92 protein-coding genes and 3 pseudogenes are annotated in these 97,895 nt (G+C 64.3%); 50 read left to right on the top strand and 45 right to left on the bottom strand.

Going from position 1 to position 97,895, the window contains the following annotated elements; translation table 11 throughout:
- Positions 1–136: 136 nt before the first annotated feature.
- From CF161_RS19155 to CF161_RS19190, 8 genes are all read right to left on the bottom strand, one after another.
- The gene (locus CF161_RS19155; protein WP_020298253.1) at positions 137–1,276 is read right to left on the bottom strand and encodes a hypothetical protein; all 1,140 of its coding nucleotides are present in this window, start codon (positions 1,274–1,276) and stop codon (positions 137–139) included.
- On the bottom strand, positions 1,273–2,433 hold the full coding sequence (locus tag CF161_RS19160; RefSeq protein WP_020298254.1) for a hypothetical protein: 1,161 nt from the start codon (positions 2,431–2,433) through the stop codon (positions 1,273–1,275). The genes CF161_RS19155 and CF161_RS19160 overlap by 4 nt, the downstream gene beginning before the upstream one ends.
- Positions 2,421–3,779 (bottom strand): F390 synthetase-related protein, encoded by a 1,359-nt coding sequence (locus CF161_RS19165; RefSeq protein WP_020298255.1) that lies wholly within the window; start codon positions 3,777–3,779, stop codon positions 2,421–2,423. Before CF161_RS19165 ends, CF161_RS19160 begins: the two co-directional genes overlap by 13 nt.
- Positions 3,769–4,623, bottom strand: a complete 855-nt coding sequence (locus CF161_RS19170; protein ID WP_043229847.1) for an MBL fold metallo-hydrolase — start codon at positions 4,621–4,623, stop codon at positions 3,769–3,771. The genes CF161_RS19165 and CF161_RS19170 overlap by 11 nt, the downstream gene beginning before the upstream one ends.
- Positions 4,620–5,627, bottom strand: a complete 1,008-nt coding sequence (locus CF161_RS19175; RefSeq protein ID WP_020298257.1) for an NAD(P)-dependent oxidoreductase — start codon at positions 5,625–5,627, stop codon at positions 4,620–4,622. The genes CF161_RS19170 and CF161_RS19175 overlap by 4 nt, the downstream gene beginning before the upstream one ends.
- On the bottom strand, positions 5,627–6,646 hold the full coding sequence (locus CF161_RS19180) for a beta-ketoacyl-ACP synthase 3 (RefSeq protein WP_043229849.1): 1,020 nt from the start codon (positions 6,644–6,646) through the stop codon (positions 5,627–5,629). The genes CF161_RS19175 and CF161_RS19180 overlap by 1 nt, the downstream gene beginning before the upstream one ends.
- A 58-nt stretch (positions 6,647–6,704) precedes the next feature.
- Positions 6,705–7,376, bottom strand: coding sequence for a hypothetical protein (locus CF161_RS19185; protein ID WP_020298259.1), 672 nt, complete (start codon positions 7,374–7,376; stop codon positions 6,705–6,707).
- Between the two features lie 114 nt (positions 7,377–7,490).
- Positions 7,491–8,408: a LysR substrate-binding domain-containing protein gene (locus CF161_RS19190; RefSeq protein WP_020298260.1), complete on the bottom strand. Its 918-nt coding sequence runs from the start codon at positions 8,406–8,408 to the stop codon at positions 7,491–7,493.
- A 180-nt stretch (positions 8,409–8,588) separates the two neighbouring features.
- Between CF161_RS19190 and aspA the strand changes: the two genes are divergently transcribed.
- From aspA to CF161_RS19215, 5 genes are all read left to right on the top strand, one after another.
- The gene (gene aspA, locus CF161_RS19195; protein WP_020298261.1) at positions 8,589–10,013 is read left to right on the top strand and encodes an aspartate ammonia-lyase; all 1,425 of its coding nucleotides are present in this window, start codon (positions 8,589–8,591) and stop codon (positions 10,011–10,013) included.
- A 457-nt stretch (positions 10,014–10,470) separates the two neighbouring features.
- Positions 10,471–10,962: a 5-(carboxyamino)imidazole ribonucleotide mutase gene (gene purE, locus CF161_RS19200; protein WP_020298262.1), complete on the top strand. Its 492-nt coding sequence runs from the start codon at positions 10,471–10,473 to the stop codon at positions 10,960–10,962.
- 11 nt (positions 10,963–10,973) lie between these two features.
- Positions 10,974–12,056 (top strand): 5-(carboxyamino)imidazole ribonucleotide synthase, encoded by a 1,083-nt coding sequence (locus tag CF161_RS19205; protein ID WP_020298263.1) that lies wholly within the window; start codon positions 10,974–10,976, stop codon positions 12,054–12,056.
- Positions 12,057–12,163: 107 nt separating this feature from the next.
- Positions 12,164–12,409, top strand: coding sequence for a GlsB/YeaQ/YmgE family stress response membrane protein (locus tag CF161_RS19210; protein ID WP_003229635.1), 246 nt, complete (start codon positions 12,164–12,166; stop codon positions 12,407–12,409).
- Between the two features lie 86 nt (positions 12,410–12,495).
- On the top strand, positions 12,496–13,032 hold the full coding sequence (locus CF161_RS19215; protein ID WP_043229852.1) for a DUF3299 domain-containing protein: 537 nt from the start codon (positions 12,496–12,498) through the stop codon (positions 13,030–13,032).
- A gap of 64 nt (positions 13,033–13,096) precedes the next feature.
- Here CF161_RS19215 and CF161_RS19220 read toward each other — a convergent pair whose 3' ends face one another.
- Complete coding sequence (locus tag CF161_RS19220) at positions 13,097–13,996, bottom strand: D-hexose-6-phosphate mutarotase (protein ID WP_020298265.1); 900 nt, start codon at positions 13,994–13,996, stop codon at positions 13,097–13,099.
- A 69-nt stretch (positions 13,997–14,065) separates the two neighbouring features.
- The gene (locus CF161_RS19225) at positions 14,066–14,470 is read right to left on the bottom strand and encodes an acyl-CoA thioesterase (RefSeq protein ID WP_003229628.1); all 405 of its coding nucleotides are present in this window, start codon (positions 14,468–14,470) and stop codon (positions 14,066–14,068) included.
- A 673-nt stretch (positions 14,471–15,143) separates the two neighbouring features.
- On the opposite strand from CF161_RS19225, the gene CF161_RS19230 reads away from it, so the two are divergent.
- From CF161_RS19230 to CF161_RS19270, 10 genes and pseudogenes are all read left to right on the top strand, one after another.
- Positions 15,144–16,442 (top strand): MFS transporter, encoded by a 1,299-nt coding sequence (locus CF161_RS19230; RefSeq protein ID WP_020298266.1) that lies wholly within the window; start codon positions 15,144–15,146, stop codon positions 16,440–16,442.
- A 230-nt stretch (positions 16,443–16,672) separates the two neighbouring features.
- Positions 16,673–17,671 (top strand): phosphate ABC transporter substrate-binding protein PstS, encoded by a 999-nt coding sequence (locus CF161_RS19235; RefSeq protein ID WP_020298267.1) that lies wholly within the window; start codon positions 16,673–16,675, stop codon positions 17,669–17,671.
- Positions 17,672–17,841: 170 nt separating this feature from the next.
- Positions 17,842–20,127, top strand: coding sequence for an ABC transporter permease subunit (locus CF161_RS19240; RefSeq protein WP_020298268.1), 2,286 nt, complete (start codon positions 17,842–17,844; stop codon positions 20,125–20,127).
- 15 nt (positions 20,128–20,142) lie between these two features.
- On the top strand, positions 20,143–21,813 hold the full coding sequence (gene pstA, locus CF161_RS19245; RefSeq protein ID WP_020298269.1) for a phosphate ABC transporter permease PstA: 1,671 nt from the start codon (positions 20,143–20,145) through the stop codon (positions 21,811–21,813).
- A 102-nt stretch (positions 21,814–21,915) separates the two neighbouring features.
- A complete protein-coding gene (gene pstB / locus CF161_RS19250) occupies positions 21,916–22,749 on the top strand; it encodes a phosphate ABC transporter ATP-binding protein PstB (RefSeq protein ID WP_020298270.1) in 834 nt (277 codons plus the stop codon).
- A gap of 113 nt (positions 22,750–22,862) precedes the next feature.
- On the top strand, positions 22,863–23,624 hold the full coding sequence (gene phoU, locus CF161_RS19255) for a phosphate signaling complex protein PhoU (protein WP_020298271.1): 762 nt from the start codon (positions 22,863–22,865) through the stop codon (positions 23,622–23,624).
- 166 nt (positions 23,625–23,790) lie between these two features.
- Positions 23,791–24,750: a response regulator gene (locus tag CF161_RS19260; RefSeq protein WP_020298272.1), complete on the top strand. Its 960-nt coding sequence runs from the start codon at positions 23,791–23,793 to the stop codon at positions 24,748–24,750.
- A 545-nt stretch (positions 24,751–25,295) separates the two neighbouring features.
- A pseudogene (locus tag CF161_RS32345) lies at positions 25,296–25,616 on the top strand (type II toxin-antitoxin system RelE/ParE family toxin); the annotation flags it as partial.
- Between the two features lie 7 nt (positions 25,617–25,623).
- Entirely contained in the window at positions 25,624–25,938 is a 315-nt protein-coding gene (locus CF161_RS19265; protein ID WP_020298273.1) for a helix-turn-helix domain-containing protein, read from the top strand.
- Positions 25,939–25,999: 61 nt separating this feature from the next.
- Positions 26,000–26,896, top strand: coding sequence for a M23 family metallopeptidase (locus CF161_RS19270; RefSeq protein ID WP_020298274.1), 897 nt, complete (start codon positions 26,000–26,002; stop codon positions 26,894–26,896).
- 124 nt (positions 26,897–27,020) lie between these two features.
- Here CF161_RS19270 and CF161_RS19275 read toward each other — a convergent pair whose 3' ends face one another.
- The 3 genes from CF161_RS19275 to phoB form a co-directional block, all read right to left on the bottom strand.
- Positions 27,021–28,361 carry a hemolysin family protein gene (locus CF161_RS19275; protein WP_020298275.1) on the bottom strand — a complete coding sequence of 447 codons (1,341 nt, stop codon included), beginning with the start codon at positions 28,359–28,361 and terminating at the stop codon, positions 27,021–27,023.
- Positions 28,362–28,493: 132 nt separating this feature from the next.
- On the bottom strand, positions 28,494–29,771 hold the full coding sequence (phoR, locus tag CF161_RS19280; RefSeq protein WP_256206451.1) for a phosphate regulon sensor histidine kinase PhoR: 1,278 nt from the start codon (positions 29,769–29,771) through the stop codon (positions 28,494–28,496).
- Between the two features lie 117 nt (positions 29,772–29,888).
- On the bottom strand, positions 29,889–30,578 hold the full coding sequence (gene phoB / locus CF161_RS19285; RefSeq protein ID WP_020298277.1) for a phosphate regulon transcriptional regulator PhoB: 690 nt from the start codon (positions 30,576–30,578) through the stop codon (positions 29,889–29,891).
- Positions 30,579–30,728: 150 nt separating this feature from the next.
- On the opposite strand from phoB, the gene CF161_RS19290 reads away from it, so the two are divergent.
- Positions 30,729–31,109 carry a hypothetical protein gene (locus tag CF161_RS19290; protein WP_020298278.1) on the top strand — a complete coding sequence of 127 codons (381 nt, stop codon included), beginning with the start codon at positions 30,729–30,731 and terminating at the stop codon, positions 31,107–31,109.
- Positions 31,110–31,258: 149 nt separating this feature from the next.
- On the opposite strand, the gene ubiA is transcribed toward CF161_RS19290, so the two are convergent.
- Together ubiA and CF161_RS19300 are read right to left on the bottom strand one after the other, a co-directional pair.
- Positions 31,259–32,149, bottom strand: coding sequence for a 4-hydroxybenzoate octaprenyltransferase (gene ubiA / locus CF161_RS19295; protein ID WP_020298279.1), 891 nt, complete (start codon positions 32,147–32,149; stop codon positions 31,259–31,261).
- Entirely contained in the window at positions 32,149–32,712 is a 564-nt protein-coding gene (locus CF161_RS19300) for a chorismate lyase (protein WP_043229853.1), read from the bottom strand. Before CF161_RS19300 ends, ubiA begins: the two co-directional genes overlap by 1 nt.
- Before the next feature lie 203 nt (positions 32,713–32,915).
- Here CF161_RS19300 and CF161_RS19305 point away from each other — a divergent pair, with 203 nt between their 5' ends.
- The 5 genes from CF161_RS19305 to CF161_RS19325 all read left to right on the top strand — a co-directional run bounded on the left by CF161_RS19305 (position 32,916) and on the right by CF161_RS19325 (position 35,796).
- Positions 32,916–33,083: a rubredoxin gene (locus CF161_RS19305; RefSeq protein ID WP_020298281.1), complete on the top strand. Its 168-nt coding sequence runs from the start codon at positions 32,916–32,918 to the stop codon at positions 33,081–33,083.
- A 39-nt stretch (positions 33,084–33,122) separates the two neighbouring features.
- The gene (locus tag CF161_RS19310; protein ID WP_020298282.1) at positions 33,123–34,271 is read left to right on the top strand and encodes an NAD(P)/FAD-dependent oxidoreductase; all 1,149 of its coding nucleotides are present in this window, start codon (positions 33,123–33,125) and stop codon (positions 34,269–34,271) included.
- A 188-nt stretch (positions 34,272–34,459) separates the two neighbouring features.
- Entirely contained in the window at positions 34,460–34,735 is a 276-nt protein-coding gene (locus CF161_RS19315) for an HU family DNA-binding protein (protein ID WP_003213368.1), read from the top strand.
- Between the two features lie 279 nt (positions 34,736–35,014).
- Positions 35,015–35,440: a hypothetical protein gene (locus tag CF161_RS19320; RefSeq protein ID WP_020298283.1), complete on the top strand. Its 426-nt coding sequence runs from the start codon at positions 35,015–35,017 to the stop codon at positions 35,438–35,440.
- Complete coding sequence (locus CF161_RS19325) at positions 35,428–35,796, top strand: hypothetical protein (RefSeq protein ID WP_020298284.1); 369 nt, start codon at positions 35,428–35,430, stop codon at positions 35,794–35,796. The genes CF161_RS19320 and CF161_RS19325 overlap by 13 nt, the downstream gene beginning before the upstream one ends.
- 17 nt (positions 35,797–35,813) lie before the next feature.
- Here CF161_RS19325 and CF161_RS19330 read toward each other — a convergent pair whose 3' ends face one another.
- From CF161_RS19330 to CF161_RS19350, 5 genes and pseudogenes are all read right to left on the bottom strand, one after another.
- Positions 35,814–36,650, bottom strand: coding sequence for a hypothetical protein (locus tag CF161_RS19330; RefSeq protein ID WP_020298285.1), 837 nt, complete (start codon positions 36,648–36,650; stop codon positions 35,814–35,816).
- Between the two features lie 42 nt (positions 36,651–36,692).
- The gene (locus CF161_RS19335; RefSeq protein WP_020298286.1) at positions 36,693–37,490 is read right to left on the bottom strand and encodes a hypothetical protein; all 798 of its coding nucleotides are present in this window, start codon (positions 37,488–37,490) and stop codon (positions 36,693–36,695) included.
- Between the two features lie 7 nt (positions 37,491–37,497).
- Positions 37,498–41,959: pseudogene (locus CF161_RS19340) on the bottom strand (RHS repeat-associated core domain-containing protein).
- A 12-nt stretch (positions 41,960–41,971) separates the two neighbouring features.
- On the bottom strand, positions 41,972–42,406 hold the full coding sequence (locus tag CF161_RS19345; protein ID WP_020298289.1) for a DcrB-related protein: 435 nt from the start codon (positions 42,404–42,406) through the stop codon (positions 41,972–41,974).
- Positions 42,407–42,421: 15 nt separating this feature from the next.
- A complete protein-coding gene (locus CF161_RS19350) occupies positions 42,422–44,365 on the bottom strand; it encodes a type VI secretion system Vgr family protein (RefSeq protein WP_020298290.1) in 1,944 nt (647 codons plus the stop codon).
- Between the two features lie 290 nt (positions 44,366–44,655).
- On the opposite strand from CF161_RS19350, the gene CF161_RS19355 reads away from it, so the two are divergent.
- From CF161_RS19355 to ycaC, 4 genes are all read left to right on the top strand, one after another.
- A complete protein-coding gene (locus tag CF161_RS19355; protein ID WP_020298291.1) occupies positions 44,656–45,072 on the top strand; it encodes a DoxX family protein in 417 nt (138 codons plus the stop codon).
- Positions 45,065–45,706: an antibiotic biosynthesis monooxygenase gene (locus tag CF161_RS19360; RefSeq protein ID WP_020298292.1), complete on the top strand. Its 642-nt coding sequence runs from the start codon at positions 45,065–45,067 to the stop codon at positions 45,704–45,706. Before CF161_RS19355 ends, CF161_RS19360 begins: the two co-directional genes overlap by 8 nt.
- Before the next feature lie 112 nt (positions 45,707–45,818).
- Entirely contained in the window at positions 45,819–47,657 is a 1,839-nt protein-coding gene (locus CF161_RS19365; protein WP_020298293.1) for an amidohydrolase, read from the top strand.
- Positions 47,658–47,697: 40 nt separating this feature from the next.
- Positions 47,698–48,315 (top strand): isochorismate family cysteine hydrolase YcaC, encoded by a 618-nt coding sequence (gene ycaC / locus CF161_RS19370; RefSeq protein WP_020298294.1) that lies wholly within the window; start codon positions 47,698–47,700, stop codon positions 48,313–48,315.
- Positions 48,316–48,388: 73 nt separating this feature from the next.
- On the opposite strand, the gene CF161_RS19375 is transcribed toward ycaC, so the two are convergent.
- Both CF161_RS19375 and CF161_RS19380 read right to left on the bottom strand, forming a co-directional pair.
- Positions 48,389–49,819: a mechanosensitive ion channel family protein gene (locus tag CF161_RS19375; protein WP_020298295.1), complete on the bottom strand. Its 1,431-nt coding sequence runs from the start codon at positions 49,817–49,819 to the stop codon at positions 48,389–48,391.
- 77 nt (positions 49,820–49,896) lie between these two features.
- Positions 49,897–50,916 (bottom strand): alpha/beta hydrolase, encoded by a 1,020-nt coding sequence (locus tag CF161_RS19380; RefSeq protein ID WP_020298296.1) that lies wholly within the window; start codon positions 50,914–50,916, stop codon positions 49,897–49,899.
- Between the two features lie 159 nt (positions 50,917–51,075).
- On the opposite strand from CF161_RS19380, the gene CF161_RS19385 reads away from it, so the two are divergent.
- Positions 51,076–51,957, top strand: a complete 882-nt coding sequence (locus tag CF161_RS19385; protein ID WP_020298297.1) for a LysR family transcriptional regulator — start codon at positions 51,076–51,078, stop codon at positions 51,955–51,957.
- A 175-nt stretch (positions 51,958–52,132) separates the two neighbouring features.
- On the top strand, positions 52,133–52,780 hold the full coding sequence (locus tag CF161_RS19390) for a hypothetical protein (RefSeq protein ID WP_020298298.1): 648 nt from the start codon (positions 52,133–52,135) through the stop codon (positions 52,778–52,780).
- Positions 52,781–52,933: 153 nt separating this feature from the next.
- Here CF161_RS19390 and CF161_RS19395 read toward each other — a convergent pair whose 3' ends face one another.
- Positions 52,934–53,554 (bottom strand): LysE family translocator, encoded by a 621-nt coding sequence (locus CF161_RS19395; protein ID WP_020298299.1) that lies wholly within the window; start codon positions 53,552–53,554, stop codon positions 52,934–52,936.
- A 326-nt stretch (positions 53,555–53,880) separates the two neighbouring features.
- Between CF161_RS19395 and CF161_RS19400 the strand changes: the two genes are divergently transcribed.
- On the top strand, positions 53,881–54,357 hold the full coding sequence (locus tag CF161_RS19400; protein ID WP_043229874.1) for a GAF domain-containing protein: 477 nt from the start codon (positions 53,881–53,883) through the stop codon (positions 54,355–54,357).
- 168 nt (positions 54,358–54,525) lie between these two features.
- The gene (locus CF161_RS19405) at positions 54,526–55,146 is read left to right on the top strand and encodes a LysE family translocator (protein ID WP_020298301.1); all 621 of its coding nucleotides are present in this window, start codon (positions 54,526–54,528) and stop codon (positions 55,144–55,146) included.
- Between the two features lie 21 nt (positions 55,147–55,167).
- On the opposite strand, the gene CF161_RS19410 is transcribed toward CF161_RS19405, so the two are convergent.
- Complete coding sequence (locus tag CF161_RS19410) at positions 55,168–56,064, bottom strand: DMT family transporter (protein ID WP_020298302.1); 897 nt, start codon at positions 56,062–56,064, stop codon at positions 55,168–55,170.
- A 128-nt stretch (positions 56,065–56,192) separates the two neighbouring features.
- Between CF161_RS19410 and CF161_RS19415 the strand changes: the two genes are divergently transcribed.
- Together CF161_RS19415 and CF161_RS19420 are read left to right on the top strand one after the other, a co-directional pair.
- On the top strand, positions 56,193–57,524 hold the full coding sequence (locus CF161_RS19415; protein ID WP_020298303.1) for a PLP-dependent aminotransferase family protein: 1,332 nt from the start codon (positions 56,193–56,195) through the stop codon (positions 57,522–57,524).
- Between the two features lie 84 nt (positions 57,525–57,608).
- Positions 57,609–58,808 (top strand): PrpF domain-containing protein, encoded by a 1,200-nt coding sequence (locus tag CF161_RS19420; RefSeq protein ID WP_020298304.1) that lies wholly within the window; start codon positions 57,609–57,611, stop codon positions 58,806–58,808.
- A gap of 14 nt (positions 58,809–58,822) precedes the next feature.
- Here CF161_RS19420 and CF161_RS19425 read toward each other — a convergent pair whose 3' ends face one another.
- The 6 genes from CF161_RS19425 to CF161_RS19450 all read right to left on the bottom strand — a co-directional run bounded on the left by CF161_RS19425 (position 58,823) and on the right by CF161_RS19450 (position 63,564).
- Positions 58,823–59,272: a hypothetical protein gene (locus CF161_RS19425; RefSeq protein WP_020298305.1), complete on the bottom strand. Its 450-nt coding sequence runs from the start codon at positions 59,270–59,272 to the stop codon at positions 58,823–58,825.
- 30 nt (positions 59,273–59,302) lie between these two features.
- Positions 59,303–59,629, bottom strand: coding sequence for a low molecular weight protein tyrosine phosphatase family protein (locus CF161_RS19430; RefSeq protein WP_020298306.1), 327 nt, complete (start codon positions 59,627–59,629; stop codon positions 59,303–59,305).
- Between the two features lie 128 nt (positions 59,630–59,757).
- Positions 59,758–60,537, bottom strand: a complete 780-nt coding sequence (locus CF161_RS19435) for a DUF4272 domain-containing protein (RefSeq protein ID WP_020298307.1) — start codon at positions 60,535–60,537, stop codon at positions 59,758–59,760.
- 39 nt (positions 60,538–60,576) lie between these two features.
- Complete coding sequence (locus tag CF161_RS19440; protein WP_020298308.1) at positions 60,577–60,864, bottom strand: barstar family protein; 288 nt, start codon at positions 60,862–60,864, stop codon at positions 60,577–60,579.
- 46 nt (positions 60,865–60,910) lie between these two features.
- Positions 60,911–61,510, bottom strand: a complete 600-nt coding sequence (locus CF161_RS19445; RefSeq protein WP_177326791.1) for a helix-turn-helix domain-containing protein — start codon at positions 61,508–61,510, stop codon at positions 60,911–60,913.
- A 92-nt stretch (positions 61,511–61,602) separates the two neighbouring features.
- Positions 61,603–63,564, bottom strand: a complete 1,962-nt coding sequence (locus tag CF161_RS19450; protein ID WP_020298310.1) for an FAD-dependent oxidoreductase — start codon at positions 63,562–63,564, stop codon at positions 61,603–61,605.
- Between the two features lie 214 nt (positions 63,565–63,778).
- Between CF161_RS19450 and CF161_RS19455 the strand changes: the two genes are divergently transcribed.
- Together CF161_RS19455 and CF161_RS19460 are read left to right on the top strand one after the other, a co-directional pair.
- Entirely contained in the window at positions 63,779–64,828 is a 1,050-nt protein-coding gene (locus CF161_RS19455) for an ABC transporter substrate-binding protein (RefSeq protein ID WP_020298311.1), read from the top strand.
- Between the two features lie 75 nt (positions 64,829–64,903).
- Complete coding sequence (locus CF161_RS19460; protein ID WP_043229876.1) at positions 64,904–65,701, top strand: class II aldolase/adducin family protein; 798 nt, start codon at positions 64,904–64,906, stop codon at positions 65,699–65,701.
- Positions 65,702–65,813: 112 nt separating this feature from the next.
- Here CF161_RS19460 and CF161_RS19465 read toward each other — a convergent pair whose 3' ends face one another.
- The 7 genes from CF161_RS19465 to CF161_RS19495 form a co-directional block, all read right to left on the bottom strand.
- Entirely contained in the window at positions 65,814–66,608 is a 795-nt protein-coding gene (locus tag CF161_RS19465; RefSeq protein ID WP_020298313.1) for a hypothetical protein, read from the bottom strand.
- A gap of 166 nt (positions 66,609–66,774) precedes the next feature.
- Positions 66,775–67,128 (bottom strand): DUF2493 domain-containing protein, encoded by a 354-nt coding sequence (locus CF161_RS19470; RefSeq protein ID WP_020298314.1) that lies wholly within the window; start codon positions 67,126–67,128, stop codon positions 66,775–66,777.
- Complete coding sequence (locus CF161_RS19475) at positions 67,116–68,819, bottom strand: Na/Pi cotransporter family protein (protein ID WP_020298315.1); 1,704 nt, start codon at positions 68,817–68,819, stop codon at positions 67,116–67,118. Before CF161_RS19475 ends, CF161_RS19470 begins: the two co-directional genes overlap by 13 nt.
- Before the next feature lie 28 nt (positions 68,820–68,847).
- Positions 68,848–69,054 carry a hypothetical protein gene (locus tag CF161_RS19480; RefSeq protein ID WP_020298316.1) on the bottom strand — a complete coding sequence of 69 codons (207 nt, stop codon included), beginning with the start codon at positions 69,052–69,054 and terminating at the stop codon, positions 68,848–68,850.
- 83 nt (positions 69,055–69,137) lie between these two features.
- Positions 69,138–71,855, bottom strand: a complete 2,718-nt coding sequence (gene mgtA, locus CF161_RS19485; protein WP_020298317.1) for a magnesium-translocating P-type ATPase — start codon at positions 71,853–71,855, stop codon at positions 69,138–69,140.
- 285 nt (positions 71,856–72,140) lie between these two features.
- Positions 72,141–72,431, bottom strand: coding sequence for a hypothetical protein (locus tag CF161_RS19490; protein ID WP_043229864.1), 291 nt, complete (start codon positions 72,429–72,431; stop codon positions 72,141–72,143).
- Positions 72,432–72,844: 413 nt separating this feature from the next.
- Positions 72,845–73,201 carry a hypothetical protein gene (locus CF161_RS19495; RefSeq protein ID WP_020298319.1) on the bottom strand — a complete coding sequence of 119 codons (357 nt, stop codon included), beginning with the start codon at positions 73,199–73,201 and terminating at the stop codon, positions 72,845–72,847.
- 397 nt (positions 73,202–73,598) lie between these two features.
- Here CF161_RS19495 and CF161_RS19500 point away from each other — a divergent pair, with 397 nt between their 5' ends.
- From CF161_RS19500 to CF161_RS19530, 7 genes are all read left to right on the top strand, one after another.
- Positions 73,599–73,904 carry a hypothetical protein gene (locus CF161_RS19500; protein ID WP_020298320.1) on the top strand — a complete coding sequence of 102 codons (306 nt, stop codon included), beginning with the start codon at positions 73,599–73,601 and terminating at the stop codon, positions 73,902–73,904.
- Entirely contained in the window at positions 73,897–74,802 is a 906-nt protein-coding gene (gene ltnD / locus CF161_RS19505; protein ID WP_020298321.1) for an L-threonate dehydrogenase, read from the top strand. Before CF161_RS19500 ends, ltnD begins: the two co-directional genes overlap by 8 nt.
- 10 nt (positions 74,803–74,812) lie before the next feature.
- Complete coding sequence (gene otnK, locus CF161_RS19510) at positions 74,813–76,105, top strand: 3-oxo-tetronate kinase (RefSeq protein ID WP_020298322.1); 1,293 nt, start codon at positions 74,813–74,815, stop codon at positions 76,103–76,105.
- 20 nt (positions 76,106–76,125) lie between these two features.
- A complete protein-coding gene (locus CF161_RS19515; protein WP_043229878.1) occupies positions 76,126–76,764 on the top strand; it encodes an aldolase in 639 nt (212 codons plus the stop codon).
- Positions 76,765–76,940: 176 nt separating this feature from the next.
- Positions 76,941–78,401, top strand: a complete 1,461-nt coding sequence (locus tag CF161_RS19520) for a GntP family transporter (protein ID WP_020298324.1) — start codon at positions 76,941–76,943, stop codon at positions 78,399–78,401.
- A 21-nt stretch (positions 78,402–78,422) separates the two neighbouring features.
- Positions 78,423–79,205: a 2-oxo-tetronate isomerase gene (gene otnI, locus CF161_RS19525; RefSeq protein WP_020298325.1), complete on the top strand. Its 783-nt coding sequence runs from the start codon at positions 78,423–78,425 to the stop codon at positions 79,203–79,205.
- A gap of 69 nt (positions 79,206–79,274) precedes the next feature.
- Positions 79,275–80,351 (top strand): alpha/beta fold hydrolase, encoded by a 1,077-nt coding sequence (locus tag CF161_RS19530; RefSeq protein ID WP_020298326.1) that lies wholly within the window; start codon positions 79,275–79,277, stop codon positions 80,349–80,351.
- Between the two features lie 87 nt (positions 80,352–80,438).
- Here CF161_RS19530 and CF161_RS19535 read toward each other — a convergent pair whose 3' ends face one another.
- Positions 80,439–81,245, bottom strand: coding sequence for a DeoR/GlpR family DNA-binding transcription regulator (locus CF161_RS19535; RefSeq protein WP_020298327.1), 807 nt, complete (start codon positions 81,243–81,245; stop codon positions 80,439–80,441).
- A gap of 159 nt (positions 81,246–81,404) precedes the next feature.
- Between CF161_RS19535 and CF161_RS19540 the strand changes: the two genes are divergently transcribed.
- Entirely contained in the window at positions 81,405–81,740 is a 336-nt protein-coding gene (locus tag CF161_RS19540; RefSeq protein WP_020298328.1) for a hypothetical protein, read from the top strand.
- On the opposite strand, the gene CF161_RS19545 is transcribed toward CF161_RS19540, so the two are convergent.
- Both CF161_RS19545 and CF161_RS19550 read right to left on the bottom strand, forming a co-directional pair.
- A complete protein-coding gene (locus tag CF161_RS19545; RefSeq protein ID WP_020298329.1) occupies positions 81,741–82,064 on the bottom strand; it encodes a hypothetical protein in 324 nt (107 codons plus the stop codon).
- Between the two features lie 63 nt (positions 82,065–82,127).
- A complete protein-coding gene (locus CF161_RS19550; protein WP_020298330.1) occupies positions 82,128–82,559 on the bottom strand; it encodes a hypothetical protein in 432 nt (143 codons plus the stop codon).
- Positions 82,560–82,918: 359 nt separating this feature from the next.
- Here CF161_RS19550 and fabV point away from each other — a divergent pair, with 359 nt between their 5' ends.
- The 6 genes from fabV to CF161_RS19580 all read left to right on the top strand — a co-directional run bounded on the left by fabV (position 82,919) and on the right by CF161_RS19580 (position 90,074).
- On the top strand, positions 82,919–84,115 hold the full coding sequence (gene fabV, locus CF161_RS19555; protein ID WP_020298331.1) for an enoyl-ACP reductase FabV: 1,197 nt from the start codon (positions 82,919–82,921) through the stop codon (positions 84,113–84,115).
- A gap of 194 nt (positions 84,116–84,309) precedes the next feature.
- Positions 84,310–85,008 carry an AzlC family ABC transporter permease gene (locus tag CF161_RS19560; RefSeq protein WP_020298332.1) on the top strand — a complete coding sequence of 233 codons (699 nt, stop codon included), beginning with the start codon at positions 84,310–84,312 and terminating at the stop codon, positions 85,006–85,008.
- Positions 85,008–85,319 carry an AzlD domain-containing protein gene (locus CF161_RS19565; RefSeq protein WP_020298333.1) on the top strand — a complete coding sequence of 104 codons (312 nt, stop codon included), beginning with the start codon at positions 85,008–85,010 and terminating at the stop codon, positions 85,317–85,319. The genes CF161_RS19560 and CF161_RS19565 overlap by 1 nt, the downstream gene beginning before the upstream one ends.
- A 53-nt stretch (positions 85,320–85,372) precedes the next feature.
- A complete protein-coding gene (locus CF161_RS19570) occupies positions 85,373–86,362 on the top strand; it encodes an SMI1/KNR4 family protein (protein ID WP_020298334.1) in 990 nt (329 codons plus the stop codon).
- Positions 86,359–87,318 carry an NUDIX domain-containing protein gene (locus CF161_RS19575; RefSeq protein WP_020298335.1) on the top strand — a complete coding sequence of 320 codons (960 nt, stop codon included), beginning with the start codon at positions 86,359–86,361 and terminating at the stop codon, positions 87,316–87,318. The genes CF161_RS19570 and CF161_RS19575 overlap by 4 nt, the downstream gene beginning before the upstream one ends.
- 179 nt (positions 87,319–87,497) lie before the next feature.
- Positions 87,498–90,074, top strand: a complete 2,577-nt coding sequence (locus tag CF161_RS19580; protein ID WP_020298336.1) for an EAL domain-containing protein — start codon at positions 87,498–87,500, stop codon at positions 90,072–90,074.
- Between the two features lie 3 nt (positions 90,075–90,077).
- Here the strand turns inward: CF161_RS19580 and CF161_RS19585 are convergent, their stop codons facing one another.
- Positions 90,078–91,490, bottom strand: coding sequence for a DUF2252 domain-containing protein (locus tag CF161_RS19585; protein ID WP_020298337.1), 1,413 nt, complete (start codon positions 91,488–91,490; stop codon positions 90,078–90,080).
- A gap of 165 nt (positions 91,491–91,655) precedes the next feature.
- The gene (locus CF161_RS19590; RefSeq protein WP_043229880.1) at positions 91,656–92,213 is read right to left on the bottom strand and encodes a hypothetical protein; all 558 of its coding nucleotides are present in this window, start codon (positions 92,211–92,213) and stop codon (positions 91,656–91,658) included.
- Positions 92,214–92,381: 168 nt separating this feature from the next.
- Here CF161_RS19590 and CF161_RS19595 point away from each other — a divergent pair, with 168 nt between their 5' ends.
- The gene (locus CF161_RS19595; RefSeq protein ID WP_020298339.1) at positions 92,382–93,308 is read left to right on the top strand and encodes a pyridoxal-phosphate dependent enzyme; all 927 of its coding nucleotides are present in this window, start codon (positions 92,382–92,384) and stop codon (positions 93,306–93,308) included.
- On the opposite strand, the gene CF161_RS19600 is transcribed toward CF161_RS19595, so the two are convergent.
- Positions 93,302–94,117: an AraC family transcriptional regulator gene (locus CF161_RS19600; RefSeq protein WP_020298340.1), complete on the bottom strand. Its 816-nt coding sequence runs from the start codon at positions 94,115–94,117 to the stop codon at positions 93,302–93,304. The two genes, CF161_RS19595 and CF161_RS19600, sit on opposite strands and share 7 nt — an antisense overlap.
- Before the next feature lie 100 nt (positions 94,118–94,217).
- Positions 94,218–94,619, bottom strand: a complete 402-nt coding sequence (locus CF161_RS19605) for a hypothetical protein (protein ID WP_020298341.1) — start codon at positions 94,617–94,619, stop codon at positions 94,218–94,220.
- A gap of 124 nt (positions 94,620–94,743) precedes the next feature.
- Here CF161_RS19605 and CF161_RS19610 point away from each other — a divergent pair, with 124 nt between their 5' ends.
- Both CF161_RS19610 and CF161_RS19615 read left to right on the top strand, forming a co-directional pair.
- On the top strand, positions 94,744–95,532 hold the full coding sequence (locus CF161_RS19610) for a DeoR/GlpR family DNA-binding transcription regulator (RefSeq protein ID WP_020298342.1): 789 nt from the start codon (positions 94,744–94,746) through the stop codon (positions 95,530–95,532).
- Positions 95,533–95,693: 161 nt separating this feature from the next.
- Positions 95,694–97,721: a hypothetical protein gene (locus CF161_RS19615; RefSeq protein WP_156882702.1), complete on the top strand. Its 2,028-nt coding sequence runs from the start codon at positions 95,694–95,696 to the stop codon at positions 97,719–97,721.
- Here CF161_RS19615 and CF161_RS33460 read toward each other — a convergent pair.
- Positions 97,718–97,895 (bottom strand): annotated as a pseudogene (locus CF161_RS33460) (LysR family transcriptional regulator); the annotation flags it as partial. The gene CF161_RS19615 and the pseudogene CF161_RS33460 sit on opposite strands and share 4 nt — an antisense overlap.

The following is a 97,895-nucleotide window of genomic DNA, read 5'->3' on the forward strand; positions in this document are numbered from 1 at the left end:
CAGCGGTCCGGCAACACGGCGGGGGCGCCGGCGGCGTCGCGAAACAGCACCAGCGGCACGCCGTGCAGGGTGCAGGCCAGGGGTTGGCGTTGCAGCTGCCGGCTCAGGGCGACGGGCCACCAGCCCGGGTGACTGTTCACAGTTTGAGCTTCCTCATCAGGGGCACGCCGATCCGTTGCAGCAGCAGGCCCATCAACTGCCACACCAGGCGCCGCGACCAGGGCAGGTGGGCGACATGGATCAGGCTGTATTCGATCTGCGGTTCGCCGCCCCGCAGGCGCTTGAAGGCGGCGGCGCCGGAGCTGAAGTTGAGCACCTGCCGGCGGTCCACCGCTTCTTGCAGGCACAGCCGGGTCAGTTGCCGGTACAGGCCGGCGCGCTGGGGCAGGGCGGTGTCGTAGCCGACGATGGGGGTGCTGATCAGGGCGCTGTTGGCGAACCAGCCCAGGGCGCCGTCGATGCGCCCTTCGGCGTTGCGCAGGGCGCGCAGTTCCAGCCAGCCTTCGGCCTGCCCGCGTTGCAGCCATCGGGCGCTGTAGTGAGGGTTGAGGCGGCTGTATTTATCCAGGTAGAGCAGGTTGTACAGCTGCTCGATGCGCTGGAAGTCGGCTTCGTTCAATTGGCTGCCGGGCACCACCGTATAAGGGCTGCGGCGCAGCAGGGTGGCATCCAGGCGGGTGTTGTGGTGGCGCAGGAAGGCTGCATTCGCGCCTTCGCGGCCGTCGAACAGGTACACCTGACGGCTGGGAATGGCCAGGTAGCCCAGGGCTTGCAGGCGCTTGCGCAGTTCGAGGTTGCTGAAGTCGTTGAGCGAGCGGAAGCCGAAGCCGTGGTCGGGAAACGCCCGGCGCAGCAGGTCGGTGATCGCCGGCAGCTCGGCGCCGTCCCAGTCGGCCGGGTAGAGGTTGGTCGACAGCAGCCAGTTGTTGACCTGCACCAGGCGGTCGACCTTGGCCGCGCTCAGCAGCCGGTCCACGCCCTGGGTCAGCAGCTTCAAGGGCCAGGCCAGCCAGGGCCGCCGCAGGCGCTGGAGCTCCTCCCGGGCGTAGCCGCTGTAGGCGGTCTGGGGCGAGACCACGTAGCAGTTATCCACAGGGTCGTGGCCGTGGTTGATGCTCACCGGGAACTGATGGCGGCCGGTATCCAGCAGGGCCAGGGCGGTGCTGACGTTGCCGATCAGCGCGCCGCCGGCGCAGGTGCGCACGTACTGCCGGGCGTGGCTGTCGCCTGGGCTTGGTGGCTCCAGGGCCAATTGTTCCGGTAGCAGCAGCTTCATGGGCGCGGCGCCTCCAGGGGCTGGCCGTTCCACTCGATATCGGCGGTGGAGGCGGCCAGCAGCCCGCAGCGGCGGGTCAGGGCGCGGCCGATGATTTCGCCGAGGCTCAGCACCTGGGCCAGCAGTGGCCCGCGGTCGCCATCCTGGACGATCACGTCCCGCGCGTGCTGGTAGTCCTTCCAGAAGGGGCGGCTCAAGGCCCGTTGCGGGGCGGCCAACAGCAGCATGGCCAGGGCGATCATGCGCGGCTCCAGGGTGGCTTCGAGTGGCGGGTTTGCGCCGGTGTTCTCGCTCAACGCCGCCACCAGCTGCGAGCGCTGGTCGTCGAACAGGTGCACGCCGCTGGTGGCCCTGGGGTTGCACTCCAGGACATGGAAACGGCCCTGGGCATCCTCGATAAAGTCGAAGCCCACCTGGCCGGTGTAGCCGGTTTCGCGGCCGAATTGCTCTAGGAAGGCGCGAATCGGCAGCGGCGCGCAGGCCTGGAAATAGATCCCGGACCCACGCCCGACCCGGTACTGCGGCTGATAGCAGCTGTGGGCGCGCAACTGGCCGTCCACCAGCACGCTGAAGCTGCAATATTCCTGGCCGGCGACAAAATCCTGGGCGACCCAGGGCGCTTCGGCGCTGGGCCGGACCTTGGCCAGTTGCGCCGCGCTCGGGCGGATCAGGGTCTGGGAGGCGAAGCGCGAATACGCCGGCTTGAGCACCAGGTTCTCGCCCTCGGCGGCCAAGGCCTGCAATGCCGCCAGGTCATGCAGCACCTGGGTCGGCGGCGCTGCCACGGCCCAGCCCTGAGTCATGGCGGCGAAATCGCCCTTGTGGTGCAGACGGTGCAGCAGGTCGAAGTCGCTGGTGAACACCCGGCACAGCGGGCGCAGGCGCTCCAGGCCGTGAGCCAGGTAGAACACCTCTTCGCAGGTCGGCAGCAGCAGGTCCACCGATTGCTGGCGGATAAGCGTGGCCAGGGCGTCGATCCAGGCCTGGGGGTTGGCTTTGGGTTCCGGCAGGCGCACGAAGTGTTCGGCGGCGCGGCTGAAGCGGCTCAAGGGCTGGGCCAGGGAATCGGCCACCGTGACGGTCCAGCCGGCGTGCTGGAACGCCCGCGCCCACTCCAGGCACGCCGGGGCGCGGGCGCCGAGAATCAGTACATGCATGGCAAGCCCTCGGGTGGTTGCAGCATCTGGATCCGGCGCCGCTTGGCCTGGGGCGGCGGCGCCTGCCAGTGGCCGAAGCTCAGGCCTGGCGGGCTCAGGTGCTGCTCGGCGCACAGCTGGTGCAGGGCCTCGGCCAGGCGCTGGCAGACCTCAGGGTAAAGCTCCCGGGTGCGCAGGTTGATGTGCCAGGTCAGGCCCTGCTGGCGAATTTCATATTCCTCCAGGGCCGAGCCGAGCATCAGCAGGCCACGGCGCAGCACGTCGGGATACAGGGCTCGCAATTGCCGGCCATCGAGGCTCGGCAGCCAGAGGATTTCATCGGCTCGGCCCTCTACCGCCGCGATGGCGCGCTCGGCGCGGCCGCAGGGGCAGGGCGCCGCAGCGACTCGCAGAATATCGTTGAGGCGGTAGCGCACGATCATCTGCGTGCGCCGGGAAAAGTCGGTGATGATCGGCTGAAAACGCGTCTGCGCGGCATCCAGCCATTGCGGCTCGATATGCAGGTGGCTCTCGTTGAGGTGCAGGGTCCCGGCCTCGCAGGTGTAGCCGAGAAAGCCCTCGCTGGCCTGATAGATCTGCTGCGGCTGGCGCCCGAACGCGGCGAATACCGCCTCGGCGTCGGCGCTTTCCAGCACCTCGGCCACCGACAAAATGTGCCGTGGGCGAATCCGCAGCTGCCCGGCCAGGGCCGCCTGGGCCAAGCCGCGCAGCACGGTGGCCGGGGCCACCAGCACATCCGGATCCTGCTGGTTCAACTGTTCGAAGGACGGCGCCAGGCCCAGGGTCAGGTCGTGAAAGGCAAAGTCGATACGGCGACTGGCCAGGGTGGTGTACAGGCGGCTGTTGGCCCGCAGGAAGAAGGCAATCCGCAGCGGTGCCAGCCACGGGCACAGTAACCGTGGCAACAGCGCCCGGGGCAGGGTCCGCGCCAGCAGGATACCGGCCCAGCGCTGGCGCTCGACGCTGCTCACCAGAAACACCCCCTGGGCCCCCGACGTACCGCTGGACAGGCCGACGGTGATATCCCCCAGCGTCGGGCTGAAGTCCCGCGACTGCTCGGCCTGGACCGCCAGCGGCAGCACCTGCTCCAGGCTCAGGTCGCGGGTGTTGTAGGCCGCGAAGTCGCCCATCAGCGTGGCCTTGTCCATCAATGGCAGGCGGTCGAGGGTTGCCGCCGGCAGGGGGCTGAAGCCTCGGGCCTGAGGCATGACCCGGGCCATGAAATGCGCCAGGCGCCTGGCCTGCCAGGCTTCCAGCCGGTCGCGCCGGCGAAATTGCAGGCCGTAGCGGCTGAGGATGAAGGAACCCACGCTGCGCAGCGTACTCAGCAGGCGCTCACTGTTCATCGACGAACGCCTCCCAGGCCCGGGTGCAATGGGACGGCAGCACCGCCACCGCCGGTTCGCGCCGGAGCAACTGGCCCAGACCGCTGTAGGTGCGTCGGTATTGCCCTTGATCGGCGCTGGAAAACCACAGCGCCGGCGCCGCCGGCAGGCGATTGGCGCGGCAGGCCGGCACCGACCAGCAGGCGTCGGCCACCAGGAACACCGGCCGCCCCTGGGCATCGGGGATGAACAGACCCAGTTGGCCCTCGCTGTGCCCGGGCAGCGGCACGCCGATCAGGCTGGCATCGCCGAACAGGTCCAGGCCGCGTTCGAACGGCGCCATCCACGTCGGCAACTCGCAGCTGGGGCTGGCTTCGGCCAGGTTCAGGCGGGCGTTGAAGTCGTCCGGCAGCAACCCCGGCAAGTGCCCGCCGAGGGTGGCTCGCCAACGCTGGCCGCGCAGGCTGTCAATATGCCGGTAATCGGCTTCCAGGGCGATGAAACGGGCATTGCTGAAGTCCTTCAGGCCGGCGATATGGTCGGCGTGGAAGTGGGAAATGATCACGTAGCGGATATCCGCCGGGCCGATGCCCAGCTCATGCAACTGGGCCCCAAGCTGTTCCACCACTGGCAACTGCACCGGCACCGCGCTGCGGTACAGGCGTTCTGGCAGGGCGCGGGTGGCCTGGAAGAAGTGCTCGGCGTAGCCGGTGTCGTACAGCATCCAGCCGTGGTCCGGGTGCTGGATCAGCCCGCACAAGGCCGGAAACTGCACCGGCGCCAGGCGCCCGCCACGGTCGGCCATGCATTCCAGGTGCTGGCACCAGCCGGCCCGCAGGATCTTCAAGCTAACGCGGCGGCTCATGGTTGTTGCCTCTGCTGTGCCAGCCACCATTGGGCGTGCTGGGCGATGCCCTGTTCCTGGCTGATGACCGGGCGGTAGCCCAGCTCGCGCTGGATCGCGCTGATGTCCAGGGTCTGGCTGAAGGCCAGGACCCCGGCGCCGTAGCGGGTGATCAGCGGCTCGTCGCCGTTGCCCAGGCGCGCCTTGAGCTCCAGCAGGTGCGCCACGGCGTGCACCAGGGGCCAGGGCAGGCGGCGGGTGCGCAGGGGCAGGTCGAATTGGCGGGCCATTTTCTCCAGCAGTTCCTTGAAACTCAGCGGCGTGCCGTTGCTCAGGTTGTAGATGCACAGCGCACGGGGCAGCGGCCGGGTCAGGGCCAGCCACACCGCCTGCACCAGGTTGTCGACGCAGGTCAGGTCCAGTTGCGCCCGGCCGCCGCGCATCAGCGGAATTGCCCCGCGCTGCATCACCCGCAGCAGGCGCGGCATCAGGGTCGCGTCCCAGGGGCCGAACACCGCCCGTGGTCGCAGGATCACGCATTCGTCAAGCCCGGCCTGGCCCAGCAGCACTTCGGCCTGGGCCTTGCTGCGGGCGTAGTCATTCACCGGGGGCGGCAGCGGCTGGTCCTCGCGAATGCCCAGGCGGTCGCGAAAGTCGAAGTACAGGCTCGGCGTCGACAGGTGCACCAGGCGCCGCACCTGATTGACGCGGCAGGCGTTGATCACCTCGGCGGTGGAGTCGAGGTTGGCCTGGGCAAAGGCCTGGGGCGACCCCCAGGGCGAAGACAGCGCCGCGCAATGCACCATGGCGTCGCAACCCCGGCTGGCGTCGGCCAGCAGCGCCTCGGCCTGGGGGCTGCCATGGTCCAGGGCCAGCCAGCGCACGGGCGCCGGGCTCAAGGCCATGACTTCGGCGGCGGCCTGGGCATTGCGTCCGCTGAACAGCACCTCGCAGCCTTCGGCCGCCAGCCGCCACACCAGATGCCTGCCGATAAACCCGCTGCCGCCAGTGACCAGGACTTTCATCAGTACTCCAGGATCATGCCGCCGAGGGACAGGCCCGCGCCGGTGCCGATCAGCAGCAGCCGTTGCCCGCGCTGGATGCGTCCGTCGCGTACCGCAATGTCGAGGGCCGTGGGCAGGGAGGCCGCAACCTGATTGCCGTGCCGGGCAAAGATGTCGATCACCTGCCGCGAGTCGAACCCCAGGCGCCGGGCCGCGTGCTGCATCGCCTGCTGGCTGGCCTGGTGCGGAATCACCCAGTCGATCTGCCCTTGCTGCAGGCCGGCCTGGCTCAGCAGCTCTGCCAACAGGTTCGGCAGGTGTTTGGCGGCGAGGCGGAACACGCCTTTGCCCTGCATCGAAAAACTGGTCAGGGGCTCGAAGGGTTCATCGATGCGTCGCGGGTGATAACGCGAACCGCCGGCGCGGATCTGGCACAGCTCGGCGCCTTCGGAAAAGGTCTTGAGGCGCGAGGCGAGGATCTTCGGCCCGGCGTCGCTGGTGCCCAATACCACGGCGGCGGCCCCATCGCCAAAGATGCCGCTGACTTCGACCTGCTGCCAGTCCAGCCCGCAGGAGGCGATGTCGGCGCAGACCAGCAGGATGCGTCGGTACTGCCCGGCAATCAGCGGCCAGGACAGGGTGTCGAGGGCGGCAATGAACCCCAGGCAACTGGCGTTGATGTCCAGGGCCGGGATACCTGACTGGCCCAGGCCCAGCTCGCGGTGCAGCAGCGCGGCATTGCACGGCATGCCCTGGTCCTGGGTGCCGCTGGCACAGACCACCAGGTCCAGTTGCTCCAGTTCGACTCCCGCCGCCAGCAGTGCCCGGCGCGCCGCGCTGGCCCCCAGGCTGGCGGCGTTGTCTGCGCAACTGGCGACATGCCGCTGCAGCACGCCGCTGATGCGCGCCACGCTGCCGGTTGCCAGACCCATTTGGCTATCCAGTTCGGCACTGGTGACGATCCGCTCGGGCAGGGCGTGCCCGGTGCCGAGGATGGCCACGGCTCTGGAGGGCAGGGGCGAAGGCTGTGATGTGTGCATTCAGGTTCCGTGTGTGGGCGGTCGGACCGCGCGCCAATGGCGGCAAGGCAAGGGGGGATCAAGTCGGCTCAAGGGCCACCGGGCATTTTTCCAGCAGCAGCGCGATGCCCTGCTGGTATTCGTCGGGGTCCATCAGGTCGCTGTGCTTGGGGATGTTGTAGGCCTTGCCCTGGCGGTGCAGGTCGGCGCTCGCCAGGCAATAGAAATCGGGGCTTTGCGCAAGGTGCGCGACCTGCTCCCAGGCCAGCCCGCCCGTGGCGCCATTGGCGTGGGTCAGGGTGAAGCCCTGGTCGTCGAGCAGCAGGCGATAGGCGCCTTCGCTGGCCTTGAGTGGAATCCGCAGCTTGGCCTCCACCAGGCGTTGGTTGAGCCCGCGCAAAGGCGTGCCTGACGGGATCGGCTTGAGGTTGATGTTGTCTTGCAGGCGCTTGAGCCAGCGGCGGGAAAAAAGCCACCAGCCCAGCCCGTAGATCAGGCCGAACAGCAGCATGGCGATGATTTTTTCAGCGCTGAACACGCGCTGCGGGAAGTAAATCGCGGCCAGGCCGCCGGCCAGCGGCAGTGCAAACGCCAGGGCCGTGACCAGGCCCGGGACAAGGCGGGCGGCCAGCCGATTCTGCAGCTGAGTGACCTTGCCCATGTGCTGGTCGTGCTGCTGCATTTCGCGCGCCAGCTGTGGGGCGATTCTGGCGGCGGTGTGGGCGGGGGTGATGCTGAACTGCAATTCCATGGTGTTCAAACCGGCGTCCGTTACCTGATCAGGGCGGCAGTTTACGTGTTTGCGCGTTGGTTGGTGCTGGTGTCTTTCAGCGCCCCTGGGGTCACGGGGCGCCAGGCGTCGCACTCAGGCGCTGGTGGTGTTTTGCGCCGCGCCGCCTTCGAGCTTGCGCCACAGCAGGCGCACGTTGGCCTTGCGCACCAGGGCGCAGCGGTACAGGCGAATCTCCAGCGGCACATGCCATTGCGGACCGCCACAGATCACCAGCTCGCCGCGCGCCAGTTCGGCCCGCACGCTCAATTGGGGCACCCAGGCGATGCCCAGGCCTTCGAGGGCCATGCTTTTCAGGCTGTCGGCCATGGCGGTTTCGTACACCGTGGTAAAACGCAGCGCGCGCTGGCGCAGCAGCATGTTCACCGAGCGCCCGAGAAAGGCCCCGGCGCTGTAGGCCAGCAGCGGCACGCTGGCTTCGCCCTCAAGGTCGAACAGCGGCTGGCCGTCCGGCCCGGCGGCGCACACCGGGAGCATTTCGGTGTGGCCCAGGTGCAGCGAGGGGAAGATTTCCGAGTCCATCTGCATGGCGGCGTCCGGGTCATAGAAGGCCAGCATCAGGTCGCAACCGCCTTCACGCAGGGCATGCACCGCGTCGCCGACGTTGGTCGCCACCAGCCGCGTGGCGATGTTCAGGCCTTCGTTGCGCAGTTGCGCGATCCAGCGCGGGAAGAACCCCAGCGCCAGGGAGTGCGCGGCCGCGACCTGCATCACCTCGCCCTGGCCGCCTTCCAGGTGATGCAAATGCCGCAGCACTTCACCCAGTTGCTCGACCACGGTGCGCGCGGTCACCAGGAACAGCTGCCCGGCGGCCGTCAGCTCGATGGGCGTGCGGGAGCGGTTGACCAGGGTCAGGCCCAGCGCCGACTCCAGGCTGCGGATCCGTCGGCTGAAGGCGGGCTGGGTCACGAAGCGCCGTTCGGCGGCCTGCGAGAAGCTGCGGGTGGCGGCCAGGGCACTGAAGTCCTCGAGCCATTTGCTTTCCAGATTCATCACGTCCTCCCGGACACGCACCATTTTAGGTCACACGCTCGCCGCACACGCGGCGTCACATGGGCATTATGCCGTTTATGCATAGGGCAGTGTTTAACAGCATTGGCCCTAAATTGCCTGTAGGCCTAGCATTCGAAGCGTTCCGGCACAGACCGGGTCCATATTGAGATGATTTCTATCATGTCCTCCGCTGCATCATTCCGCACAGAAAAAGACCTGCTTGGCGTACTCGAAGTACCGGCTCAAGCGTATTACGGCATCCAGACCCTGCGAGCGGTGAATAACTTCCGTCTCTCTGGCGTTCCGATTTCGCACTACCCCAAGCTGGTTGTCGGCCTGGCGATGGTCAAGCAGGCCGCCGCTGACGCTAACCGCGAGCTGGGTCATCTGAGTGAAGCCAAGCACGCTGCCATCAGCGAAGCCTGTGCCCGTCTGATCCGCGGCGATTTCCACGAAGAGTTCGTGGTGGACATGATTCAAGGCGGCGCTGGCACTTCGACCAACATGAATGCCAACGAAGTCATCGCCAACATCGCGCTGGAGGCCATGGGCCACAGCAAGGGCGAGTACCAGTACCTGCACCCGAACAACGACGTGAACATGGCGCAGTCGACCAACGACGCCTACCCGACCGCGATCCGCCTGGGTCTGCTGCTGGGCCACGACGCCATGCTCGCCAGCCTCGACAGCCTGATCCAGGCGTTCGCAGCCAAGGGTCAAGAATTCAACCACGTCCTGAAGATGGGCCGCACCCAGCTGCAAGACGCCGTGCCGATGACCCTCGGCCAGGAATTCCGCGCCTTCGCCACCACCCTGGGTGAAGACCTGGCACGCCTGAAGACCCTGGCTCCGGAGCTGCTGACCGAAGTCAACCTGGGCGGCACCGCCATCGGTACCGGCATCAACGCCGACCCGCGTTACCAGCACCTGGCCGTACAGCGCCTGGCAACCATCAGCGGTCACCCGCTGGTGCCGGCCGCCGACCTGATCGAAGCCACCTCCGACATGGGCGCCTTCGTGCTGTTCTCCGGCATGCTCAAGCGCACCGCGGTCAAGCTGTCGAAGATCTGCAACGACCTGCGCCTGCTGTCCAGCGGCCCACGTACCGGGATCAACGAGATCAACCTGCCAGCGCGTCAGCCCGGCAGCTCGATCATGCCCGGCAAGGTCAACCCGGTTATCCCGGAAGCGGTCAACCAGGTGGCGTTCCAGATCATCGGCAACGACCTGGCCCTGACCATCGCGGCCGAAGGCGGCCAGCTGCAACTGAACGTGATGGAGCCGCTGATCGCATTCAAGATCTTCGACTCGATCCGCCTGCTGCAACGCGCCATGGACATGCTGCGCGAGCACTGCATCGTCGGCATCACCGCCAACGAAGAGCGCTGCCGCGAACTGGTCGAGCACTCGATCGGCCTGGTCACCGCGCTGAACCCGTACATCGGCTACGAAAACGCCACCCGCATCGCCCGTATCGCCCTTGAAAGCGGCCGCGGCGTGCTGGAACTGGTGCGCGAAGAAGGCCTGCTCGACGAAGCCATGCTCGCCGACATCCTGCGCCCGGAAAACATGATTGCCCCCCGTCTGGTTCCGCTGAAGGCGTAACCGACGCAACACCGCTCACCAGGTCGAGGGACTAGACACCTCTCACCTTTTGAGGGCTTGGAGATCACTCTCCAGGCCCTTTTTTTTGCCTGTCCCCAACGCGCCATGGCATCAATCTGTAGCTGCTGCCGCAGGCTCGGGCCTAAACACCTCCTCATTTACCTGACACCCAACGGCGCCCGATCCGGCCAGCGCAGCCGCGTTCCTTCGGCAGCGGCTACGGGGTTTTTGGGGGGTGGATGAACTGACTTTGGGGTCAATAAAATCGGGGTTTTACTGTGGAAATACTTTGTATGACAGGTGGTCGGCGAAAGTGCGTTTAGTGCGGCTTTTTCGGTATACTGCGCGGCCTTCGGCCGGTTCGCCTGGCCATAATTCGTACATTCAAGCCACGCATTTTGCGTGGCTTGTTGTTTTTTGACGCGCCTGCGGGCGCCCAGAGAGAAGAGGCACGACGATGAGTGCACTGGTTGGCGTGATCATGGGCTCCAAGTCCGATTGGTCCACCCTTAGCCACACCGCCGATATGCTGGAAAAGCTCGGCATCCCTTACGAGGTGAAAGTGGTCTCTGCCCACCGCACCCCGGACCTGCTGTTCCAGTACGCCGAAGAGGCTGAGGCGCGTGGCATCGAGGTGATCATCGCCGGTGCCGGCGGCGCGGCCCACTTGCCAGGCATGTGTGCGGCCAAGACCCACCTGCCGGTCCTGGGCGTGCCGGTGCAGTCGTCGATGCTCTCGGGCGTCGATTCCCTGCTGTCGATCGTGCAGATGCCGGCCGGCATTCCGGTTGCCACCCTGGCCATCGGCAAGGCTGGCGCGATCAACGCCGCGCTGCTGTCGGCGAGCATCCTGGGCGCCAAGCACCCGCAATTTCATACCGTGCTGAAAAAATTCCGCGCTGAACAGACAGACAGCGTCCTGGACAATCCAGACCCACGCGTCGCCTGAGGTTTTTGACGATGAAGATCGGTGTAATCGGTGGCGGCCAGTTGGGCCGCATGTTGGCCCTGGCGGGTACGCCGCTGGGGATGAACTTCGCTTTCCTGGACCCGGCGCCAGACGCCTGTGCCGCGGCATTGGGCGAACACCTGCGAGCCGATTACGGCGATCAGGACCACCTGCGCCAACTGGCCGATGAAGTGGACCTGGTGACCTTCGAGTTCGAAAGCGTGCCGGCCGAGACTGTGGCCTTCCTTTCGCAATTCGTCCCGGTCTACCCGAGCGCCGAAGCCCTGCGCATCGCCCGCGATCGCTGGTTCGAAAAGAGCATGTTCAAGGACCTGGGGATTCCCACCCCGGCGTTCGCCGACATCCAGTCGCAAGCCGACCTGGACGCCGCGGTAGCCGCCATCGGCCTGCCGGCTGTATTGAAAACCCGCACCCTGGGTTACGACGGCAAGGGCCAGAAAGTCCTGCGCAAACCTGAAGACGTGGTCGGCACCTTTGCCGAACTGGGCAGCGTCGCCTGCCTGCTGGAAGGCTTCGTGCCGTTCACTGGTGAAGTCTCGCTGATCGCCGTGCGTGCCCGCGATGGTGAAACCCGGTTCTACCCGCTGGTGCACAACACCCACGACAGTGGCATTCTCAAGCTGTCCGTGGCCAGTACCGACCACCCATTGCAGGCCCTGGCCGAGGACTACTCGAGCCGCGTGCTCAAGCAACTGGATTACGTCGGCGTGATGGCGTTCGAGTTCTTTGAAGTCGACGGTGGCCTCAAGGCCAACGAAATCGCCCCGCGCGTGCACAACTCCGGGCACTGGACCACCGAAGGTGCCGAGTGCAGCCAGTTCGAAAACCACCTGCGGGCCGTGGCCGGCTTGCCGCTGGGTTCGACCGCCAAGGTTGGCGAGAGCGCCATGCTCAACTTCATCGGTGAAGTGCCGCCGGTGGACAAGGTCATCGCCATCGACGACTGCCACCTGCATCACTACGGCAAGGCCTTCAAGGCCGGGCGCAAGGTGGGTCATGCCAACCTGCGTTGCAAGGACCTGGCGACCCTTCAGGCGCAGATCCTCAAGGTCCAGGCGCTGATCGCCGAGTAACAAATCCCGGGTGCCGGCGGGAACCTTCGTTCGCCGCCGTTCTCTGATGGCAGGATGCCAAAGTGCTGACTAGGCTTTGGCGTACCTACCCACACAGAGGAAATGCCATGGGAATTATCGGAACCATTTTTATCGGCTTGATCGTCGGCCTGCTGGCACGCTTCCTCAAGCCTGGCGATGACAGCATGGGCTGGATCATGACCATCCTGCTGGGCATCGGCGGCTCGCTGGCAGCCACCTACGGTGGTCAGGCACTGGGTATCTACCAGGCCGGTCAAGGTGCGGGCTTTATCGGTGCACTGGTCGGCGCGATCGTGTTGCTGGTGATCTACGGCCTGATCAAAAAGAACTGATTCTGCGACGAAACCCTCTCTGCTGCGCAGGCCGGGAGGGCTAGAATGCTCGGCGACGCAACGTCCCTCCCTGATCGAGCCCCTCCATGCGCCGTCTTTTATTGACTCTTGTTTTGCTGGGCAGCGGCCTGGCCCAGGCCGCTGAACTGCCGGAAACCGACTGGCTGGAACTGATGCCCAAGTCGGACCAGAAAGCCCTCGAGCAGATGCCGGAAATCGACCACAACTCCCCCGAAGCCAATGGCACCTTTACCGACAAGGGTGGCCTGAAGCAGAGCAAGGGTTTGCCGGCGGTCATGTATTCAACCAAGACCGTGGCTGCGATGAACGGCAAGGACATCCGCATCGGTGGTTACCCGGTGCCGCTGGAGGCCGATGCCAAGGGTCGCAGCACGCTGTTTTTCCTGGTGCCGTACCCGGGGGCGTGCATCCACGTACCGCCACCGCCGCCGAACCAACTGGTGCTGGTGCGCTTTCCCAAAGGCCTGAAGCTGGACGATATCTACACCCCGCTGTGGGTCACCGGCACGCTGAAGGTGGAGAAGGTCAACAACGACCTGGCCGACGCCGCCTATGCCCTGGATGCGGCGAAGGTGCGGGTGGTCAAGGAATCGGATTTGTAGGCTGCTGGACGTTCAGCTGATCTGTCAGCTCCCTCACTTGAAGAGGGAGCCGACTGCCGCTCGATCAGAGCGCAGCGCTGCTGATGCTCACACCCAGGGTGTGGCTGGCACCCGGTGCCAGGGTCACCACGTCATTCATCACGTTGGCGGTTTCGATGCACAGCATGCGTTGCCAGCCATCGGCGGCCATGTCGCTGAACTGGGCGGCGCGGTCGATCCAGGGGTTCCAGATCACCGCCGAGCGTGAGCCGCTGCTGGTCAGTTGGATGCGCCGCTGCCACGCCGGATCGACAATGCTCAACTGCGGCGGGGTGTTGAGGTAGATGCGATCGGTCTCGCCGGTAAAATGCAGGTCGCCGGCCTGGGGCACGGTCTTCCAGTCATCCAGGGTTTCGATGTAGTCCAGCCCGTCCAGCCCCTCGACATGCACCTGACGCACATCGCTGACCGCAAAGTAGCTGTGCAGCGCCTGGCTGATGCTGACGCTCTCGGTGCCGCGGTTATGGCTGGTCAAGCTGATGTGCAGTTGCTCGTCCAGGCGAATCGACAGCTTCAGGTCGACCGGGTGCGGCCAGCCCGGCAGCCCGCCTTGAGGCATTGGCAGCACCAACTCCACCACCAGGCTCTGGCCCTGGGTTTCGATCCCCAGCAGTTCCCAGTCGGTGGCCCGTACCAGGCCGTGGGCCGGGGCGGGGTCGTTGCTCTGGCGCATGTCTTGAACGCTTTGCGGGTTGCGCGCCAGGTTGCCGAACCACGGCCAGCACACCGGAACCCCGGCACGAATGCTTTTGCCGGCCTTGAACACCGCCTCGTCGTTGAGCCAGATCAGCGGCGGTTGCCCGGCCAGTTGATAGCTGAGGATGTGCGCGCCTTGCTGGGCCACCAGCAATTCGGCCTGACCGTGGCGGATGCGCCAGCAGTTCAGCTCATCCAGTTTGACGGTCTCGACGTGAGGGCTTGGCATGCGACGGTTCTCGTTCAGGAGTGGGGCTGCTTTGGACCGCGCAACGCCCCTCGGGTTTAACGCGGGCTATCAGCGGGCTCTGGGTGGAACCGAGCGGGTGCGGCCGCTGCCGTCGATGGCGACGAATACGAACACCGCCTCGGTGACCTTGCGCCATTCGCTGGACAGCGGGTCGTCGCTCCACACTTCGACCATCATCTGGATCGAGCTGCGGCCGATTTCCAGGGTCTGGGTATAGAAGGACAACTGCGCGCCGACCGCGACCGGCACCAGGAACGCCATGCGATCAATGGCCACCGTCGCCACCCGGCCACCGGCTACGCGGCTGGCCATGGCCGTGCCGGCGAGGTCCATCTGCGCCACCAGCCAGCCGCCGAAAATATCGCCAAAGCCGTTGGTTTCGCGGGGGAGTGCGGTGATTTGCAGGGCCAGGTCGCCTTGCGGGATCGGATCTTCTTGTTCGAGTTCTATCATCTCGGGGGTGCCTCTGACCCATGACTCTTCGTGTTTGCTGCAGGTGAATAGCCGTCTTGAGGAAAAACGATTCAGCCCGAACATACTACGTTCGTCACGTTCTTCGTAAGGCGTGCTAAAGGGATACTCTGCGAAATCGGCTGATTCTGCTGCCGCTTGAGGGGCCAACGACGTTTTCGCACAGCAACCCTTGCCAGGAGCGGGTTTTGGCTCCGAGGTCCGCGAGTATATCGGTCGATAGACTCCGCGACGACCGTCAGGTTCTCATTTTGCCGCCCAATGGCGGCATCTTCCTGAAAGTTTTTTGATCACGCCCTGACACGCGGGCTCAAGCGCCTGAATCTTGGTCAAACCAGTCATCCAGATTGAGGGTTTTGGCCATTGTGCCTGTTCGTCCGGCAACCTCAGTATTTCGTGGCTTTCCTGTGGTTCCCGATACCAGGGGCTGTTGACGCTTGGCCACCGTCGCGGCCTGTCAGCAAACGTCAACAGACCCTAATAACAACATGAGGAATTCTGGCCAGGCGCGACGTGGTGTCCGCAGGGCACCCTCAAGCGCCGGATGTGGCGTTCAGAATGTGCATTTTCGAACAATTTGCTATCGTGCCCCACCTGCCAGGCCCCAACCAGCGCTGTTGAGGCTTCAGAACCGCCTATAAGAGAAGCCCTTGCCATGACCACTGTGCCCTCGAGCATTGCGCAGCCAGCGCAACCCGCCCGCCCGTTGACCCGCAACGACTACAAGACCCTGTCGCTGTCCGCTTTGGGCGGCGCGCTGGAGTTCTACGATTTCATCATTTTCGTGTTCTTCGCCACGGTGGTGGGCAAGTTGTTCTTCCCGCCCGACATGCCTGAATGGCTGCGCCTGATGCAGACCTTCGGCATTTTTGCCGCCGGTTACCTGGCGCGGCCCCTGGGCGGGATCGTGATGGCGCACTTCGGCGACCTGCTGGGGCGCAAGAAGATGTTCACCCTGAGCATTTTCATGATGGCCGTGCCGACCCTGATCATGGGCCTGCTGCCCACCTACGCGCAGATCGGCATGTGGGCGCCGATCCTGTTGCTGGTGATGCGCGTGATCCAGGGCGCGGCCATCGGCGGTGAAGTGCCGGGCGCCTGGGTGTTCGTTTCCGAGCATGTGCCCCAGCGGCACATGGGTTATGCCTGCGGCACCCTGACCTCGGGCCTCACGGCCGGCATCCTGCTGGGCTCGCTGGTCGCCACCGCGATCAACAGTATCTACACCCCGGTCGAAGTGGCCGATTACGCCTGGCGGATCCCGTTCCTGCTGGGTGGGGTTTTCGGTCTGTTCTCGGTGTACCTGCGCCGCTGGTTGCACGAGACGCCGGTGTTCGCCGAGCTGCAGGAGCGCAAGGCGCTGGCGGCGGAAGTGCCGTTGCGCGCGGTATTGCGTGATCACCGGGGCGCGATCCTGGTCTCCATGCTGCTGACCTGGCTGCTCTCGGCCGGGATCATCGTGGTGATCCTGATGACCCCGACCTTCCTGCAGACCATCTATCACTTCTCGCCGACCACTGCGCTTCAGGCCAACAGCCTGGCCATCGTGTTCCTGAGCCTGGGCTGCATCGCCTCGGGGGCCCTGGCCGACCGTTTCGGTGCCGGGCGGGTATTCGTGGTGGGCAGCGGCCTGTTGTTGGTCAGCTCCTGGACCTTCTATCACAGCCTGATGGACCACCCGCAATGGCTGTTCCCGCTGTACGCGCTGACCGGTTTGTTCGTCGGCACCATCGGCGCGGTGCCCTATGTGATGGTCAAGGCGTTCCCGGCCGTGGTGCGTTTCAGCGGCTTGTCGTTTTCCTACAACCTGGCCTACGCGATCTTCGGTGGCCTGACGCCGATGGCGGTGACCTGGTTGCTCAAGGGCAGCCCGATGGGCCCGGCCTACTATGTTGCAATTCTTTGCAGCCTGGGGATGGTGGTGGGCCTGTACCTGTGGAAAAAAGGCCGCTGATGGCCTCTTCCCGGCGGGGCTCCCTGTGCCCCGCCTGGCGCCGGCCGTGTCGCTCACGGCCGGCATGCCGCTAGCCGTTTCACGTTTTCACCCCCGCGCAAATAAAGGCCAGCCTTCCTCCCCGGAATGCTGGCCTTTCATCTAATTGTCATATTCCAGTCATAGAGTGTTCACACGGCCTACAGATACTTGGCCCCGACTTAACACCCCCTATCTGCTAGGAGTAAGGCATGAAACTGAAGCGTTTGATGGCGGCAATGACTTTTGTCGCTGCTGGCGTTGCCACTGCCCACGCGGTTGCCGCTGTTGACCCTGCTATCCCGAGCTACACCAAGACCACTGGTGTGTCGGGCAACCTGTCCAGCGTCGGTTCCGATACTTTGGCGAACCTGATGACCCTGTGGGCCGAGAACTACAAAAAAGAATACCCGAACGTCAACATCCAGATTCAAGCCGCCGGCTCCGCCACTGCGCCTCCTGCGCTGACTGAAGGCACCTCCAACCTGGGCCCGATGAGCCGCAAGATGAAGGACACCGAACTGGCTGCCTTCGAGCAGAAGTACGGCTACAAGCCAACCGCCATCCCGGTTGCCGTGGATGCCCTGGCCGTGTTCGTGCACAAGGACAACCCGATCCAGCACCTGACCATGGAACAGGTTGACGCGATTTTCTCCTCGACTCGCCTGTGCGGTGCCAAGGAAGACGTCAAGACCTGGGGCGACCTGGGCGTGAAGGGCGACCTGGCCAACAAGCCAGTGCAACTGTTCGGCCGCAACTCGGTTTCCGGCACCTACGGCTACTTCAAGGAAGAAGCCCTGTGCAAAGGCGACTACAAGCCTAACGTCAACGAACAACCAGGCTCGGCTTCGGTCGTGCAGTCCATCAGCTCTTCGCTGAACGGCATCGGTTACTCGGGCATCGGCTACAAGACCGCCAGCGTGAAGACCGTGGCCCTGGCCAAGAAAGGCAGCACCGACTTCATCGAAGACACCGAAGAAAACGCCCTGAACGGCAAGTACCCGCTGTCGCGCTTCCTCTACGTTTACGTCAACAAGGCCCCGAACAAGCCTCTGGCCCCGCTGGAAGCCGAGTTCGTGAAACTGGTCCTGTCCAAACAGGGTCAGGAAGTGGTCGTGAAAGACGGTTACATCCCACTGCCAGCCAAAGTAGCCGCCAAGGCCCTGGCTGACCTGGGTCTGCAGGAAGGCGGCTCGGTCGCCCAGAAGTAACACCCAAGGCCCAGGCCTTGTGCAGGAGCCGAAGGAGGGCGTCTGGCCCTCCCGCAAAGCGGCTCCTGCACCCCCCAATTTTTTGTCTGCTGCCAGCCCTGCTCGGCGGCGGATTTGTTGCGTCACTGCATTGTCATCTTTCTGTCATACAGGATCGCTAGGGTGTGCGCATGAATGATCTGGCCAATTCCCCCATGACTACGACTTCTCCCCCCAAGCGCATTGACTTCAATACGCCTGAGTTGCAACGCAAGCGCCGCATCCGCGCGCTCAAAGACCGCCTGACCCGCTGGTACGTCCTTATTGGCGGCCTGGCCGTGCTGGGGGCGATTACCCTGATCTTCTTCTTCCTGGCCTACGTGGTGATGCCGCTGTTCCAGGGCGCCGACCTGACCGCCAAGGAGCCCCTGGCTCCGGCCTGGATGCAGGATGCCGGCAAGCCGCTGCTGTTCGCCCTGGAAGAGCAGAACCAGGTCGGCATGCGGGTTTCCGACAAGGGCCAGGCGCTGTTCTTCGACATCGACAGTGGCGCCGAGCTGCGCCGCGTCGACCTGCCGATCCCGGCCGGGGTCAGCGTGAGCTCCATCGGCAAGGACCAACCCGGCAGCCCGCTGGTGGTGGTCGGCCTGTCCAATGGCCAGGCCCTGGTGTTCCGCCACACCTATAAGGTCACCTACCCGGACGGCAAGAAAACCATCTCGCCGGCTGTCGAGTTCCCCTACGGTGAAACCCCGATCGTGCTCAACGAGCAGGGCGGGGCGCTGGATCACGTCAACCTCAACGCCACCGACTCGGCGCTGGTCGTTGCCGGCTCCAGCGGTGCGCAGCTGCATGTGCTGCAGCTGACCCGCGAAGAAAACATGATGACCGGGGAAGTCACCAGCGAGCAGAAGCGCATCGAGCTGCCGCAGATGACCGAGGCGGTCAAGGCGATGTACATCGACCCGCGTCAGCAGTGGCTGTATGTGATCAATGGTCGCGCCCAGGCCGATGTCTTCAGCCTGCGCGACAAGAGCCTCAACGGTCGCTACAAACTGCTGGAAGACGGCACCGCCGAAGTGACGGCCAGCACCCAGCTGGTGGGCGGCATCTCGCTGATTATCGGGACCTCCAAAGGCGGCCTGGCCCAGTGGTTCATGGCCCGCGACCCGGACGGCGAGCTGCGCTTGAAGCAGATCCGCACCTTTGAGATGGGCACTGCGCCGATCGTTGAAATCACCGCTGAAGAACGCCGCAAAGGCTTCGTGGCCCTGGATGCCTCGGGCAAGCTCGGCGTGTTCCACAGCACCGCGCACCGCACCCTGCTGGTGGACCAGGTGGTCGATGGCCAGGGCATTTTCGGCCTGTCGCCACGGGCCAACCGGGTTATCGTCGAAGCCGGTGGCAAGCTGCAACCGCTGCTGCTCGACAACCCGCACCCGGAAGTGTCCTGGAGCGCGCTGTGGAGCAAGGTCTGGTACGAAAACTACGACGAGCCTAAATACGTCTGGCAATCGACCGCGGCCAACACCGATTTCGAACCCAAGATGAGCCTCGCGCCCCTGACCTTCGGCACCCTGAAGGCCGCGTTCTACGCCATGCTCCTGGCCGCGCCGCTGGCGGTTGCCGCCGCCATCTACACCGCTTACTTCATGGCCCCGAGCCTGCGCCGCAAGGTCAAGCCGGTGATCGAACTGATGGAAGCGATGCCGACGGTGATTCTCGGCTTCTTCGCCGGCCTGTTCCTCGCGCCCTATGTCGAAGGCCATTTGCCGGGCATCTTCAGCCTGCTGATGCTGCTGCCGATTGGCATCCTGGTGGCCGGCTTTGTCTTCAACCGCCTGCCTGAATCGATCCGCCTGAAAGTCCCGGATGGCTGGGAAAGCGCGATCCTGATTCCGGTGATCCTGTTTGTGGGCTGGCTCTCGCTGTACATGAGCCCGTTCATGGAGAACTGGTTCTTCGGCGGCGACATGCGCATGTGGATCTCCCACGACCTGGGCATCACCTACGACCAGCGCAACGCCCTGGTGGTCGGCCTGGCCATGGGCTTCGCGGTGATCCCGAACATCTACTCCATCGCCGAAGACGCCGTGTTCAGCGTGCCGCGCGGCCTGACCCTGGGCTCCCTGGCCCTGGGCGCCACGCCGTGGCAGACCATGACCCGCGTGGTGATCCTGACCGCCAGCCCGGGCATCTTCTCGGCGCTGATGATCGGCATGGGCCGTGCGGTCGGTGAAACCATGATCGTGCTGATGGCCACCGGCAACACCCCGGTCATGGAAATGAACCTGTTCGAAGGCCTGCGCACCCTGGCCGCCAACGTCGCGGTGGAAATGCCCGAATCGGAAGTCGGCGGCAGCCACTACCGCGTGCTCTTCCTCTCGGCGCTGGTGCTGCTGCTGTTCACCTTCGTCATGAACACCCTCGCCGAGCTGATCCGTCAGCGTCTGCGCAAGAAATACTCGTCGCTTTAAGAAAGGTAGAAGTCTGTGAAACAGAACTCCCTAAAAGGCTGGTTCAAGAGCGGCGCCCCAGGCGTCTGGATCAGCGGTGGTGCGGTGTCCATCGCGGTCATCATGACCATCGGTTTGCTGGCGGTAATCGCGGTGCGCGGGCTGGGCCATTTCTGGCCAGCGGACCTGATCCACGCCAATTACGATGTGCCGGGCCAGGCTAACCACCTGGTCATCGGCGAGGTGGTGCAGAAAGAAGAAGTGCCCCGCGCGCGCCTGAAAAGCGCCGGCCTGCCGGTGCCCGACCAGGGCCCGGAATTCATGACCCGGGAGCTGATCAAGGTCGGCAACCGTGACTTGAACGGCAACGACTTCACGTGGATCGTCGGCGATTGGCTGACCAACCAGACCACGCCGCCAGAGCTGATGGCGATCGAGCGCCGCGAGTGGGGCAATTTCTACGGCTACCTGGTCAACGTCAAACAGGACGGTAAGGTGATCGCCGAGGGCGAAGCCGCCTGGCCCGAGCTGCAAGCGCGGATCGAGCGGGTGAACAAGCTGGCGGCCCAGCTCAAGAGCCTGGAAAAGTCCGACATCGGCGCGATCAACGCCGGCCTCGAACGCATCCGCCTGCACGGTCGCAAACTGGAGCTGGACGGCAAGATGGACGCCGCCGCCCAGGCCGACATGGACGCCGAGCGCGCCGAACTCAATGCCCGTTATCAGGACGTCGAGGCGCGCCTGGGTGACCTGCACGCACAGTTCAATCGCGACAGCCTGACCGCCCGCGATGCCAACGGCAAAGAGCTGGAAATCAGCCTGGGCAAGGTGGTGCACGCCTATCAGCCGAACGCCATGGGCACCCTGACCAAGATCGGCTTCTACTTCAGCAAGGTCTGGGAGTTCCTCAGCGACGACCCACGGGAAGCCAACACCGAAGGCGGGATCTTCCCGGCGATTTTCGGCACCGTGATGATGACCCTGATCATGGCCATGATCGTCACCCCGTTTGGTGTGCTGGCTGCGGTCTACCTGCGTGAATACGCCAAGCAGAACACCCTGACCCGGGTCATCCGCATTGCCGTGAACAACCTGGCCGGTGTCCCGGCCATCGTCTACGGTGTGTTCGGCCTCGGCTTCTTTGTCTATGTGCTGGGTGGTTCGGTTGACCGCCTGTTCTTCCCCGAAGCCCTGCCGGCGCCGACCTTCGGCACCCCGGGCCTGCTCTGGGCCTCCCTGACCCTGGCCCTGCTGGCGGTGCCGGTGGTGATCGTGGCCACTGAAGAAGGCCTGGCGCGGATCCCCCGCACCGTGCGCGAGGGCTCGTTGGCCCTGGGTGCGACCAAGGCGGAAACCTTGTGGAAGATCGTGCTGCCCATGGCCAGCCCGGCGATGATGACCGGCATGATCCTCGCCGTGGCCCGCGCCGCGGGTGAAGTGGCGCCGCTGATGCTGGTGGGTGTGGTCAAGCTGGCGCCGTCGCTGCCGCTGGATGGCAACTACCCGTACCTGCACCTGGACCAGAAGATCATGCACCTGGGCTTCCATATTTATGACGTCGGCTTCCAGAGCCCCAACGTCGAAGCCGCGCGGCCGCTGGTGTACGCCACGGCGCTGCTGCTGGTGCTGGTGATCGCCACGCTCAACCTGTCGGCGGTGTGGATCCGTAACCACCTGCGCGAGAAGTACAAGGCGCTGGACAGTTAACCAAAGCTTTAAGCCACAAGCGGCAAGCTCCATGCAGAGTGCCGCTTTGCCCTAAATTGCGGCTTGCAGCTAAAAGCTTGCAGCTACGAACGGAGTGCGACCATGCAACACGAAACCCATTCCCACGGCATCAATATGTCGGCCCTGGGTCGCGACAAGCAGAGCCTGAGCCTGGCCCAGGAAACCGTGGCCATCGAAGTCCCGGGCCTGAGCCTGTTCTATGGCGACAAACAAGCGTTGTTCGACGTCAGCATGAACATCCCCAAGCAGCGCGTGACGGCCTTTATCGGCCCGTCCGGCTGCGGCAAGTCGACCCTGCTGCGCACCTTCAACCGCATGAACGACCTGGTGGACGGTTGCCGTGTGGAAGGCGCGATCAACCTCTACGGCAACAACATCTACCGCAAGGGCGAAGACGTGGCCGAGCTGCGTCGCCGGGTCGGCATGGTGTTCCAGAAGCCCAACCCGTTCCCCAAGACCATCTACGAAAACGTGGTCTACGGCTTGCGCATCCAGGGCATCAACAAAAAGCGCGTCCTCGACGAAGCCGTGGAGTGGGCGCTCAAGGGCGCGGCGCTGTGGGATGAGGTCAAGGACCGCCTGCACGAGTCGGCCCTGGGCCTGTCCGGCGGCCAGCAACAGCGTCTGGTGATTGCCCGGACCATCGCCGTGGAACCGGAAGTGCTGCTGCTCGACGAACCGTGCTCGGCCCTCGATCCGATCTCGACCCTGAAAGTCGAAGAGCTGATCTACGAACTGAAATCCAAGTTCACCATTGTGATCGTGACCCACAACATGCAGCAGGCCGCGCGGGTTTCCGACTACACCGCCTTTATGTACATGGGCAAACTGGTGGAATTCGGCGACACCGACACCCTGTTCACCAACCCGGCGAAAAAGCAGACCGAAGACTACATCACAGGGCGCTACGGCTAGTGATGAGCTGCAAGCCGCAAGCTTTAAGCGGCAAGTAAAAGCAGTTCAAGGCAACGACACCTATCAACTTGCAGCTTGTAGCTTGTGGCTTACAGCTTTTGCGGAGCAAAACCATGATTTCGAAGGAAGGCCTCACCCACCACATCTCCGCGCAGTTCAACGCCGAGCTTGAGGAGGTGCGCAGCCACCTCCTGGCGATGGGCGGGCTGGTGGAGAAGCAAGTCAACGACGCGGTGACCGCGCTGATCGAGGCCGATTCCGGCCTGGCCCAGCAGGTGCGCGAGATCGATGACCAGATCAATCAGATGGAACGCAACATCGACGAAGAATGCCTGCGCATCCTGGCCCGTCGACAGCCGGCGGCGTCGGACCTGCGGCTGATCATCAGCATCTCCAAGTCGGTGATCGACCTCGAGCGGATCGGCGACGAAGCGACCAAGATCGCTCGACGTGCCATCCAGTTGTGCGAAGAAGGCGAGGCCCCGCGTGGCTATGTCGAGGTCCGTCACATTGGCGACCAGGTGCGCAACATGGTCCGCGATGCGCTGGACGCCTTTGCCCGTTTCGACGCCGACCTGGCGTTGTCGGTGGCCCAGTACGACAAGATCATCGACCGCGAATACAAGACCGCGCTGCGCGAGCTGGCGACCTACATGATGGAAGACCCGCGCTCTATCTCGCGGGTCTTGAGCATCATCTGGGTCCTGCGTTCCCTGGAACGTATCGGCGACCACGCGCGCAATATTTCCGAGCTGGTGATTTACCTGGTGCGCGGGACCGACGTGCGCCATTTGGGTCTCAAGCGCATGAAGCAGGAAGTTGAAGGCACCAGTGCCGAAACCGCTAATGTTCCGGACGAAGCTGACGATAAGTAAGATTGCCCGAGAAAAGCGCCCGGTCTTTTGGCCGGGCGTTTTTGTTTGGGATTTTTGAATCTGACAGCAGCACCCGCGAACGAAAAGTCCCGGCGTGACTGAAAGTTTTTGGCAAAGTGCCATCAGCCAAGCGTTATGCTTGCCGGGATTTCTAAAGGGGCGGTCGATGAGTAAGGTAAGTGTGTTGGTGGTGGACGACGCTTCGTTCATTCGTGACCTGGTGAAGAAGTGCCTGCGCAACTACTTCCCGGGCATCAAGATCGAAGACGCGGTCAACGGCAAGAAGGCCCAGGCCATCCTGGCCCGCGAAGCGTTCGACCTGGTCCTGTGCGACTGGGAGATGCCGGAAATGTCCGGCCTCGAACTGCTGACCTGGTGCCGTGGGCAAGAGGCCCTGAAAAGCATGCCGTTCGTCATGGTGACCAGCCGTGGCGACAAGGAAAACGTGGTCCAGGCGATCCAGGCCGGGGTTTCCGGCTACGTCAGCAAGCCCTTTACCAACGAACAGCTGCTGACCAAGGTCAAGCAGGCGTTGAACAAGGTCGGCAAGCTCGACACCTTGATGAACAGCGCGCCGACCAAGATGAACTCGGCGTTCGGCAACGATTCTCTGAGCGCCCTGACCGGCGGCAAGGCTGAAGTCCTGGGTGGCGGTGCGGCATCGGCTCCGGTCAATCCCTTCGCCAAGCCGGCCGTGGTGGCGCCTGCCGCAGCTGCAGCGGCGCCGTCCCGTGGCCTGCTCAACAGCCCGCCGGTCAAGGCACCCACTCCGGCGGCAGCGGCCTCCGGCGGCCGTGGCCAGGGTCAGTTGCGCCTGCCCAGCGGCACCCAGCAATGCGTGATCAAGGCCTTGAGCATCAAGGAAGCGCTGTTGGTGGTGAAGCGTACCGATACGCTGCCTCAGGTGCTGGACAGCGCGGTGCTGGACCTGGAGCAGGGCGACAACGCGGAAGTGGCGCGGCTCAACGGGTACCTGCATGCGGTGGTGGCCTACGAGCCGAAGCCGGACAGCGAATGGCTGCAACTGACCTTCCGCTTTGTGGATCAGGATGCGCAGAAGCTGGATTACATTTCGCGGCTGATTGCCCGCGGGACGGCGCAGAAGCACTTTGTGCCGGGTGCTTGAGGCTGCCGGCCTGAGCGAGCGTCTGGCTGGCCCACGGTAGTCACTGCCGTGGGCCCGGGCCGCGTGCGAACGCTGGCCCGGCCAGGCGTGGCCCGGCGCAGTCTGGAAGCAGCGGTTGCAGTCAGCCGCTGCTGCGTACTATAGATCTGATTTCCCCTCTCCTGAATTCCCCCACCTCGTCGTTGATCGAGCTCGACCGCCGCGCCTGAATGCGGCCGGAAACCTGCTGCAAACACTTTCCTGCACGCTGCTGTTCATGCGGATGAGCCTGGCCTGGGCGTCTGCCTCAAAGGTCGTGGGTATGACCTGAGGAGGGCTGCGCTGGGTTGCAGGCCTTGCAATGCAAGGCTTGGGGCTCGGCGACGGCGGTTTGATGCCGTGCGTCTGGTTTGTATTTTTTCAGGTTGATTTATATCTGTTTAGATATAGGTTGTGGGGTGTGTTTCCGCCTTTCTCGCTCTTGGCCATGCCTTGAAACAACCCCGGCGCGCGCTGTAGCGGGCGGTTTGTTTAATCTCTCGGCACTCAGTCACGGGAGAGGTCTGATGCCAAGGCACAAGGATGTGGTGTTTGTCGGGAGCGCGCTCAGGGATCTCAAGGCGTTTCCATTGGAGGCGCGGCGGGCCGCGGGTCATCAGCTGGATCTGTTGCAGCAGGGCGAACAGCCCTATGACTGCCGATCGATGAAGACCGTGGGGCCTGGGGTATTCGAGATCAGGGTCAACGAGGAATCAGGCGCGTTTCGGGTGTTTTATGTGGTGGTCCGGCTGTCGGCGGTTTATGTGCTGCATGCCATGCGCAAGACCACGCGCCGAACCGAAACGCGGGATATCGAGCTGGCTCGCGCCAGATTGCAGGAGATAGGTTCACACCATGAACGAACATCAACATATTCAACGCTTCGACAGTGTCTGGGATGCCCTGGAGGATTCGCCCCAGGAGGCGGCCAATATGCGCCTGCGCTCCAAGGTGATGATGGAACTGAGCAAGACCATCAAGACCTGGGGGCTTTCGCAAAAAGCGGCGGCCCAGCGGCTCAACATCACTCAGCCACGGCTCAACGACGTGCTCAGCGGCAAGATCAACAAATTCTCCCTCGACGCGCTGGTGAACCTGTCCGACGCCGCGCAACTGGAGGTCGATATCAGTGTCGGCGCCGCCCCCACCGGGCCGCTGATTCCGGTCTGATTCACACAAGCTCCATGTCCTGCTGTTAGTCTCGCGGCTGGATTTTTCAAGATAGTTGCCCATGCTCGTGCGCCTGCTGTTTTTTTGTGGCCTGTGGCTGGCTGCCTTCTCGGCAGCGGCCATGACCATCTACAAGTCCACCGACGCCAACGGAGTGGTTTCGTACAGCGACCGAGCCACGCCGGGTGCCCAGGTATTTGTGTTTCGGGATCGCATGGTCGAACACCTGGAGCGGCAGGTGCACCTGGACATTCAGCGGCAAAGGGGCGTCGACACTGTGTTTGTGCGCAACGAGCTGTATGCGCCGGTCGAGGTCGAGTTGAGCTTTGGCGGCTTGAGCAATGTCAGCGCGGCACCGAAAGCGCCGATCCGGCGGGTGCTGCCGGCGCGCAGCAGGACGCGCCTGGCGCTGCTCACGGCGAGCCGGCTCGATCAGCCGCTGGTGTATACCCCAAGGTTCCGTTATTCCCTGGGCGACCCTTCAGGCGCGGCTCAGACCTATCGCTATCCGCTGCCGTGGCGTGGGGGGCCGTTTCGCCTGACCCAGGGTGCGGATGGGCAGTACAGCCACTTCGGTCCGAAAAGCCGCTACGCCATGGACATCGCCATGCCCGAGGGCACGCCGATCATTGCCGCCCGTGGCGGGGTGGTGGTGAAGACCGAGAACAGCCAGACCGGGCGCGGCAACAACCCGGCCGGCAACTTTGTCCGGGTACTGCACGATGACGGCACCATGGGCGTGTACCTGCACTTGCAGCGTGGCTCACTGAACGTGCGTGAAGGGCAGCGGGTGGCGGTGGGCAGCCCCCTCGGGCTGTCGGGCAATACCGGCAACAGCACGGGCCCGCACCTGCACTTCGTGGTGCAGCGCAACACCGGCTTGGGGCTGGTGTCGATTCCCTACCAGTTCAACCAACCTGTCAGCAGCCTGCCCAACTTCGCCCTCGGCAAACCCTAGCACCCCCCGTGGCGAGGGAGCTTGCTCCCGCTCGGCCGCGCAGCGGCCGCAAACCCTAGGCCCGCAATCTATCGGCAGGGAAGGTTTTGCAGCCATTGGGCAGGCGCGGGGGCCAAGGGGCTAATCAGTCGAGCATCAAGACCTTGGCCAGGATGATTTTCGGGCCTTTCATCTTTTTGATGATGATGCGCAGGCCTTCGACTTCCATGACTTCCTCTTCTTCCGGAACCCGTTTCAGGGTTTCGTAGACCAGGCCGGCCAAGGTTTCAGCCTCGATGTGGTCAAGGTCGATGCCCAGCAGGCGTTCGACTTTGAACAACGGCGTATCGCCGCGCACCAGCAGCTTGCCCGGCTGGTAGGCGAGGATGCCGCGTTCGGCCTTGCGGTGTTCGTCCTGGATGTCGCCGACCAGCACTTCGAGCACGTCTTCCATGGTCAGGTAGCCGATGATCTTGCCGTCGGCTTCTTCCACCAGGGCGAAGTGCGAACCGCCTTTGCGGAACTGTTCCAGCAGGTGCGACAGGGGCATGTGCCGCGATACGCGCTCCAGCGGGCGGGTCAGCTCGGCGAGGTTGAACGACTCGGGAATGTGGTCCAGGGCCGCCAGTTCCAACAGCAGGTCCTTGATGTGCAGCAGGCCGACGAACTCGTTGCGGTCGCTGTCGTACACCGGGTAGCGGCTGAACTTGTGGCGGCGGAACAGGGCGAGGATTTCCTTGAGCGGCGCGTTGAACTCGACGCTGATCAGGTCTTCCCGGGAGTTGGCCCAGTCCACCACTTCCAGCTCGCCCATTTCCACGGCCGAGGCCAGTACGCGCATGCCTTGGTCGCTGGGGTCCTGGCCACGGCTGGAGTGCAGGATCAGCTTCAGTTCTTCGCGGCTGTAGTGGTGTTCGTGGTGCGGCCCGGGCTCGCCCTGGCCGGCGATGCGCAGGATGGTGTTGGCGCTGGCGTTGAGCAGGTAGATGGCCGGGTACATGGCCCAGTAGAACAGGTACAGCGGCACCGCCGTCCACAGCGACAGCAGTTCGGGTTTGCGAATAGCCCAGGATTTGGGCGCCAGCTCGCCGACCACGATGTGCAGGTAGGAAATCACGAAGAAGGCGGCAAAGAACGAGACGCCCTTGATGATCTCCGGCGACTCGACGCCGATGGCGCCCAGCAGGGGTTCCAGAATGTGCGCGAAGGCCGGTTCACCGACCCAGCCCAGGCCCAGGGAGGCCAGGGTGATACCCAGTTGGCAGGCCGACAGATAGGCGTCGAGCTGGCTGTGTACGGTGCGCAGGATCTGTCCGCGCCAGCCGTTTTTGTGGGCGATGGCCTCGACCCGGGTCGAGCGCAACTTGACCATGGCGAACTCGGCGGCAACGAAGAAGCCGTTGAGCAGAACCAGGATCAGAGCAAAAAGAATCATGCCGAAGTCGGCGAAGAGTGTCGCGAGGGTAAAACCAGGGGATGGGTCCATGATGGAGTTTTGCGGGTTCCGTGTAGGCGAAAAAAGAAGGAAATGCGGTGCCTGAAAGGCAGGCACAAGTGCGTCAATGTAGCGGCTGACAGGACGATTGCCTAGTGGCGAGTCGCTGTCAGCGCTGGCCGGTCAGGGCGTGGGGGCGGTTTTCTTGACCTGGGTGGGGGCGAAATGGCAGGTGAACGTGCTGCCGTGGCCCAGCACGCTGCTGATCTCCAGGCGCGCGCGGTGGCGCAGCAGCACGTGCTTGACGATGGCCAGGCCGAGGCCGGTGCCGCCGGTATTGGAGTTGCGGCTGGAGTCCACGCGGTAGAAGCGCTCGGTCAGGCGCGGCAAGTGTTTGTTGTCGATGCCGATACCCGAATCCTGCACGCTCAGGTGCGCGCCTTGCTCATCACCCCACCAGCGAATGCGAATGTTGCCTTCGGCCGGGGTGTACTTCACCGCGTTGAACACCAGGTTGGAGAACGCGCTGCGCAGTTCCGCCTCGCTGCCCTTGAGCTGGACCCTGGCATCCGCTTCCAGGCTGATGCGCTGGTTGCGCTCGCCGGACAGGGCCTGGGCGTCGCTCTTGATCGATTGCAGCAGGGTATCGATCGCCACCGGCTGGTTGTCCGAGGGGTAGTCGGTGGCTTCCAGCTTGGCCAGCAACAGCAGGTCGTTGAGCAGGGTCTGCATGCGTCCGCCTTGCTGCTGCATCTGCTGCAGGGCACGGCTCCAGCGCGGGTTCACTTCTTCGACGTTGTCGAGCAGGGTTTCCAGGTAGCCGCAGATCACCGTCAACGGCGTGCGCAGCTCGTGGGAGACGTTGGCGATGAAGTCTTTGCGCATCTGCTCCAGTTGATGAATGCGGGTGACGTCGCGCACCAGCATCAGGTGTTCGTTGTTGCCATAGCGGGTGATGTAGAGCTGGATACGCAGGCGGTCGTTGATCGGCGAGGGGATTTCCAGCGGCTCGGCGTAGTTGTCCTGCTCGAAGTACTCCTTGAAGCGCGGGTGGCGCACCAGGTTGGTCACCGGTTGGCCGCTGTCTTGCGGGGTCTTGAGGCCCAGCAGGGTTTCCGCGGCGCGGTTCCACCATTCCAGGTTACCGTCGCTGTCGAGCATGATCACCGCGTCCTTCAGGGCCGCGGTGGACTCCTGGACCCGGTCGATCACCGCTTGCAGGCGTCCGCGCACTCGCTGGTCGCGGCGTTGCAGGTGGTAGATGCTGTCGAACACTTCACCCCACAGGCCGTAGCCGTCGGGCGGTGCCTGGTCAGGCTGGTGCAGGCGCAGCCATTCGTGCAGGCGCAGCAGTTGCTTGAGGGTCCAGGCCAGGTAGATCGCCAGGCCAATGGCCATGCTCCAGCCGTAATAACCGCTGATCAGGCCGACCAGCAGGCAGCCGGTGATTAGAAGCAGCATGTGGCGAATCAGGGTGCCATGCCAGTTTTGGTTCACGTAGGGGACAGCTCCAAGTTGCAAGCTACAAGTTCAGAAGCGGTCAACTTGCCGCTTGCAGCTCATAGCTTGGCGCTGATGTCATGCCTTGGTTGAAAAGCGATAGCCTGTGCCGCGCACGGTTTGTACCAGGTTCTCGTAGGCTTCACCCAGCGCTTTGCGCAGGCGTCGAATGTGCACGTCGACGGTGCGTTCTTCAACATAGACATTGCCACCCCAGACCTGGTCCAGCAGTTGGCCCCGGGTGTAGGCGCGTTCCTGGTGGGTCATGAAGAATTGCAGCAGGCGGTATTCGGTCGGGCCCATTTCGGCCGGGGTGCCGTCGATGGTCACGCGGTGGCTGATGGGGTCGAGCCGCAGGCCGCCGACTTCAATCGGCGCCTCGCCATCGGTCGGGCCTGCGCGGCGCAGCACGGCCTTGAGGCGCGCCACCAGCTCACGGGGCGAAAACGGTTTGGTGATGTAGTCATCGGCGCCGACTTCCAGGCCCTGGATCTTGTTGTCCTCTTCGCCCTTGGCGGTGAGCATGATGATCGGGATATCCCCGGTCAGCTCGTCGCGCTTGAGGCGCCGCGCCAGTTCGATGCCCGATGTGCCGGGCAGCATCCAGTCGAGCAGGATCAGGTCGGGCTTGCGGTCGACGATAATGGCGTGGGCCTGCTGGGAGTTTTCAGCCTCCAGGCAGTCATAGCCGGCCATTTCCAACGCAACGGCGATCATCTCGCGGATAGGCGCTTCGTCGTCAACGATCAGAATGCTTCTGCCAACCATGCTTGAACCTCTTGTCATTTAACTGTCTTGCGCCGCATTAGATAACGGAATTATTGCAGTCGTGTGACAGTATTTCAGGCCGACGGCGGCCCGCGTATTCATGAACTAAGCTTTGAGTCCGAATCCTGACAACCACAAGAGAAGGTTTCCATGACTCAACTGACGCAATCCTGGAAGGCCCTGCTGGTCGCTGCTGCCCTGGCGCTGCCGACACTGGCTTTCGCCGCCGACCCCGCCATGAGCAAAGACGGGATGATGGTCGACCACAAGGGCATGACCCTCTACACCTTTGCCAAGGACGCGGGTGGCAAGTCCATGTGCAACGACAAATGCGCCGGCAACTGGCCGCCGTTGATGGCCGAAGGCAGCGACAAGGCCATGGGCAAGTGGACCACGGTCAAGCGCGATGACGGCACCATGCAGTGGGCCTACGATGGCAAGCCGCTGTACACCTTCGTCATGGACAAAAAGGCCGGCGACATGACCGGCGAAGGCAAAATGGACGGCGCCTGGAAGGTGGCCAAACCCTAATCCCCTCTGTGCCCATGCCGGCCAGCGCAGCGGCTACATCTGTAGCCGCTGCGGCACGCTGCGCTGGCCATCAGCAGCAGCGCATTCTTTTCAGGTGTACTCCCGGCGCCCATGCCGGCCAGCGGCTACAGGTGTAGTCCCGCCTTGTGTCAGCGCAAGCCGTAATCGGCAACGATCCCCAGGAAAATCGCCAGCCCCGCCCAATGGTTATGCAGAAAGGCCCGGAAGCATTTCAGCCGGTCCTTGTCGCGGGTGTACCAGAACTCCCAGACAAAGCACCCGGCCGCCACCAGCAGCCCGAGGTGGAACCAGCCCCCCAGATCGAACCGCGCACCCGCCAGCAGCAGGCAGCCCAGGGCCAGGCCCTGCAGGCGGAGGATGATCACCCGGTCCGCTTCGCCAAACAGGATGGCGGTGGATTTCACCCCGATCCGCAGGTCGTCGTCGCGGTCGGTCATGGCGTAATAAGTGTCGTAGCCCACAGTCCACAGCAGGTTGGCGATGTAAAGCAGCCAGGCGCTGGCCGGCAGCTCGCCAGTCTCGGCGGTGAAGGCCATGGGAATGCCCCAGGAAAACGCCGCGCCCAGTACCACCTGCGGGTAGTAGGTGTAGCGCTTCATGAACGGGTAGCTGGCCGCCAGCGCCAGGCCGCCCAGGGACAGCCAGATGGTGGTGGCGTTGGTGCACAGCACCAGCAGGAAGCTGATAAACATCAGCACCGCGAAGAACACCAGGGCTTCTTTGGAACTGATCTTGCCGCTGACCAGCGGCCGTTGTTCGGTGCGTTTGACGTGGCCGTCGACCTTGCGGTCGGCCCAGTCATTGATCACGCAGCCGCCAGCCCGGGTCAGGGTCACGCCGAGCACGAAAATCACGATATTGGCCAGGGATGGCGCGCCCTTGCCGGCTATCCACAGGGCCCAGAGGGTGGGCCAGAGCAGCAGGTAGATGCCGATCGGCTTGTCCATGCGGGTCAGTTGAATAAAGTCCCAGGCCCGCGGGTTGAGGCGATTCAGGGATTTGAGCAGGCTCTGGTACATCAGCAGTTCTCCGGGTGGGCGCGTACCGCGTCCCACAGGGTCGGCAAAAAGATTTCCGCTACCAGCACACTCAGCGTGCCGCGGTCGAAGCGCGAGCGGCGGCCCCAGAGCGCGTCGGCTTGGACCTCGGCGGGCAGCCATTGGCGCGGGTAATGGCAGACCTCGATGGCGCGGCGCTGGAACGCCTGGTCGCAAAACAGCAATTCACCCAGGGAGCGGCTGCCCAGTTCGTCGATATTCAGCCCGCCATTCTCCAGGGCCGTGCGTGCGGCAACGCTGCGGGCGAACACCCAGGCCTCGCCGTGGCCGCGCAGGTACACCTCGCGCACCCAGCCCTGGCTGTCTGCGGGCAGGTCCAGGGCTGCACATTCGTCGGCGCGCAGGGGCTGCCAGCCTTCCACCAACGGGGTCACGCTGAAGCCGTTGTCCGAGAGCCGGGTCAGGCGTCGGGTCAGCGACCCTTGATCGAACAACCAATCGACAATCTGCGCATCGGGGAGGGGCGACAACTGGCTGTGTGGCAGCCAGGCCGGGGTCGGAACGGGGGGATTAGAGTGCGGCACAGTGAGTCATTATTGGCAGCAAATGAGGCGCCGAGCTTAACATGTCGTCCGCGAACTTTGATTGATCGGGGTGGCTTGGCGCTGCGAACATGCTTGCATCTGCGCTGAGCGATCAGTACAAAACGCCCTGAGCCGGACGGCAATCAGAGTCGATCCATCGACCGTCGCGCCGGCAACGCCTGAGAACCTGAGGAAATGCGTACATGAAAAAGTGGCAATGTGTGGTCTGCGGCCTGATCTACAACGAAGCCGACGGCTGGCCGGACGACGGTATCTTGCCCGGTACCCGCTGGGAAGATGTGCCGCAGGACTGGCTGTGCCCGGACTGTGGCGTGGGCAAAATGGATTTCGAGATGATCGAAATCGGTTAATGGCGATTTTTTGATCAATTGCAGAACAAGGAGAAAGGGATGAGCGCACCTGTCGTGATCGTTGGCACCGGGCTTGCGGGTTACAACCTGGCCCGGGAGTTTCGCAAACTCGACAGCGAAACACCGCTGTTGCTGATTACGGCGGATGACGGTCGCTCCTACTCCAAGCCGATGCTGTCCACCGGCTTCGGCAAAAACAAGGACGCCGACGGCCTGAGCATGGCCGAGCCGGGCGCCATGGCCGAGCAGCTCAAGGCCGAGGTGCGCACCCATACCCGCATCAGCGGCATCGACCCGGGCCACAAGCGCCTGTGGATCGGTGAGGAAGCGGTGGCGTATCGCGACCTGATCCTGGCCTGCGGCGCGCAAACCGTGCGCGTGCCGGTGGAGGGCGACGCGTCCGAGCTGATCTTCCCGATCAACGACCTGGAAGACTACGCACGCTTCCGGGCTGCCGCCGCCGGCAAGCGCCGGGTGCTGTTGCTGGGGGCCGGGCTGATCGGCTGTGAATTCGCCAATGACTTGATCCTCGGCGGCTATGAAGTCGAGTTGGTGGCGCCGTGCGAGCAAGTGATGCCGACCCTGTTGCACCCGGCTGCCGCTGCAGCGGTGCAGGCCGGGCTTGAAAGCCTGGGCGCGCGCTTCCACCTGGGGCCGGTGCTCAACCGCCTGCAGCGCAGCGAGGACGGCCTGCACGCGCACCTTTCCGACGGCCAGGTGATCGCCTGCGACCTGGTGGTCTCGGCCATCGGCCTGCGTCCGCGCACCGATCTGGCTGCGGCTGCCGGGCTGGTGGTCGGCCGCGGCATTGCTGTCGATCGGCAGCTGAAAACCTCCCACGCCAATATCTACGCCCTGGGCGACTGCGCCGAGGTCGATGGCCTCAACCTGCTGTACGTGATGCCGCTGATGAGCTGCGCCCGCGCCCTGGCCCAGACCCTGGCCGGCAACCCGACGACCGTCGGCTACGGACCGATGCCAATTACCGTGAAAACCCCGGTCTGCCCGCTGGTGGTTTCGCCGCCACCCCGCGGCCGCGAAGGGGTGTGGAGCGCTGAAGGGCAGGGCGCCGACATCAAGGTGCTGTGCCGCGATGCCAGCGGCCAGCTGCTGGGCTACGCCCTGACCGGCAGCGCGGTGATGGAGAAACTGGCCCTGAACAAAGAGCTTCCGCCGTTGCTGGCATAAATAGCGGTCGTTCTGTCGGAATAACCCCGATTTTGCCCCTACAAAGGTCGTGGGGAGACTGGCGCCACTCTCAAGTGCGTGCCATCCTCACACCCGTCTGCCGCAGAGTAGAGCCTGCGGCGCCTTGGGCGCTGTTCCGGAAGAACAGCACGGACATAACAACAAAAAACCGTCAAAGAGGCTTCACTATGCGTAAACCAGAACTCGCCGCCGCCATCGCTGAAAAAGCGGATCTGACCAAAGAGCAGGCCAACCGCGTACTCAACGCCGTTCTCGAAGAAATCACCGGTGCCCTGCATCGCAAAGACAGCGTGACCCTGGTTGGTTTTGGCACCTTCCTGCAGCGCCACCGTGGCGCCCGTACCGGCAAGAACCCGCAAACCGGCGAGCCGGTAAAAATCAAGGCCAGCAACACCGTTGCCTTCAAGCCAGGCAAGTCCCTCAAAGACAGCGTCAACCCTTAAGCACTGCACGCCCCGAAGCGGGGACAGCAGTACAAAAAATGAGCACGCCGAACCGTTCGGGTGCTCATTTTTTTATGCCTGCGTATTTGCCGATGGCGTCACTGAAAGCGTCTTGCGCATGGCTTTGGGCATGGCTAGCATGCGCACTGCTTTACTTGCGAACAAAGGCCAAGGATGACCCGCTCGACACCCTTTCCGCTCCCGATCCCCCCACAAGTACCCTCAGCTGCCATGGGCCGTGCCTGGCGGATGGTGTGCGGGTGCGTCCTCGGGTTGAGCATGAACGCGGCCTTCGCCGTGGCCGAGCCAGGGTCGGCGCTGACGCAAGTGGGCTATCGCGAAGCCCTGAAGTGGTTCAACAGCCAGAAGTACGACAGCCCGGGCATCTGGCTCTGCGGTTATTCGCTGGCACGCCCCGACTACAGCGTTGCGCCCAAGGCCCCACGGCTGCTGGTTGAGATCGACGAACACTTCCTCTACCTCAAGACCGGCGGCCAACTCGTGGAGTTGACCAGTGGCGCCCAGAGCAACAACCGGGTCGAGTACCAGAACGCCTCGGCAGACATGCGCGTGACCCTGAACATCCTCAAGCGCAACAACTTCAGCGAATACCAGGAATCCCACGACCGCCAGGTCGAGGCCCGCATTGAAATCGCCGGGCAAGTCGAAACGCTCAAGCTCAAGGGGCAATCATGCGGAACCTGAATCTGGCCATCCTCGCCCTGCTGGGCAGCCTGGGGGCGATGCCGGCCCTGGCCGATGAGGCAACTGGCGTCGCCAGCTGCTACGGCTACCTCACCGAGATGGTCAGGAGCAGCAACTACCCCTACCGCGACTTCACCACCCCGGACAAACTCAAGCTGTTGATCGACACCGACAATGGCGACGAACTGTCGCTCCAGCTGTTTTACGACACCTCCGGCAGCGGCATCATCGGCTGGGTCAAATACCAGGTGGAACAGCAGAAGCTGTGGAACATCACCATCGACCCCGAAGAGCCCGAAGCCCTCACGTTCGACAAGCAATGGGCCATCCGCTACGCGGCGTGCATTCAGAGCTAGGCCCAGCAGGCGCCTGTTCAGCCGAGCGCGGCATTCAGCTCTTTGAGGCTGTGGCTGTAATGCTTCTTCTTCGGGTGGAAGTACACCTCTTTCAAGTGCTTGCAGGTCAGCAGCGGGCTCATGCCGCCGTCTTTCAGGTCCCAGAATTCGAGTGAGTTCAACCGGCCCATGCCCGGGGCGAATGCCAGCGAGTCGAGTTCGGAAATAAACACCTCCTGCAGGGTTTCATTGTCGGCAAGGAATGCGTAATCGCGTAGTTGACTGCATTTTTCAACGTGCAGCTTCTGCAGATGCTTCAGCGCATTGATGGCGCTGATATCGAGCATTTTCGGGCTGTGCTGGATCTGAATCGACGCCAGCTTATCCAGCGTTTCAATGCCGGTGAGCCGCTCGATATTGCCGCCGCTGATGCGCAGTTCCCGCAGCGATTTGAGTGCTGAAGCAAACCCGCAATCGGTGTTCTTGACCGACACCAGCAACAGCTCCTTGAGCAACGGCAGCTCCAACGCCGGCAACTCCTGGTCGGCGCCGGTTATGTAGAGCGTTTCCAGGGTGGGCAATCGAGAGAAATCGATGCGCTCTTTCAAGAAGGGTATCGATAGCCACTTCAGCTTTTTCAATTGATACAGCGGGCTCAAATCAACCTGCGTCAGGTCAATGTCATCCGACAGGTCCAGGGATTGCACGGTGCCGTGCTGATTCAGCGAGTCCAGGTCCAGTGGCCGGCTCTTGGCCGCCTTGGCCGAGCCGATGACCCGGATGTTGGCGTAGCCATGTTTGGCAGCGTACTCGAGGCCGGCCGCAAACTGTTGGGCCGGTACTTCGAGTGCGTCCAGGTCCTGGTTGTAGTTCAAGCTCTTCAGTTCTTGACTCCTCTACGCTCCTGACCGGGCAGGTCAAGGCAACTTTCTGGCCGCTTTTACAGGCCGAGGCGCCTTCCAGGAAATAAGAATTCCGGCGTTGCCGCAGGCCTGGTTAATTGGCTCCAGGTATTGTTCTTCGACTTCCCACGCCCAGATACCGTGTTCCAGCGCCTCAAGCGAGCCGTGTTCCTTCGTGCTCAGGATCCACTCTTTAAGGGGCATGTTTTCGATCAAGATATTGAGGTGCTCGTCGTTGATCAGGTTATAGGGGTAAACCATTCTCAGCCGGCTGCCTGTGTAACGCTCCTGGCCTTCGTACAGACCGGGAAGTTCCTCGCCCCAGGTCATGGGGTTCTCGTAGGGATACACGCTGACCATGTTATCCCCCGTGGCGTAATAGAAAGCCTGCGATGTTTTTTCACAGGCGTAGACGATTCCATAGGGATATTTGACTTGGGCAGTGAGCTGTTCAATGAACGGCAATGCCTCTTTATAAGCGAGTGAGTCGCCAGGAAACTGCGCATCCAAATGGCAGAAACTGGAAAAGTCATGGGTCGAATAACCAAAAGAGCTCAGCCACGGAGAATGGCCTCTCTTTTGCGAGTAGATCCTGAATGCCGTCGCTTCCCCGGATAACAGCTTGCCTTTCAATTCGGCAAAGGGGATTTCCACAATGTCGTGGTCGCCAGGGTGGTCACCGTCACTCAAGTACTTGTAATAACCCGCACCGGTAATCGGGATAGTGAGGGATTTGAAAAAAGATTCACCCAGTTCATAGGCATGAAGAGGGCTTAGTTCATCAGTGTTGTAGATCGCCAGGCCGATACTCATAAATCACCTAAATACCTGAAATTAGATTGTCGAGCATGGACTTCATGCTCGGTGCGTCGTAAGGATGATCGATTACCAATATTTTTCCGCGCTCATTGGCGGGCAGGTTTTTCATGGCTGCCGCGTTACGTGAGGTCAGGGTTGGCAACTTGCTGCCCATATCGGTTTTAGAGGCCAATTCGATTGAGTGCACCTTTCCGTTCTTATCGATCGCCATGACATCAGGACGTCGTGCGGATGTGCCTTTGCCCTTGGCGAGGCTGTAGGTGCGGTTCAAATAAATGGCTTTGAATTTTCCGCTCATGGCCAGTTTGTTCGCGATGGCCTCGGAGAACTGATTATGTCCGGGAGTCTTGTCTACCTGCCCGGTGCCATGAATTTTCGTACCGTTGACCGAGCGCTCTGGGCATTTTGCCAGGCCCAGAGGGTCGAGCCAGGTTAATGGATTGGGTGCATAGGCATAGAAGTTCAGACCGCCGGCCAACCCTATTGGGTCTGGCGTCGTGAAGCGTCCGATGTCCGGATCGTAGAAGCGCAGGGTGTTGTAGTGCAGACCCGTCTCGCGGTCCAGGTACTGCCCTTGAAAGCGCAGATTCTGTTCTTCGATGTAATACGCTTCGCGGCTTTCCGCAGAGGTGTTGCCCCAAATTCGATATTGGGCCTGCCACACCGGGTGGCCATCGGTCTCTGTGAGCTGTTCGGGCAGCCCATTCACATTGTTGTGGTAGTAGCGGACTTTCTGCAGGTCGCCGCTGCCATCTATGCGGGCCAAGGGCTCATAGCCGTCGTCGCTGTAGAGATAGAGGCTGGTCCGAGTGTGTCGCTGCTCTTGCAGCAGCCTCATGCCGTCCCAGTGGAAACGGACTTCGCCAAGAGGAAAACCGTGAGTATCGTGCTGTGTTTTCTCGATTCGCCTGCCGAGCGGATCGTAGGTCATGCGCACGACATCTTCGCCGTGCGGGCCCTGGTTCCGGACCTCGATCAGCCGATGTTCGGCATCGTAGGCAAAGCGCTGTCGCCCTCGATGGCTGCTGATTTTTTCGATCATGCGGCCGAAGGCATCGTAGCGGTAGCGCTTGTCCTGATAGGTCAGGAGTTTGTTGTGCACCACCAGCCCTGCGGATTGCGCGGGGCCATCAAGCAAGTTGGCGGCGGCATCGTAGGCAAAGGTTTCGTTTTGCCTATGGGAGCTGTCCTGGCTGGCGATAATCCTGCCGGTGGCATCGTAGTGCAGCAATTGTCGATGTTGGCCGCTGGCATCACGTTCCATGCGACCGATGAGTTTGTCGCTGGGGTCGAAGTCGAACTGCTTCTGTGCTGAAGCTGGCAGTGCCCCAGGTTGATGATTCGGGCGAGTGATGCGCGAGCGCAGCCGGCCGTTTCGGTCATATTCGCTGCGAGTGCTGATTTGCCCTTGGGTGCGCAGCACCTCGCGATGCAGACGATCGCGTTCGAAGTCACTGATGACCTGTCCGTCGAGGTTGATCTGGTGCAAATGGCCGCTGCCGTAGTAAAGCCGATTGATCCAACGACCGTCCGGTAGCTGCGTCTGAATCAGATTGCCCAGTTCGTCATAGTGGTGCTGCAGGCTACCGGCCTGGCTGTCCTCGGCCAGCAACTGGCCCAGGGCATCGTAGGCAAAGCCGAGAGTCTGCTGGTTTCCGCCGTTATCGGTGAATTGCACCTGAGTCAGTTGGTGCAGCGGGTCATAACTGTATTGGGTCCGTCCGTCGTCCGTCACCTTGGCCAGCAGCCGGCCGAGGGCATCGCGCTCCAGCTGGTGGACAATGGGTTTGACCGGGGGCTCTAGCCCCCCTTCATGGTTTCCGGCGGGCGCAGGGGTCAGCTCGACCTGGGTGACAGCGTTGAGCGGATTGTATGAATAGTGGCGGGCGCTGCCGTCCAGGTCTTGTTGTTCGGTGAGCCGGTCGCCGGCATCCCAGCTAAAGCGATACCGTTCGCCGTTTTCATTGGTGAGTGCCTGGAGGCGACCGTAGTTGTCGTACGCGAATTGCACCTGCCGGCCGTGGGCGTCGACGCGCTGACGCACATGGCCACGTTGGTCGTATTGGTACCCGGTCGTATGCCCGGCGGGGTCCAGATAGCGTGTCAGCAGGCCGATGGAATCACGCTGGAACTGCTCCACCCGGCCATCGGGCAGTTGGCTCTGAAGAATTCGGCCCCGAGCATCGTGTTGGTATTCCACCCGTTCACCGAGGGCATCGGTGATGACGTGCATATGACCTCGCCGATCGTAGGTGAACGACGTTGGGTAGCCTGAGCAATCGATATGTTTGATTACCTGCCCCTGGTCGTTCCATTGCAGGGTTTTGCGTTTGCCGATCGCATCAATGATTTCCACCACCTGCCCATGGGCGTCATGTCGGTAGCGCGTGACATGCCCCAATGGATCGGTCTGCTGGATGCAGTTACCGCGCGGATCGTAGCGGTAGCTCCAACTGTTGCCCGCCGCGTCGGTTTCCACCAGCGGTAGCGACCAGTGCTCAAGCCAGAGCGTCGAGTCCCGGTGGCCGAGGGGGTCGACCGTCTCACTCAGGTTTCCAGCTTCGTCATAGCTGTACTGATACTGCCCACCCAGTGGGTCGGTGGCGCCGAGCAACTGGCGCTCTTCGTTCCATTGAAAGTGCCAGGTCTGCCCCAGGTTGTCGGTGTACTCGATAATTTGATGTTGCGGGTTCCATCTGCGCAGGCTGACGCGTTGTAAACCGTCGGCGATGCGCGTGATGCCTGCCTGCAGGTCGTAGTCGAACAGGTACTGCTCACCATCGTCGGTCCAATGCTTGACCACCCGCCATTCGACGTCATCCACACAGGCCCACTGATAAAAGCAACGCAGTCCGGTAGGCAACTGGTGTTCCACCATCCGCTGCCCTTGGTCATAGGCAAAGCGTCGCAGCACCTGGCCCTGCGGGTCGAGTACTGCGCACAGGTTGCCCTGGGCGTCGTAGTGATAAGCCGCGAGTACTTCCCGTTGCTGATCGGGGTACAGGCGCTCGATGGTTTCAACTCGATTTGCCCATTGCTCGCTGTAGGCCAGTTCGACCTGTATCAGGTCGAAGGTGTCGCGTATGCGCACAAGGCGCCCGGTACCGTCATAGTCGAAATAAAGGCGGTTTTCATTGCGGTCGCCGAGCTGGCTCAGGTGCAGGTAGTCGGGGTTGAGCAGGCTGGGCTCGAGCAGGCGATAAAGGCCATCGTCACTTTCAATCAGCAGTTGTCCATTGCCATGGCGGCGCACGCACAGCCCTTCGCCCGGGCTGAAAACCGCGCCGCCCAGAGGAATCGAACCCAAGTCGATGCGGCGGGCCTGCTCATCGGTATAGATCAACCGTTCGCCACCCTCGGCGTGCCCTTCGATCTGCACGCTCACCTCATAAGGTACGCTCCAGCCCGTGCCGAACAGTCCATCACAACGCTGGTCCCGGCTGTTGTAGACACGCTGCCAATCGATGGAAATCAGCCCCGGCAGGGCAAAATCCAGGTCGTCATCGCCCCCCAGCACCTTGGCCCCAGTCGCCGCATGCACCGGGTTCGGCGAACCCACCACCGCATTGGCCAGCGCCCCCATGGCCTGGCTGACCACAAACGAATTGACCCCCGCCAGCAACATGCACGGCAGGTTGGACTTGAACGCGCCTTTGCCGCCCTTGAGCATCATCAGCGCGGTGACGGCCAGGCCTACGCCTGGGGTCTTGCCGCTGCGGATTTCGCGCACCACCACCGAGCCGCCGCCGATGGTGACGTTGGACGAGACCATGCCGGAGGCGACGACTTTGGCGTCGCAGGTACTGCGGTCGCCGCTGCGCACGGCGGGCTGGCCGTTGATGGTGACTTTTTCCGAGCCTTCGGCGAGAAACTGCGGCGGCATCGGTGGATGCTTCATGCAGGTCACCAGGTCCAGCGGCTTGGGTTCTGCGCCGGGGGCGGGGGTGGCGACGGTGGGGCGCCACATCTGCGAGAAGAAGCCTTTGGCCATGTCCAGGAAACCGGGCTCTTCGGCCGCAGCCTGCGCCGATTCTGGCGACTCCGGCGCGGGCGGTTCTGCGCTTTCCGGCGTGCCCGACGGGGCGACGTGGGAGGGCACGGTGCCCGCAGCGCGGGCGGCCGGAATGTTGTTGGTCAGGGTGTCCGCTGAGGATGGTGGCCTGCACGGAGGGGGGGAACAGCGCATTGCCCATCCAGTCGCACATTTTCGTCAGGCCTTTGTCGGCCCCGGTCTTGCTCATGGCCAGCCCGACGATCACCCCCACCACTGCGCCCAGCAGGCAGGCGCCGAGCCCGCCGGTGGCCACGGTGATGCCAGTCGCGGCCACCACGGCGGCGGTGGCCAGGGCGGTAATCGCGACGTTGGCCGCCACCTCCAGCACGCCGCTGAGGATGTCCGCCATCATCGAGCTGTGTTCGAGCCCGTCACCCAGGCGGGCGGCCCACAAAAGTGCGTCAGACATGCAGGGCGCTCGTCACTGAGGTCCGTCGAAATTCAGGGAGCCCTTGATGCTGGCCCAGTGTGCGGCATCGGTATCGTCCAGGGGCTGGGCCTTGACGTAACTGAGGGCGAGCATCTTGCGCGTGCCCGGCAGGACCAGGGCCAGCTGGTACTGGAACACCCGCTCATTGCCCTTGTTGAACTGGCTGCGCAGCTCAAGGGCATCGACCTCTTGCGCCGTACCGACACGCACCGCCACCCCGGGCTGGTAACGCAGTTCCTGGACCTGTTGTTCGAGTTTCTTCAGCTGGCTGTCGAAGCTGCCTTGCAGGGTTTCACCCTCGGCCAGCAGGCTGCGACTGACGATCAGCGAGGTGCCCAGCTCCGGGAACTTGAGGATATTGATCGACGCGTCCAGCAGCTCGCTGGGCGGCAGGGCGAATTGGAATTCGTTGAGGCGATAGGACATGGCGCTGGGCTCTGGTTAGGGGTTGCCCTTGGGCTTGGGAAACATGGCGTTGACGCTGGCATCGATGCTGCCCTTGATGCCCTGGCCTTCCGGGCTCGCGCCGGCGCTGCCGCCGTTGTTCAGGTGCAGCACGCCGCCGGTGTTGAATTCGGCATCGCCCGAGGCATAGAAGCTGATCTGTTTGCCGGTGAGGTTGATCTGGCCGCTGGCGTTCAATTCCAGCACGCTCTCGCCGCAGACCAGGCGCAGGTTCTCGCCGACCTCGATGATATAGCTCTGGCTGATGCTGTCGGTCTTTTTGCCGCCGACCACCAGGATGTCCAGTTCCCCCACCGCGCGCAGGCGGGTCGAGCCGATGGTGACGGTTTCGTCACGGCCCACGCTCTTGTTCCGGTCATGCCCCACCGAATGGCTTTCATCGACCTCGACCACGATGTCCTGGTTGCGCTCGGCGTGGATGTACAGCTGCTCCAGGCCCTTTTTGTCTTCCATGCGGATTTCGTTGAAGTTGGCCGGGGAGCCGCCTTTGCTGGAGCGGCTTTTCATGCCGCTCTGGGTGGCGTTGGCGGGCAGGTCGTAGGGCACGCTCTGCTCGGCGTTGTACACGCGGCCGGTGATGATCGGGCGGTCGGGGTCGCCTTCGAGGAAGCTGACGATGACTTCCTGGCCGATCCGCGGGATCTGCATCGAGCCCCAGTTCTTGCCGGCCCAGGCCTGGGAGACACGGATCCAGCAGGAGCTGTTTTCGTTGGACTGGTCGTGGCGGTCCCAGTAGAAGTGCACCTTGACCCGGCCGAACTGGTCGGTCCAGATTTCCTCGCCGCTGGGGCCGACCACGATGGCGGTCTGCGGGCCTTTGACGACGGGCTGGTGGGTGTCGGCCAGGGGCCGGAAGCTTTGCTGGGCGTCGATGCAGGTCAGGCCGCTTTCGAACTGCGCGCCGCCACCGCCGCCGCCTGACTCCAGGCTTTCCTGGACGATGGAGTAGCGCGCGCCGACGATCAGGTATTCACGGTTCTGGTCCTGGCGGCTGAAGCCGCTGAGGCTGAACAGGTGGCCGGCGCCGAGGCCGCGGGCGTTGCCGCTGAGTTCGACCCGTTCGTGCAGGCTTTGCAGGGCCTCGATGCGGGTGCGCGCGTAGTGTTCGCCGTCCTGGCTCTGGACGTAGGTCCCGGGGTAGTCGTACAGCGGGTAGTCGCCAGCGGTGTGCGGGCGCGGCATGGCCGAGCGCACGTCGATCCGCGCGCTGGGGCGCTGGAAGTCGTAGTCGTTGAGTTCCAGGGAGCCGGGCTGGACTTCCTGCGCCAGGTGCCAGTCGAAGATGTGGTCGCGCTCGCGCTGCTGCTCGTCGCGCGGGTAGTAGGGCACCGAGTCGTAGCCGGGCACGGTGCTGTGGGCGCCGTAGGCATCGGCCAGGACCAGCACGTGGCGGTCTTTTTCATGGCGGAAGAAGTAGTAGATGCCTTCCTGTTCCATCAGCCGGCTGACGAAGTCGAAGCTGTTTTCCCGGTACTGGACGCAGTATTCCCACTCGCGATAAGGCTGGCTGAGGGCGTCTTCGAAGTCGGAGAAACCCAGGTCGCGAAACACCTGCTTGATGATCTGCGGGATGCTCAGGTTCTGGAAAATCCGGCAGTCGGAGGTACGGCTGAGCAGCCACAGCCAGGGACGCAGGGTCACCTGGTAGCTGGCGAACTGGCCCAGGTCGACATTCTGGCTGCAGCGGGAAACGATGCCGTGGAAGTGCCGCTCGCCACCGTCGCTCAGTTGCAGGCTCAGGCTCATGGGCTTGCCCAGGAGCTGGTTGAGGTCGATGGCGGCGTCGTTCGAGGTCAGTTGCAGCTCGTAGTCGAACAGCCGCCCCAGCTCCTCGCCGCCGCCCATGTTTTTCAGCAGCAGAACATCCGGCCCCAAGGGGCTGCTGATCTGTGCCAGCCGTGTGGATTGCGTGAATAACATGGCTTATCTCGTTAGAGGCAATTGATCTGTAGCCGCTCCCGCTAGGCTCGGGCCGCGTTCGGACGCTGTCCCTCAAGGCCGCCTCATCTCACCTGACTGCTCACGATGCCTGTCCCGGCCAGCGCAGCCTCGCGGGCTCGGCAGCGGCTACGGAGGGCGAGGCCATCCCGCAGGACTCGGTTCTGGGAAAGAGAGCACGTACATGCAATTTTTCTGCGGCAATGGGTCGCACACTGGGTGCTCGATCAAACAACTCAGCCCGGGGAGGGGTATCCAATGGTGTTCGAGCAATGACGGGCTCAACCGGCGAGGCGCGGGCCCAGGACGTTGGCCTGTTGTTCCTGCGGGTCAGTGCCGCGCTGTTTCTGCTGTGGGTCCACGGCGTGCCCAAGTGGCTGCACTACAGCGCCGAACTGTCGCGCATCGAGGACCCGTTCCACCTCGGCGCGCACCTGACCCTGTCCCTGGCGATTTTCGCCGAGGTGCTGTGCCCGCTGTTGATCGTCGCCGGTGTCCTGGTGCGCCTGGCCTGCCTACCGGTGTTGCTGCTGTTGGCGGTGGCGCTGCTGCTGGTGCACCCGGACTGGAGCCTGGAGCAGGGCCAGTTCGCCTGGCTGCTGCTGATCCTGTTTACCAGCGTGCTGATCGCCGGCCCCGGGCGCCTGGCGCTCAATTCACGTTTCAGTGGAGTACTGCGCCATGTCTGAACGGATTGCCGAACCCGCCATGCCCCAGCCGCGGCCGGGCCTGGATGAAGTCGTGACCCTGGTGGTCAAGCACCGGATCAAGGCCGGCCACGAGGCGGACTACGAAGCCTGGCTGCGCGGCATTGTGCGGGTGGCCGGGCAATGGCCGGGGCATTTGGGGGTGGATGTGGTGCGCGGCCGGCTGGGCGGGCTGGCGCACTTCACGTGCGTGCTGCGCTTTTGCTCGACCGACGCCATGCAGCGCTGGCTCGACTCCCCGCAACGCCTGGCACTGATCAACCAGGCCGCGCCGATGCTGGCCGATGGCGACCAGACCGAGGTCGCCGCAGTCAATGAATTCTGGTTCGCCCCCCTGGCCGATGCGGCCACACCGCCGCCGCGCTGGAAACAGGCGGTGGTGACCCTGTGCGTGATCCTGCCGCTGACCCTGCTGATCCCGCTGCTCTGGGGCCCGGTGCTGCGCCTGCATCCCTGGCTTTCCAACTACCTGGTCAGCACCTTTGTGGTGACCCTGACTATCGTGTTGCTGGTGGTCTACCTGCTGATGCCGGCCGCCACCCGGCTGTTCGCGCCCTGGCTGCAGGCCTCCAGCGCCCATGAACACCTGGAGCCCGAGCATGGCCAGCAAGGATGACCCGAGCGATCCACGGCGCCGCCAGCTACTGGCGGCCGGCTCGTTGCTCAGCGCCGCGGCGGCTTTCTGGCCACGGCTGTCTTTTGCCTCATCACCTTTACAAGGAAACCCGATGAACGCCGATCTGATTCTGTTCAATGGCCAATTCCATACCGTGGACCGCGAAAATCCCCGGGCCAGTGCCGTCGCCATCAGCCAGGGGCGCTTTGTTGCCGTGGGCACCGATGCCCAGGCCATGGCCCTGCGCGGCAGTGGCACCCAGGTCATCGACCTCAAGGGGCGCACGGTGATCCCCGGGCTCAACGACTCGCACCTGCACCTGATTCGCGGCGGCCTCAACTACAACCTGGAGCTGCGCTGGGAAGGCGTGCCATCCCTGGCCGATGCCTTGCGCATGCTCAAGGACCAGGCCGACCGCACGCCGACCCCGCAGTGGGTGCGGGTGGTGGGCGGCTGGAACGAATTCCAGTTCGCCGAAAAGCGCATGCCGACCCTGGAGGAGTTGAACCAGGCCGCCCCCGACACCCCGGTGTTCGTCCTGCACCTGTATGACCGCGCCTTGCTCAACCGCGCCGCCCTGCGTGTCGCGGGCTACACCAAAGACACGCCCAACCCGCTCGGCGGCGAGATCGTGCGCGACAGCAACGGCAATCCCACCGGCATGCTGGTGGCGCGGCCCAACGCGATGATCCTGTATTCGACCCTGGCCAAGGGGCCCAAGCTGCCCCTGGAGTACCAGGTCAACTCGACCCGGCAATTCATGCGCGAGCTCAACCGCCTGGGCCTGACCAGCGCCATCGACGCCGGTGGCGGTTTCCAGAATTACCCCGACGACTACGCGGTGATCGAGCAGTTGGCCAAGGACCAGCAACTGACGGTGCGCATCGCCTACAACCTGTTCACCCAGAAGCCCAAGGAAGAACTCAGCGACTTCAAGAACTGGACCGGCAGCGTCACCCTGCACCAGGGCGACGATTACCTGCGGCACAACGGCGCCGGCGAGATGCTGGTGTTCTCGGCGGCGGATTTCGAAGACTTCCTCGAACCCCGTCCCGACCTGCCGCTGACCATGGAGCAGGAGCTGGAGCCGGTGGTGCGCCACCTGGTGGAGCAGCGCTGGCCGTTCCGCCTGCACGCCACCTATGACGAATCGATCTCGCGCATGCTCGACGTGTTCGAGAAGGTCAACCGCGACATCCCGTTCAACGGCCTGCCCTGGTTTTTCGACCATGCCGAGACCATCACCCCGAAAAACATCGAGCGCGTGCGGGCCCTGGGCGGCGGCATCGCGATCCAGGACCGCATGGCGTTCCAGGGCGAATACTTCGTCGAGCGCTACGGGGCCAAGGCCGCCGAGGCCACGCCGCCGATCAAGCGCATGCTGGCCGAAGGCGTGCCGGTGGGCGCGGGCACCGACGCCACCCGGGTCTCCAGCTACAACCCCTGGACCTCGCTGTACTGGATGGTCAGCGGGCGCACCGTCGGCGGCCTGGAGCTGCACGCCGAGGGCCTGCCACGCCTGACCGCCCTGGAACTGTTCACCCACGGCAGCGCCTGGTTCTCCTCGGAGCAGGGCAAGAAAGGCCAGATCAAGGTCGGCCAGCTGGCGGACATGGCGGCGCTGTCGGCGGACTTTTTCAGCGTCGACGAAGAGGCCATCAAGTGGATCGAGTCGGTGCTGACCGTGGTCGGCGGCAAGGTGGTGTACGGCGCCGGTGACTTCGAGGACCTGGCGCCGACCCGCGTGCCGGTGCTGCCGGACTGGTCGCCGGTGGTCAAGGTTCCGGGCCACTGGCGTCCGACCTCGCCGTTGCAGGCCCAGGTGCACCAGTGCAGCGGCCCGTGCGGCGTGCATGCCCACAGCCATGAGCGGGCGCGCCTGTCCAATGTGCCGGTCAGCGACTTCCAGGGTTTCTGGGGCGCGTTCGGCTGCTCGTGCTTTGCCTTTTGAACCCGATTTTCCCGAACCCAAGCCCCCCAAGGAGTGACCCATGACTTACAAACGCTTGAACAAAGATGACGCCGTGGTGCTGTTGGTCGATCACCAGACCGGCCTGATCTCGCTGGTGCAGGATTTCTCGCCCAACGAATTCAAGAACAACGTGCTGGCCCTGGCGGACCTGGCCAAGTTCTTCAAGCTGCCGACCATCCTCACCACCAGCTTCGAGCAGGGCCCCAACGGCCCGATCGTGCCCGAGCTCAAGGAGATGTTCCCGGACGCGCCGTACATTCCGCGCCCAGGCCAGATCAATGCCTGGGACAACGAAGACTTCGTCAAGGCGATCAAGGCCACCGGGCGCAAGCAACTGATCATCGCCGGGGTGGTGACGGACGTCTGCGTGGCGTTCCCGACCCTGTCGGCGCTGGCGGAAGGTTTTGATGTGTTCGTGGTGACCGATGCGTCCGGCACCTTCAACGAAACCGTGCAGCAGGCGTCCTGGGCGCGCATGACCGCGGCCGGCGCGCAGATGATGAACTGGTTCTCGGTGGCCTGCGAACTGCACCGCGACTGGCGCAACGACATCGAAGGCCTGGGCAACCTGCTGTCCCAGCGCATTCCCAACTACCGCAACCTGATGAACAGCTACACCGCGCTGACCACCAAGTAAGCGTCGGCCCCCAACCGCTTGCCCACCCCAGGCAAGCGGTTTTTTTGTGCCCGCTGTAGCCGCTGCCCCATCCTCAACCGCGTTTCTGCAACCAGCCGAGGAAGCCGCTTTTGCGGGTGTCGATGGGTTTGCCCAGCAGCACCGAGCGGCTGCTTTGCTGGCGTACGGCCTGGAGTTTGTTCAGGGCGCTGTTCACTTCTTTGCGCTGGGCCATGCAATCGCGGGTCAGGGTTTTGTCCAGGCGGTAGACGATGCAGGAGGTCAGCGCGGTGAAGCGGGCCTGGGACGGGGTGTCGGCGAGGATGCTCTGTTCGCCCATGACTTCGCTGGGGCCCATGCGTCCGGCTTCGACCTGGCGGTTGCCCTCGGTCACGGTGGCACTGACCACACCGGTGGCGATCACCAGCAGGGCCTCGGGCACTTCGTCCAGTTCCAGGATCACTTCGCCGGCGGCGTACTGCCGGGGCGTCATGGCCTGGGCCATCAGGTCCCGTTCATGACCATCCAGGGAACGAAAGACCTTCACCTCATCCAGCAAGACCCTGGCCCTGGAACTGGGCTCGGCGAAACCTTCGGGCTGGCGCGAAATGCCGGCGGCCTCCAGGTGCCGGTGCGCCAGGTCGAACAACTGATTGCGCACCTGACCCTTCTGCCCGAGTTCGGCGATAAACCCGCTGGCGACATACTCCGACAGGCTTTCGCCGGCCTCCTTCAGCAGCACCTTGGGCGGCGGATCGAGCAGCAGGCTGTTGCTGCCCTGCAAGGCTCGCTCCAGGGCGTCCAGCACCCGCCGTGGACGAATGTGATTGGGCACCTTGATGCTGATCGACACCCCGTGCCGGTTGCTCGGCCGGCTGAGGTTGACCAGCTTGGCCTTGGCCGCCACCGAATTGGGAATCACCGCCGTGGTGCCGACGCTGGTCAGCAGGTGGGTGGCGCGCCAGTCGATGTCCAGCACCTTGCCTTCGACGCCGTCGATCATGATCCAGTCATCCACCTGATACGGCTTGGTGGTGTTGAGCACGATGCCGCTGAACACATCGCTCAAGGTGCTTTGCAGGGCCAGGCCGACAATGATCGCCATGGCCCCGGACGTCGCCAGCAAGCCCTTGACCGGCAGCTCCAGGACATACCCGGCCGCCGCGACAATCGCCACCAGGAACACCAGGGCGCCAATCACGTCCTGCAACAGGCGGCCGCTATGGCCGATACGGCGGATCAGCACCAGGCCGATCAGCTCGGTCAGCACCCGCGCGGCGTACAGCCACCAGATGATTGCCAGCGCCGTGGCGCCCAGTTGCAGCACGTTGTTGTCGGGCCAGCCTTGTGCCTGCAACGGGCTGACGCCGGCATTGATGATCAGCGCGCTGTACCCCAGAAACAGCGCCAGGCGCAGGGCAACCCGTGGCAGGCGTTGCGCGAAGGGCGCGAGGTGCCACAACAGCGCGTCCACCAGCAGCAGGCAGGCACTCCAGAGCAACAGGTGATGAGCGAGAAAGGTCATGGCGGCACCGCACGAAAGGAGGGCAAAAAGGCGCCGGGCAGGCGACCGCGAAGTCGACGGCCCGGCTCGGGCGTGGCTCAGTTGAGGTGGGCCTTGAGTTCGGCGGCGGCCTGGCGGACCGCGGCCTGGACTTCGGGAATGCTGCTCAGCGGGTTGAGCAGGCCGAAGTCGTGGATCATGCCGTTGTAGCGCACCGCCGTGACCGCGACCCCGGCACTGTCCAGCTTGCGTGCATAGGCTTCGCCTTCATCGCGCAGCACGTCGAACTCGGCGGTCTGCACCAGGGCCGGCGGCAGGCCGCGCAGCTGTTCGATGCTGGCCTGCAGCGGCGAGGCGTGGATCTCGGCGCGTTGCTGCGGGTTGCTGGTGTAGCTGTCCCAGAACCCGTTCATCATGCCCCTGGTCAGGAAGTGGCCTTCGGCAAATTGCTGGTACGACGGGCTGTCGAAGCGGGCGTTGGTCACCGGCCACAGCAGCAGTTGGAAGCGCAGGGCCGGGGTCTTCTGCTCCTTGGCCATCAGCGCCACCACCGCCGCCATATTGCCGCCGACGCTGTTGCCGGCCACCGCCAGGCGGCGGCTGTCGACGCCGATTTCCCGGCCGTGCTCGGCGACCCAGCGGGTGGCGGCGTAGGCCTGGTTGATCGCCGTCGGGTATTGGGCTTCAGGCGATCGGCTGTAGTCGACGTAGACCGCCACCGCGCCGGAGCCCAGCACCAGGTCGTGGATCAGCCGTTCGTGGGTCGGGTAATCCCCCAGCACCCAGCCGCCACCGTGGAAGAACATAAACACTGGCAGCTCACCCCGCACCTTGGCCGGGCGCACGATTTTCAGCTGCACCGGCTGCCCGGCCACCTGAATGCTGCGTGAACTGACCTCGACCCCGGACAGCTCGACCTTGACCGAAGCCTGGGCCCCACTGAGCACTGCGCGGGCGTCCTTGGGGCTCAGTTGCTCCAGCGGCTTGCCACCCCCGGCGGCCAGGGTGTCGAGGAAGGCCTGGGTCTGGTGCTCCACCCCCGGGCTGCCGGCGGCGAAGGCGTTGTTTACGGACAGGGCGAGGAGGCTGGTGGCCAGGACTTTTTGCAGAGTGTTCATGGGGGGCAATCCTTTCGATCAATTGAGTTTTTAGTTGTTTATTCAATGGGTTGCGCTGTGGTGTGAAGGGTCTCAGCGACAACCTGTGCTCAGATTAATCTGATGCCTAAATGTGAAAAAGCCGCTATAAAGCGTTTGACTGTCAACCGAGGCGTGACAATGAACCCGTTTGAAGACATGCGTATTTTTTGCCAGGTGATGGACTCCGGCAGCTTCACCGCCGCGGCCGACAAGTTGGGGCTGTCCAAGCAGTTCGTCAGTCGCCGCCTGATGCAGCTCGAGGAGCGCCTGGGGGTGCGCCTGCTCAACCGCTCCACGCGGCGCCTCGACGTCACGCCCCTGGGCCAGAGCTACTACGAGTCGGCGCTGCGCCTGCTGGGCGAGGTCGAGGAGGTGGAGCAGGGCATTGCCGGGCAGAACAGCGAACCGCGCGGCACCCTGCGCCTGAGTGCGCCGCTGTCGTTCGCCCTGGCGCACCTGGGGTGCCTGTTGCCGTTGTTTTTGCAGCGCTACCCCCAGGTGTCGGTGGAGGTCGACCTCAGTGACCGTCCGGTGGACCTGCTCAGCGAAGGTTATGACCTGGTGCTGCGCATCGGCGTGCTTGAAGACTCGACCCTGATCGCGCGCCGCATCGCCACCATCAAGCGCGTCTACTGCGCCAGCCCGGGCTACCTGGCCAGCCGTGGCGTGCCGCAACACCCCGAGCAACTCAGCGGCCACGATTGCCTGCCCTATGGTCACGGGCGCCAGGTGCAGTGGCGCTTCCAGGTCAAGGGCAAGGCCATGAACATCAACGTCGGCGGGCGTATGCGGGTCAACAATGGCGAGTTGCTCAAGGACGCCGCCGTCGCCGACCTGGGCATCACCTACCTGCCGACCTTTATCGTCGGCCAGGCGCTGCAGGATGGGCGCCTGGTGCGGGTGCTGGAAGACTTCGAGCCCGAGCCCCTGACCTTGTCGGCGGTCTACCCCCAGCATCGCCAGGGTTCGCGCCCGGTGCAGGCCCTGATCGAGTTCCTGCGCGAACAGCTGATGGATTGAGCGCGCCCCAGCACCGGGGCAAAGTGCCACGTGCGCATGGCGGCGCCCGCGCAAGTGGTTTATATTCCGCGCCGCTCACCCCCGGGCGTTTTTTTCGCCTGGGGCGCGGAGTCTCCATTCCCAAGGATTCGGGTGCGCAACGGACCCGTTTCGTTCTGACAAAGAAAGGAAATCAATGTCTTCTCAACTTCTGCGTGCCGCGTTCGTCCTGAGTGCTGTCGCCATTTCTTCCCAGGCCAGCGCTGCCCCTGATTTCGCCGCGTGCTTCAGCCTCAAGCCCGGTGTTTCCTTCGGCGCCGAACGCACCACGGTCAGCATCGAAAAAGCCAAGTTCATGGGTCAGGACGCGATTGCGGTGACCCAGTCCGAAGGGGGCGTCAGCTCTGCTAGTTTCTACGACGCCAGCGGCCGCAAATTGCTGGGCAACGTGCGTTACGGGATCTCCGCCATGGGCGGCGACGCCAAGGCGCCGCTGATGACCGAGTCCTACAGCAAGGCACCGGAGTTCCCGGGCAAGGCGGCGCCGGGCGCCAAGTTCAAGCTCAGCGGCAGCGGCAAGCTGGAAAACCATGCCGACGAGACCAGCACCCCGCTGGAGTACGAAGGGTTCAGCGACTACACCTTTGTCGGCTTCGAAGACCTGGCGACCAAGATCGACTACAAGGACCGCACCTTCAGCAACACCTGCCACCTGAGCGCAGAGTTCGAAGGCGGGCGCATGGAAGCGTGGTACGCCCCGGGTTTTGGTCGGGTCAAGTTCGAGCGCTACTCGGGTGATTCGCTGCTGATGGCCGAAGAAATCGACTCGGTGATCCAGGAGTAAACCCCTGCGCCGCCCCACGCCTTGCGGCGTCGGGCGGCGTTGCACCTGGGCTTAGCGCAGCACCAGCGACTGGTGCGTCGCGGCGCGGCCCGGGCCCCATCCCCCACGGCGATCACTACCGAGCCGAACGCCGGCCGGGCGTGAGGCCATTGCTCAGCGTTTGCTGAAGGCCAGGCGCGCGGCGAACAACAGAAACAGCGTGCCGGTGGTGCGATCCATCCAGCGCATCACCCGCGCTCGTTGCAGGAAGGTACTCAGCGGGCGGGTGGCGCCGATCAACAGCAGCGACCAGGCCAACCCCAGCACCACATGGATGGCCACCAGGCCGAAGGTCCACGGCACCAGTGGGCTGCCCTGCGGGATGAATTGCGGCAGGAACGACACATAAAAAATGCCGATCTTGGGGTTGAGCACATTGCCCAGCAGGCCCTTGAAAAACCAGTTGGCGCCGCGCTGGCCCGCGGTTTTGGCCGCTCCCATCGCGCTGCGTGGCGCCAGCAGCATATTCAGCCCGAGCCAGCACAGATAAGCCGCGCCGCAGTACTTGAGGGCGGTGTAGGCCAGTTCGGAAACCATGATCAGCGCGCCCAGGCCAAACGCCACCGCCGCGCCCCACAGCAGGCAGCCGGCGTTGATCCCGAGGGCCGCCTGAATCGCCTGGCGCTTGCCTTCGACCGTGGCCGTGCGCAGCACCAGGGCGGTGTCGAGCCCGGGGGTGATCGTCAGGAGCGTGGCGGCCAGGGTGAAGGCCAGAAGGCTGTCGGCAAGGGTCATGGCAAGGTTCCGCGGCAGGATGTGCCGGGCAGATTAGCACCTGGCCCGCCTGAACCTTTTCTCTCGGCTGCTTTCTATCCCAAATCACCGCTCCCCGGGGCGCTCGGGATCCTGCATGCAGTGCGTGTCATTCGTCGCAGCAGGCTCAAGCCGAGAGTGCCGTTGCCGATCATTTCATAGCCCTGGCCTGCCACGCCCAGAGCGGTTCGGCGCAACCCGCAAGCGGCCGATGGCAGCCGCAGGCTGTTCAGCGGGTGCGCCACGGCGTCCATGCCGGTGGCGTGAGGGGGAGGGTGGTTTATCAATCATTGTCAGGAGTGTGGGTTATAAAAAATCTTACCGCTGAAGAACGGGCTGCGATTGCTGAAATCGAAGTCACCTCAAATATCCTGAGGCTGACCACCCGTTTGACCCGTATGCGATTCGCCGCTATTTCCAAGATGACCGACACCCATTGGGTCGCCTGCGCGGTGCATGACGAATTGCAGTTCGGCGTGAATGTGGGCGATGAGCTGTTGATCGAGGCCACCCTGTGTAATCAACTGCGCCTGGCTCGCAAGCCGATCGTGATCGAACACGCCAGCCTCGACCCGGTGTTCTCGGAACACCCGCTGCCCAAGCACCATGGTTTTGAAAGCTACATCTCGCTGCCGATCGTTTTTGCCGACGGCACGGTGTTCGGCACCTTATGCGCCCTCGATGCCTTGCCTCGAAAACTGGAAAACCCGGAGACCCTGGAGTTGCTGAGTATCTTCACCCGACTGATCGGCACCACCCTGGATCTGCAGCGTAAAACGGCTTGAGGCGCGGATGGGCAAAACCCACGGGGCGGGCAACGAAACCCTGAATCAGTGAGGGAGTGGGGGACGATGGAAGGGGGGCGTGCACCGGCGCTTGCATCGCGCCCGGATGCTCTTTAAGTTTTCCGGTCCTGACTAAAAACTGTCACCCCACCTGCATTTGGAGCTCCCATGAACCTGGCCACCCTGGCGCTGTTTCTCCCGGCCTGCTTCGCCCTGAATATGGCCCCCGGGCCGAATAACCTGCTGTCGGTCAGAAACGCCACGACCTACGGCTTTCGCACGTCGTGCCTGGCCGGCGTGGGTCGGCTGCTGGCGTTTTCGCTGATGATCGCCCTGGCGTCGGCCGGGCTGGCGGTGGTGCTGCAAGCCTCGGAGCTGCTGTTCTACGGGATCAAGATCCTCGGTGCGGGCTACCTGTTGTACCTGGCGTATCAGTTGTGGCGCGCCGATACCCGGGTCGAGGCCCAGAGCAACACCGCGCCCCTGGGGTTGCTGGCCCTGGCGCGGCAGGAGTTTCTGGTGGCGATTGGCAATCCCAAGGCGATCCTGATCTTCACTGCGTTTCTGCCGCAGTTCGTCGACCCGGCTGCGCCGATCTCCCCACAGTTTCTGGTGCTGGGCGGGTTGTTCCTGCTGCTGGAGTGGATCGCCATCAGCGGCTACGCCTTTATGGGGCTGTATATGCGGCGCTGGTTTGCCCAGCCCGCGGGCAAGCGAATCTTCAATCGCTGCTGCGCCGCCTTGTTGTCGGCGGCGGCCTCGGTGCTGTTGCTGGCGCGCCGCGCCTGATTCTCGAGGAGGTGCGCCGGGCTAGCGGGAAAACCGCTTGGCCCCGGCCACGCAGGCGATCACCGCCACGGTGACCCCGAGCATGCCCAGGCTGACCTGTTCGTGGAGCAGGGTGGCGGCCAGCGCCAGGCCGAAGAAGGGTTGCAGCAACTGCAACTGGCCGACGGCGGCAATGCCACCCTGGGCCAGGCCGCGATACCAGAACACGAACCCGATCAGCATGCTGAACAGCGACACATAGCCCAGGCTCAGCCAGGCCGGCAGGCTGATGCCGGCAAATCGGGCCGGGGCCAGCAGCCAGGCGCCGCCGGCCATGACCGGCAAGGCCAGCACCAGCGCCCAGCAGATCACCTGCCAGCCACCCAGGCTGCGCGACAGGCGGGCCCCTTCGGCGTAACCCAGGCCACAGATCAGCACCGCCAACAGCATCAGGATGTCGCCTTCAGGGGCGGCGCTCAGGCCCTGGGACAGGGCGAACCCCATCACCAGCGCGCTGCCCAGGACCGAGAACAGCCAGAACACCGGGCGCGGCCGTTCGCCGCCGCGCAACACGCCGAACACCGCCGTCGCCAGGGGCAGCATGCCGAGAAACACGATGGAGTGGGCGGAGGTCACATATTGCAGGGCCAGGGCGGTCAATAGCGGAAAGCCCACCACCACGCCGATGGCGACTATTAACAGCGGCAGTACCTGGCTGCGGGCAGGGCGCGGCTGCTTGAACGCGAGCAGCATGCACAGCGCCAGAAGGCCGGCGATGGTGGCCCGGGCGACGGTCAGAAACACCGGGTCGAACTCCAGCACCGCGACCCGGGTCGCGGGCAGCGAGCCGCTGAAAATAATCACGCCGATCAATCCGTTGAGCCAGCCGCTGGAGGTTTTTTCCAGGGGCGGGTGGGTCGGGTTCGATGTCTGTTCCATCAGGGTCACACTCGATTGCAGGGAGGGAAAGGCCAGGGCCAGGATTACAGTGGCGAGGCGGGTGGCATGAAGCGCATGCTATGACCCGCTCTCGATACAATCAAAAAATTGTCATGGATACATTGCTCATGCCTCGCGCCCGCTATAAAGCCCTGGTTGATAGCTTCGCCGCCGATATTCGTGGCGGGCGCCTGGCGCCCGGCACGCGCCTGCCGACCCACCGCCAACTGGCGGCCGAACACCGGCTGGCCCTGGTCACCGCCAGCCGGGTCTACGCCGAGCTGGAGGCCATGGGCCTGGTCAGCGGCGAAACCGGGCGCGGCACCTTTGTCCGGGAAACCGCGCTGCCACCGGGGCAGGGTATCGACCAGCCGGATGCAGTGGCGGGCATGCTCGACCTCAATTTCAACTACCCCTCGGTGCCCGGGCAGGCCGACCTGCTGCGCACGGCCCTGCGTCAGTTGGCGTTGTCCGGTGACCTGGAGTCCCTGCTGCGCTACCAGCCCCATGCCGGGCGTTTGCATGAGCGGGCCTGCGTGGCGCGCCACCTGTTGAGCCGAGGGCTGCAGGTGCAGGCCGAGCAGGTGCTGATCGTCAGCGGCGCCCAGCACGGCCTGGCGGTGGCGCTGATGGCGTTGCTGCAACCGGGGGATGTGATCGCCGCCGATGCACTGACTTACTCGGGGTTCAAGGTGCTGGCCGAATCCCTGCACCTTGAAGTGTTGCCGATCCCCGCCACGGCCCAGGGACCGGACCTCGATGCCCTCGACCAACTGTGCCGCCAGCGCTCGGTGCGGGCGGTCTACACCATGCCGACCCTGCACAACCCCCTGGGCTGGGTGATGGCGCTGGAACAGCGCCGGCACCTGGTGGCGATTGCGCGCGAGCATGGGCTGTCGATCATCGAGGATGGGGCCTATGCATTTCTGGCCGCCGAGGCGCCGCCGCCGATCGCCGCCCTGGCGCCGGAAAGAACGTTGTATGTGTCCGGGTTTTCCAAGAATGTCGCCACCGGCCTGCGGGTTGGTTTTATCGCCGCGCCCCTGCCGCAGGTGCCGGCGCTGGAACGCAGTATCAGGGCCACCACCTGGAACACCGCCGGGATGCTGACGGCGATTGCCTGTGCCTGGATCGACGATGGCACGGTCGCCCGCCTGGAAGCGCAAAAGCGCGCCGACGCCGAGGCCCGCCAGGCCCTGGCCGACCAGGTGCTGGCGGGGTTGCCGGTGGTGCGCCACCCGTCTTCGTACTTTTTGTGGCTGCCCCTGGCCGAAGAGGTCCGCGCGGATCAGGTCGCCATGGAATTGCTGCGTGAGCAGGTGTCGGTGTCCACCGCCGAACCGTTCGCCACCTCGGCCCATGTTCCCCACGCGCTGCGCCTGGCCTTGGGCTCGCTGGAGATGGGGGGGCTGCGCGAGGCCTTGCTCAAGGTGCGGCGGGTGGTGGGCGTCTATTCGTGAGCGGTGCCGATCCAGGGCTGGTCAAAGGCCGGGCAACGGCTTTAGGCTTTGCCCCCTGACTTCGCCCATCGCCCCGAGCCGACCATGAACACAGACCCGCAGCGCTGCACGCTTGACGCCGGCATTCTTCAGTTTCCGGTGTTTCACATGCGCGGCGGCACCTCGACCGGGTTGGTCCTGGCCCGGGAAGCCGTGCCCGAAGACGAAGCGCTGCTGGAGGAGTTGCTGCGCCACCTGATGGGCGTGCCGCTGGCCGGTGAATGGCCGGGCAACACCCAGATCACCGGGCTGGGCCGTGGCATTCCGACCAGCAACAAGGTGTTTATCGTCGAGCGCAGGCCCGGCGAGACGCGCATGACCAGCACCCTGGCGCAGCTGGCGGCCGGCAAGAGCCACATCGACTGGAGCGTCAACTGCGGCAATATGTCGGCCGCCTTGCCGCTCTATGCCCTGGCCCGGGGCTGGCTGGCGCCGGAGGAGCCGACGGCGCAGATCGAAATCTTCAATACCAACACCCGGACCACGCTCTATGCGCGCCTAGGGTTTGCCAATGGCCGCCTGCTCAGCGACACCCGCATCCCGGGGGTCAACGGGGTGTTTCCCGGGGTCGATCTGTTTCTGCACGACCCGGTGGGGGCCAAGACCGGGGCGTTGTTTCCCAGCGGCCAGCGCCGCGACAGGCTCAATGGCATTGCCGCGACCTGCATCGATGTCGCGGTGCCGATGATCATCGTCAACGCCGCCGATCTGGGCAAAAGCGGCTATGAAACGCCGGCGCAACTGGATGCCGATCCGGTGTTCAAGGCGGCCCTGAGCGATCTGCTGGTCGAAGGCGGCCAGCGCATGCAACTGCGCAATCGCAGCGGCGCCCTGATGAGCGCCGATGAACTGCGGCGCAGCGAGACCCTGCCAAAAATCTGCATCGTCAGCCCGGCGCAGGCCGGCGGCCACATCAATACCCGCTACTTCACCCCGCAAAGCGCCCATCCGTCCCTGGCGGTTTCCGGTGGCTGCTGCCTGGCGGCGGCGTGCCTGATCGAGGGCACGGTGGCCCATGACGTGCTCAGCGCGCCCCAGGCCCTGGGCGCCAGCGTGGGTGAATTCCCGCTGTCGATCGAAAACCCTGCCGGCGTGCTCGACACCCTGATCACCGCACGCCTGGACGGCGAGCAGGTGCTGATCGACGCCGCGGCCTATCGGCGCAGCGCCCAGGTGCTGTTGCGCGGCAAGATGGCGCTGTACAACGCCTCGGCGGCCTTGAGCGAGGCCTTGCTGGCGCGCTGACGCCGCTCAGCGGTTCACGCCACAACCGGGTAGCGCGCGATCAGTCCCTGCACCCTGGCTTGCAGCACCTCGGGCCTGTTGGTGGCCAGCGGCACTTGCAACGACACGCCCTCCAGGCGTTGCTCGTCGCTGGCCCAGGGCGGCGCGGCCTCGTGGGATAACACCAGCTCCAGGGCCGGGTGCGGCCCGGGGTTGAAGTGAAACGTCAGGCACGGCTCGGTGAAGTAGCAGGACTGGCTGACCGGCGCGCCGGGATCCAGGGCCCCCAGCCAACGCTCCAGTTTCAGCAGTTCCTGGGTGGTCAGGCAGGGGTCGACAAAGCTCCAGCTGCCGCGCGGGTCTTGGATCCGGCCGCGAACCTGCAGCCAGTTGGCATCCAGGCGATCCGTGTGCCCGGGGAACTGATAGTTCTCGATCTCCAGCAGCACATGGCAGGTCGGCAGGTCGAACAGTTCCAGGGCCATAGCGGGTCGATCCTTGAGTGACGGTGGGGGTCAGTCTGGCAAAAACTGCGGCACCTGCTTGCGCAGGATCTCGATCAATTCCGGGGCCATGAACTCGAAATCATCGGGGATGTTCAGGCAGATGATCTTTTTGTCCCGCAGGTGCGGCTTGAACTTGCTCGACAGTTTGCTGCGATGCCGGGGTTCCATGACCAGGATCAGGTCGGCCCACTCCAGAAGCTCCGGGCACACCGGCACCTGGGCATCGTGGTTGATCCCGGCCGAGGCAGTCTCGACCCCCGGCCAATCGGCGAACACCTGCTCGGCAGTGGGGCTGCGCAGGCGGTTCTGACTGCAGATAAACAACACATTGACCATCCGATGGCTCCTTGAAAAAAACAGGGGGGGCGTCAGGCCGATCCGTTGGCAGCCAGCGCTTCAGGTGTGGCGAGGGCGCTGGCTGTTGCTGGGCTGGGCTGGCCTGCGCAGCGCAGGCGGTTTTCCTGTCAGGTATCGGTATTGACGTCGTCCCATTCCTGGCCCATGTAGCCCATCAACCAGTTGAACGCGTAGTGGCGTTCATAGGTCACGCTGGCGTCGAGGCCGGCCGGGGGCGCGGTGTTTTTCATGCGGGCTTCGACCACGTTCCAGTCATAGCGGTAGGTGCGGTCGGTCTGGTCGAGGACTTCTTGCAGCGGGCGCGGCTTGGCGTCGGCGATGAATTCCTCGGGGGTGCGCTTGAGCATGATGGCCGCGGCGCGGTTGACGTCGCAGACGTTCTGCGGCTTGTCCAGGGTGTCGACATAGCCCAGGGCCCAGAGCAGGACCCAGGCCGATTCGTAGCGCCAGGAGAACTTGATGCGCTGCTCTTCGGAGGGCTGGGGGTTGGCGATAAACAGGCTTTCTTCCGGGGTAAAGCGCGAGGTCAGGTTGTAGCCCTCGACCAGTTTGTCCACCGTCGGCTGCTCCAGGCCGCTGCCCTTGGCCGCGACCACCAGCAAGGCCATGGCGCGGTAGGCGACGGCGTCGGTGCTGCGTGGGTGGGCATTGGCTTGGGTGGCGATTGCCGGCAGGCCCGCCGGCAGCGGCACGCCCTCGGCGCGCAGCAGGGCTTCGGAGCGCTCCTTGCGGGCGCTGCCCTCGGCCGAGACCTGCTGGTCCATGGCGTGGATCTGCTGCTTGCGCTCTTCGAAGGACTTGGTCTGGGCCTGGGCCAGCGAACCGTGGAGGGTGGCCGCGACCAGCAGCAGGCCAGCCAGGGTGTTGTTGAGGGAGATAAAGGCCATTCGGGGGATCTTCTTCCTTGTTGGGGTAAAGGGTGTGGCTTAGCGGTAAAGGGTGTGGCAGGCCTGTTCGGGGTAGAGCTGCCTGAGTCGCTCCAGGCACTCCTGAATCATCCGCGCCTCGCGGGGCAGGCGTTCGGCGAACCCCGGCCAGTGCTCAAAAACCAGTTGCTCGGGCATCTCCACCAGGGCGCTGATGGCGTCCCAGAAGGCGTCCCAGTTGCAGCCGTACCAATGCGGGAAACCCAGGGCATCGCGCAGCAGGCCATGCAACTGTGGTGCGTCCTGGATGGTGGCCAGGTCGATCTGGAGCGAGGGCAGGCGGCTCATGGGGCGCTGTGCCGAATCAAAGGGTGCATGAAGGATGACCTGAAAACTAAAAGGTTGGGGGGGTGATGACCCACAGCACCAGGGCATCGACCTCGCCCGGGTTGCCGTAGCGATGGGGCTCCTGGCTGGAAAAACTGAAGCTGTCGCCCTCGTTGAGCTGGAAGTGCCGTTCACCGACCCACAGCTCAAAGCTGCCGGCCAGCAGGTAGCCGGCTTCTTCGCCTTCGTGGCTGTAGCTGAGCTGGCTGTAGGTGCCCGGCGGAAACCGCGAATGCAGGAACTCCAGCTGCCTTGTCGGCTGCGGGGTCAGCAACTGGTCGACGATGCCGTTTTCGTAATGCACGCTCATGCGGTTTTGCCGGCGCACCACGTAGCCCTGGTCTTCAGGCGCGGTATTGGTTTCGCTGGCGAAAAACCACTGGATGGTCACGCCCAGGCTGCGGGCAATGTTGAACAGCGCCGGAATCGACGGATACGCCAGGTTGCGTTCCAACTGGCTGATGTAACCCGCGGTCAGCTCGCTGTTTTGCGCCAGCTCGGCCAGGGTCATGCCGCGGCGTTTGCGCAGGCCGCGGATCCGTGTGCCGAGAAACTGCGGGCCCGCCGCGTTGCCGTCGGGCGGGGGCGCGCTGGTGGCCGGCGGCATCTTGCTGCTGTTGCTCATGGCGTGCTCCGAACCGTGGAGGTGGGCGCGCCGGGGCGCCCGATCCTGGAAAAGGTGCGGAGTATAAAACAGCCTTACAGCTCCCAGGCGACTTTCAAGCCTTCGTAGATCGCTTCTTCGGCGGTGCGCGGCGCCAGGCAGTCGCCGATCCGGCGAAACTCCACCAGCCCCTGCAGCTCGTCGCCCAGGGTGTCGACCACTTGGTGGCCCTGGCACAGCACCAGGCTGTCGATGTTTTCCAGGAGCATGGGTTCGCCGCTGGCGGTGTGTTGCAGGTACACCGTGTTGTCGTCGCAGCCGTACAGGCGCGCGTAGGGAATGATCGGGATGGCCAGGCGATGCAGCTCGCCGGCCAGTTGGTCGCGCACGTAGAGCGGCAGGTTTTCCCCGCAGTGGGTGCCGTTGACCGCCAGTTGCACCTGATGCCCGGCGCGCACCAGGCGTTCGGCGATGCCGGGGCCGATCCAGTCGCAGCGCCAGTCCACCACCACCACCGAACGCCCCAGTTGCACCTCGTCGCGCAGCACCTGCCAGGCATCCACCACTTGCAGGTCGCCGCCGCGCTCGAAGGCCGGCCAATAGGGCTCGGCGCCGGTGGCGATGATCACCAGGTCCGGGCGCTCGCGTTCCACCAGCGCCCGGTCGACCCGGGTATTGCGCACCACCCGCACCCCGGCCAGTTGCATCTCGCGTTGCAGGTTGGTGCTGGCGCCACCGAACTCGCTGCGCCGTGGCAGCAATTGCGCCAGCAGCACCTGGCCACCCAGTTGCGCACTGGCCTCGTAGAGCGTGACCGCATGCCCCCGTTGCGCAGCCACCGCGGCGGCCTTCATCCCGGCCGGGCCGCCGCCGGCAACCATGATCCGCTTGGGCCGGGCGCTGCTGTGCAAGGTGCCGAATTGCAGCTCGCGCCCGGTTTCCGGGTGCTGGATGCAGGAGATCGGCAAGCCTTTGTGGAAGTGGCCGATGCAGGCCTGGTTGCAGGCGATGCAGGCGCGCACATCTTCGGCGCGCCCGCTGTCGGTCTTGTTGGGCATTTGCGGGTCGCAGATCAGCGCCCGGGTCATGCCGCACACGTCGGCCTGGCCACGGGCCAGGATCAGTTCGGCTTCCTGGGGCTGGTTGATGCGCCCGGTGACGAACAGCGGAATCTGCAAGCTGGCCTTGAAGGTCCCGGCCTCCCGGGCCAGGTACGCGGCCTCGATCGCCATCGGCGGCACGATATGCACCGCGCCGCCCAGGGACGCCGAGGTGCCGGCGACGATGTGCACGTAATCCAGCTCGTGCTGCAGGGCTTGCACCGCGGCCAGGGAATCGTCCTCGCTCAGGCCCTCGGGGTCGCGCTCATCGGCGCTGATGCGCAGGCCGATGATGAACTGCTCGTCGGTGCTGGCGCGGATCGCGGCGATCACCTCGCGGACAAATCGCAGGCGCTGCTCCAGGTCGCCGTTGTAGCCATCGCTGCGTTGGTTGACCCGGGGGTTGATGAATTGCGCCGGCAGGTAGCCATGGCTGGCGACCACCTCCACGCCATCCAGCCCGGCCTGGTGCAGGCGCCGGGCGGCGCTGGCGTAACCGCGGATGATTTCGTCGATCATCCCCTGGTCCAGGGCCCGGGGCATGACCCGGAACCGTTCATTGGGCACCGCCGAGGCCGAGTAGGCCACGGCCAGCAGGCCATCGCTGGACTCCATGATTTCGCGCCCCGGGTGGAAGATCTGCGACAGCACCAGGGTGCCGTGGGCGTGGCAGGTGTCGGCCAGGCGCCGGTAGCCGTCGATGCAGGCGTCATCGGTGGCCATCAGCACGTGGGAGGTGTAGCGCGCACTGTCATGGACCCCGGCCACCTGCAGCACGATCAGCCCGACGCCGCCCTCGGCCCGCGCCCGGTGGTAGGCGATCAACTGCTCGTTGACCAGGTTGTCGGTGGGCATGGAGGTGTCGTGGCCGCTGGACATGATGCGGTTCTTCAGGCGTTTGCCACGGATCTGCAACGGCTCGAACAGGTGCGTGAAAGCGGAGGACGGCGTCGACATGGGAAAGCTCCAGGCGGGCCGAAGGCGCGAAGGCGGGCATTCGGCATTTTTATTATTGGCCTATAGAAATTTACCCTCAGTAAAAAATCAACTTGTTTTTTTACTTGCGGTTGCAGTAGCTTCGTTTTGTGCCCGCTCCTGGGGCCCCCCTCACAACAATAAAAAAGGACCCTGGCGGCGATGACCCAAGGGGGACCTGCACGAGGAACCAATGATGAAATCGAACACGCGCAAACAGGGCCTTTATCCGTTGTTCCTGCTGCTGGCCGCCGGCCTGGGCAGCGCTCAGGCAGCACCGGACATGGTGGTGGTCGGGTACGGCGGAGCCGGACAAAAAGCCCAGGACGTGGCGATCTTCCAGCCCTTCAGCAAGGCCGACGGCAGCAAGCTGATCCAGAGCGAATACAACGGCGAGATGGCGCGGATCAAAGTCATGGTCGACACCGGCAGCGTCGACTGGGACGTGGTGCAGATCGAAGGCCCGGATCTGATGCGCGGCTGCGAGGAGGGCATGTACGAGCGCCTTGACTGGAAGGCCCTGGGGCATGCCGAGCAGTTGATTCCCGATGCCGCGCAAGACTGTGGTTCTGCGGCCCTGGTCTGGAGCGTGGCGATTGCCTATGACCGCCAGAAGCTGGCCCAGGCGCCGACCTCCTGGGCGGATTTCTGGGACGTGAAAAAAATCCCCGGCAAGCGTGGCCTGCGCAAACGCGCGGTGTACAACCTGGAGTTCGCGCTGATGGCGGACGGGGTCAAGGTCGAGGACGTGTACAAGGTCCTGGCCACCCCCGCCGGTGTCGACCGCGCGTTCGCCAAGCTGGGTGAACTCAAGCCGTACATCCAGTGGTGGGAAGCCGGCGCGCAACCGGCGCAATGGTTGAGCGCCGGCGACGTGGTGATGACCTCGACCTACAGCGGCCGGATCGCCTCGGCGGCCCAGGGTGGCAGCCCCCTGGCGCTGGTCTGGCCGGGCAGCCTGTATGGCATGGATTACTGGGCGATCATCAAGGGCTCGCGGCATGTCGACCAGGCCAAGCGTTTTATCGCCTTCGCCAACCAGCCTGAGGTGCAGGTCAATTACGTGCAGCAGATCCCCTATGGGCCGACCAATACCCAGGCTGCGGCGCAGCTCGATCCGAAGCTGGCGCAATGGGTGCCGACCTCGGCGCAGAACCTGACGGGAGCGTTGTCGATGAACGTCGAGTTCTGGGTCGATCATGGCGAGGAGCTCGAAGAGCGCTTCAACGCCTGGGCCAGCAAGTAGTGGCGGGGCGGGCTGGACGTCGGTTGGCGTCCAGCCCTATTGTTCGCGCAGCCGATCAGCCTGGAGCACCTGATGATGAACACCCTTGCACCGCCGCCTGGCGCCGCCGCTCTTGGGCGCAGCGCTACTGAACAGCAGTTGCGTGAAGAACTGGCCGCCTGTTACCGGTTGATTGCGCACTTTCGCATGACCGACCTGATCTTTACCCATATCTCGGTGCGCCTGCCGGGGCCGGAACACCATTTTCTGATCAACCCCTATGGCCTGATGTTCGACGAAATCACCGCGTCGAACCTGGTCAAGATCGGCCTCGACGGGCGTGCGGTGGAGGCCTCGCCCTACCCGGTGAACCCGGCGGGGTTCGTGATTCACAGTGCGATCCACGGCGCCCGCGAGGATGCCCAGTGCGTGCTGCACACCCACACCCGCTCCGGTTGCGCGGTGGCGGCGCTCAAGTGTGGCTTGCTGCCGGTGAACCAGATTTCCATGGAGTTTTACGGGCGCGTGGCCTATCACGATTACGAAGGCGTGGCCCTGGACATGGGCGAGCAGCAACGGCTGGTGGCCGACCTGGGGGACAAACCGGTGCTGATGCTGCGCAACCATGGTCTGTTGACCGTGGGCGAAAGCGTCAGCCAGGCGTTCCTGCGCATGTATTACCTGGAGAAAGCCTGCGAAATCCAGCTCGCGGCCCAGGCTGCGGGAGAGCTGGTGCTGCCACCGGCGGATGTGTGCGAATACACCGAACGCCAGTTCAACGACCCGGCAAGGCCCCTGGAAGAGGGCGAGCTCAACGACCCCGACGCCATGCAACTGGCCTGGTCCGCCCTGCTGCGCCTCCTCGACCGCACCGCCCCCGATTACCGCCAGTAACCGTGTAACCACCGCAGGCTGCGCTGGCCCTGTAAAACGCCGTATTTCTCCCGGGTGGATTACGGCGCCCATGAGGGCCAGCGCAGCCTCGTACCTCGGCAGCGGCTACGGGTTAGAAGCGCAGGGTGGCGCCGGTGCTTAGCCAGCGGTCGCGGGTCTGGTTGAGGTTTTGCCCGAGCACGAGGTCGAGGTCGATGCGTTGACCGACATGCAGCCTGGGCCCGGCTTGCCAGGCGTTATCGCCGCCGCGCTGGCCGTAGCGTTCGGCGATCAGGGTCAGGCTCTCGGCCAGGTCGTACTCCAGTCCTGTACCCCAGGTCCAACGGTGATTGCGCTGGCCATCATCGTAGGTATGGCTCCAGCCGGCGTTGAGGTTCAGGCGCAGGGCGTGGATCGGCGAGTAGGTCAGGGGCAGGTTGAAGTCGGCGCCGTCAAAGGCGTGGCTGCGGTTCAGGGCCACGTGCGCCGAGGTGGCCAGGGCCAGTTGCAGGCCGAGGTCTTCACGGTCCCACAGTTGCGCCTTGAGCTGCGGGCTCAGTTGCGTCTCGGAAGCGCCGTCTTCCCGGCCGTGTTGCACTTCGACTCCCAGTTGGGCCCACGGCAGGGCCTGGAAGGTGCAGGCCGGCGACAGCACGGTCTGCTGGCTGGAATGGTCATGCCGATTGCTCTGGTGCCAGAGGTCGACGTTGCATTCCCCCGGGGCGTTGATCCCGCCATCGTCAACCACATAGGCGCCGCCTGCCGCACGGGCGGTGGAGAACAGGGACAGCAGCACGATCAACACCAGGATCAGGCTGATGAACTGCAGGTTGCGCCGCAGCATCCGTACCCGGGAGGGCGGCAGGTTGTTGCTGATGGAAGTGAATGGGCCCGGGTTGGGGGCGCTATTACGTTTGGGCTTGAGCATGGAGGAACTCCGGCAGGGTCGGGGCGATGCGCCCTGCGTGCTGGCACGCAGGGGACGTTCGAAGGGGGACGCAGGTGGTGAACGAATCAAGGCCCGCAAAGAGGGCGCAGCGTCTGTTGGGTTCTTCGGTCATGAGGACGACTCGTTGTGGGTGGAAAGGGGTGGGTTATTGCCGGTCAGTGACCGACAGGGTCTGAATGCCCTGGGCCTTGGCCCGGGCCAGCAGCTCTTCGGTGTCCTCGCCGCCGGGCAGGGCAATCACCAGGTCGGGGCGGCTGTCCTTGAGCATGAAGGCATTGCGCAGGCGCTCGGCGTGCTTGCCGTGGAGCTGCCAGTTGGGCGGATAACGCACGATGTCGGCCCCGACTTCCCGGGCCCAGTCTTCGATTTCCGCCCCCAGGAACTGGCTGCCGCCGTGAATCAGGACTCGCACTTCGTGCATGCGCTGGAAGGCTTCCAGCACCCGCCGGCACAGGTGGATGTCGGTGCAGTGGCGCCCGGCGCAGATCAGGATGCGCATTGCTCTGGTTCCTTGCGGTCAATGGTGTCGGGAGCGTCGGCCAGGCCGTCACCGACCAGGCCGCCGTTGATGTCGCGTTCCCCAGCGCGTTCCAGGGCCGGGTAGGCCAGGGCGGCGATGTGGTGATGCACGCGGCGGTAGTCGCGCAGCAGGCGCTGGAAAATATCGCCGGACTCGGCCCAGGCGCTCTTGTCTTCGCGCAAGGTCCGAAAGTGCTCGCGGCTGGCCATGGCTTCGAGCCTTCTCACCACTTCCTTGCGGTTGACCAGTTGGTGTGCGGTGGGCAGGTCTTCGCGCAGGAACACGGTCACCGCCAGGCTCAGGCTTTCGAGGACTTCGCGGTGCAACGGGTACAGGGTGCCGAGTTCGAAGGCCGAGAAGTGCTCGCCCCGACGCAGGCGCCGCGCCGCCAATTGCGCGAGGCTGGTGGAGAGGATGTCGCCGGCGTGTTCCAGGTTGATCACGAACATCAGGATCTCCTGGGAACGGTCGGCATCCTGGTCGCTGATGCCTTCCTTGCCGATATCCGCCAGGTAGGCGCGGATCGCCGCGCTGAGCAGGTCCAGGGACTGGTCGATGCGCCGCACTTCATCGGCATTGGCCTGCTCCGAGGTGCGCAGCAGTTGCAGCACCCGGCTGAGCATGCTCGACAGCATGTCGGCCATGCGCAGGGCTTCGCGGGCGGCGTTGGCCAGGCCGATGTTGGCCACTTCCAGGCCGGATTCGTCCAGGTACAGCGGCATCCCGGGGTCCACCACCCGCTCGGGCTCCGGCAGCAGCCGGGTGAGCAGGGCGGCGAGGGGGGCGGTGAGGCCGATGAACAGCAGGGCCAGCACCAGGCTGAAGGCACTGTGCACACCCACCACCAGCAGCGCCGGCGGCAGTTGGCCGAGGAGCTGGGGCTGGGCCAGCAACGGCACCCAGGGCAACAGCATCAGCACCCCGCTCAGGCGCACCAGAAAATTGCCCAGGGGCAGGCGCCGGGCGACGCTGGAGCCGGCGTTGACCAGCGAAGGCAGCGCGCCGCCGATGTTCACCCCCAGCACCAGGGCCATGCTGGTGGATGGCGAAAGCAGGCCGGCGCCGGCCAGGGACGCAATCAGCAGCACCACCGCGACGCTGGAGTGGCAGACCCAGGCCAGCACCGTGGCCACCAGCAGCGCCAGCAGCAGTTCGCCGTCCAGGCTGCGCATCAGCAGTTGGAAAATCGCCGAGCCTTCGACGTCGCCCAGGGTGGCGCCGAGCATGCGCAGGGCCAGCAGCATCAGGCCCAGGCCAATCAGGGCGCAGCCCAGGCTTTCGAAGCGTGAGTCGTCCCGCAGGCGGAACACGATAAAGCCGACCAGCAACACCAGCGGGGTGACGATCGAGATATCGAAACTCAGCAGTTGCACCACCAGGGTCGAGCCGATATTGGCGCCCAGCATCACTGCCAGCGCCGGCGCCAGGCTCAAGGTCCCGGCGGCCGTAAAGGAGGTGGCCATCAGACTGACGGCGGTGCTGCTCTGCAGCACCCCGGTGATGCCGATGCCACAGGCCAGGGCCATCCAGCGGTTAGTCAGGTTTTGCCCCAGCCACTGGCGCAACTGCGTGCCGAAACCGCGTAGCAGGGCCGAGGAAATCATATGGGTGCCCCACAGCAACAGGGCGATGGAACCAGCGAGATTGATTAGCAGAGTAGTTCCCGACATGAGGACTCTCCTTGAACTGTTTCATTGTCTAGCGGGCCGCAACCCGGATTGAGGTGCGGTTGATGGCGCTGCTGAACGCCAGGAGAAATCGGACTTCAACCGCGCTCAACCAGCCCCTGGCATAGAGCCGGACGCTGAGGGCGGTGAGGAGCCTGGCGCTGTTCGACAGGCCGATCACCAGCACTGCACGCAGTGCCCGATCAAGCGGTTGCCACAGGTATTGGATCAGTCGCATCGTCGTTCTCCCCAGGTGTCGGGAGGAGCCATTACCGATTCAGGGTGGCCGCCAAACCGGCCGGCCACCCTGGTCTCAGGTGCTTAGAACCACTGCTTGAAGCGGCGGATGTAGATGGTCTTCATGGTCTGGGCCACGACGCAGTAGCAGAGCAGGGTGCCGACCAGCCACGGGAAGTATTCCCACGGCAGCGGTACCAGGCCGACCATCGCGCCCAGCGGCGAGAACGGTACGTAGATCCCCAGCGCCATCACCAGGCCGGTGGCCAGCATTACCGGCAACGCGGCGGTGCTCTGGATGAACGGGATCTTGCGGGTCCGCAGCATGTGCACCACCAGGGTCTGCGAAAGCAGGCCTTCGATGAACCAGCCGGACTGGAACAGAGCGGCCATTTCCACGCTGTTGGCGGCGAACACGAACCACATCAGGGCGAAGGTGGAGATGTCGAAGATCGACGAGGTCGGCCCGATCCACAGCATGAAACGGCCAATGTTGTTGGCGTCCCACTTGCGCGGCTTGCTCAGGTATTCCTTGTCCATCTTGTCCCACGGCAGGGCCAGCTGGGAGAAGTCGTACATCAGGTTCTGCAACAGCAGGTGGATCGCCAGCATCGGCAGGAACGGGATGAAGGCACTGGCCACCAGCACCGAGAACACGTTGCCGAAGTTGGAGCTGGCGGTCATGTTCAGGTACTTCATGATGTTGCCGAAGGTCTCGCGACCCTTGATCACCCCTTCCTCCAGCACCATCAGGCTCTTTTCCAGGAGGATGATGTCTGCCGATTCCTTGGCGATGTCGGTGCCGCTGTCCACCGAGATACCGACGTCGGCATCGCGCAGCGCCGGGGCATCGTTGATGCCGTCGCCGAGGAAGCCCACGGTGTGGCCGTTGGCCTGCAGGGCCTTGAGCACCCGGGATTTCTGCAACGGGGTGAGCTTGGCGAAGACCGTGCGCTCTTCCACCAGGCGGCTGAGGGACACGTCATCCATTTGCTCGATGTCGCGACCCAGCACCGGCACGCCGACTTCCAGGCCGACTTCGCGGCAGATCTTGGCCGTGACGATCGGGTTGTCGCCGGTCAGGACTTTGACCACCACGCCGTTTTCACGCAGGGCGGCAATGGCCGGGCCCGCGGTTTCCTTGGGCGGATCGAGGAAGGTCAGCAGGCCTTCGATAACCAGCTCGCGTTCGTCGCCAGCGTTGTACTGGGTACGAATCTCGCCGGGTGCCAGGTCGCGGGTGCCCACCAGCAGCACGCGGAAACCGTCGCGGTTGTATTCCTCGGCCTGCTCCAGCAGTGCGGCGCGGCGCTCGGCGGTGAGTTCGATGACCTTGCCATCCTGGCGGACCTGGGTGGCGGTTTCGAGCATTTCCTCGACCGCGCCCTTGCACACCATCAGGTGATGGCCGGTGTCGTCCGCGAGGATCACCGAGAGGCGGCGACGGACGAAGTCAAACGGCAGTTCGTCGACCTTGGTCCAGGCCTGGGGCGGGCTGAACTTGGGGTTTTCTTCGGCGAAGCGCACCACGGCGCGGTCCATCAGGTTTTTCATGCCGCTCTGGTGGTAGCTGTTGAGCCAGGCCAGTTGCAGCACCTGGTCGCAGCGCCCGCCAGTGATATCGACGTGGCGTTCGAGGATGATCCGGTCCTGGGTCAGGGTGCCGGTCTTGTCGGTGCAGAGCACGTCCATGGCGCCGAAGTTCTGGATCGCGTTGAGGCGCTTGACCACCACCTTGCGCTTGGCCATGGCGGCGGCGCCCTTGGCCAGGTTGGCGCTGACGATCATCGGCAGCATTTCCGGGGTCAGGCCGACGGCCACTGCCAGGGCGAACATGAACGCTTCGCTCCAGTCACCCTTGGTGAAGCCGTTGATCAGCAGCACGATTGGCACCATCACCAACATGAAGCGGATCAGCAGCCAGCTGACGCTGTTCACCCCACGGTCGAACGCAGTCTGGCTGCGGGTGCCGACAATGGAACGGGCCAGGGAACCGAAGTAGGTGCGCGAGCCGGTGGCCACCACCACGGCCGTGGCGGTGCCGCTGACCACGTTGGTGCCCATGAAGCAAATGTTCGGCAGGTCGAGCAGGTCCTGCTGGTCGGCGGCGACGCTGTTGGCGGACTTTTCCTGGACCGCGCCCAGGGTGTCGTACTTCTCCACCGGCAAGGCTTCGCCGGTCAGCACAGCCTGGCTGATAAACAGGTCACGGGATTCGATCAGGCGGATATCGGCCGGGATCATGTCGCCCGCCGACAGGCGCACGATGTCGCCCACCACCAGGTCGCGCATCGGCACTTCGCGCAGTTCGGCCTGCATGCCCATCTGCTCGCGCCGCAGGACTGCGGCGGTGGTCCGCACCATGGCCTTGAGGGCCTCGGCGGCCTTGGCCGAACGGTGTTCCTGCCAGAAACGCATCAGGCCGCTGGCCAGGACCATGACCAGGACAATGATCACCCCGGTGAGGTCGGTTTCTTCGCCGTCTTGCAGCGGCAGCCAGAAGTCAGTGATGAAGCTGATGCCGGTCAGGGTCATCAGCACATAGATGAAGGGGTTGTTGAAGGCCTGGAGCAGTTGCACCAGGGCGTGGGGCGGGTGGTCGTGGGCCACTTCGTTGAAGCCGTCCCGGTGCAGGCGGCCCTCGGCGTCGAGTTCGGTCAGGCCATTGGTGTTGGATTTGACGTTGCCCAGGGTTACGTCAAGGCTGTTCTGGGCTTCCCGGGCCGCCCGCATCGACAGCTTGTTTTCGTCGCTGGACGCGTTGCCGTTCTGGGCCTTGGGTTTTTTTACTGCTGTAGTCATTGCGTGTGCTCCCGCCGCAGTCTTGCGGCACGACACACAAACAACTCACCTGATTAAAGACGAGCGAAAGTATGTCGAGCCGCAAGTAAGCGATCGATTCAGGTAGTTGCGTTTTATTGGTTTTAACGTTCGCTGCATACTCCGTGACAATAGAGATACAGCGAACCTACTACTGGCCTCTTCCATAACAGGCTCCAATTGATTTCATTTAAAGCGGGCAACAGTAAGTTGCCGAATTCCTTATATAAGGAAAACGCTCGGGAAGAACACGGAAGTGTCTTCGGGTCAGTGGAAAGTGCGGGTTCCGAGGTACAGGCTGTAGATCATCCCGGCCTGCTGGAACAGCTGCGCGAGACTCCGACTCTGTGGGTCCTGGCTGTCATCGGCACACCAGCGTTGCTGGAGCTGACCGGTGGCTGGGCAGACGCGCCAATTGGACCGCAGGTGGGCCTGGGCAAGGGCGCAGGGGGTGGCGAAGGGCGAGCGTGCCGCGATGCTGCGCTCACGGCACAGCTTGACGCGCATCGTCGAAGCAAAGGCGCGTACGCCTGGCATTACTGTGGATTTGAAGTTCATAACATTACCTCACGACCGGACTGGCTCCGGTGGAGGCAAGTTACGATGGAGCATCAAGCTCTAGCGCAGCTCACCCGACCGAAGAGTCGAGTCCCGTCATTGCCTGGGTTAGTGCCTGGTTCTGCGCAGAGGCAGCGGCCAGACAGGGTCTAGATACTGTGTCCATTGGCTTCTTTAGTGAGTTGAAAAATGGCCGGTGTTGCCGGCCCGCGCAATTTACTGGCGAGGGGGGGGTGAAGTCAACATTAAAACCACCCGGATGAGTGTATTAATTGGCCTCAGACAGGAAATGTACAGGAAGTCGGCTAATTTATGGCAGTGTGATATTTATTGCCGTAGTTCATTGCGTCGTTATTGCAAGTCAGTGCTCAGGGCATATAGCCGTGAGCACTGTTGTCATTAATGAAGGGGTATTAGGGGGCGGACAGTTGCCGGGATATATCCCGATAAGTCTGACTGTCGGTGGCGGCCAATAATTGCCGACCGTCATTGAAGGTGCCGAGAAACGTCACTTCGGTCTGGGTGCCCGCCATCAGGTAACCGGCAATCGCGCCCACCGGCCCCAGGAGCATGGCCCCGGCGATGCCGAAGCTCAGTGCATCCTTGTTGGCGACGGAATCCTGGGTGGCGATTTCCAGGGTCTTGAAGGCCGAGGCCTTGAGCACCACGCCGGGGGAGGTATTGAAGGCGGTCTTCAACCTGAAGCTGCCGTTGCGGTACTCGCCATCACCTTGCAGGAAGTCACCTGCGAGAACTTGGATCGTTGCCATGTCGAATCATCCTTATCCAAACATTGCGGGACTCAGCATCAGGCACCAGCCCGGCAAGGGGGTCAACGCCAGTGCGATGAGGGGCGCTACCGTCAGTCGGTGGCCCTGTGTCCCGAGCATCGACCCGGGCCTGGGCGCTTGAACTGATCCAGGTCAGGGTTGCTGGCGCTGTTCGGCCGAATATCGAGGCTGGCCGACGCGCGGTAGAGCGCTCGCGTCCCTGGCGCCGGGCGGCGCGGTATCGGTGGTGGCGGCTGGGCGGCGAGGCGGGCTGAGAAGGGTGGCTGTGTGAGTGTTGATGTTAAAAAATGTTAGATTGAAAAATAACTTCACATAATCCGTTCATTGGTGGATTATCTGTTCCAACCTGACAACAAAACCAAGCAGGATGGCCCTCATGTACGACAAGGCCCCGTTGCACCCGCCGAGCGCCAAGGCTCCTCGGTCGGCCCATGCCCCCTCTTTGCATGCCTCGCTGCGCGTTGCCCGCGCCGAACCCGCCGAGCTGCTGGCCGCCGCCTTTGGCGTCAGCCCTGCGGTGATCCGGCACGCCGTATCGCTGCTCACTGCTCCCGTCGCCGAACAGGCGCTGCCCGGGAGCGCGCTGATCAGCGCCAACCTCTATTCCCTCGACGCGGCCCGCCGCCTGCGCGCTGCCGCGCAGGGAACGCCGTCGCCTATTTCTGGAGTTGTTCATGAATAACAAAAACGTCGGTGTTGTCGGTCTCGGTGCCATGGGCCTGGGTATCGCCCGCTCGCTGTTGCGCAGCGGCTTCAATGTGCATGCCTGCGATGTGCGCGCCGCGGTCACCGAGCAGTTCGCCAGTGAAGGCGGGGTGGCGTGTGCCAGCGCCGCGCAGATGGCCGCCGAATGTGACGTGATCATCACCGTGGTGGTGAACGCCGAGCAGACTGAAAGCGTGTTGTTCGGCGACGGTGCGGCGGTTGCGGCCCTGCGCCCCGGCAGCCTGGTGATCGGCTGTGCCACCGTGGCCCCGACCTACGCCGTGGACCTCGGGCAGCGCCTGGCCGAGCAAGGCCTGCTGTACCTCGATGCGCCGATCTCCGGTGGCGCGGCCAAGGCGGCAGCCGGCGAAATGACCATGATGACCTCGGGCCCGGCCGAGGCCTACGCCAAGGCCGAGGCGATCCTGGCCGGCATGGCGGGCAAGGTCTACCGCCTGGGCGATGCCCATGGCTTGGGGTCCAAGGTCAAGATCATCAACCAACTGCTGGCCGGGGTGCACATTGCCGCCTCCGCCGAAGCCATGGCCCTGGGCCTGCGTGAAGGGGTGGACGCCGACGCCCTGTACGAAGTGATCACCCACAGCGCCGGCAACTCGTGGATGTTTGAAAACCGCGTGCCGCACATCCTCAAGGCCGACTACACGCCGCTGTCCGCGGTGGATATTTTCGTCAAGGACCTGGGCCTGGTGCTGGATACCGCCCGTGCCAGCAAATTCCCGCTGCCGCTGTCGGCCACCGCGCACCAGATGTTCATGCAGGCCTCCAGCGCCGGTTTCGGGCGCGAGGATGACTCGGCCGTGATCAAGATTTTCCCGGGCATCGAGTTGCCGACCGCCAAGCCCGAGTCTGTGTGAGGACCGCCCCATGAGCCCGACCCTTTCCCGCCCGTTGCTGGGCTGCATCGCCGATGACTTCACCGGCGCCACTGACCTGGCCAACATGCTGGTGCGCGGCGGCATGCGCACCGTGCAAAGCATCGGCATCCCCAGTCGCGAAGTGGCGGCGGGGCTGGATGCCGACGCCATCGTCATCGCCCTCAAATCCCGCACCACGCCGGTCAATGACGCGGTGGCCGAGTCCCTCGCCGCCCTGAACTGGCTGCGCGAGCAAGGCTGCGAGCAGATTTTCTTCAAGTACTGCTCGACCTTCGATTCCACCGCCGCCGGCAATATCGGCCAGGTCAGCGAGGCCTTGCTCAAGGCCCTGGGCAGTGACTTCACCCTGGCCTGCCCGGCATTTCCGGAGAACGGCCGGACCCTTTTCCGTGGCCACCTGTTTGTCCAGGACCAGTTGCTCAGCGAGTCGGGCATGCAGCATCACCCGTTGACGCCGATGACCGACGCCAACCTGGTGCGCGTGCTGCAATCCCAGACCACGCAGAAAGTCGGCCTGTTGCGCTACGACAGCGTCGCCCAGGGCGTCGAGGCGGTTCGGGCAAAGATCGCCGAACTGCGGGCCCAGGGCGTGGGCATGGCCATCGCCGATGCGCTTTCCGACCAGGACCTCTATACCCTGGGCGCCTCCTGCGCCGACCTGCCGCTGCTGACCGGTGGCTCGGGGCTGGCCCTGGGCCTGCCGGAGAACTTCCGCCGTGCCGGCAAGCTGCGTGACTTCGATGTGTCGAGCCTGCCGACCGTGGCCGGTGGCGAAGTGGTCCTGGCCGGCAGTGCCTCGGTGGCGACCATTGGCCAGGTGGCGGCCTGGCTGGAAGCCGATCGCCCGGCCCTGCGCATCAACCCGATGGCCCTGGCCGCCGGCGAACCGGTGGTGGCGCAAGCCCTGGCCTTTGCCCGCGAGCAGCAGCACACGGTGTTGATCTACGCCACCAGCACCCCGGACGAGGTCAAGTCGGTGCAGCAGCAACTGGGTGTCGAGCGTGCCGGGGCCCTGGTGGAAAATGCCCTGGGCGAGATCGCCAAGGGGCTGCGCCAGGCTGGGGTACGGCGCTTTGTGATTGCCGGTGGCGAAACGTCCGGTGCGGTGGTCAAGGCCCTGGGCGTGCAACTGTTGCAGATCGGCGCGCAGATCGACCCAGGCGTGCCGGCCACTGTCAGCGGGGGCGACGAGCCCCTGGCCCTGGCGTTGAAGTCCGGCAACTTCGGCGGTCGGGATTTCTTCGCCAAGGCCCTCAAGCAACTGGCGGGAGATGCCCCATGAGCACGGCAGTCCAAAGCGCCCTGAGCAAGGAAAACGCCCTGCGCGAAGAGATCTGCGACGTCGGTCGCAGCCTCTATCAGCGCGGCTATACCGTGGGCAGCGCGGGCAATATCAGCGCGCGCCTGGACGATGGCTGGCTGATCACCCCGACCGATGTCTGCCTCGGGCGCCTGGACCCGGCGGCCATTGCCAAGGTCAACCTGGCGGGGGAGTGGGTGTCCGGCGACAAGCCGTCCAAGACCCTGGCCCTGCATCGCCAGGTCTACGATCGCAACCCGGGCGTGGGCGGGGTGGTGCACACCCATTCCACGCACCTGGTGGCACTGACCCTGGCCGGTGTCTGGCAGGCGGATGACATCCTGCCGCCGCTGACCCCGTACCAGGTGATGAAGGTCGGGCACATCCCGCTGATCGGTTACCAGCGCCCCGGCTCGCCGAACGTCGCCGAACAGGTGGCGCAACTGGCCAACCGGGTACGTGGGGTGATGCTCGAGCGCCTGGGCCCGGTGGTCTGGGAAAGCTCGGTGTCCAGGGCCAGCTACGCCCTGGAAGAACTCGAAGAAACCGCGCGCCTGTGGCTGATGACCCAGCCCCGGCCGGAGCCGCTGAGTCAGGCGGCCCTGGACGAGTTGCGCGAAACCTTCGGTGCCGCCTGGTAGGGCACCAGTACTCACTTGACCCAAGGTAAATGCAGGCAGGCCATGGGAGACGCATTGCGACTCCGGTGGAGACCGGTCTGCCTGAAAAACAATAACAACAGGACTTCACCCATGACGTATCCCGACTGCAGTCTCGTTAACACACTATCCCTGGTCCGCGACGGAGGGCTGGCATCATGAGCCCGCTGATCCTGATGCTGATCGCCGGCGTGGGCATCGCCACGCTGTTGTTCCTGGTGCTCAAGTACAAGTTCCAGCCCTTTGTCGCGCTGATGCTGGTGAGCATCCTGGTGGCGCTGGTGGCCGGGGTCAAACCGGCAGACCTGGTGGCCACCATTGAAGGCGGCATGGGCAAGACCCTGGGCCACATCGCGATCATCATTGCCCTGGGGGCGATGATCGGACGCATCATCGAGCTTTCCGGTGGTGCCGAGGCCCTGGCCAAGACCCTGATCGAACGCTTCGGCAACCGCCGTACACCGCTGGCGCTGACCATTGCCGGCTTCATCATCGGCGTGCCGGTGTTCTTCGAGGTCGGGGTCATCATCCTGATGCCGCTGGCCTATGGCCTGGCCCGCAAGGCGCGCAAGCCGCTGCTGATCTTCGCCCTGCCAATGTGTGCGGCGCTGCTCACCGTGCACGCGTTCCTGCCGCCGCATCCGGGCGCTGTGGCCGCCGCCAGCCAACTGGGCGCGGACCTGGGCCGGGTGCTGATGTTCGGCCTGCCGCTGACCGCTTTCCTGTGCTACGTCGGCTACCGTGTGGCCGGGCGCATGACCCGTCGCTTCTACCCGATGACCGACGATATCCGCGCCGAAGTCTATGGCCCTCACGTCACCAACGCCGACCTCGAAGCCTGGAACAACGGCTCCAGCCAAACCAGCGCCCAGGCCACCGCGGCCGTGTCCCACATGGGCCTGGAAGAGTCCACCAGCAGCATCGTGTCCAAGCTGCCGCCGGCGCCACCACCGGGTTTCGGCCTGATCGTCAGCCTGATTCTGCTGCCGATCGTCCTGATTCTCCTGGGCACCCTGGCCACTTCGCTGCTGCCCCCCGAGTCGACCCTGCGCGGGATCATGACCGTGCTCGGCGCGCCCCTGGTGGCGCTGCTGATCGACACCTTGCTCTGTGCCTGGCTGCTGGGTTCGCGTCGCGGCTGGAGCCGGTCCCAGGTCTCGGATGTGATCGGTTCGGCCCTGCCGGGCGTGGCCATGGTGATCCTGATCGCCGGTGCCGGCGGTGTGTTCGGCAAGGTCCTGGTGGACACCGGGATCGGTGCCGTGGTCTCCGACATGCTGCGCACCACGGGCCTGCCAGTGCTGGCCCTGGGCTTTTTGCTGACCATGCTGCTGCGTGCGGTGCAAGGTTCGACCACCGTGGCCCTGGTGACCACCGCCGGGATCATCGCGCCGCTGATCGCGACCCTCAACCTGACCCCCAATCACATGGCCCTGCTGTGCCTGGCCATGGGCGGTGGCGGGTTGGCGATGTCCCACATCAACGACGCCGGCTACTGGATCTTCACCAAGCTGGCCGGGCTTAATGTCGCCGACGGCCTGCGTACCTGGACCGTGATCACCACCTTGCTCGGCACTTTGGGTTTCTTGATTACCCTGTTGATCTGGCCTTTTGTCTGACCCTTTGTCCCAGGAGTTAACATGCCTCGTTTTGCTGCCAACCTCAGCATGCTCTACCCGCAACACGAGTTTCTCGACCGTTTCGCCGCCGCCGCGGCCGATGGTTTCGAAGCGGTGGAGTACCTGTTTCCGTACGACTACAGCGCCCAGGAACTCAAGCAGCGCCTGGGCGACAACGGCCTGGTCCAGGCCTTGTTCAACGCGCCACCGGGCGACTGGGCGGCGGGCGAGCGGGGCACCGTGAGCCTGCCCGGGCGCGAGAGTGAATTTCGCACCGGCTTCGACCGCGCCCTGGAATACGCCGCGGTGCTGGGCAACTCGCGGATCCACGTGATGGCCGGCCTGCTGCCGTCCGAAAACGACCGCGCGCGGCACCACGGCGTGTACCTGGAAAACCTGGCCTATGCCAGTGCCCAGGCGGCCAAGGTCGGGGTCACGGTGTTGCTCGAACCGATCAATACCCGCGACATGCCGGGCTTTTTCCTCAATCGCCAGGACCAGGCCCAGGCCATCTGCCGGGAAGTCGGGGCCAGCAACCTCAAGGTGCAGTTCGACTGCTACCACTGCCAGATCGTCGAAGGTGACCTGGCGGTCAAGCTGCGTCGCGATTTTGCCGGCATTGGCCATATCCAGATCGCCGGCGTGCCGGACCGTCACGAGCCGGACCTGGGGGAGCTGAACTACCCGTACCTGTTCGACCTCATCGACGAGCTGGGGTATGACGGCTGGATCGGCTGCGAATACCGCCCACGGGGCGACACCTCGGCCGGCCTGCAATGGCTGCGCGACTGGAAGGCCCGCTAAACCCTCGATGCACCCCCTGCGCGCCGCTCGCGCAGGGGCTCCCAGAACAAAAACAACAGGACTCATCCCATGCAGCGCTTCGCTTCCCGGCCCGCTATCGGGCTGCTGTTTTCCCTGCTTTTCACCGGCTCCACCCTCAGCGCCGCGCCCTTGCCGGAGGCCACCGAAGGGGACTGGGTGGCCCCCGAATTCACCTTCCATACCGGTGAAAAGCTGGCCAATCTGAAACTGCACTACATCACCCTCGGCAATCCGAAAAAACCGGCCATCCTCTACCTGCACGGCACCTACCGCCCTGGCAGCGATGTGCTGAGCAAGGACTTTGGCGGCGAACTGTTCGGCCCCGGCCAGCCGCTGGACGCCAGCAAGTACTACATCATTTCCACCGATGGCATCGGCGTCGGCCAGTCGAGCAAGCCTTCGGACGGGCTGCGGGCCAAATTCCCCGCGTACAACTACGCAGACATGGTCCAGGCTCAGTACCGGCTGGTGACCGAGGGCCTGGGGGTCAAGCACCTGCGGCTGGTCATCGGCAATTCCATGGGCGGCATGCAAACCTGGATGTGGGGCCAGACCTGGCCGCAGATGATGGATGCCCTGGTGCCCATGGCGTCGCAGCCGACCGAGATGTCGTCGCGCAACTGGATGATGCGCCGGCTGCTGGTGGAGTCGATCAAGCAGGACCCGGCCTGGAACAACGGCAACTACAGCGTCCAGCCACCGTCCCTGCGCCTGGCCAATGCGCTGTTCAGCGTTGGCACCAGTGGCGGCACGCTGGCGTATCAGGCGGCTGCACCGACCCGGGCCCTGGCCGACAAACTGGTGGATGAGCGCCTCAACGCGGCGCAAACCGCCGACGCCAATGACTTTATCTACCAGTGGCAATCGTCCGCCGACTACAACGCTGCCCCGGGCCTCGGCAAGATCCAGGCCCCGGTGCTGGCCATCAACTCGGCCGATGACGAGCGCAACCCGCCGGAAACCGGCACCCTGGAAGCCTCGCTGCGCCAGCTCAAGAACGCGCGGCTGGTGCTGATCCCGGCCAGCGCCGAGACCCGCGGCCACGGCACCACCGGCATGGCCAGGTTCTACGCCAGGGAACTGGGCCTGTTTATGCAACAAACCGAAAAACCCCAGCCCCGGTAGCCGTTGCCGAGGCACGAGGCTGCGCTGGCCGGATCTGTCGCCGTGGTGGGTCAGGGGGGGATGTCGCGTCAGCAGCTACAGGGTTGTTTACTCGGGGAGCAGCAGCTCGACGCCTTGTTTGCGAATCCCATCTGCCGCTGCCGGGGCCAGGGCGGCGTCGCTGATGATGACGTCGAACTGCTCCAGGCCGGCGATGCGGTACATGCTGAAGGTGCCGTATTTCGAACTGCTGGCCACCAGCACCACCTGGGACGCCGACTGCATCGCCACCTGCTTGACCTCGACCTTCAGCGCCGAAGGGGTGGTGATGCCACGGCGCAGGTCCCAGGAACTGGTGGACATAAAAGCAATGTCGGTCACCATCTGGCGCAAGGTGGTCACGGCCAGGCCGCCGACGCAGGAATGGTTGGAGTGGTCGAGCTGGCCGCCGGTGTGGATCACCGTCACTTGCGGCGCCTCCATCAACGCCTGTACCACCCCGAAATCATTGGTGACCACGGTCATGCCCGAGAGCGCCTTGATGTAGGGCACGATTTCCAGGGTGCTGGTGCCTGCGTCCAGGTACACCGTCATGTCCGCGCGTAACAGGCGGGCGGCCAATTTGGCCATGGCCTGCTTCTGCGGCAGCTCGACCACCGCCTTGGACTGATGGCTTGGCTCGCTGTGCAACTGGCTGGCGATGCGCACCCCACCGGTGACCGAATAGGCCCGGCCTTCCTGCTCCAGCAGGGCGATATCGCGGCGCACGGTCATGTGCGAGCAATCGAACATTTCCATCAACTGATGCACGCTCAGCACCTGGTGCTTGCGCAACTGACGCAGGATCTGCTCGCGACGTTGCTCCGGAATCATCGGCGCGCCATTGTCGGTGGCGATGTCCTTGGGATTGGGCATTCGGGCTCCAGGGTGGCTTGACGGCACAGGCAGGAAAACGGGAACACATAGTAGCGAATCCCGCACTGGCGGACGAGGGATTGTGCCGTGCCGCTGAGGTTTTTTCAGGGGCCGGGTTATGATCCCCACCCCCCGAAATTGTTCCGAGGACCCGCCCCCATGTGCACCCCGCAAAACTACTGCAACGGCCGCCTGCGCGTCAGCCTGGAGCCTCGGGAAATGCGCATGAGCCACTGGCTGTATGCGCCCAAGGTCGAGGCCCTGGGCCAGGGCCGGGTGCTGCTGGATCTGAGCAGCGGGCAATGGGACTTGCTGGCGGCGGATGAGTCGGCCTTGGGCCTCGATCTGCGCCTGCGCAAGTACCCTGGGGATCGTCGGGAAGTGACCCTGAACATTCACCTGGCCGACCTGAGCCTGTGGCTCGATGGCCAGGCGGTTGCCGAGGCAGAGCTGGAGGCGGCGCTGGACGCCGCCCTCGACCGGCCCCAGGGCTAGTCAGCCGGTGGCCGCCTCGATCAGTTGCGCATAGGCCTGGGCTTCCAGTTCGCCGCTGCCGCTGATGGCTTCGCCGGCTTCGTTGTACAGCGCAAAGTCATGCTGTTCGTCGCCGATGCTGGCGGCGCCGTCCAGGCCCAGCAACAGGCTGTACAGCTGGTCGGTCAAGGCGCCATCGATCACCGCCAGGACCTGGGCCTTCTGTTGCGCGGTCAGCGCCAGGGCCTGCAACTGCTGGCCGACCTGGGTCTGGTCGCCGAGCAGGCTGTGCAGGTAGTGGTCTTTTTGCTTTTTGCAGTTGGCGACCAGGGTCTTGGCATCCATCGGCGAGGGGTTCCTTGTGCTTGCAAATACGTGGCTGAAGAAGGGGCGCGCAGGTAATCAAGCTCAGGCGTCTTCCCGAGGCAGGGTGCCCAGCAGTTCGCGGGCGCCAAAAATAGCCGGGCCGCTGACGAATATACGAAACCGCGGGTCGTCAGGGCCGCCGTAGGGAATCCAGTCCTGGGTCGGGTTGAGTCCCGCCGCGTGCAACCCGGCATACAGCTCGTCGGCTTTGGTCTGGCTGCGGAAAAAACCGACACAGTGGTTGTGGGGCAACGCCAGTATCAGTTGCAGAAAGTAGCGACAGGCCTGGTCTTCATCCTTGGACACATACTCCGGCGGCTCCGCCTGGCCGCGTTCGGTGTAGAACACGCGCCACTGCGGGCCGTGCTTGACCAGGCAGTAGGCGTCGGAGGCGCCCCGGTCGGAGCCAATGCTGTACGAGCGCGGGTTGCAGCCGGCGTCATGCAGCAGTTTTGCCAGTACTTGGATATCCATGACGCGGGTGTTTTTCCTTGGGTCCATTCGGGGCTGGCGCGGGCGGAGCGTGCCAGGCGGGGCATTGTGGCCAATCTGCGGGCGGCTCGATAGCCCGGCGTGCTGCGGGATTTTCCGCGCGGCGCACCCTGGGCGCAGGGTAACTGCTAGAGTTTTGCCGCTTGCGGCTACGCAATCCGGGTCCGGGGCACTAGAATCCCCGGGTTGTACCCACCGTGATCAGTTGGATAACGAGTCTAAATTGGCTGCATTGCCAATCTCGCCGTGACGCGAAGGCGTTCCGAGCGTCTATGAACTTGAACTCGTGACACTGCTACAGCCCGTATTGGCTCTTGGCATATTGAATTTGGAGATTGTGTATGGTCATCAAACCCCGCGTTCGCGGCTTTATCTGTGTGACGACCCACCCGGTCGGCTGCGAGGCCAACGTCAAGCAACAGATCGACTACGTCACTGAACAGGGCGCCATCGACGCTGGGCCAAAGAACGTACTGGTGCTCGGCGCATCCACCGGCTACGGCCTGGCGGCGCGGATTACCGCGGCCTTCGGTTGCGGCGCCAACACCCTGGGGGTGTTCTTCGAGCGCGGCAGCGTTGACGGCAAGCTCGGAACTGCCGGCTGGTACAACACCGCCGCCTTCCACAAATTTGCCGAAGAAAAAGGCCTGTACGCCAAGAGCATCAACGGTGATGCGTTCTCCGATGCGGTCAAGGCCGAGACCATCGAGACCATCAAGCGCGACCTGGGCAAGATCGACCTGGTGGTCTACAGCCTGGCTGCACCGCGCCGTACCCACCCGAAAACCGGCGAAGTCCTGAGCTCGACCCTCAAGCCGCTGGGCAAATCGGTGACCCTGCGCGGTGTGGACACCGACAAGGAAATCGTCAAGGAAACCACGCTGCAGCCTGCGACCCAGGAAGAAATCGACGGCACCATCGCGGTCATGGGTGGCGAAGACTGGCAGATGTGGATCGACGCACTGCACGACGCCGGCGTGCTGGCCGAAGGCGCGAAAACCACCGCCTTCACCTACCTGGGCGAGAAGCTGACCCACGACATCTACTGGAACGGTTCCATTGGCGAAGCCAAGAAGGACCTGGACCACAAGGTCATCGGCATGCGCAAGCAGCTGGCAGACCTGCACGGCGATGCCCGTGTATCGGTGCTCAAGGCCGTGGTGACCCAGGCCAGCTCGGCGATCCCGATCATGCCGCTGTACCTGTCGCTGCTGTTCAAGGTCATGAAAGAGCAGGGCAGTCACGAAGGTTGCATCGAGCAGGTGTACGGTCTGTATAAAAACAGCCTCTACGCCGAGACTCCGGTGATCGACCAGGAAGGCCGCCTGCGTGCCGACTACAAGGAACTGGAGCCGCAAGTCCAGGACCGGGTCAAGGCGCTGTGGGACCAGGTCACCAGCGAAAACCTCTACGAAATGACCGACTTCGTCGGCTACAAGCAAGAGTTCCTGCGCCTGTTCGGGTTCGAGATCCCGGGTGTCGACTACGAAGCCGACGTCGATCCGGACGTGAAGATCGCCAATCTGGTGCAAATGTAAGCCGCACCGTCTTGCGCGTGACCGCCAACGCCCCTCCCTCGTGAGGGGCGTTGTCATTTGTGGCCGCTGCCACAGGCTGCGCTGGTTCGACACTCACGGCGTCCGCCATGACATGGGCAAATGCGCAAGATTGTTCAAGCCAACAGCCTCCGGGGCTGGCACAGTCGCTGTCCATTTAGGGAATGCAGGGTTTTATGTCCAGCCAGCTTTTGCCGCGCGCCGCCTTTGTGCGCGGTGCCATTGCCATCATTCCACTGTCCCTGGCGACCGCGCCCTGGGGACTGCTCGCCGGGTCCATGGCCATCGAGGCCAACCTCACGCCGCTGCAAGGGCAGGGGCTGTCGGGCATCGTGTTTGCCGGTGCCGCGCAATTGGTGGCGATCGGCATGCTCAAGGGCGGTGCCGGGGTTTTCTCGATCCTGCTGACCACCTTGCTCCTGACCTCCCAGCACTTGCTCTACGGCATGAGCCTGCGCTCGGTGATTTCCCCCTTGCCGGGGCGCTGGCGCATGGGGCTGGGCTTTTTGCTCACTGACGAGTTGTTCGCCCTGATCAGCGCCCATGACCGGGAGCAGTTCAACCGCTGGTACGCCCTGGGCGTGGGCCTGACGTTTTACGTGGCCTGGAACCTGTTCACCCTGGCTGGCATCGTCCTCGGCAAGAGCATTCCCGGGTTGGAGCACCTGGGCCTGGACTTTTCCATCGCCGCGACCTTTATCGCCCTGATCACGCCCCTGGTGCGCAACGTGCCGACCGTGGTCTGTGTCGCCGTCTCGCTGTTCTGCTCGGTGCTTTTCAGCTACTTGCAGTGGGGGTCGGCGCTGGTTCTGTCGGGGCTGGCGGGCATGACCGCGGGCTTTATCTGCAACAAGCTGTATCGGGAGCGCACATGATGGTCTGGGCAGTGATTTTCGGCATGGGGTTCCTGGTCTTCCTCAACCGCTACGTGTTTCTAGAGCCGCGCCTGCCGCTGCGGCTGGGCAGCAATGCCCGGCAGTTTCTCGGTTTTGCCGTACCGGGCATGCTAACCGCGATCTGCGGGCCGATCGTGTTCATGCCCGACCACCAGTTGAACCTGCAATGGCACAACCCGTACCTGCTCAGTTCGCTGGTGGCCATCGCGCTGGTGGTCTTCACCCGCAACACCTTGCTCAGCATGTTGTTGAGCATGGCGTTCTTTTTTCTGCTGCGCTGGTGGATGTGAGGAACGGTTGAGGTAGCCTTGGCGCCTGCCTTTTACCGCAAGGGATGCACCGGATGAGCGAGCTGCTGCACGATATCGACCTGACGAGTTTCTGGGAGCCGAACACCCGCGGCGACAGCCATGACCAGCCCCCGGACGATCAACTGATCGCCGAGCTGGAACAGGCCCTGGGCTACCGCCTGCCGGCGTCCTATATCGCCTTCATGAAGCGCCACAATGGCGGCCGGCCCCAACTGAGCTGCTTCCCCACCGAGGAGTGGACGTCCTGGGCCGAGGACCATTGCGCCATCGACAGCTTCCTCAGCATCGGCCGCCGCCAGCGCTCGTCGTTGGGAGGTGAGCACGGCAGCCGGTTCATGATCGAGGAGTGGGGCTACCCGGACCTCGGCGTCTACATCTGCAGCTGCCCCTCGGCCGGGCACGACATGATCGCCCTCGACTACCGCGAGTGCGGCCCGCAGGGTGAGCCGCAGGTGGTGCACGTCGATCAGGAAGGCGATTACCAGGTGACCTTCCTCGCCCGCAACTTCGAAGCGTTCATCCGTGGCCTGGTGTCGCCCGAGGTCTATGACACCTCGGAGCAGGACTATCTGGATGACCGGCTGAAGGTCTGCGAGGCGCCGTTTTCCGAAGTGCTGGGGGAGCTGATCAGGCATTTCGACGGACTGCCCGACACCGGCGCGGCGATCCGCCGGGTGGCGTTGCAGATCGTCGAGCAGAAACGTTATTTCGCCTTGCACGCCGACCCCTTGTCGCAGCTGCTGTACGACCTGCAGTTCTGGCTCTACCAGAGCCGGCACCCGGTGCAGACCCAGGAACAATACCTGGCCAGCTACAGCGAAATGATCGCCTTCGGCAAAGGCTTCGGCACCGGCGGTTACGCCCCCGGGTTTATCAGCGACTGGTGGGCCGCCCGGGTTGAAGGCGGGCAATTGAAGCAGGGCGAGGCAGGCTTTGCCCTGACCCAGGCTCATATCAACCGCATGCTCGAGCAACTGGCAGAGGTGCCGAGCCCTACCGACCTGAACAAGGACCTTGCATGAGTCAGCCCCGGGTACAGATCACCGACGAACAGTTGCTCTCGGACAACTGGTACATCCTCAAGAAGTACAGCTTCAATCTGCAGCGCCGCGACGGTAGCTGGCAGGCGCAGACCCGCGAGGTGTATGACCGCGGCAATGGCGCGACCATCCTCCTGTACAACCTGGCGCAGCGCACCGTGCTCCTGACCCGCCAGTTCCGCATGCCGGCGTTCGTCAATGAGCACAGCGGGTTTCTGATCGAGGCGGCGGCCGGCTTGCTGGACAACGCCAGCCCCGAGCAGCGGATCCGCCAGGAGGCCGAGGAAGAGACCGGCTACCGGGTGCAGGCGGTGGAAAAAATCTTCCAGGCCTTCATGAGCCCGGGCTCGGTCACCGAGCGTATCCACTTTTTCATCGGCCAGTACCAGGCCCGGGACCGCATCGGCGACGGCGGAGGCCTGGAGGAGGAGGGCGAAGACATCGAAGTCCTGGAGCTGGGCTTCGAGCAGGCCCTGGCCATGGTCAAGTCCGGCGAGATCGTCGATGGCAAAACCATCATGCTCTTGCAGTACCTGGAGCTGCACCTGATGGCGCCGCGCAGCCTGATGATCCTGGTCGCCGGCCCGTACCGCGCCGGCACCGACGATGACCCGGCACGCCTGGCGGCCAACGTCGAGGCCATGGAGCAATGCGCCGCCGACCTGCTCAAGGCCGGGCATTTTCCGGTGCTGGGGGAGTGGGTGGCCTTGCCCATGACCCGTTTGGCGGGTTCCCGCGCGGTGGGCGACGAGCTGTACAACGCCCACTTTCATGCGTACGCCGAAGGCCTGTTGCAACGCTGCGACGCGGTGCTGCGCATCGGCGGCCCCTCGGCGGGCGCCGACCGCATGGTGGCCCATGGCGAGCAGTTGGGCTTGCCGATTTACCGTGGGCTGGAGCAGGTCCCGCCATTCGTGGCGGCCACCGCCGAGGCCTGAGCCAGACCTTCGCCGAGGCCCGGAGGCAATACCGGGCGTCGGCCAGGGGGCGCCGTGGCCGGGTTTCTGCGGTTTGCAGGCTGGCTCGCGGAAAAAACTGTCTATCGTCAAAGGGCAGGTGAGAGCACCACCGGGGTCGCCCAGGTTGGCGGCGGTGTCGCGCTCGCACCCGGAGGATTATGGACAATCTCAGCGTCGATCCCGAGCAACGGCCCGCGACCCGGACCTCCAACCTGTCCCTGACCCGCGCCACCCTGCTGGGCTGTTCGTTACTGTTGCTGGCGATCTTTCTGCTTACCAGCGGCCTGCTGATCTATATCGCCCTGGGCCAGAACCGCGAGGCCGAGGCGCACAACCGTTTCGATATCGAAAAGGCGCTGCAGGTTTTCGATAAATCCGCGCGCTCCACGGTCAAGGACTATGCCTTCTGGGGTGACGCCTACCGACACCTGCACCAGAGCGTCGACACCGACTGGGCCTTTGGCCGGCAGAACCTGGGCTCGACGCTGTTCAGCGACCTGGGTTTTGACGGCGTGTTCGTGCTCGATCCGAGCAATCGCCCGGTGTACTCGCTGATCGAGGGCCGGTTGCAGACCGCTGCGCCCCCGGACTGGCTCCACGACATCCCGCCGCAATTGCTGGAGCGCGCGCGCCAGAGCGCCGCCAGCGATGAAGCGGCCAGTCTTTTTGTCGACCTGCAAGGCACCCCGGCCCTGGTGGCTGCCGCGGCCCTGACCCCGGGCACCGATCCCTCGGTCGAGGCCGACAGCGGGCCGGCCTCGGTGCTGGTGTTTGTCGCGCGCCTGGCGCCTCAGCGTCTGGCGGCCCTGGGCCAGGATTTCGGCGTCGAGCAGTTGCACGTCGGCGGTACGCAAGCCGACCTGCCCGCAGTGGGCCTGCCCGACGCCGCCGGGGTGCTGCAATGGGTGCCGGCGCGGCCCGGGCAGCAGTTGCTGGTGCTGGTCTTGCCGCTGTTGGGCATTGCCGGGCTGGTGTTTGCCCTGATGACCGCCTTTATCCTGCGCCGGGCCACGGCGGCGGCCCGGGCCATGGATGCCCACTACAACTCGTTGCAGGCCAGCCGCTGGGCGTTGGCGGCCAGCGAGGAGCGCTTTCGCGATGTGGCCGAGGCGGCGTCCGACTGGATCTGGGAACTCGACGGGCAACTGCGTTTCACCTACCTCTCCGAACGCTTTGAAACCATCACCGGCCTGTCTCGCACCACCTGCCTGGGGCGTCCGGTGGACGAGGTACTGGCCTCCGACCAGGGGCCCTTGTCGCAATGGTTCAAGGACCATGCACGGCGGGCCAATGCCATCGTCCAGTGCAACTACTTCGCGGGGGATGGCCAGCCACGGATCTGCCGCTTGTCGGTGCGCGAGATGGAGGGCCGGGGCTATCGCGGCACCGCCAGCGACATCACCGAAGAAGTCGAGGCCCGCAGGCGCATCGAATACCTGTCCCAGCACGATGCCTTGACCGGCCTGGCCAACCGCTCGCGGATGCAGGAGTTCATCGAGGGCAAGCTCAAGGCCACGCCGACCCTGGAGGAGCCGCTGCTGATGCTGAGCATCGACCTCGATCGCTTCAAACCGGTCAACGACCTGCTCGGGCATGCCGCCGGGGACCTGGTGCTGAACCAGGTCTCCCAGCGCCTGCAACAGTGCCTGCGCAGCGATGACCTGGTGGCGCGCATCGGCGGCGACGAGTTTGTGCTGGTGGTGGCCGGCATGCACTCCCAGGACGAGGTCGAGAGCCTGTGCCGGCGCCTGATCGAACGGATCGAGGAGCCGTTCCAGATCGCCGAGCATGAAGTCTTTATCAGCGCCAGCATCGGCATCGCCATGGCCCCGGCCGACGCCATCCTGGCCGAGGAACTGCTGCGCTACGCCGATATCGCGCTGTATGAAGCCAAGGACGCCGGGCGCGCCACCTGGCGCTTTTACGCCGGCGACATGAACGCGCGGATCATCGAGCGCCGCCAGCTCGAGAGCGACCTGCGCCACGCGATCAAGCATGGCGAACTGCGCCTGGACTTCCAGCCGCGCTACCGCATCGAGGGCCAGCGCCTGGCCGGGGCCGAGGCGCTGGTGCGCTGGCAGCATCCGCAGCGCGGACTGTTGGGGCCGGATCGGTTTATCCATATCGCCGAGGAAACCGGCTTGATCCTGCCCCTGAGCAACTGGGTGCTGCAGCACGCCTGCGAGGCGGCGGCGAGTTGGCCGGAAGAGGTGATGATCTCGGTCAACCTGTCGCCCACCGAATTCCAGCGCGGGCACCTGGTGGCGCGGGTCAAGGCGGTGCTGGCCGAGACCGGGCTGAACCCGGCGCGTCTGGAACTGGAGCTGACCGAAAGCGTGATGCTCGACGATGCCCAGGGTGCGCTGGTCATCATGCAGGGCCTCAAGGCCCTGGGGGTGCGGCTGCTGATGGACGATTTCGGCACCGGCTACTCGTCCCTGAGTTACCTGCGCTCGTTCCCGTTCGATGGCCTGAAGATCGACCGCAGTTTTGTCGGTGGCCTGACCGCCAGCGGCGGCGACCATTCGATCATCCAGGCGATTGTCGGCCTGGGGCGCGCGCTGTCGCTGACGGTCACCGCCGAGGGCGTGGAAACCATCGACCAGTTGCAGGCGCTGGGCGCTATCCGGTGCGACGAGGCCCAGGGTTTCTACCTCAACCAGCCGATGGATGCCCAGGCCATCAAGGCACTGCTGGGCGCCCGGGACCCGGCCGCAGACACCACGCCCAACTGAGGTTCAAGGCAGATGGTCGGCGGCAAAATCCGCCTCTGAACGCGCCTGCAAGCGGCCCTTGCGGCAGGCTTGCTGGAAGCGTTCGAAGTCCCGCTCGTTTTGCGTGGCATAGGCCTTGGCGTACTGCCACAGGGCTTCGGCCAGGGTTTCGCTCTTGCCGATATAACCGCTGATCAATGCTGCCTGCCCCGAGGCCTTGGCGTGGGCCCGAGCCAGGGCCCGGCCGCAGATCCGCGCGTAGGCGGCGAAGGTTTCGGCGTCGAAGGTTTCCAGTTCCGCCGAGACCTTCATGTCGCGCAGTTGGCGCACGTAGAAATGCCGGCCATTGGGCCCGGTGGTCCAGCCCAGGAACAGGTCGCTGGCGGACTGCATCAGGCGCTGGCCCTCGACCACGCGCTGGCCATTATGGCTGGGGCGCGATTTGCCGCGCACGTAGCCGGCCAGCACCGAGCGCCGGGCCTCCTTGAACTGCAGGAACAGCGGCCGCTCCTGGTCGTCGGTCAGCAGCGACACCAGGCAGCGGGTGCCGACACTGCCCACGCCCACCACCTTGAACGCCAGGTCCCGGGCCTTGAAGCGCGCCAGCAGGTCGCGCCGGTCGGCCTGCAAGGTGCCGCGATAGTCGCGCATCAAGGTCTCGTACAGCGGCCGCCAGTCCCCCAGGCGCATCCAGTCATCGTCGGCGTCGAGCAGGGTGGTGTTCTTGTGCAGGTGGAAGATTTCCGGCAGATCGTCGCGAATCCGCAGGCGGCCCCGGGCATCGCGTTCGCTGATCTTGGGCAGCAGCTCGGCGTGGGTGCGCCGCTCGGCCTTGTCCATGGCGCGCTGCACGTGCTCCAGGGTGGCGCGGTTGGACTGCGCCTGTTCCAGCAGGTCTTCATAGGTCAGGGCGTCGTACCAGATATCCAGCGCACTTTCCCCGGCGCAGTTGGCCATGCTGCGCTGGTAGGCGCCCACCAGTTGCCGGCACAGTTCTTCCTCGACCGCTGCGCCGTGGCGCAGGTCGCGGGCGGCGATCAGAAAACTCGCCACCAGGCGCTTGAGGTCCCACTCCCAGGGCCCGGGGTGGACTTCATCGAAGTCGTTGACGCTGAACAGCAGGTTGCGTTCCGGGGTGGCGAAACCGCCGAAATTCATCAGGTGGCAATCACCGCAGATGGTCGAGGACAGCCCCATGTCGGGGGTGGTGGAAAGGTCGTGGGCCTGGAGCAGGGCATTGCCGCGATAGAAGGTGAAGGGCGAGACCAGCATGCGCCCGTAGCGCAACTCCACCAGCGAGCGCACCCGGCCCTGGCTTGAGGCTTCGATCAGTGGCAGCGGGTCGCGCTTGATCTTGCCGGGGGCGGCCTGACTGCTGCGCGGGCATTGCTTGCGGGCTTGCTTGCCGAGTTTGAGACGGTCGTCGACGCTGCTCATGGGGGGCGGTTTTCCGGGTGGGCCGAGGCAGTCGCCGCTTGGCAGCGCGCCGAGGGCCGATGGCCTTCGGCATCGCTGATAACGGCGGGAAGTTGGATGAAACGCTAGCAGGAATCCGCCGCTTGGCCAGGGCCCCGCGCTGCTCCAGGCGCGATGGGCCTGGGCTTAGGGCGGTGACAGGTCGCGGCGGTAAATCGTCAATTCGTTATTGCTGGCCAGGACCAGAATCGTGCCGCAGGGCGAAAAGCCGAAGGCGCGCATTTCCCGTTCGATCGCCAGCTTGTGCATGACGCCAGGCCGGTCGTGGAGGTCGCCGTACAGCCAGGAGCCCGGCGCCAGCAGAAGCAGATGCTGTTCCGGCCAGCACAGGGTCACGCTTTCGACCATCCAGCCATCGTGGGTGCCCAGCAGCAGGCCACCGCCGTTGATGCCGCTCATGCGCAGGGTCTTGCCGGCCAGTGGGCCGATGCCTGGGGTTTCCAGGTGCAGGTCGCTGTCGAAACCTTCGCGGTAGTCGCGGGCGATTTTCTCGCCGCTGTGGCAGTCGATCACGCTGCGCCCGGCGCTGGACGTTACCAGCAGCATCGGCAGGTCGCGGTCAAAACCCACTTCCAGCAGGCTGCCGGCGGCCATCTCGGTGACCAGCCTCCAGGGCAGCGGCGCGGCGCTGAGCGGCATCTGCGCGACCTTGTGGCGTATGGCATCGAGGGAATCTTGGGGCATATCGAACAGTCCGCTGGGCAAGGGGGGAGATCGTGGTGGCCGGTGCAGGCCAGGCCGCCCATGCATTTACCAGACTCGGGGCCGGGGCTGCAATTTTTTACAAGCCGGGGGTGGTATCGACTCAGTAGCCTGGGGCTCTATTTCCTGCTGGCAAAAAAGGCTGATCCGATGCTGCATATCCGCACCCCGTTGATTCTTCACCCCGGCCTTTCGAGCCCGACCCGGCGCATCTGGCTCAAGCTGGAAAACCTGCAACCCAGCGGCTCGTTCAAGATGCGCGGCATGGGCCTGATGTGCAGCCAGGCGGCGGAGCAGGGCAAGCGCCGGGTGATCTGCGCCTCTGGCGGCAATGCCGGTTTGGCCACGGCGGTGGCGGCCGCCCGCCTGGGGCTGGGCGCCTGCATCGTGGTGCCCGATACCACCTCGCCGATGACCCGGCAACGGATCGCCGCCATCGGCGCCGAAGTGATCGTTCACGGCTCGGTCTGGGACCAGTCCAACCAACTGGCCCTGGAGCTGGCCGAAGACCCGGACAGCCAGTACGTGCCGGCCTTCGACCACCCGACCCTGTGGCAGGGGCACAGCAGCATGGTCGATGAAATCCTCGAAGACTGCCCCCAGGTCGACACCCTGGTCGCCTCGGTGGGCGGGGGTGGCCTGCTGGCCGGGTTGCTCACCGGGCTCAAGCGTCATGGCCGCACCGATTGCCGCATCGTCGCCTGTGAAACCCAAGGCGCAGCGTCCTTTGCCGCAGCGCTCGCGGCCGGGCACCCGGTGCAGCTGGATGAGGTCAAGACGGTCGCCAGCACCCTGGCCGCACGCCAGGTGGCCCTCGGGCCGGTGCAGATGATCGCCGAGTTCCAGCACCGCAGCGTGGTGCTGTCGGATGCCGAGGCGATCATGGGCGTGGTGCGCTACGCCGATGATCTGCGGCAATTGGTCGAACCTTCCTGCGGCGTGTCGCTGGCGGTGGCCTACCTCGATCACCCGGCCCTGGCCGAGGCCCGGGATGTGGTGATTGTGGTGTGCGGCGGGGTGAGTATCAGCGCGCAGCAGGTTGTCGACTGGCAGGTGCCTGCCGCGCCCCATCAGTAATCCGACGGCGCGACCTTGTAGGCCAGCTTGAACGCCCGGTTGAAGTGGCTCTGGTCGTAAAAACCGACCTCGGCCGCGACCTGGGCGATGCTCTGGCGCCCGCTGGCGAGCAGGCGGCAGGCGTTTTCCAGGCGCAGCCGCAACAGCCAGGCGTAGGGCGTGATGCCGGTGGTCTTGGAAAAGCGCCGCAGAAACTGAAAGCGGCTCAGCCCGCAGAGGCCGGCCAGGTCCTCCAGGCTGATCTTCTGCGCCAGGTGCGCGTGGCAATAATCCAGCAGCGTGGCCCATTGCCGGTGGCCGAGTTTTTCATCGATCGCCTCCGGCTTGACGCTCTGGGAGTGCTCCAGCAATGACTTGACCAGGTGCAGCAATTGCTCATCGGTGGCCAGGGCCGAAACCGATGAATTGCCCGCCAGGCTCTGGTGCACCAGGGCCAGTTGCTGCCACCACTGGGGCGCGCGAATCAGCGCCGGCCGCAGGTGCAGCGGCTGATCGTCGCCACTGATGTCCCGGACCATGGCCGTCATCAGCTCGGCGCTGATGCGAAACGTCTTCAGGGTGTGCATCGCGCCACTGGCGGTATCGCCCACGCCGTCGTGGATCTCGTGGGCCGGCATGAACGACACCGAACCCCGCTCCAGGCACGCCGACGTGCCGCGATAACCAATCTTCTCCATGCCCCGGGTCACCAGGCCGACGTGAAAGTCGAGGTGGAAGTGGCGCTTGAAACAAAAACCGCCGAGGTCGGCTTCACCCAGCACCAGCCCCGGGGTTTGCGTGACCTGATGGTATTGAACGCGGCCTGGCATGGGGGGCTCTGGGGTTTTCTCGGGGCGGGGTGGCGATCATAAACCAGCCGGGACAGGGCGCGACACCCGCAGATTACGGAGTGCAGGGCGGGGTTTGAAATTACGCGTCACGCAGCAAGTCGCGAGAGTTGAGGAGTTCGTAGGCGATTTCCGGGTTTTTTTCCAGGCCGCGGCGAATGGCGGCGGGGATTGACTGGCGGGTCTTGCGGCACAGGCCCGGCAGCTCGTCGATATGGATGCCGATGCCGCGCATGCTGCGCACTTCGTTGAAACCCGGGGCGATCTCCAGGCGGATGCCCAATTGCTCGTAGAGCCGGCGTTGCAGGAACTCGAGGTCTTGCAGGCTCTTGAGGTTTTCCAGGCGCTCAAGCAGGCGCTTTTCCTCCTGGCGGGTCAGGCCGAGGATGCGCAGGTCCGCCCCGGGTTGGTCGAGCAGGCGCTCGCGCTCGCAGATGCAGGCACCGGGTGGGCAGGGTTGACGGAGCGGGGGAATGGGCGTCATGGGGCCAATCATAGCCACCTGTTATCGGCTTTGCCCATGGGCAGCGGCGAAAGCCGTGGCGGCGCATTGTGCTCGGCCCCGGGTTTGGCTAATCTCGCGCAAACCCGCATAAGCAGGCACAAACATGCACAGTGAACATTCCCTCGCCGAACTGCCTTCCCTGCGTCGGCAGAAAATCCTGCTGCTGCTCGAACGCGACGGCAAGGTCATGGCCGCGCAGTTGAGCCAGCATTTCGCCGTGTCCGAAGACACCATCCGCCGCGACCTGGCCGAGCTGGCCAGCGCCGGCCTGGTGCAGCGGGTGCATGGCGGCGCGCTGCCGCGGCCCCGGGACACCGGCAAGGACTACCTGACGCGCATGGGGGAAGTCAGCGAGATCAAGCGCCAGCTGGCGCAACACGCGGCGCGACGGGTGGAGGATGGGCAGATCGTGCTGTTCGATTCCGGCACTACCACCCTGATGATCGCCCAGTCCCTGGCGCCCCGGCTGACGATCACCGCCGTCACCGCCTCACCGATGATCGCCATGACCCTGGCCGAACACAGCGGGATCAAGGTGATCCTTGCCGGCGGCCAGCTCAACCCAATTACCATGGCGGCCACCGGGCACGAGGCGCTGCGGCTGATCCAGGGCATCAAGGCCGACCTGCTGTTCACCGGGGTCTGCGCGATCCACCCCCAGGTCGGCATCAGTACCCTGCATTTCGATGAACTGCCGCTCAAGCAGGCCATGCTCGACAGTGCGTCCCAGGTCATCGCGGTCACCACCGCCGATAAGCTGGGTGCGGTCGAGCCCTTTGTGGTCGCGCCCTGCAACCGGCTGCACAGCATGATCACCGAGCGCTACCTGGCCTCGGGCGATATCGAGGCGTATCGGCAGCTGGGGATCGAGGTGGTGCAGGTGGATGGCTAGGGGCGTGGCGGTGGAGCCTGGCAGGGCGGCACTCGGGATCAGCGGATCAAACAGGCAGGGAGCGGGTAAACGTGGTGGCTGACGGCAAGATATACGCAAGTCCCCTGGCAACGGGCGGCGCGGGAAACAGCTTTGAGCATCTGGTTCAGGCCTATTACCTGTTGCTGCTGATCACTGGCCATCGCACCGACCTGGGCCGTGGGCCGCTGGTGCAGATTCAGTTTCAGGGCCAGCTATCCGGCCTGGCCACCGATGACATCATCTGCACCCATCAGCTTGGAGATACCCGTACCCGGGTCTATATGCAGTGCAAGATCACCTTGCATGCCCGGGCTTCCGATAGCGCGTTCTGCAAGGCGCTGACCGGGGCCTGGGGCGATTTCGCGGCTGGCAGTGATAGCGACTCGTGTTTCACCCGTGGCGTCGATCGGCTGGTGGTGGTCTGTGATCCGGCGACCTCGAGCGAGTCCATAAAAGACGCCGCGCACGTGACCGAACTGGCAAGAGCCTCTGTCGGCGCCCAGGATTTCGCGCAAAAGTGCAGGTACAAAAAAACCAGCAGGATGCTGGACACCATCAGGGCCGTGGTCATGCCGCAGGCCCAGGGCGGCGAAGAGGACGCCACGCAGCTTTGGGCGTTTTTGCAGTCGCTGTGGTTTTACCGTCACGACCTGAACGCCGAAGGCTCAGTGGAAAACAGCGCCATTATGGCGATGATTGCCGGCCACTTTGGCGCCGAGCCATCGCCCACATTTATCTGGGCGAGGTTGGTCCTGCTGGCGACGCAATTGAATCGCCATGGCGCAACCGTGGACCGGCAGACGATCCTGGAGCATCTCGGCCCCGAGCTGGCCACCCGCGTCGAGCCTGCGCAAGGCCGGGTGAACGCGGGCGAGGCCAGCCCGTTCCTGCTGGCCTCGCGCTATGGCCCGCCGGGGATTGCGCGTTTCCCCTTCAATTCGCCGCTCCAGGCTTTCGAGAAAACACCCGAGCTTCAGGGGTTCGATTTGGTTGGGGTGACCGCCGAACCGGTGTCGGCTTTGCTGGCATTGCGCGGGCTGAGGGTGCGCGCCTATTTCGAAAAGGACCGCATCAGCGCGTCCCGGGTGTTCCAGGACGCTTTGCAGCGCAGCCTCTGGGCGCTGGACAGCATGGCCGGCAGTTTTGATGACAAAGCCTGCCTGGCGTTGTTTGTGCTGCTCAATGCCGACAATCCGTGGTTGCAGTATCAGGCGGTGTTGTGGGCACGTGGTTATCGGATCAGCGACCTGAAAGCGTCGAACGAGGTGGTGGAGTCCCTGGAAAAAATCGATTTCTATTTGAATCGCGGCGTCTTCGATCGGGAGTGGCGGTTGAAGGATGCCGAAAGGGCCAGGGTGATCCGGTCTGGGGTTCGGGAGTTGCGCACGTTCGATATTACCCGTGAGCTGCAAGCCAAGTTTTTCAGGGCTATGACCGGACAACCCAAGCCACCTGAGTGTGAAGATCCGCAGGAGTTGGACCGCTTCTGGTCCATGCGCTGGAATGCATTCGATCTGGGCTACGACTATCGCCATCCGGAGCACCACACCGCCTCCCAGACGGGGATTGCCGGGGTCGTCACCTTCGAGGCCCTGATGCGGGTGGTGCAGGGTGGTTGCGTCAGCGAAGCCCTGGGGCGTTACGAACTGTGCACGTCGGAACTGACGTTTGATCGCTTGCTCAGCGCCCGGGTCGATCTGGCGGCCCACGTGGCCAGGGGCATGCAGCGCTTATCGGGCAATGACTGCCTGGTGCTGGCGGAACTGGACAAGCTGCTGGGGGCCTGTCTGCCCGGTGCCGAGGCGGGCCTGTCCAGGGGCCGCTTGACGGTGTTGCCGGTGCCACGGGAGTTCCCGTTGTTAGCCGATGAGGTGTTTGACCTGGATTTCGAAAACATCAGCCTGCTGCCGGCGTTCGAAGCGCAAGCCCGGGCCGCCCATGGGGCCACCCGCAGCGAGCAACTGGAGTTCGTGGAGGAGTCGATCAGGCACCGCCCGCCGTACACCGCGCCCTATACCCTGATGGGCAGCGGCAGCCTGTATGCCGACCTGATCCTGGCCAGGATGTTGCGCAGCAAGCTGTTCGCCAACAGCCGCAGCGAAGGCGAGGCGGCCAATATGCATGGGCTTGGGGTCGAGCAGTTGCGCATCACCAAGGTCTTTGATTAATCCACGGCCTGGCGTTCCAGGCTGGCGGCAATCAGCGTCGCCAATTGCTCGACCTCCGGCGCCGGCCGCTGCTGCGCGCGGTGCAGCCTGTAGCCCAGGGCCGGCAGCGGCGGCAGGCCGTCGAGGACCTGCAGATGAGCGGGAAGGCCGATGCGGGTGCGCAGGGTGACGCCA

The sequence above is a fragment of the Pseudomonas sp. CF161 genome (assembly GCF_000416215.1).
Classification (GTDB): domain Bacteria; phylum Pseudomonadota; class Gammaproteobacteria; order Pseudomonadales; family Pseudomonadaceae; genus Aquipseudomonas.

Excerpts from the sequence above, each read along its gene's own strand:
- CF161_RS19155 (WP_020298253.1), bottom strand. The coding sequence starts at position 1,276 with ATGAAGCTGCTGCTACCGGAACAATTGGCCCTGGAGCCACCAAGCCCA.
- CF161_RS19160 (WP_020298254.1), bottom strand. The coding sequence starts at position 2,433 with ATGCATGTACTGATTCTCGGCGCCCGCGCCCCGGCGTGCCTGGAGTGG.
- CF161_RS19165 (WP_020298255.1), bottom strand. The coding sequence starts at position 3,779 with ATGAACAGTGAGCGCCTGCTGAGTACGCTGCGCAGCGTGGGTTCCTTC.
- CF161_RS19170 (WP_043229847.1), bottom strand. The coding sequence starts at position 4,623 with ATGAGCCGCCGCGTTAGCTTGAAGATCCTGCGGGCCGGCTGGTGCCAG.
- CF161_RS19175 (WP_020298257.1), bottom strand. The coding sequence starts at position 5,627 with ATGAAAGTCCTGGTCACTGGCGGCAGCGGGTTTATCGGCAGGCATCTG.
- CF161_RS19180 (WP_043229849.1), bottom strand. The coding sequence starts at position 6,646 with ATGCACACATCACAGCCTTCGCCCCTGCCCTCCAGAGCCGTGGCCATC.
- CF161_RS19185 (WP_020298259.1), bottom strand. The coding sequence starts at position 7,376 with ATGGAATTGCAGTTCAGCATCACCCCCGCCCACACCGCCGCCAGAATC.
- CF161_RS19190 (WP_020298260.1), bottom strand. The coding sequence starts at position 8,408 with ATGAATCTGGAAAGCAAATGGCTCGAGGACTTCAGTGCCCTGGCCGCC.
- aspA (WP_020298261.1), top strand. The coding sequence starts at position 8,589 with ATGTCCTCCGCTGCATCATTCCGCACAGAAAAAGACCTGCTTGGCGTA.
- purE (WP_020298262.1), top strand. The coding sequence starts at position 10,471 with ATGAGTGCACTGGTTGGCGTGATCATGGGCTCCAAGTCCGATTGGTCC.
- CF161_RS19205 (WP_020298263.1), top strand. The coding sequence starts at position 10,974 with ATGAAGATCGGTGTAATCGGTGGCGGCCAGTTGGGCCGCATGTTGGCC.
- CF161_RS19210 (WP_003229635.1), top strand. The coding sequence starts at position 12,164 with ATGGGAATTATCGGAACCATTTTTATCGGCTTGATCGTCGGCCTGCTG.
- CF161_RS19215 (WP_043229852.1), top strand. The coding sequence starts at position 12,496 with ATGCGCCGTCTTTTATTGACTCTTGTTTTGCTGGGCAGCGGCCTGGCC.
- CF161_RS19220 (WP_020298265.1), bottom strand. The coding sequence starts at position 13,996 with ATGCCAAGCCCTCACGTCGAGACCGTCAAACTGGATGAGCTGAACTGC.
- CF161_RS19225 (WP_003229628.1), bottom strand. The coding sequence starts at position 14,470 with ATGATAGAACTCGAACAAGAAGATCCGATCCCGCAAGGCGACCTGGCC.
- CF161_RS19230 (WP_020298266.1), top strand. The coding sequence starts at position 15,144 with ATGACCACTGTGCCCTCGAGCATTGCGCAGCCAGCGCAACCCGCCCGC.
- CF161_RS19235 (WP_020298267.1), top strand. The coding sequence starts at position 16,673 with ATGAAACTGAAGCGTTTGATGGCGGCAATGACTTTTGTCGCTGCTGGC.
- CF161_RS19240 (WP_020298268.1), top strand. The coding sequence starts at position 17,842 with ATGAATGATCTGGCCAATTCCCCCATGACTACGACTTCTCCCCCCAAG.
- pstB (WP_020298270.1), top strand. The coding sequence starts at position 21,916 with ATGCAACACGAAACCCATTCCCACGGCATCAATATGTCGGCCCTGGGT.
- phoU (WP_020298271.1), top strand. The coding sequence starts at position 22,863 with ATGATTTCGAAGGAAGGCCTCACCCACCACATCTCCGCGCAGTTCAAC.
- CF161_RS19260 (WP_020298272.1), top strand. The coding sequence starts at position 23,791 with ATGAGTAAGGTAAGTGTGTTGGTGGTGGACGACGCTTCGTTCATTCGT.
- CF161_RS19265 (WP_020298273.1), top strand. The coding sequence starts at position 25,624 with ATGAACGAACATCAACATATTCAACGCTTCGACAGTGTCTGGGATGCC.
- CF161_RS19270 (WP_020298274.1), top strand. The coding sequence starts at position 26,000 with ATGCTCGTGCGCCTGCTGTTTTTTTGTGGCCTGTGGCTGGCTGCCTTC.
- CF161_RS19275 (WP_020298275.1), bottom strand. The coding sequence starts at position 28,361 with ATGGACCCATCCCCTGGTTTTACCCTCGCGACACTCTTCGCCGACTTC.
- phoR (WP_256206451.1), bottom strand. The coding sequence starts at position 29,771 with ATGCTGCTTCTAATCACCGGCTGCCTGCTGGTCGGCCTGATCAGCGGT.
- phoB (WP_020298277.1), bottom strand. The coding sequence starts at position 30,578 with ATGGTTGGCAGAAGCATTCTGATCGTTGACGACGAAGCGCCTATCCGC.
- CF161_RS19290 (WP_020298278.1), top strand. The coding sequence starts at position 30,729 with ATGACTCAACTGACGCAATCCTGGAAGGCCCTGCTGGTCGCTGCTGCC.
- ubiA (WP_020298279.1), bottom strand. The coding sequence starts at position 32,149 with ATGTACCAGAGCCTGCTCAAATCCCTGAATCGCCTCAACCCGCGGGCC.
- CF161_RS19305 (WP_020298281.1), top strand. The coding sequence starts at position 32,916 with ATGAAAAAGTGGCAATGTGTGGTCTGCGGCCTGATCTACAACGAAGCC.
- CF161_RS19310 (WP_020298282.1), top strand. The coding sequence starts at position 33,123 with ATGAGCGCACCTGTCGTGATCGTTGGCACCGGGCTTGCGGGTTACAAC.
- CF161_RS19315 (WP_003213368.1), top strand. The coding sequence starts at position 34,460 with ATGCGTAAACCAGAACTCGCCGCCGCCATCGCTGAAAAAGCGGATCTG.
- CF161_RS19320 (WP_020298283.1), top strand. The coding sequence starts at position 35,015 with ATGAACGCGGCCTTCGCCGTGGCCGAGCCAGGGTCGGCGCTGACGCAA.
- CF161_RS19325 (WP_020298284.1), top strand. The coding sequence starts at position 35,428 with ATGCGGAACCTGAATCTGGCCATCCTCGCCCTGCTGGGCAGCCTGGGG.
- CF161_RS19335 (WP_020298286.1), bottom strand. The coding sequence starts at position 37,490 with ATGAGTATCGGCCTGGCGATCTACAACACTGATGAACTAAGCCCTCTT.
- CF161_RS19345 (WP_020298289.1), bottom strand. The coding sequence starts at position 42,406 with ATGTCCTATCGCCTCAACGAATTCCAATTCGCCCTGCCGCCCAGCGAG.
- CF161_RS19350 (WP_020298290.1), bottom strand. The coding sequence starts at position 44,365 with ATGTTATTCACGCAATCCACACGGCTGGCACAGATCAGCAGCCCCTTG.
- CF161_RS19355 (WP_020298291.1), top strand. The coding sequence starts at position 44,656 with ATGACGGGCTCAACCGGCGAGGCGCGGGCCCAGGACGTTGGCCTGTTG.
- CF161_RS19360 (WP_020298292.1), top strand. The coding sequence starts at position 45,065 with ATGTCTGAACGGATTGCCGAACCCGCCATGCCCCAGCCGCGGCCGGGC.
- CF161_RS19365 (WP_020298293.1), top strand. The coding sequence starts at position 45,819 with ATGAACGCCGATCTGATTCTGTTCAATGGCCAATTCCATACCGTGGAC.
- ycaC (WP_020298294.1), top strand. The coding sequence starts at position 47,698 with ATGACTTACAAACGCTTGAACAAAGATGACGCCGTGGTGCTGTTGGTC.
- CF161_RS19375 (WP_020298295.1), bottom strand. The coding sequence starts at position 49,819 with ATGACCTTTCTCGCTCATCACCTGTTGCTCTGGAGTGCCTGCCTGCTG.
- CF161_RS19380 (WP_020298296.1), bottom strand. The coding sequence starts at position 50,916 with ATGAACACTCTGCAAAAAGTCCTGGCCACCAGCCTCCTCGCCCTGTCC.
- CF161_RS19385 (WP_020298297.1), top strand. The coding sequence starts at position 51,076 with ATGAACCCGTTTGAAGACATGCGTATTTTTTGCCAGGTGATGGACTCC.
- CF161_RS19390 (WP_020298298.1), top strand. The coding sequence starts at position 52,133 with ATGTCTTCTCAACTTCTGCGTGCCGCGTTCGTCCTGAGTGCTGTCGCC.
- CF161_RS19395 (WP_020298299.1), bottom strand. The coding sequence starts at position 53,554 with ATGACCCTTGCCGACAGCCTTCTGGCCTTCACCCTGGCCGCCACGCTC.
- CF161_RS19405 (WP_020298301.1), top strand. The coding sequence starts at position 54,526 with ATGAACCTGGCCACCCTGGCGCTGTTTCTCCCGGCCTGCTTCGCCCTG.
- CF161_RS19410 (WP_020298302.1), bottom strand. The coding sequence starts at position 56,064 with ATGGAACAGACATCGAACCCGACCCACCCGCCCCTGGAAAAAACCTCC.
- CF161_RS19415 (WP_020298303.1), top strand. The coding sequence starts at position 56,193 with ATGCCTCGCGCCCGCTATAAAGCCCTGGTTGATAGCTTCGCCGCCGAT.
- CF161_RS19420 (WP_020298304.1), top strand. The coding sequence starts at position 57,609 with ATGAACACAGACCCGCAGCGCTGCACGCTTGACGCCGGCATTCTTCAG.
- CF161_RS19425 (WP_020298305.1), bottom strand. The coding sequence starts at position 59,272 with ATGGCCCTGGAACTGTTCGACCTGCCGACCTGCCATGTGCTGCTGGAG.
- CF161_RS19430 (WP_020298306.1), bottom strand. The coding sequence starts at position 59,629 with ATGGTCAATGTGTTGTTTATCTGCAGTCAGAACCGCCTGCGCAGCCCC.
- CF161_RS19435 (WP_020298307.1), bottom strand. The coding sequence starts at position 60,537 with ATGGCCTTTATCTCCCTCAACAACACCCTGGCTGGCCTGCTGCTGGTC.
- CF161_RS19440 (WP_020298308.1), bottom strand. The coding sequence starts at position 60,864 with ATGAGCCGCCTGCCCTCGCTCCAGATCGACCTGGCCACCATCCAGGAC.
- CF161_RS19445 (WP_177326791.1), bottom strand. The coding sequence starts at position 61,510 with ATGCCGCCGGCCACCAGCGCGCCCCCGCCCGACGGCAACGCGGCGGGC.
- CF161_RS19450 (WP_020298310.1), bottom strand. The coding sequence starts at position 63,564 with ATGTCGACGCCGTCCTCCGCTTTCACGCACCTGTTCGAGCCGTTGCAG.
- CF161_RS19455 (WP_020298311.1), top strand. The coding sequence starts at position 63,779 with ATGAAATCGAACACGCGCAAACAGGGCCTTTATCCGTTGTTCCTGCTG.
- CF161_RS19460 (WP_043229876.1), top strand. The coding sequence starts at position 64,904 with ATGAACACCCTTGCACCGCCGCCTGGCGCCGCCGCTCTTGGGCGCAGC.
- CF161_RS19465 (WP_020298313.1), bottom strand. The coding sequence starts at position 66,608 with ATGCTCAAGCCCAAACGTAATAGCGCCCCCAACCCGGGCCCATTCACT.
- CF161_RS19470 (WP_020298314.1), bottom strand. The coding sequence starts at position 67,128 with ATGCGCATCCTGATCTGCGCCGGGCGCCACTGCACCGACATCCACCTG.
- CF161_RS19475 (WP_020298315.1), bottom strand. The coding sequence starts at position 68,819 with ATGTCGGGAACTACTCTGCTAATCAATCTCGCTGGTTCCATCGCCCTG.
- CF161_RS19480 (WP_020298316.1), bottom strand. The coding sequence starts at position 69,054 with ATGCGACTGATCCAATACCTGTGGCAACCGCTTGATCGGGCACTGCGT.
- mgtA (WP_020298317.1), bottom strand. The coding sequence starts at position 71,855 with ATGACTACAGCAGTAAAAAAACCCAAGGCCCAGAACGGCAACGCGTCC.
- CF161_RS19490 (WP_043229864.1), bottom strand. The coding sequence starts at position 72,431 with ATGAACTTCAAATCCACAGTAATGCCAGGCGTACGCGCCTTTGCTTCG.
- CF161_RS19495 (WP_020298319.1), bottom strand. The coding sequence starts at position 73,201 with ATGGCAACGATCCAAGTTCTCGCAGGTGACTTCCTGCAAGGTGATGGC.
- CF161_RS19500 (WP_020298320.1), top strand. The coding sequence starts at position 73,599 with ATGTACGACAAGGCCCCGTTGCACCCGCCGAGCGCCAAGGCTCCTCGG.
- ltnD (WP_020298321.1), top strand. The coding sequence starts at position 73,897 with ATGAATAACAAAAACGTCGGTGTTGTCGGTCTCGGTGCCATGGGCCTG.
- otnK (WP_020298322.1), top strand. The coding sequence starts at position 74,813 with ATGAGCCCGACCCTTTCCCGCCCGTTGCTGGGCTGCATCGCCGATGAC.
- CF161_RS19520 (WP_020298324.1), top strand. The coding sequence starts at position 76,941 with ATGAGCCCGCTGATCCTGATGCTGATCGCCGGCGTGGGCATCGCCACG.
- otnI (WP_020298325.1), top strand. The coding sequence starts at position 78,423 with ATGCCTCGTTTTGCTGCCAACCTCAGCATGCTCTACCCGCAACACGAG.
- CF161_RS19530 (WP_020298326.1), top strand. The coding sequence starts at position 79,275 with ATGCAGCGCTTCGCTTCCCGGCCCGCTATCGGGCTGCTGTTTTCCCTG.
- CF161_RS19535 (WP_020298327.1), bottom strand. The coding sequence starts at position 81,245 with ATGCCCAATCCCAAGGACATCGCCACCGACAATGGCGCGCCGATGATT.
- CF161_RS19540 (WP_020298328.1), top strand. The coding sequence starts at position 81,405 with ATGTGCACCCCGCAAAACTACTGCAACGGCCGCCTGCGCGTCAGCCTG.
- CF161_RS19545 (WP_020298329.1), bottom strand. The coding sequence starts at position 82,064 with ATGGATGCCAAGACCCTGGTCGCCAACTGCAAAAAGCAAAAAGACCAC.
- CF161_RS19550 (WP_020298330.1), bottom strand. The coding sequence starts at position 82,559 with ATGGATATCCAAGTACTGGCAAAACTGCTGCATGACGCCGGCTGCAAC.
- fabV (WP_020298331.1), top strand. The coding sequence starts at position 82,919 with ATGGTCATCAAACCCCGCGTTCGCGGCTTTATCTGTGTGACGACCCAC.
- CF161_RS19560 (WP_020298332.1), top strand. The coding sequence starts at position 84,310 with ATGTCCAGCCAGCTTTTGCCGCGCGCCGCCTTTGTGCGCGGTGCCATT.
- CF161_RS19565 (WP_020298333.1), top strand. The coding sequence starts at position 85,008 with ATGGTCTGGGCAGTGATTTTCGGCATGGGGTTCCTGGTCTTCCTCAAC.
- CF161_RS19570 (WP_020298334.1), top strand. The coding sequence starts at position 85,373 with ATGAGCGAGCTGCTGCACGATATCGACCTGACGAGTTTCTGGGAGCCG.
- CF161_RS19575 (WP_020298335.1), top strand. The coding sequence starts at position 86,359 with ATGAGTCAGCCCCGGGTACAGATCACCGACGAACAGTTGCTCTCGGAC.
- CF161_RS19580 (WP_020298336.1), top strand. The coding sequence starts at position 87,498 with ATGGACAATCTCAGCGTCGATCCCGAGCAACGGCCCGCGACCCGGACC.
- CF161_RS19585 (WP_020298337.1), bottom strand. The coding sequence starts at position 91,490 with ATGAGCAGCGTCGACGACCGTCTCAAACTCGGCAAGCAAGCCCGCAAG.
- CF161_RS19590 (WP_043229880.1), bottom strand. The coding sequence starts at position 92,213 with ATGCCCCAAGATTCCCTCGATGCCATACGCCACAAGGTCGCGCAGATG.
- CF161_RS19595 (WP_020298339.1), top strand. The coding sequence starts at position 92,382 with ATGCTGCATATCCGCACCCCGTTGATTCTTCACCCCGGCCTTTCGAGC.
- CF161_RS19600 (WP_020298340.1), bottom strand. The coding sequence starts at position 94,117 with ATGCCAGGCCGCGTTCAATACCATCAGGTCACGCAAACCCCGGGGCTG.
- CF161_RS19605 (WP_020298341.1), bottom strand. The coding sequence starts at position 94,619 with ATGACGCCCATTCCCCCGCTCCGTCAACCCTGCCCACCCGGTGCCTGC.
- CF161_RS19610 (WP_020298342.1), top strand. The coding sequence starts at position 94,744 with ATGCACAGTGAACATTCCCTCGCCGAACTGCCTTCCCTGCGTCGGCAG.